Genomic DNA, 115,343 nt, shown 5'->3' with positions numbered 1-115,343 from the left:
TAGTATTAATAAAGAAGCTAGCCGAGGAGTCATGCAATGGAATGATCAAGCATACAGTGGTTTTTCAAAAACCAAACCTTGGAGTGGGGTTAATCAAGAAAGTCGTTACAACGTGGCGGAACAAACAGCCGATCCAAAGAGTGTCTTAAATTATTACAAAAAACTCTTGAAACTGAAAAAAGAACCACTCTTTAGCCAAGGGACGTTTGACTTATTACCAAGTTCCGATGAGACGTATGTCTACCGGCGCCAACTTGATGAAGAAGTTGCTTTAGTAATTACTAACTTAACGAAAAGTTCACAAGTTGTTGAGTTGCCAGTGGTCCTTAGTGATTATGATCGTCTTTTAAGTAATTACCAAGGAGAACTGCCTTTAGAATCAACGATTAAGTTACCAGCATACGGTAGCTTAGTCATCACAAAAGCCTAGTTTAAGAAAGAAGGAAAAATATTAATGGAAAAATCAGCCTTATTACACCGACCAGACAGTGAGTTTGCATACTTATACAAAAAAGATAACTTTCATATTCGTTTAAGAACTAAGAAAAATGATGTGAAAGAAGTTCAAGTAATTAAAGGAGATCCTTATTTATTACATGAAGACCGCTGGAATTTAGAGTCTGAGCCAATGAGCTTACTAACTACTACTGAGGAGTTTGATTATTGGTTAATCGAAACGAATGCGGAATTCCGCCGTTTGCAATATGGCTTTAAAGTTGTTGGAACCGATGATGAGATAGTCTTTTACGGTGATCGGGGCATCTTCCCTTACAGTCAAGCAGTCACAGCTAAAGCTGAGAACTACTTCAGAATGCCTTATTTCCAAGAAGTTGATCGGTTCAAATCACCTGAATGGGTCAAAAAAACAATCTGGTACCAAATTTTCCCTGAACGTTTTGATAATGGGGATAAAAGTAATGATCCAGTAGGAACATTGCCATGGGGCAGTAAAGAGCACCCAGATCGGGAAGATTTCTTTGGTGGCGATTTACAAGGTGTCATTGACCATTTAGACTACTTAGTTGATTTAGGCATTAATGGGATTTATTTCTGTCCAGTTTTCAAAGCTCATAGTAATCACAAGTACGACACAATAGATTATTACGAAATTGACCCTGATTTTGGTAATAAAGAGTTATTCAAACAATTAGTTGAAGAAGCTCATAAACGGGGCATTCGCATCATGTTAGATGCTGTTTTCAATCATATGGGTTACCATGCACCTCAGTGGCAAGACGTGATTAAAAACGAAGAGAAATCTCAGTACGCTGACTGGTTCCACGTTCATAGTTACCCAGTCGAATTTGGGACGAATGGCAATGAGGAAGGTCAAAAGACAGTTTCTTACGATACTTTCGCCTTTACGCCAAGAATGCCTAAATTAAATACAGCAAACCCTGAAGTTCAAAAATATCTTCTTGATATTGCGACTTACTGGATTAAGGAATTTGATATTGACGCTTGGCGTTTAGATGTTGCCAATGAAGTCGATCATCATTTCTGGAAGAAGTTTTACGAAGAAACAGTGGCGCTGAAAGAAGATTTCTATATTTTAGGTGAAATTTGGCACTCTTCCCAAAGCTGGTTAAACGGTGACGAGTTCCACGCTGTGATGAACTACGCGTATACTGAAACAATTGAAAACTTCTTTGTAGCAGAAAGTATCTCAGCTAGTAACATGGTTAGTGGCTTAAATGAGCAATTAATGCTATACCGTCAACAAACCAATGAAGTGATGTTTAATATGTTAGACTCCCACGATACCGCTCGTTTATTGACGATTGCTGGGGAAGACAAGGCTGTTGCCCAAATGACTTTAGCCTTTACTTTCTTACAACATGGTTCCCCTTGTATTTATTACGGGACTGAAATCGGGATGACTGGTGAAAATGATCCGGATTGTCGTAAATGTATGATCTGGGAAACTGAGAAACAAGACTTAGACTTCTTAGCCTTTACGAAAGAGTTAATTAATTTGCGTAAAAATCATCAAGAGACCTTGTCTCATGGGACCTTAGAATTTATCATCGCCGATGATAGTCAACAGTTTGTTGGTTTCAAACGTGTGACAGAGAAAGAAGTCATTACTAGTTACTTTAATCGTGGCACAGTAGCAATGCCAATTGAGATCAAAGACGCTGAGGAAGTTGCCATGAGCCGTCATGTTTCAAGTGACAAGGGTCAAGTGTTACCGAAAGGCTTTATCGTCTTAGTTGAAGAAAAGTAGTAGAGCGTTTTCATTCTGTTAGCGGTAACAAGGAGATAGCGATTGCAATTGTCCTTGTAACAACACATAATAAAGGTGTACAGAAAAACAAAAACACACAGGGGGTATTATTGATGAAGAAGAGTTTGAAAAAAGTTGGCTTAGGATTATTAGTTTCTGGTTTAGCATTGACACTAGTAGCATGTGGTAGCAGCAAAGAGAAAGCTAAAGAAGAAGCTAGTGGAGACAACAAGACTTTACAAATTTCAGTCGATAAAGGCTACATTAAATATCTTGAAGAACTGAAAGGTGACTTCGAGAAAGAAAATGACGTTAAAATTGAACTAACAGAGCGAGACATGTTTGAACAATTAGAAGCGCTACCGCTTGACGGCCCAGCTGGGAAAGCACCAGATGTGATGATGTCAGCTTATGACCGCTTAGGACCTTTAGGACAACAAGGGCATTTAACTGAAGTCACATTAGGTAACGATGCTGATTATAATGACACAGATAAATCTCAAGTAACTGTTGATGGTAAATTCTTCGGTGAACCAGCCATTATCGAAACATTAGTTCTTTACTATAATAAAGATTTAATTACTGAAGCACCAACAACTTTTGGTGACTTAGAAGAAATTGCGAAAGATCCTAAATATGATTTTGCAGCGGAAAAAGGCAAAAACGTTGGGTTCTTAGCTAAATGGACTGATTTCTATTCAGCTTACGGTTTACTAGCTGGTTACGGTGGGTATGTCTTTGGTAATGACGGAACAGATCCAAGTGATGTTGGTTTAAACAGTAAAGGCGCAGTTGAAGGAATCGAATATGCTAACACTTGGTTCAACGATGTTTGGCCAAAAGGGATGCAAGACGTTAAAAGTGCCGGCGACTTCATTACGAACCAATTTATTGAAGGCAAAACAGCAGCGATTATTGATGGCCCTTGGGCAGCAGCTAACTATAAAGACTCAGGTGTTAACTTTGGCGTAGCTAAGATTCCAACATTAGTTAACGGTAAAGAATACGAAGCTTTTGGTGGCGGTAAAGCATGGGTTGTCAGCAATTACTCTAAAAACAAAGAAGTTGCACAAAAATTCATCGACTACTTAACAAATGAAGCAAACCAAACAAAATTATACGAAATTACCAACGAAGTCCCAGCTAACAACAAAGCTCGTGACATTGCAGCTGCTGGTGACGATCAAATTACGAAAGCCGTGATTGATCAATACGCAAGTGCTGATCCAATGCCAAACATTCCAGAGATGGGTGAAGTTTGGGCTGGTGGCGAAAACTTAATGTTTGATGCCGCTTCAGGTAAACAAAGTGCTCAAGAAGCCGCTGATGCAGCCGTTAAAATTATTGACGACGCAATTGCGCAAAAATATGCTAAATAAATTTGCACTAACAAACAATCGAATCTGATACTCGGCTAGATTGAAAAAAGATTTTCGGCAGAGTCTAAAGGGCTCTGCCGAATTTTTTAAGAATAGGAGAAAAAAAGATGGATACTCATGTAACCAATAAAAAAGACGTTAAAAAAGCAACTCTCTTATCGCTTATCCCAGGTTTAGGACAATTTTATAATGAACAAAAATTTAAAGGTGTCTTCTTTCTCAGTATTTTTGTGGTATTTATAATTGAAATGGTCTTATTCGGAATTGGCGCAATTCAAGGATTTATTACTTTAGGAAGTGTCGCAATCGATGACCACTCACTATTCTTAATGATCGAAGGAACGTTACAAATAATTATTACGGCAATCTTTTTAATTTTTTACTTCATTAATGTCAGAGATGCAAAAGTTGTAGCGAAACGATGGAATTCAGGAATGAAAGTAAATGTGACTGCAAAAGAAATTATCCATAATATGTTAGACAATGGTTTTCCTTACTTACTAACATTGCCAGCTTATATTGTAATGACATTTGCTATTATTTTCCCTGTCCTGGTGACATTGTTTATGGCTTTTACTAACTACGATTTCTACCATATTCCACCAGCGAATTTAATTGACTGGGTCGGCTTTAAGAACTTCTTCAGTATCTTTTTCTTAAGTTCTTATCGTGATACTTTTGGCGCCGTTCTATCTTGGACGCTAATCTGGACCTTATGTGCCTCAACCTTACAAATTGTTTTAGGAGTTTTCACTGCGGTTATTGCCAATCAACAATTTATTAAAGGTCGCCGGATTTTCGGTGTGATTTTCTTATTACCTTGGGCAGTGCCAGCCTTTATTACAATCATGAGTTTCTCAAATATTTTCAATGACAGTATCGGTGCAATTAACGCTCAAGTCATTCCCTTCTTTAATAACTTGCCCTTTGTCGATATTGCAGCCATTCCTTGGAAGACCGATCCATTTTGGACGAAAGTTGCAATTATTATGATTCAAGGTTGGTTAGGCTTCCCTTATATTTACGTGATGGTCACTGGGATTTTACAGTCGATTCCAGAAGATTTATACGAGGCAGCTAAAATTGATGGGGCGAATGCGATGCAACGTTTCCGTCAAATTACTTTACCAATGATCTTATATGTAGCAGCACCAATCTTTGTTACGCAATACACTGGGAACTTTAATAACTTCTCAATGATTTATCTCTTTAATAACGGTGGCCCAGGCAGTGTCGGTGGTGGAGCAGGCTCTTCAGATATTTTGATTTCCTGGATCTACAAACTAACGACAGGGAATTCACCGCAATACTCAGTGGCAGCCGCTGTAACTTTATTAATTTCAGCCATTGTAATTAGTGTCTCACTAATTGTCTTTAAGAAAACTAAAGCCTTTGATATGGAGGGGATGTAATCATGAAAAAAGCCAAATCGCAAAAAGTGATGACTTTTTGGACTAAGTTTTTTACTTACTTATTTATGACATGTTTATCAATTATCGTGATTTATCCATTACTGATTACCGTCAGTTCAGCTTTTAAAGCCGGTAACGTCAGTGCCTTTAGCTTAGATTTTAATAGTAAGTGGACCTTACTAAACTTCCAACGTCTGTTTACCGAAACTTTGTATGGTAGTTGGTATAAAAATACGTTAGTCATTGCTTTCTTCACGATGATTTGCCAAGTGACAATAGTTACTTTAGCTGGCTATACGTATAGTCGTTACCGTTTCGTTGGTCGAAAAGGCAGTTTGAAATTCTTCTTAATTATTCAAATGGTACCGACGATGGCAGCTTTAACAGCCTTTTACGTCATGGCCTTCTTATTAGATGCCTTAGATCAATACTGGTTCTTAACTCTGATCTACATCGGTGGTGGGATTCCAATGAATACTTGGTTAATGAAAGGCTATTTCGACACTGTGCCGATTGATTTAGATGAGTCAGCTAAGCTCGATGGGGCAGGCCACTTTAGAATCTTCTGGCAAATTATTTTACCATTAGTTAAACCAATGATTGCTGTCCAAGCATTATGGGCCTTTATGGGACCTTTCGGTGATTTTATGTTAGCCCGTTTCTTATTACGTTCACAAGACAAAATTACCGTTGCTGTTGGTTTACAATCTTTTATTAGTAACTCTAAAGACCAAAAAGTCGCCCTCTTTGCAGCTGGTGCAATCTTAATTGCAGTACCAATAACTACCTTATTCTTCTTCTTGCAAAAACACTTTGTTTCAGGTTTAGTTGCAGGTGGAACGAAAGGTTAAAAAAGGATGAAACCAATGAAAAACTTACCATTTCCAATGAATTATTTTGCTAATACACTTACGCCTAAGAAAATTTTCAAAGGTCGTCACGGGTTATCAAGGTGGCAGATGGTAATTGTGTTTATATTCTTAACAGCATTATTGTTAATTCCCGTGTCGATGAATATGGCAAAATCAAGTAATTTTGAACTAGGTGAAATTATGCCGAAAATGTTCCAAACACTTGATGACGAAGTTTTAGCTGAAATTCAGCAAGCTGATTTCACTGATGGGGAATTAAAAAGCCCTAGGCAAGGCTTTATTAACGAAACAAACACAGTTGGTTTCAACTTAACAGACAAAGCAATCGCCGATCTGAAAAACGGCATTAGTTTTAATCAAACAACGATGTTAATGAAAGATGAAGCGGGTTACGACTTTAAAGTCTCTTACACAAAAGACTTTAGTCCACAAAACTTTGAGACGCTGGCAGAACTGAAACAAGGGATCAGTAGCCAGTGGTTAAAGCAAAATAAAGCCTTTGTCGCCTTTACAATGATTTTAATGAGTGGCAGCTTAATTTTAGTCAGTAGCTTAATCTTAGTTTTTGGTGGTTCATTCTTTATCTGGTTAACTCGTAAAAATGATTTATCATCAGTTAAAACCTTTCAAGAATCAGTGAATTTAATTTTAAATGCCTTAGGCTTAAGTACGTTACTAGGAATGATTGTCGGTTTAATTAGTTTTGATATGACACTTGTTTTAAGTATTCAATCTTTAGGCTTAGTCATGATGTTGTTAGGTGTCTTTGTAACGACTCGTTTTGATGATAACTATGTGAATGGTCAAACAGGGGCGAACACTCGCTAAACTAATGAACTAAAGGAGAATATAATATGTTTAAACGTTTATTTGAAATAGATCCGTGGAAAATTAAAACAACCACTCTCGATGCGGAAAATATGCGCTTGCAAGAAAGTCTGACTTCAATCGGAAATGGCTATATGGGCATGCGAGGTAACTTCGAAGAAGGCTATTCTGGAGATAGCCATCAAGGAACGTACATTGCTGGTGTCTGGTTTCCTGATAAAACTCGCGTAGGTTGGTGGAAAAACGGCTACCCAGATTATTTTGGTAAAGTCATTAACGCCACTAATTTTATCGGCATTGATGTCCAGATTAATCAAACTAACATTGATTTAGCAACTGTGGACTATCGTGATTTTTACTTAGAATTAGATTTGAAAACAGGGATTTTAAATCGTTCTTATACAGTGACAGTCGGTGAAGTCCAAGCGAAATTAACTTTTGAACGGTATGTCAGTGTGGCTCAACAAGAGTTAGCGTTAATTAAAGTCACAGTCGAGGTTTTAGCTGGTTCTGCAGAAATCAAACTGACACCGAAGCTAGATGGCAATGTCCAAAATGAAGACAGTAACTACGATGAAAACTTTTGGCTAGAAAAAAATCGTCACTTGGGAGTAACTCCGAGTTTAACGATGGAAACGTTAGAAAATCCTTTTGGCACACCACGCTTTAGCGTTACGACAAGTATGCAAAATAAAACGACTGGCGGAGTTAAAAGTCAGACTGAAAGTGAAAAGTTAGTATCTGAAACTTACACTTATCAAGTGAACTCAGGGGAAACGATTGCATTAGAAAAATATGTAGGTGTCGTCACTAGTCGTGATGTCCCTGAAGAGCAACAAGTGAGTCAGGCTGAGACGTTATTACAAAAGGCTTTAGACAGTAGCTGGGAAGAGCTAAAAACCGCTCACAGTCACGGTTGGAGTCAACGTTGGGAAAAAGCCGATGTTGTCATTCAAGGAGACGACGAAGCCCAACAAGGGATGCGTTTTAACATCTTCCAATTATTTGCAACTTATTACGGCGAAGATGCTCGACTGAACGTTGGACCAAAAGGCTTTACTGGTGAGAAATATGGTGGAGCAACTTACTGGGATACAGAAGCGTACATTGTGCCAATGTATTTATCAGTAACGGAGCCAGCTGTTTCTGAGCAACTCTTAAAATACCGTCACCAACAATTACCAGGGGCTTTCCATAACGCTAAACAGCAAGGCTTAGCAGGGGCACTATACCCGATGGTAACCTTTACGGGGGTGGAATGTCACAATGAGTGGGAAATCACCTTTGAAGAAATTCACCGAAATGGGGCGATTGCTCATGCTATTTATAATTACACGACCTACACTGGTGATGAGACTTATTTAGTTAATGAAGGCATTGATGTCTTAGTGGCAATTGCCCGTTTCTGGCAAGACCGAGTTCATTATTCAGAACGGAATGACCAATACATGATTCATGGGGTGACTGGGCCTAACGAATATGAAAACAACGTAAACAATAACTGGTACACGAATACAATTGCAACGTGGGTTCTTCGTTATACTTTAGCTAGCTTAACGAAGGTTTCAGCGGAAAAAGCTAGTGAATTAGCCGTTTCAGAAACTGAAAAAGCCAAGTGGCAAGAGATAATTACTAAAATGTACTATCCTGTCGATGAAGACTTAGGCATTTTTGTCCAACACGACACCTTTTTAGATAAAGACTTACAACCAGTTACGAGTTTAGCGGCAACGGATTTACCTTTGAATCAAAACTGGTCATGGGATAAAGTCTTACGTTCGCCATACATTAAACAAGCAGACGTTCTGCAAGGGTTATATTTCTTAAATCATGAATACACTCAAGCAGAAAAACAACAAAACTTTGACTTTTATGAGCCTTTAACAGTTCATGAATCCTCATTATCCGCAAGTATTCATAGTATTTTAGCGGCAGAACTAGGCATGGAAGAAAAAGCCGTCGAACTTTATGCTCGAACAGCTCGCCTAGACTTAGATAACTATAATAACGACACTGAAGATGGGTTACACATTACGTCAATGAGTGGTGGCTGGTTATCTGTCGTTCATGGGTTTGCTGGTATGCGGACTTTAGATGGCCAATTAAGCTTTAAACCTTTCACGCCGAAAAACTGGCAAGGGTATTCGTTTAAAGTCAATTACCAAGGACGGTTATTAGAAATCAGCGTCGATCATCAAAAGGTTAGCATTCGTTTATTAGCCGGCGAAGCCCTTAAATTAAATTTATTTGATGAAGCATTAGTCTTAGAAACAGAACTGACAGTAACACTTTAAAAATACGAAGACAATCAAAGGGATTCTTTGATTGTCTTTTTAAAAGGACGGCAGAAAGAATGACAATTAAAGGCTTTATTTTTGACTTAGATGGGGTTATTACGGATTCAGCAGAATATCATTACCAAGCGTGGAAAAACTTAGCTAAAACGATTGAAATCGAGATTGATCGAGAATTTAATGAAGAATTGAAAGGCATTTCCCGAATGGACTCATTGGAACGCATCTTAGTTCATGGCAAGCGCAGTCAAGATTTCTCAGCAGAAGAGAAGACTGCTTTAGCTGCTGAAAAAAATGCTGAGTATGTTAAATTGATTGAAAATGTCACTCCGAAAGACATTTTACCAGGAATTTTAACTCTTTTAGAAGATTTAAAAGACCAAGGAATCAAACTTGCCTTAGCTTCAGCTAGTAAAAATGGCCCAATGATTCTTGAAAAGTTAGCCTTGGCTGATTACTTTGAAACAATCGTGGACCCTGAAAGCTTGGCTCAAGGTAAACCTGACCCAGAAATTTTCTTAAAAGGGGCTAGCCAACTAGGGTTAGTGCCAAGTCAATGTGTTGGGGTTGAAGATGCGGCGGCTGGAATTACTGCCATTAATCAAGCACAAATGTTTTCAGTTGGTGTTGGTGACCCAGAATCGATGAAAGAAGCGGATTATCGGGTTAATCACACAGGGGATTTAAATTTAGCAAAAATTTTAAGTTTAGTTTAAATGAATTAGACTGGGGACAGGCTGTCCTCAGTCTTTTTCTAAGTTAGCAAGCTTGACTAGTTTCTGTAAGTAAGCTAAAATAAAAACCGACTGTTCGTTTTTTTAAATAGAAAGGAAGAAGTGATGACGAAAGAAAAGCAAAAACGCCGAAAAATTTTACAAGCCGCAAATCAGTTACTGAATGAAAAAGGCTTAGCTGATTTTACAATCGATGAAGTTGCCAAAGTCGCTGGTTACAGTAAAGGCGGAGTGACGTATTACTTTGCCAATAAAGATCAATTATTAGTCGATTTAGCCAAAATGTTAGATCAAGAGTACATTGAGCGGATTGATCAATTAGGTGATAAGCCAGAGTCCTTGCCAGGAGAGTGGTCACGAGCTTTGCTCAAAGTCGCTCGGGAAGACTTAAACTCTAGTTCTGATATAACCAATGCCTTAATCGCTGGCACAATGGCTAGTCAGTCAGTTGAGCGCAGTTTTTTTGATAGTTTTGAAGTGATCCAAAGACGGTTAACAACGGACGGCTATGATCCTGTTTTAGGAACGATTATCCGCTTGGTAGTTGACGGCATGTATTATAATCAACTCTTTGATGGTCAACCATTAGAAGCAGAGTTAGAAAGCAAAGTATTTGAGCAGTTAGTAAGTTGGACCGAAGAAAAAAATTAACTAGTAGAGGTGTCAAATGACCAAGGAGTGGCTAAAAGTCTTAGCAGCAGCATTATTTGAATTAGTTTGGGTAAGTGGCCTAGCCCACGCCAACACAGCCTTAGAATGGCTAATAACTGGGGCTGGAGTGGTTATTAGTTTTACGTTATTAACATTATCAGCCAAACATTTACCAATCGGAACAGTCTACGCGGTTTTTGCCGGTATCGGTTCTGTCGGTAGTATTATTGTGGGGGCAGTCTTTTTTCAGGAAAGTATCAGCCCTTTGAAGCTCTTGTTTATGGGGACGTTAATTCTCGGAATATTAGGCTTAAAATTGATTGAAACTGATCAGACAAAGGAGCTTAATTAAAATGGATTGGTTAGCGTTAGTTGGGGCAGGTTTAATGGAAGTCCTGGGAATTTGGAATATCAAACGGATTGCTGAAGGCAATAAGCGAGCAATTTTATTATCTTTCTTCACTATGGGCAGTAGTTTAGGTATGCTGTCATACGCCTTACAGACAATTCCTATGGGAACAGGCTACGGCATTTGGACCGGAATTGGGACAGTTGGAACAGCCTTGTTAGGGATTGTGATGTATCAAGAATCAACGGATCGTCGGCGCTTATTATGTATTGCGTTAATCTTAGCTTCGACCATTGCCTTAAAAATAATAGGATAAACAAAAGTTGGCTTAGGCCTCTTTTGTTTTTTTTAGTATAAATGATTTTTTTAAGACAGAAGAGGGAGTTTTGTTGATAAATTATATGCTACTATCAAGGTGGAAGTTCATTAAAGAGATGTTAAAAACAGGAGGAAAAACAATGAAAACACTAATAAAAAAAGATCTTGAAAGTATGAGTCAAACCTTAGCTAACTTAATTTTACCTTACTTAGTTAGTTCCGAAAGGTTGAATGTATCGATGACCGCCGGCTCAACACCTAACCGGGCCTATGAGCTAATTAATGAGCGCTTGTTAGCAAGTGATAGTCAAGTATCTGAAAGTGTCCATTTTTTTCAACAAGATAACTTGTACTTAAGTACTGAACCAACTGATTACAAACGGTTTGAGTATATCAATCAAAGCTTTTTTGCGGCTAATCAGATTCAAGATCACCAAATCACTTATTTAAATGAAGAGACTTACCCAGTAATCGATCAATTACTAATAGAGGCAGGTGGCTTGGATTTTGCGATTATGGGCATTGGAGCCGATGGGCACATTGCTGCTAATATGCCAGGGACGCCTTTTGAAAAAACAGGTTACCGAGTGATGATTCCTGAAGACATGCAAGGAATGATTCAAGGGTCACCAGATTTTAATGGGCCAATTGACTGTTACGTTTCAATAGGTATGAAGACTTTAATGCAAACGAAAAAAATTATTGTGATTGCTAGTGGTGCAGACAAAGCTGAAATATTAGCTAAAGCTTTTAACGGCCCCTTAACCCCAGAGATTCCGGCTTCGATTTTACAGTTCCATCCTGATGTTACCGTACTTTGTGACGTAGCAGCCGGTAAAAACTTAGTCTAAACTTTAAAACAGCGGCCCGTAGTTGCTGTTTTTTGATGTGACAAAACTGTTAGGTCAAGGGTGAAATTGTAAGAACTATCGAAGGCAACACCTTCAGTCTCAAGGTAAACTAAGAGTATCAAGTTAAGGAAATTAACTTATTAACTATTAGTGGAGGCTTATTATGAATAAAAAAATTATTGAAGCACGTCATATTAAAAAAGTGTATGGCAAAAAAGGTGAAAAACAACACGAAGCATTAACGGATATTTCCTTTGATGTTTTAGCAGGTGAATTTGTTGGCATTATGGGACCTTCTGGTTCAGGGAAAACAACGTTACTAAATATTTTATCAGCTCTAGATTCACCAACAAGTGGTGAAATTGAAATTTCAGGAGCCAGTCTTAATGGTTTAACTGATAATCAATTGTCTGATTTTAGAGCGCAAAAAATTGGTTTTATTTTTCAAGACTTCAACTTACTTGAAAATCTAACGATGTCGCAAAATATTGGTCTACCTTTATCGTTGAAAGGCGAATCAGTGAAAGAAACTAAAAACAAAATAAAAAATATTGCTAATATATTAGATATTGAGCGAATTTTAACTAGTTATCCCACAGAAGTTTCTGGTGGTCAAAAACAACGGGTGGCAGCGGCTCGGGCTTTAGTTCATAATCCTGATTTGTTACTTGGTGATGAACCAACAGGTGCCTTAGATTCTAAGAATGCTAAAAATTTATTAGAAGCCTTAAAAGGGTTAAATGAAGACTATTTAACGACAATCTTATTAGTGACTCATGATGCAGTAAGTGCTAGCTATTGTAAGCGAATCTTATTCATTCAAGATGGCTTGATTTACCGTGAACTTCATCGCCGAGGCACTCAGCAAGCTTTTTATCAAGAAATTTTAGCAGTCTTAGCTGGTTTAGAAATTGATCCTGAAGAAAGTCAGGTGTAAGCAAATGATGCTCAAACTTTCTTTAACAAGTATCAAAAAAAGATGGCAAGATTACTTAGTCTTAATGATGGGCCTGATCATCGCTATTTCAATTTTTTATATGTTTCAAACCTTATCACTTAACACTAGTTTTTTAGAAGAAAATATTCCAACAGTCTCAATGGTTGCGATTGTCTTTCAGTTTGGGGCCTTCTTATTGGCGATTATTACGGTTGTTTATATTTTTTACGCTAATAGCTTTTTACTTTCGATGAGAAAAAAAGAGTATGGCATGTATATGATGCTGGGGGCTAAGAAACAAAAAATTGGCAAGATGATTAGTATCGAAACCTTGTTTATTGGCAGTCTTTCAACGGTTTTAGGTTTAGTCGTGGGAACTGTCTTGGCTAAAGTCATGGGAACGGTCTTAAGCCAATTAATTGATTTACCGTCTAATACTTATGAAAGCTTCGTTCCAAAAGCGCTATTAATTACCTTAGCTTTTTTCAGTCTCTTATTTTTTATTACGACGTTAGTCAACGTTCGTCAGTTCAAAAAAACAAGAACCCTTGATTTATTGTATAGTGAAAGTCAATCTGAGAAGAGTCAACGTAAATTAGTCGTGACAATTCTAGGCGTAGTTTTATCATTAATCTTATTAAGTGTTGGTTACTACATGATGATTAATATTATGACCTTCCAACTATTTGGTATTTTAGTCGCAATATTAACGATTACTCCTGGAACGTTTCTGTTTTTTGGAACAGTTGTCCCAATTATCGTCAAGCGCTTAAAAAACTGGGAAGGAGTCAGCCACAAAAGTATTAGAATATTCACTTTGTCCCAACTTAGTTTCAAGGCTAGTGCCTTAGCTAGAGTTTTAGGGTTAGTAACGATGCTCTTAGCTTTGTCATTAGGGGCGGTCACAGTCGGTCAAGCCTTTAATCATTTTGCGGCGGACTTACTAAAAACCAATCCTTATGATTTAGTTATTTATGATCCGACTTCAGAAATGAGTCAAGAAGTTACTAAACTGAAGGCTACTAAGGAAGTCACATATCATGTGAAACAAGACGCAGAAGTGACCTATTTTATTAGTGAAGAAATTGCTGAAAACCCCCTACTAGTTCAGAATCCTGGTGAGTTTGATGGAGAATTTAAAGAGCTTAAAGGGCTAGAACCCCACATCACTTATTCCATGGAAAATGATTATCAAATCGCTACCGGATTTAGCCAAATTAGTAACTGGTACGAAGATAACAGTGGCAAGTTTCAACTGGTGCCAAGGAATGAATTTGAAGGATTACAAGGGGCTGAAACAACTGCCTCAGTCATTAAAGTAACCGATTACAAAAAAGACGCAGAGATCTTTAAAACGATCGATGGCCTTGAGATGGCTCGTGGCACTAGTAACAATGGCCTAGGTGGAAAATATCAAATGTACCAACAAATTCAAAGTATGGCTAGTGGTTTTATGTTTATGGGATTCTTCTTAGGCTTAGCCTTTTTAGCGATGTTAGCTAGCTGTTTAATGTTTAAAATTTTAACAGGTGCGTATCAAGATATTAAACGTTATGAGATGTTACATAAAATTGGTGTCAGACATCAACTTTTAGTTAATTCTATTCGCAAAGAAATCTTAGCTGTTTTCTTAGCACCAGCCTTTCTAGGTGTCATCCATGTGTTAATTGGGTTGAAAATGTTTACGATATTTATTCCTGACCCCTATGCGTATATTGCCTTGCCTTTCGTTTTATACGGCTGTATCTACATGCTCTACTATTTAGTAACAGTTAGGTTGTACAAAGGAATTGTGTTAAATAATAAAAGCTAGAACGTAGTTTACTTATTGCCTCAGGCTGTTTTACAATAAAAAGACTTTCGCTGAATTCATGGATAATGAAAGGGCGGAAGTCTTTTTTGTTATTAACTTAAAAAGAAGCCGCTTTTCTTCGATAGATTATCGAGAAAAGCGACCTCATACCTTTGGTTAGCTTTAGTTTAACTGACTCTTTACTGAGGCAGGGAGATCCTCATAAGTGACTTCTTCCCAACTGAGAACGCCTTTATTACGGTTAACAGTTAATTTTAAATAGGCACCAATCCGTAGATCTCGTCCAAGGGTACTGTTGAAGTCAACGGCTTTTTCTTTGCCATTTTTATCAAAAGCTAGTTGGTGGTAACTGACGTCAGTGATTTCTTTTTCAGTGCCGTCTACTTTAGTTACGAATGATTCCCCGGTAGAAGTGATTTTTGTGTAATAATCTTGACCGGAATAAAAATAAAAATAACTAGCTGTTCCTACAATTAAAATTAAGACTGTCAAAAAACTTAAAATGTGTTTCATTTGATTAAACCTCCTTAGTAGTTGCTAACATGATTATCTAATAAATACTAAGAGGGGACCATGGAAAGCCCTAACAAAAGGCTAACATTTTTGTAAGAAAAAAAACTCGACTGCATGAGTCGAGTTTTCAGAGAACGTTATTTAGAAACAAGTGAGACTCGTTCTTTGTTAAATTTGCCACTCTCAATAATTTCAATTAAGCCAGAAGCGTAATCGAGATAGCTAATGCTACTTTCACCTTGAGCGTTTAAAGTTAAGACTTCGCCAGCAATTTGATACTGACCAGTTTTATCGCCTTCAAAATCAAAGTTTGCTGCGGGACTGACATAAGTCCAGTTCGTTCCTTTGCTATTGCGCAGTTCTTCTAAGGCTTTTGCCATATTAGTGGCAGTTGGTAAGAATGCAGCTGGAAAATCATCTGTTTCAAATAATTGTGTTGTTTTACTGTCATCGATGTATAAACTACCAGCACCGCCAACAACGTACAATCGAGTGTCCAAATCTTTTAAGACTTTTGTAATATGTCTTAAAGAAGTTTGGTGGAGTTGAGGCATAATATCAAGAGCATTAAAAGCATTAACGATCACGTCAAATTCTTCTAATTCAGCAGGGGTCAAGTCATACAACTCTTTCTCGATAAAGGGAACTTCGTGAACTAACTTACTTTGATCACGGATTAAGGCTGTTACTTCATGACCACGGCGATACGCTTCTAATAAGACTAAATTACCTTGTTTACCAGTGGCACCTATAATTCCAATTTTCATACAATCCTATCCTTTCATAATGCTTCTCTATTAATGCTATAGGTTATTGGTCAAAAGGTCAATGGTTACGACCCGAAAAAATGGCTTATTTTCAAAAAAAAACGTTTTTTCATTGGAAATAAAAAAAAGACGAGAATAAATCGTCTTTTTACAAGTTTTATTAGTTATTTGCTACTTGTAACTTAACCGCTTTTGAAAGGCTATGGAATAAGAAGGCGATACCGACAGTCATGATAATATGACCTAAACCAGAAATTCCAGCAATGGCAGGACCTGTTTCATTTCCTAAAACAGTCAGTGACCCTTTAATTGTCATCATGACAATTGTTAACAATAAGCCAATGTTATAAACAATATAAAATTGGTTAAATTGTTTAAATTGTGACAAGTTGAAATTCTTTTCTAAAACTAAAACGACTAAGAACATAAACATTCCTAACATTAAAGCGTGAGTATGAGTGACAGCTAATTGGGTTTTCCCAGTAAAGCCATTAATTTTTGTGAACTCTCGGTAAAAGACTCCTAAAGCTAAACCTAAGACTGCGTAAAATGTACTTGTTTTGACTAATTTATTCATTTGATATATTCTCCTATTCATTATGGATGATTCCGAATTTTAACCATTTGACACGATTTCTGTATTCGCCCATTAACTGTTCTTCTGACCAATCTTTAGCAAAGTAATCATTCAAACATTCATGAACGACTGGTACGAGAACTTTAAAAAAGGTTAACAGCTCTTCATTTGTTTTAGCATTTAATGAGTTAGTGTCAATCACTTCAATAAACTCTTCAGGTTTTGTTGCCATCCCATGAGGATTTCCTTGTGACTGATAACCCATGCGACGTTCAGTGACATAGTTCAAGTTTAAAGACAGAACTTTGAAATAGTCGTGATAAAGAGGATCTGAGAAAGCGTGAATGAGTTCTTTTAAGTAGCCTTCTAAGCCTTTAAATAAGTCGCCGTCAGCATTTTTGATTGCCTCAATAACGGTACCGTGAGCGTGTTGAGTAATATGGTGGTAGAAGTAGTAGTAAAGGTCTTCGATGTCTTCGAAGTATTTATAAAAACTTCCTCGAGAAATTTCACTATCTCGAACAATATTAGCAACGGAAGCTTCTTGGACGCTATGTTGGGAAAATTCTTTCAGTGCGGCATTTAAGACAATTGCTTTCTTATCTGGTTTTAAATTAAAAAAGGTTTCTTTGGGCATTTTTACACCTCCTAACATAATTAGTGACATAGTGTCACTGTTCTTACATAGTATAAGTGACGGCCTGTCACTATGTCAATAATAAAAGCCTACTTTGGGAATTGTTTTTGAAGAAGCTTAGTGAGTTTAAAGAAGGCTGGTTAAGGAAATAATAGAGGAATTTAGAGGAGTTTTTATGGGTAGATAACTAGGCTGAAATAATAGTAAATGCTAGGAGCATCCCTTGAATTATGATATGTTAAAAAGGTAGAAGAGTTGTGAGGATGGCGGTTTTCAGAAAGGAGGTGGTGCTTATGAAAGTAAGTGCTAAACACTCCAGAAAGGAAACACTTTTTTGTCTGCGTATGAGACAATTAAAGTAATGCTAGGCTTTGGTATGTTTACCATCGCTCTGATTGCTTTGATCGTTAAATTGCAAAAAAATGACAAAAAATAACCGCTCATTAACTTTGACCAGTTAGCGGTTATTTAATCGTAAATTGCCACCGTTTGATACGGTTCTACAGAAAGGGAGTCTGGCGAAAGCTAGGCTCTCTTTTCACTTGTAGTATAGCAAAATATCAGCTGGGAAACAAGGGACAGGTGTTAGGTTTTTAACGTTAAAAAATAGTTATTACTTGAAGGAATTCGTATCACTTTTTTCTAATTTGTAAGTCGCTAATTTGTTTTTCAAGAGTTGATGTTTGTTTGAAAAAATCTTGTAAGAACAGTTGAAAGACTTGGGAGTTAGCGTAATAGTCACGAATGTTTTTCTTTTTATTTAGTGGCGGGGAAGTTGTGGTGGAAAAAGTGCCAAAGGTAGTTAACATTTTTTCCCATGATTGAAGTTGGATTAAAGTTTCTTGTAATTGAAAAAGGTCTTGGGAAGTGACAGATTTAATTGGTAAGGAATTTTTTATTACTGTCTTAGATGTCATCTGAAACCACTTCTTTCAAGTAGTTTTTGAGGGGCAGCAGTTAAGTAAGCAAGTTAAGCAAGAATGAGGATAAAATAAAAAAGGGCTATTAGACGACCGTCTAACATTCCTGGCAATAAGTTCATAATAACAACACCTAAAAAGATGTCATGACTAATTCTATCTTTAATAGCCCTTAAAAGAAGCTTTAAATCTAAGATAAAGAAAGGAAAAATATCGTTAACGAAAAAAAAGTAGGGAAAGTCATGGCGTGAGCATTTAGTAGACTCAAAAAAACTCCTATAGTTATAGGAGTTTTTCAATCTCACTAGTTAAAGCTTCTGGTGTTGTTTTAGACCCGAAACGTTGGACCACGTCACCTTGACGGTTAATTAAAAATTTTGTAAAGTTCCATTCAACATTTTTACCTGTTGTGTTTTGAACTAAATAATTAAAGAGTGGTGCTTGATTCTTACCTTTAACAGCAATTTTTGCAAACATCGGAAAAGTCACTTGATAGTTTAGTTGGCAAAAACTTAAAATTTCTTCACTACTTTGAGGGTCTTGGCGAAGAAATTGATTACAAGGAAAGCCTAAAACAGTAAAACCTTGATCTTGATACTTTTCGTAAAGAGTTTCTAAGCCTGTAAATTGGGGAGTGAATCCGCATTTACTAGCAGTGTTGACAATCAAGACAACAGACCCTTGATAATCCTTCAAGGATTTTAGTTCCTTGTTAACAGTTTCAACTTCAAATGAATAAATTGACATAAGGTCACGCTCCTTTAAATTAGCTTAACAAAATTAGAAGAAATATGAAAGAAACTTACCTTATCATTTAATGAAGAAAGTCGTGAAAAGTGAAGACTTTTAAAAAACTATGTTAAACTATTATTTAAACCTATTTATTATTTATAAGTAACTAAAATAAAGGAGGAGTTCTTATGGAAATCGATTTAAAAAAACTATCAGACTTACCTTTTTCTGAAGTAACTGATCTTTGGAATTTAGCTTTTTCAGATTATTTAGTGCCAATTAATATGAGTCAAACTCAGTTAGCAGATCGTTTTACTCATTTAGGTCTATCTAAAAGCCTTTCGCTAGTGGCAGTACAAGGGGGAGAGTTAGTTGGTATTTTATTATATGGCGAGCAAGACTATCAAGGTAAGAAACAAGGTTGGATTGGCGGTATGGCAGTCATTCCTGGGAAACGACAATTAGGAATCGCTCAATTATTAATGACAGCAGCCCTTGGACAAGGAAGGGCACGAGGGCTTGATGAATTGCTGTTAGAAGTTATTTCAAGTAATTCAAAAGCAATTAAATTATACGAAAAAATTGGTTTTAATTCTTTAACGGAAGTTCTAAACGGTCACATCGACTTAAAAGTAGTTGACCCTCAAAAAAAGCCTCACTTAGTCCTGAAATCAGTGCCAGTGACAAAGCAGCAGCAATTGCTAGAATCGCCAGTCGTCATTTGGCAAAATCGACTAGTTACACCAGGTGAACTGGCTTTAGTGACTGATGGGAAGGATGAGATTGGTTTTGTTTTTTATTCATCGATTATTTCAGAAAAAAGACTTGTTATTAAACAAGTTTTGGTACTTCAGGAAAGGCAAACATTCTTGGAAGAATTATTGTTATCGTTAAGGGATTATCAAGATGTCGAAAAAATCACTTTCAGTAACTTAGACCTAAAAGATCCAATTAATGAACAGTTATCAAAGCAGGTATTAGATAGGGGAGTTAGCCAAATTCAAATGATTTATCGTTATTAAAAAAGCGCCCTCTATGTAAGGGGGCTTTTTTGGATTGTTGAACAATCTTCGCTTTTAACTGGTCTAGTTTTAAATCAATAAAACAAATATTAGTTTAGCTGTTTTTTTTGATTAGAAATCACTGATAAACCTAGACATTACTCGCTTTTTTGGTACAATGAAGTCACGTCAGTAGCGACGAATGGTCTAGAAAAAGGAGGGGATTTAGGAATTTTTAGAGAGTGATTAAAAGAAACGTTAGCTTTAATGAATAACAAGGGGGAGAAAAAGTGAAACAGACTAAAAATCGAATACGTCTAGTTAATGTTATGGCTTTATTGATTTTATTATTCAGTAATTTTTCGCCAGTCGGCGTAGTAGTAGCCGAAGGGTTAAATGAAGGTTCGGATTCTACTTATGTAAACGCTTTAGAATCAGATGCTGATAAAACGGTCACAGAAGGGTTAGATCAAGATGCTGAGGAAAGCGGAAGCCAACCTGAAGCAACTAGTAGTCAGGAGAGTTTAGCAACAAGTTCGACAGTGACAAAACCACTGGACGGCTCCGATGTGACAGAAAATACGTCTGAAACGACATCTGAAACAAAAGCTGCTAAAAAAGCCGTTAAAAAGAGCGTTCCAGCGGAACCAAAAACAATTACTAAACAATTAACGATTCTTGGAACATCAGATGTTCACGGTAATGTTTGGGATTGGTCTTATGAGGATGACAAAGAAGGGGACTTTGGTTTTGCGAAAATCGGGACAATTGTAAAAAATGTTCGAGCAACCCAGCCAAATACGATCTTAGTCGATGCGGGAGATAACTTACAAGGAACATTATTAACTGATGACCTTTATAGTAAGGACCCAAGTTTACAAAATGTTGTTCATCCCGTGATTGCAGCGATGAATGTCATTGGCTATGATGCGATGGCTCTTGGGAATCACGAATTTAACTTTGGAACAAAGTTAATTGAGAAAGCCAATGCAGATGCTGAATTTCCATTGCTTTCAGCTAATACGTATTTCAAAGATACGGAAGATAATTTAACACAAGCCTACGAAATCGTTGAAGTGGATGGCTTAAAAGTCGGAATTCTTGGTATGACGATTCCTCATGTTCCGATGTGGGATGGGGACAAAGTTAAACATTTAGAATTTAAATCATTACGAGCAGAAGCTAAGAAGCAAGTGAAGATCATGCAAGAAGTTGAAAAAACCGATGTGATTGTTGCTTCCATTCATGCTGGTTTAGATAATTCTGACCCAGAAGCTGCAGCACGGAATGTTATTACAGAAGTGCCGGAAATCGATGCCTTTGTTTTAGGACATGATCACCGGGAGTATGCTGATAAATTTGAAGATAAAAACGGTAAAGAAAAACCAGCTGGGGCTGTAAAAGACACTGGATCCGGGGTTGTTCGGATTGACTTAGAAGTTTCAAAGGAAGAAGCCTCACCTGAAGCTGAAATGGATGAGACGACAGCAGATGAAGGTCTACCAGTTCCGCCAGTAGATGAAGAAGCAATTGAAAATAAGTGGGAAGTTACTAAGAGTGACATCTCGATTATTTCTTCGAAAGGACAAGCGACTGATGAAGCTGTGCGAACAGCCACATTAGAAGCTCATGAAAAAACCCAAGAGTATGTCAAAGGTGTCATCGGCAAGGCAACTGGAGATTTCTTGCCTGCTCAAGAAATTAAAGGAATACCAGAAGCACAATTACGACCAACGGCAATGATATCTTTAATTAATCGCGTGCAAATGCATGTGACTGGAGCCGATATTGGAGCAGGTGCTTTATTTAAAGCTGACAGTAAGTTAGTGGCAGGTGATATTACCTTTGCCGATATTTTTGATATTTATAAATACCCTAATACTTTAGTTAAAGCCAGTATGAATGGGGCACAATTAAAGAAATTTATGGAAAAACAAGCAAGTTATTATCAACAATATAAAGAAGGTGATTTAACAATTGCCTTTAACCCTAATATTCGGGTATATAACTACGATATGTTAACAGGAGTTAAGTATAAAATCGATATTTCCAAGCCTGTTAATCAAAGAATCGTTGATTTAACTTTTAAAGGAGAACCTGTCAAAGATGATCAAGCCTTAACAATCGCAATAAATAATTACCGTTTTGAAGGGATGGTCAAAGATGGTTATGTTGATCCAGTACCGCTATCTGACACAGACCCAGACACGTTGCGAGGAGAAATTGTTAACTATATTAAAGATTTCCGTAAAGGAACGATTGATCCGGCAGTTGAGATCGAGGAATCTTTTGAAGTAATCGGTGCTGATTTAAGCCACCCCTTACGTGATTATGTAATTGAGCAAATCAATAGTGGGGCTGAAGGCTTCGATTTAATCAAGGCCTCTAGTGATGGACGAACACCAAACGTTGAAAAAGTTAATATTAATCAGTTAATTGCTGATGGAAAAATTCCTGCAGAAATGCTAGGAGACCAACTGACAATTATGCATACAAATGATATGCATGGGCGCTTAGAATATTTAGAAGATAAGTACAGCCCGTCGATTGGGATTTCCCGTGTTAAAGCCTTCAAAGATTTGAAAAAGCCAACGTTACTCGTTGATGCAGGGGATGCAATGCAAGGTCTACCGATTTCAAATTACACTAAAGGCATGGATATGGTCAAAGCCATGAACGAAACTGGCTATGACGCAATGACTTTAGGAAATCATGAATTTGATTTCGGCTTAGAGACAGCGTTAGCTTATAAAGACGCCTTAACTTTCCCAATTGTTTCAGCCAACGTTTACTATAATGGTAAACAAGGAGCCAATGCTGGCAAACGACCATTTTCACCTTATGCAATGACTAAAAAAATGGTTGGTAAGAAAGAATATAACTTTGCTTTAATTGGGTTAACAACACCAGAAACGTCAGTTAAAACCCATCCGAAAAATGTTGAAAAAGTTGAGTTTACAGAACCAGCCCCAGAAGCAATTAAAGTCATAAATGAGATAAAAAAAGCCGATAAAAAAGCGGATGTCTTTGTCTTCATGACTCACTTAGGTTTTGATGAAACAACAACTGAAAAAGAAACAAGTAAGTATTTAGCAGATGAATTAGCGAAAGCTTTCCCAGATGACAAGATTTTTATTATTGACGGTCACTCACATACTGAGTTAGAAAATGGTCATAAATCAGGTCATGTCTTGATGGGGCAAACTGGTAACCATTTAAATAATGTTGGAATGATTTCCGCTGATTATTCAGGTGAAGTTCCAGAATTAACAGCTAAATTACACCCGTTCTCAGAATTAAAAGAATTGACACCAGATCCAGCAGTTCAAGCAATTGTTGATGAAGCAGTGGCGAACTTTAAAGAAGTCATGCAAGATGTTGTCATCGACAACAACCCAGTCTTATTAAATGGGACTCGTGAATTTGTCCGTGCCAAAGAAACCAACTTAGGTAACTTAATTGGTGATGCGATTTATGAATATGGTGTTAATGGTGGCTTTAAAAATAAAACGGACTTCGCCATCGTTAACGGTGGGGGGATTCGTCAAAACATTAACCCGGGAGTAGTGACTAAAGGTGATATCGTTGGCGTTATGCCTTTTGGTAACACAGTGACGCAAATAAAAGTTTCAGGGCAAACAATCTACGATATGTTTGAACAGTCTCTACATTCAATTCATGCCACTAATGAAGCCGGAGAAGTTATCTTAGATAGTAATGGTTTACCAGCTTTAGGGGCCAATGGTGGCTTCTTACAAGTGTCTGACTCGATTAAAGTTAAATACGACTCTAATAAACAAGGGGCAGATTCTAAACTAGGTATTCCTGGTGAACGAGTTTTCAGTATTCAATTAAGAGATGTTGAAGGAAACTTTAAAGAAATTGACAAAGAAAAAGCAGATTACTATGTTGCAACGAATGACTTCTTAGCAGCCGGTGGCGATGGTTTCACAATGCTTGGTGGCGAAAAAGAAGAAGGTTTTTCAATGGATACAGTCTTAATGGATCATTTGAAAAAAATGACAATTAAAGACTTAGAAGCTTACAAAGAAGAATTACCAGGTAGTCGGATTATTTCTGAACTTTCTGAAGAAGTTGCTAGTGATAAATTTACTATCATGCATACAAATGATATCCACGGTCGTTTAGAATACTTAGAAGATAAATACAGCCCTTCAATTGGGATGGGCCGTGTTAAAGCCTTTAAAGATCAAGTTAAACCGACTTTACTAGTTGATGCAGGGGATGCAATGCAAGGTCTACCGATTTCGAATTACACTAAAGGCATGGATATGGTCAAAGCCATGAACGAAACAGGCTATGACGCAATGACTTTAGGTAATCATGAATTTGATTTCGGCTTAGAGACGGCGTTAGCTTATAAAGACGCCTTAACTTTCCCAATTGTTTCAGCTAACGTTTACTACAATGGTAAACAAGGTGCCAATGCTGGGAAACGACCTTTCGAGCCATACACAACTGTCAAGAAAAAAGTTGGTACGAAAGAATATAACTTTGCTTTAATTGGGTTAACAACACCAGAAACGTCAGTTAAAACCCATCCGAAAAATGTTGAAAAAGTTGAGTTTACAGAGCCAGCCCCAGAAGCAATTAAAGTCATAAATGAGATTAAAAAAGCCGATACAAAAGCGGATGCCTTTGTCTTCATGACTCACTTAGGCTTTGATGAAACAACAGCTAAAAAAGAAACAAGTAAATATTTAGCTGATGAGTTAGCGAAAGCTTTCCCTGATGATAAGATTTTCATTATCGACGGTCACTCACATTCTGAGTTAAAAAATGGCCATAAATCAGGTCATGTCTTGATGGGTCAAACTGGTAATCACTTAAATAATGTCGGCATGATTAGTGCTAACTATTCAGGTGCTGAGCCAGTCTTAACAGCTAAGTTACACCCATTCTCAGAATTAAAAGACTTAACACCAGATCCAGCCGTACAAGCAATTGTTGATGAAGCAGCAGCGAACTTCAAAGAAGTTATGAAAGGAGTTGTTATCGACAACAACCCAGTTTTGTTAAATGGAACGCGGGAATTTGTCCGTGCTAAAGAAACCAACTTAGGAAACTTAATTGGTGACGCGATTTACGACTATGGTGTCAATGGCGGCTTTAAAAATAAAACGGATTTCGCAATCGTTAACGGTGGCGGTATTCGTCAAAACATTAACCCAGGAGTTGTGACTCAAGGTGATATCGTTGGTGTCATGCCATTCGGTAACACAGTGACCCAAATTAAAGTCTCTGGTCAAACGATATACGACATGTTTGAACAGTCATTACATTCAATTCATGCCACTAATGAAGCCGGCGAAGTTATTTTAGATAGTAACGGTTTACCAGCTTTAGGTGCTAACGGTGGCTTCTTGCAAGTCTCTGACTCGATTAAAGTCAAATACGACTCTAATAAACAAGGGGCAGTTGCTAAAGAGGGTACTAAAGGGGAACGTGTTTTCAGTATTCAGTTAAGAGATGCTGAAGGGAACTTTAAAGAAATTGACAAAGAAAAAGCAGATTATTATGTGGCAACGAATGACTTCTTAGCAGCCGGTGGCGATGGCTTCACGATGCTCGGTGGCGAAAAAGAAGAAGGTTCTTCAATGGACACGGTTTTAATGGATCATTTGAAGAAAATGACAATTAAAGACTTAGAAGCCTACAAAGAAGAATTCCCTGGTAGCCGAATTATTTCTGAGCTTTCTGAGGAAGTACCAGCTAAGGAAGACTTAGATTTAACGAAATTACAAGCAAGTATTACGAAAGCAGAAAAATTACAAGCAAAAGATTACCTCCCTAACCCGTGGAAAGATTTCGTAGCTGCCATTGAAACAGCTAAAGCAATTTACCAACAAGGGGACAATCAAAACAATGCTCGTAAACTTATTGTTCAAGCTGAGATTGACGAAGCAGTGATTGCCTTAGAAAAAGCAATTGCCACAATCAAAGAACATCCAGTGACAGCAGAACCAAAACCAGAAATCTTAAATTTAGTCGAGCTGAAAGCAGCTATTACGAAAGCCGAAAAATTACAAGCAAAAGATTACAAAAAAACTGCGTGGAGTGAATTCAGTCAAGTGTTAACAGAGGCTCAAGCTTTACATAAAGCTGGCAAGCAGCAAAATGCTAGGCGAGCAGTTATTACTAACCAAGACGTTCAAGCAATGACTAAACGTCTAAATGCAGCAATGGTTACTTTAGCTGAAAATAAAGTTACAACGCCGCCTGTTTTAACAGATCAAGAAAAGCTTGAAAAAGCGATTCAAGAGGCTTTGAAGCTTGCTGAGAAGAATTATACAGCAGAGTCGTGGAAGCTCTTCCAAAAGGCTCTTAAAGAAGCTCAGACAGCTTTAGCAGCTAATCAGTACGAAGAGGGCCTAAAACTTCTTGAAAAAGGTCTGGCTAGCTTAGTGAAGAAGACACCACAAACGAATGGTGGTTCAGTCATTAATAAAGTCTTACCACAAACTGGTGAAGAAGTGTATAACGGTCTAATGCAAGGAATTATTATTGTAATGACAGTTAGTTACGGTTATGCAGTTCAACAACGGAGAAAAGAATTACAGTAGTTCGTTATTAAGTGACAGTCTAGGAGAAATCCTAGGCTGTTTTTTATAAATAAAGCAACCTAAAACGAATATTGTAAATAATGATAATTATTTAAACGAGGATTTGTATTAGTTGAAAATGAAAAAAATGTCATATTTCTTAAAAAATACTGAGTTTTATTTAGAAATCTTGCTGGTTTATTCGATAAATAACTTCTTTTTGGAAGGATTTTCAAAGGCTTATAGTCAAATTATCGAAAAAAAAACAGTAAAAAGAGACTTAACAGTTGTTATTGTCAACCAACACAAGTATGATAGTAGTAGAAAGTAATTTTTTAGGAGGTTTATATTTAATGATGCCTAAAGACACGAAAACAATTAATGCTTTTATCAAGTATTTTTTAAACTACGTCACTTACTTGGAAAAAGAAATGTCCGACGATACCTTTAATTTCAATGAAATTAGAATTCTTTTTGAGTTGCTTGAAAAAGAGAAAATGTATGCCAAGGATATCGAAAATCAACTGGACTTAGACAAAGGTTATACTAGCCGAATACTAAAAAAATTCATGGACGAAAATATTATTCAAAAAGATCAGTCTGATGATGATAAACGTTTATTTTACTTGTCATTTACTGATGCAGGTAAAAAGACTGCTGAAACTATTTTGGCCAAGTATGAAGCAATCATTAATACTGACCTGGAAAAATTAACTGCTAAAGAGCAAAAATCATTTATTTCTGCCATTGAAACAATTCAAAAAATTCATGATAAAAAATTTGTTTGGAAAAAAACTGAAGAACCAACTGACCTTTCTGAGTAAGAAAGGTTTTTTTTGCCGTTAATAAGTAGCGCAGTAAGAAACTAAATCCCTTTTTATTGCGTGTGTCGCCATTGAATCTTAAATTATTATGACTTAAACTAAAGATGGAGGTGCCAAAGATGGAATTATTACAGTTTGGTCCAATTATTCAAGAGCAGCGCCGAAAACAAAAATTAACCCAAGAGGAATTAGCGTTAGCGATGTCAGTTTCCAAGTCTTCAGTGTCTAAGTGGGAAAATAACCAGACTTATCCGGATATGATTTTGTTGCCTCGGTTAGCGACTTTTTTCAATATTACGATTGATGAACTATTAGGTTACACACCTCAATTAAGTAAAACTGAGATTATTAATCTTTATCAAGAATTAGCCTTGAAATTTACTTATCAACCAGTGGAAGACGTTCTTCAAGAGGCGGAGAATTACATTGGCAAATACTATGCTTGCTTACCCTTACTACTGCAAATGAGTTTATTGTATATTAATCACTATAACTTATTAGCTAAGCCGGAAAGTCAAAAAGAGCTGTTAGTCAGAAGTATTCAGTTATTAGAACGAGTCAAAGTCGAAGGGAAGGTTCCTAGTTTAATTAATCAAAGCAATTCCTTAATGGCTGTTAGTTACTTACAGTTAGGACAAGCTGACAAGGTGTTAGAACTGCTGAGTGACAGTTTAGATGCTAAATTAAGTGATGAAAGTTTATTAGCGACAGCTTATGGCGCCTTAGGTCAAGTCGACAAGAGCCGGGAAATTCTCCAAGCAGCCAGTTATCAAAGTTTACAAGAATTACTGGGGCTTAGTAGTCAATTGCTACTGTTAGAAGTAAATAATTTTGAAAAGTTTGCCGAAATTGAAAGGCGAATTCGGCAGTTAATTGACAATTATGACATCAAAAAACTTCATCCTTTTAATGTGATCAGTTTTCTTTTAAATGTCTTTAATTGTTGTTTAGAACAACAAGCAGTGGCTAAAGCTCTTGAAGTCTTAAGTGAAATCTTAGCTATTTTAAAAACAGTGACTTATCCCATCAAAATACAAGGGGATGACTATTTTGATTTGCTCGACCAGTGGATAGAGGAACAAATGACTTTAGTGACAAGTACAGCACCTAGACATGAAACAATCGTCAAAGAAAGTCTCTTAAAATATTTCCAGGAACTACCGTTAATTCAAGACATTTACGGCGAGAATCCACAATTTATAAAACTATTAGCAGATTTTGAAAAGGAGTTGAGTTAGATGAACACATTGACCAAAAGTCAGTTCATTAATTATTTGCCGTTATTAATCCCTTTAATCTTGATCCAATTGTCTTTAGCGATTTGGACGGGCCGTCAAATTTTAAAGCAAAACAGTTTTTTTTATTTAAATAGAGCTTTGTGGCTAATCATCGTTTTATTTTTACAATTTTTTGGTCCAGTAGCCTACTTAGTTTTTGGCAAGAAGGAGAAATTATGACTATTTTATCAGTAACTGGCGTTTCAAAACATTTTGGAAGTCAACAAGTCTTAGAGGAAATTAGTTTTGAGTTACCTGAACACAGTGTCCTAGGGTTTATCGGGAAAAATGGCGCTGGTAAAACGACTTTGATGAAAATGATCTGTGGGTTACTACCGATTGATCAAGGTGAAATCAAAGTGTGTGGTCAAAAAGTCACTTACGGTCATAATCAGACGAATAAATTTATTGGTTATTTACCAGATGTACCGGCTTTTTACGATTATATGACGAGTTATGACTATTTAAAACTATGTGGCGAACTAACAGGCATGTCAAAGGCAGAGATTAGTGTAAAGTCGGAAGAATTACTAGAATTGGTTGGTTTAGCCAATAATCAGCAAAAAATAAAAACATATTCCCGAGGAATGAAACAACGTTTAGGCATTGCTCAAGCGTTGTTAAATGAACCGAAGTTGTTAATTTGTGATGAACCAACTTCCGCCTTAGATCCCGTCGGTCGTAAAGAAATTATTGAGATTATTAGTCAAGTCCGAAAAAAAACGACAGTTATCTTTTCAACACATATTTTATCTGACGTGGAAAAAATCTGTGATCAAGTGGTTTTAATTGATCAAGGCAAAGTTCAATTAGCGATGCCTTTAAGCCAGTTGAAAAAAGACTATGGGTTAAAACAATTTCTAGTAACCTTTGCAGAAAAATTGACAGAGTCTCAAGTCCTAGGGATTTTTGAAGGCTATCGGATTATTACAGTCAAGGCTGAAAAGGAATACTTAATTGAAGCCACAACTAGCCAAGAGCCTTTACGGCAACTGTATCAACAAATTTTGGCGGCGAACTGTTACCCACAAGGGCTGACCGAATACCAACCAGATTTAGAAACGGTCTTTGAGGAGGTAGTCAAATGAAGAGTTTGCAAGCTTTTTTGAAAAAGGAAACTCTTGAAGTCTGGAAGAATTATCATTTAATAATTTTACTTAGTTTATTTACAGCTTTAGGGATTTTAAGTGTTTTTACGGCTAAATTTACGCCAGAATTAATTAGTCAGTTAGTCTCACCTGAGATTGCTAAAGCTCTACCAGAACCAACTTTAGTTGATAGTTGGCTACAATTTTATAAAAACGTTAGCCAAATCGGCTTGTTTGTTGTCGTGATTTTGTTCAGTAGTTCCTTAACTAATGAGTATCAAAAAGGCACATTAACAATTTTAGTCACAAAGGGTTTACCCCGTTGGACAGTAGTCACGAGTAAATTGTTAGTTAGTTTAGCAGTCTTTACAACGGCCTTTGGCTTAGGAGCAATCATTACTTATTTATATAGTTTGTTTTACTTCAAGGGTCAAAGTTTAAGTCATGTCGGTTGGTTTTTATTTTTATTATGGTTGTTTAGCTTGTTTATGATAGTGATGTTATTCTTTGCAAGTGTTGTCTGTCGGAATACTTACAGTGTTTTATTAATGTTAGGTAGTCTTGTCATCTTGCTTTTGTTAGTAAGCTGGCTGAAAGTCTGTCAGCCATACAACCCTTTACAATTGTTCAGCCAAAGTACGGGTCTCTTAACAAAAGACTTAGTATTGAAAGATTTTATTAAAAGTATAGCTGTTACTAGTGGGTTAAGTTTATTGATGTTTATTAGTAGTCTCATTTTATTTAATCGTAAAAGTTTATAGACTGACTAAAAAAATGGTATGATTATAGGAAAATAGCTCAGAGGTGTAGAGAATGAAATTAAGAGTAGCAATAGCAAGGGACCAACAGGCAGCGTCTATGTTGTTAATGGAAGTGGCAGAACGTTTACAAGCCAAAGGCTCCCAACAGTGGCAACAAATTTTAAATGGCAGTGAAGAGGAAATAATTAGTCAGAGAATTGCTAATAAGACGCTTTTAGTAGCAGAAAATGAAGCTGAGGAAGTGATTGCTCTTTGTTATTTGTATCAAGAGCCAAGTCAGTGGGACCAAGACCTTTGGGAAGAGTCAGTTCAGCCTAACATTTATTATCTACACCGAGTAGCTTTAGCGAATCAAGTCAGTGGTCAAAAGATCGGTCAAGAGTTTATTCAAAGCATTCAAGACTATCTTAGCCAACAAGGGGAAGAAGTTGTGATTCGTTTAGATTGCGTGAGTTACTTGGCAGTTCTAAATGATTTGTATCAAAACAGCGGCTTTCAACAAGTTGGTGTTGTGGCAGACGTTACCGCCGGTGAGTTAGTGGCGGACTTTAATCTGTATGAATGGTCACTTAAATAAATTAAGCAAAGCTGAAGAATTCCTTCAGCTTTTTTAGTCTTTGAGAAGCTCCCTTTTAGCCAATCTATGCTATGATTAATGTAACTAAAATGGGGAGGTAAGTCATGATAGAAGTGAATGATTTTGTTAAGAAGTACGGTGTTGAACGGAAGCAGACGAATTCAGTTAAATGGGATGGCATGAGTGAGAATTTCGCTAGGGAAGACTTATTGCCACTCTGGGTAGCTGATATGGAATTCAAAGCGCCAGAAGCTGTCCAAAGGGCTTTGCTAGAACGGGTGGAGCATGGTGTTTTTGGCTATACGGTGGTGCCTGACTCTTATTACGAGACTTTTTTTGCTTGGCAAGCCCAGCGGTACCAAGTCACATTGCAAAAAGAATGGCTGCGCTTTTCACCAGGTGTCGTAAGTTCATTTTACTGGATGGTTAATGCTTTCACAGAAGTTCAAGAGAGTGTCTTAATCTTAGCCCCAGTCTACTATCCTTTTTATGACTCAATTAAAGAAACGGGTCGAAAAGTAGTGACTTCCCAACTAGTCAATGAGGCTGGCAAGTTTACGATTGATTTTCAGGATGTGGAGCAACAAATTATTGAGCATCAAGTCAAATTATTTATCCATTGTTCCCCTCATAATCCAGTTGGTCGAGTTTGGACCTTAGCTGAGCAAGAGCAATTATTTGAGATATGTTTGAAGCATAATGTGATCATTGTTTCAGATGAAATTCATCAAGATTTAACCCGACCAGATATTACTTACGTAAGTAGTTTAAACATGGCAGAAAAATACCGCAAGCAATTAATCGTCTTAACAGCCCCTTCTAAAACGTTTAATTTAGCCGGGCTTTTAAATTCACATATTATTATTCCTGACAAAGAGTTAGGCCAACGTTATGACGAGTATGCAGTAACGGTTAATAAAGGTGTGACTAGTTTAATGGGAATTGTGGCGGCTGAAGCTGCTTATCAAGGCGGAGCTCAGTGGTTAACAGGCTTAGTCGGTGTGATCGAACATAACTACCAAATCTTAAAAACAGCCTTCGCAGAAAAAACACCTCACGTTATTTTAAGTGAAAAAGAAGGGACGTATCTGGCTTGGGTTGATTTAAGAGCCTACTTAAAACCAAGTGAGACGAAAGAATTTATGGAAGATAAATGCGGTTTAGCCATTGATTATGGTGAGTGGTTTGGTCAAGGGTATGAAGGGTATATTCGGATTAATTTAGGAACTGACCCTAAATACATTGAGTATGCTAGCCAAAAAATTACAAGCGAGTTATTAAAATTAGCTTAAAGCAAAGCCTTGACTACTACGAATCATCACTAATTAAAACGATTGGAAAAATCACCCGTACTGCCACATCTACTACAGTGGGTTCTTTAGCTCTTGGAGCAGCTAGTATTCCAAGAGCTGTTAATAGAGTAAAGACATCAGATTCTAATTTATAAATTTACAGTGCTAACCATAGAAGGCAGATTTCTGTTGTTTCTGGCGGTATAGCAACTATTAATTAAGGAGAGACATGAATAATTATTATAAAAATTCAATGAATTATCTTGAAAAAAATTTTAACATTTTAAACTTTCCTATAAATGTTTTTCCGAGTTTCCACATTGAACATTTAAAGAATAACGCATTAATAAATCCTTTAAATGAGATTTATAATATAAAAAAAGAAGATTTAAAGTTTAAATCTTTCTATATTACGGAATTAGAGTCCAATAATGTGTATTTAAGTGCTACACAATCAAATTTTTTTGAGTTACCTCTGTCAATAAAGGATAATAAAATTGAGCTTTATGTTGTTTTGGAAGAAACAATCGGATGTGTTGAAAGTAATAGTGATCGACTATTCTGTGAACTTTTACTAGCTATGAAACCTACTGAAAAAGATATGTCTAATCAACATGTTTCAACTATGTTTGAAAATATTGATAGAACAATTAAAGAACATTACCCTTGATTTTGTTGGAATTAAGAAAATATTAAGAAAGACCTAAGTTGGAATTTAGAACTTAGGTCTTTTTTAGTGGTTAAATGAAGATGAATCAGAAAGGTGTGTTCGTGATGAAAAAACGTATAAATAAACAAAAGAAAAAATTTCCAATAATTAAATTATTAATAATAGTAGCTGTCCTATTGAGTGGGTATACTTTTAAAGATCAATTGATTGAAAAAGTGATGCCAGGAGGAGTTGGTCAGGAAGTTGCGGTTTCAGCAGAAAGTGCCAAGAGTTTTCCAAAAATTAATAGTAAACAAGGGATTTTAGTCAATTTAAAAACGAAAGAAGTCATTAGCCAGAAGAAAGGCAACCAAGTGATTTATCCAGCCTCATTAACGAAAATTATGACAACTTTAGTTGCTTTGGAACAAGATCTAGCTTTAGATCGTTCTTTAACAATTCCTAGTGGCTTGATGAGTGACCTTCATCAAGAAGGGGCTGCCGTTACTGGCTTTTTCGAAGGGGAGACGGTACCAGTCTTAGACCTCTTATATGGCGTGATGTTACCATCAGGAGCCGATGCGGCTTTGACAGTTGCTGAAGGCTTAGCAGGCAGTGAAGAGAAGTTTGTGGCCTTAATGAATCAAAAAGCGCAAGACTTAAAGTTAGAAAACACGCATTTTACTAACGTCACAGGACTTCATGATAAAGAGCATCAAACAACGGTAGCTGATTTAAGTCGTTTGTTAGCTAGCGCTTTAGAAAATCCGCAGTTTCGAGCAATTTTCACTACGAAAGAAAATGTTTTTTATAATGACTATCACCCAGAAGGTTTGGTAATGCCTAGTCGTTTGTTTGCTAATTTGGAAACTAGTCAATTAAACCAAGGGGAAATCTTAGGTGGTAAAACTGGCTATACAGATGAAGCCGGTCAATGTTTAGCTAGTTTAGCAATTATTGACGGTCAGGAATACATCTTAGTCACAACTGGGGCTAAAACGAAGTCTGACTTTGCTAATTTACACATTGAAGACGCAGTGTCGATTTATCAAAACATGTAAAAAACGTAAAAACCAGTCGGTCTTTACGTTTCAAAAGTTAAATTCAGTTCATTGCTGTAGACGTTAACATCAAGCTTTTCGACTGTGGCTAAATGTGAGAAGAAAAATTGAATGACGTCAGCTTCGACGATATTTTTAATAAAACTAATCGTCAAGCGGTCATTACAAGAAATCAAGCCACAAGCCATCGGACTTTTTTGGGTCGGATAAGCTGAGATTTCCATGTGTTCAATTAAGTCGTACATCGGTGTGGGAAAATCAACTCGTCCTAAGTTTGTTAAGGTAATTGTCTTTTTACTTTCACTTAAGTGATCGAAGCCAAGGCGGACAAAGTAATGTTTGACAAACAAAGGCACAAACTTAGAGGCAACATTTCGCTCAAAGTTAACATTATTATTAATTGAAGACTGTAAATAAGTTTTCGTAGTTTTTTGAATTAACATTTCTTGCATCATCGGCACTAATTCGGCTAAGGTCATTTCGTCTGTCATATAGGCGCCAACGTTGATCACATTGAAAAAGTTTCGTAACGTTTTCGATGGAAAGGAAGGCCGTAAATTGACGGGAATGGCAATGACAATCGGTCGTTTAGCATCTCGTTGATTGTTCCGGGTTTGGTAAATGGAATAAATCATTAAAGCAGCTAAATAAGAAGTAATCGAGCCACCATAGCTTTTAGCGATTTGATTGAGTTGACGACTGTCCATCACCCCATGAATTAAGCTATTATCACCGTTGTCGTAAGGAACACCGCGAATATGAAAGGAACGTAAGCTTCGAGTGCTTTCTGAATACAAGGGCGTGTAGTGTTTAGAGAAACTGTCATCGACTTCTTCTTGAATAGCAGCTTCTTCGACTAACTTAACTTTACCTTCAGCGGGGAAGCTTTCGCCAGTTAATTGGAAGTAGTAATATAAAAGACTTTTAAAAAATTCAATGGCGCCACTACCATCAGTTAAGGCGTGGAACATTTCTAAAGATAAGCGGTGTTCATAGTAGATGACACGTAACATATAGCCACCATCACCATGAGTGTCCATTTGCTTACTAGGTGGGGTATGTTCTTTTTGAACTTTTAAAGGCTGTTTATTCTCGTCAAGATAATTCCAAAAAATCCCTCGGCGTAAACGGACTGAAAACATGGGATATCGTGGCATCACGATATCAACAGCTTGTTGAAGCAGTTCTGGGTCTATTTTTTCTTTTAAAATTGCAGCGAAACGAAAGACAGAAGAATTTCGCTCCCCAGTAACAGAAGGAAAAACTTTCGCCGCATTGTCTAGTCGATACCATTTATACATAAGTGCCTCCTTGGACTGCTAAATTGGATTAAAAGTGAAACCGTTTCTGTAATTCATAAAGGAGCCGTTTGCCTGAAAAGATGAAAAGCCCTAAAATAGTTAAGCTACCATAAATTAAGCAAGCCACACTGGGCCATAGAACATTAACACCTTTTACGAAAAAGAGCAGTAAGGGGATAATATTGATACTTAAAATTAATAAAATATAGCCAATGTCATCCCGCCACATAGATTTGTTTTTTACCGACCAGAGTGTCATCACTAAACCTGTGCCAATGCCTAAGAAGGGAATGGCAAAGTTTAAAGACCAACGCTGAAAGCCAGTTGATAAGTCAATTATTAAGAGGACTAAGGCTAAGAAGAAATAATTCCGCCATAAGGTACGGGCGATTAAGTTAATATTGAATTTCTGATACAAGTCTTTGCCTAAATACCAAATATAAAAACTAGCAATTGAAACAATCGGTGCCCATTTAATCGGATTGACTTGCCAAGTTAAGACATTTAAAGCGAAAGAAAAGGTAATAATAATAATCGTAATAAATAACCAAATCTTGACTCTGATTTTTTTCTTATCATTTTTTAATGGGTATTCTGGGTAAGCGGTTAAGGAAAAGGCCGGTTTGTCTGTTAATTGAGCATGACAAAGGGGACAATTTTCATGATCAGCACTAATCGTGACTTGACAACGTAAGCATTTATTCATAAATCCTCACCTTCCTTAAAATTATTTAATCGAACTACTATATTTTAGCATACTTTTAGAATAATAAACTTTAATTATATTTATCAGCAGAAGTTGCAGTTACTCTTTGACTTAGCTACACTGATATTAAGTAGCTAGGGAGTTTAAAGGAGGAGCAACAAATGGTAAATATATTAATTATTGAAGATGACCGAGAAATTGCTGATTTAGTTGAAGTTTATTTAAAGACAGAAGGTTTCCAAGTTCATAAGTTTTATCAAGGGCTACCAGGTTTAGCTTGTCTAGCTCAACAAAAAATGGATTTAGCGATTTTAGATATTATGTTACCTGATATCTCTGGCTTAGAAATTGCCACTAAGATTCGCCAAGACTATCATTTTCCAATCATTATGTTAACAGCGAAAGATCAAGCCATTGATAAAGTTCAAGGCTTAACGCTAGGAGCAGACGACTACGTTACGAAACCTTTTCAACCATTAGAATTAATCGCCCGTGTCAAAGCCCAACTACGACGAGTGACGACTTACAACGAAGACAGTCAAGAGCCAGCTTCAGAAGACATTTTAGAATATCATGGCTTAGTTTTAAATCAACGCTCATACGACTGCCATCTCAATGAGGTGAAAGTTGAGTTGACCTTAACGGAACATAAGATTTTATGGTTATTGTTAGCCAATCAAGGGAAAGTGATGTCAGCTGAAGAGATCTTTTTAACCGTTTGGGGTGAGAAATATTATGAAAGCTCTAATAATACGGTCATGGTCCATATTCGTCACCTTAGAAGTAAATTAGCAGCCATTAGCCAAAAACAAGAATACATTAAAACCGTGTGGGGAGTTGGTTATAAAATTGAAAACTAAAAAGGCCGATTACAGCTTGTTTAATCGAAAAATCTTTTACCGCGTCTCCTTAATCCTTAGCATCACAGGTTTAACCTTGTTTTTATTGCAAAAGTTGCTACGAGGGAATTTTGGCCCTTGGTTAGTTGATTATTTACAGGAAAATTTTCATTTGTCAGAAGAAAATGCTTTTTACTTTCACCAATTTTTAATTAGAAATAATTTATTGACCTTATCGCTAATTGTGATTGTCATTAGTTTAATTGCAGTTTTCTGGCTCTATACGAAGTTTATTACTCAGTACTTTGATGAGATTGCTAGTGGCTTAGACCAAATGTTAGAAGATAGCCAGGAACCTGTTAGTTTACCTTTAGAACTAGCTAGCCTAGCGAGTAAAATGAATTTAGGCAAACAAGAGCTGTTACGAAAAGAAGTGGCCGCCAAAGATGCTCTTAGGCGAAAAGATGATCTAGTTGTCTACTTAGCCCATGACATTCGGACCCCTTTGACGTCAATCATTGGTTATTTAAGTTTGCTTGAGGAAAGTCCGGATTTACCTATCGAACAACGGGCTAAATTTACAAATATCACTTTAACAAAAGCTTACGCCTTAGAAAGTTTGATTAATGAATTCTTCGATATTACCCGCTTTAATATTCATGAAGTTGTGTTATTTAAAGAACATTTAGACTTAAACTTGTTAGTTGCCCAACTAGCCGACGAATTTCAACTAAACAGTCGTCAAGAAGGCAAAGAGCTGTTAGTTGAAACGACAAAACCTTGTTTAATTGAAGCCGATGGTGAAAAAATTGGTCGAAGTATTGGCAATATTATTAAAAATGCTTTAACTTACAGTCAAGTCGACAGTCAGATTTTACTTGAAGTAAGCCAGAGCGATGAATTCGCAATCGTCACTTGTCAGAACTTTGGCAAAACCATACCTAAAGAAATGCAAAAAAATATTTTTGATAAGTTTTATCGCTTAGATCGGGCCCGTTCAGCGGAAACTGGTGGCTCTGGTTTAGGTTTAGCCATTGCAAAAGATTTAATCGAAGCCCATCAAGGCCGAGTCAGCGTAGCAAGCCATGAAGGCGAAACGACGTTTACGGTAGAGTTGCCACTGAATCATCAAAGTAAAGTTGCCGAAACAGCTAAACTTTGATAAGATGGACTTACTAAACAGAAGAGGAGGTTAGAAAATGGATTCGATGAGATTGAAGTTTAACCCTTTGAATAAGTAATTGAATACATTCAAAGGTCCTGTTTTATTTGACAAAACATGGAATCAATCTGCCATTAACTAACCTTATTTAAGTGCGCCCACAAAAGGGAACATTGATTATGAAAGAAACTTGTCAACTAAGAGATAGCAGCCCTATCTCTTTTTTGCGTACCCGAAAGACTAGTTGGCCAGACCAGTTTTGTCAAAGACGCGACCTCATAAAGGAGAGCGTGTAAGATGGAAACATTAGTCATAGAATTAACCGCAGTAGAATTGTCTTATCAAGGAAACCTGATTTTAGATATTCCTCATTTAAGTATTTATCAATGGGAAAAAATTGGCATTGTTGGAAGTAACGGTGTAGGAAAATCAACTTTATTAAAATTAATTGCCGGTAAGTTAGACCCGGACAAAGGAATCGTGAAACGCCACATTGATAGCCGGTATTTCTCCCAATTAGGTCGGGGAGAGCGTAAGTCAGATAGTAATGGCAAAATTAATAGTTTACTAAAAGTAACTCATGAAAGAATTGGGCAACTGAGTGGTGGGCAAGAAACCCGCTTAAAATTAGCGGAAGTGTTTGGAACGTATTCGGAAGGGCTACTGTTAGATGAACCGACAACTCATCTTGATGATGAAGGTAAAAATTTTTTAATTAAAGAGTTGGAAAATTATTACGGCACCTTGCTAATCGTCAGTCATGACCGAGGATTTTTAGATCAAACGGTGTCAAAAATTATTGAAATTAAAGACCACCAAGTGAAGGTCTATCAAGGGAATTACTATGACTATCAGAAACAAGTTGCTGAAGAAGAACTTGCAAATGAACGGGAAATCCTCAAGATAACTAAGGAACGGAACCGTCTTAGTCAGTTACAAAAAGACTTGCAAAAACAAGCCCAAGGAGCAGAAAAAGTTAGCCACAGTCAAAAGCAACGACAGATAAAACCAAATCGTTTAGCTGGCACGAAAGAAAAAGGCTCGATTGCTAAAGGGTTACATAAACGGAGTAAAGGGTTACATAAACGGAGTAAAGGGGTCAATAAACGCTTAGAACTTTTAGGCGAAACCCCTCGTCGGACTGTCCAAGTACCGATTACTTTTCAGCCTAATCACCAGTTAACCTTACATAATAACTTTCCAATTAGAGGAGAAAGCTTAAGTTTGGTGCGAAATCAGAAGGTGTTACTCTCTAAGAGTGACTTCCAATTTGACTTAGGAAAGGTTCATGTCATTCAAGGGCCAAACGGTTGTGGTAAATCTTCCTTACTAAAACAGATAGTGGCAGGGCAAGCTGGTGTCTACCTCTCGCCGAAAGTTGTTTTTGGCTACTTGGAGCAAGATAGTTTTCGCCAGCCGCCAGCAGATAGCTTATTAAGTTATCTCCTGAAAGAGACGAGTGGTTCGGAAACTTTAATCAGATCAGTCCTCCATCATCTAGGTTTTGAGCATGCTAGTTTAAGAACAGCCGTTTCTAATCTGAGTGGGGGGGAGTATTTAAAAGTCTTGTTAGCTAAAACCTTTTTAAGTGAAAGCAACGTCTTAATCTTAGATGAACCGACGAGTTTTCTCGACGTTGGGACGATGGAAGCTCTTCAAAGGTTGATTAAGGCATATCAAGGGACGGTCATTTTAGTTGCTCATGATGAGTATTTTGTTGCGGCAGTTGGGGAAGTCTTTTGGGAGTTTATTGATGAAAAACTAGTTAGAATATAAAAAATAACTATTATTGTTAGTTATTTAACATCAAGTCCTTTATAATGAAAAAGTACTTATTATAGTTGAGAATGGATGGAGATAAATGAGGGCAATTGGCATTATAAAAAGCACGTTTAGTCAGATGAAAGCACAGTGGTTTGATTATTTCGGAAGTATTTTAGTGTTACAAGTGATTAGAATTGGGATTGTCTTACCTATGCTTTCCTTTCTCTTTTATAAAATGTTAAGTAAAGCGAACGTTTTAAGCATTACCCAAGATAATTATCAAGAAATAATCACTCATCCTTTAGCGATTCTCCTAGGGATTGGCTTATTATTACTTTTTGTTTTTTTTACATTTTACGAGTTAGGCTATTTCTTTATTTTAGCTAACAACAAGGCTCAAGGAAAGGACATTAAAGTAAGAGAGATTGTCCGTCGCTTAAATAGCAAGGCCCGTTTCTTTTTAAGTATTCATAGCTTATTTTTGTTTCTTTACTTTCTATTGATCTTGCCTTTAGTTTCTTTTGGTTTAAATGCAGCACTTATCCAAAATATTAAAGTTCCAGATTTTATTATTGATGAATTATTAATGACTCCTGGTGGTTTGTACTTATATATTGGGGTATTAGTTGTTTTATCTTATCTAGCATTGCGTTTACTTTACGCTATTTACTTTTTTGTGACAGATGAATCTTTAAGTATTTGGCAGAGCTTGAAAGACAGTTGGCATTATTCCAAAGGAAAAAGTTTCCAGAATATCGTTATCCTCGGGGGAATTACCTTACTTTTCGGTTTATTAATTGGGGCAGTCGTCTTTATTATTATGTTGCCAGTCATGGGGGCAGATAAGTTTGCACCTCTCATCGCGCCGGTGATTGCTGGCATAGCGATGACACTCATTCAAATGATGCTCTTTTTATTTGGCGGACTATTACAGCCCTTAATTGCCACGGCAATCGTTGCTTCAGCAAGTAATTTGGTGACAGAGCCAGCGCCAAAGGAACCAAAAAAGAGTTTGAAAAAGTGGTTGAATGAGCACCGCAAATTGAGAGTCATAACGAGTATCGGCTTAATTGGTTTATTAGTTTTTAATATTTGGTCAACAGTGGCGATAATTTACCAACCTCAAAGTTTAATGATTGCTCATCGAGGCTTTATGTCTAAAGGGGTGGAAAATTCTCTTGGTGGCTTACGGGCCTCAGCAGCAACAGGAGCAGACTTTGTTGAACTTGATATTCAAGAAACTAGTGATCAGCAATTTGTCGTCATGCATGACTACAATTTAAAACGGTTGGCAGGCATTAATCAAGAAGTTCGTAAGTTAACTTTAGCAGAGCTGCAAAAAATTGAGATTAAACAAAATGGCTTTGTTGATACAATACCTTCTTTAGCTGAATTTATTGAGGTGGCGCGAGAAACTAATATTAAATTATTAATTGAAATTAAACCTCATGGCTATGAAAGCCCTGAAATGGTAGCTAATTTAGTGGAATTTTTAAATGAAAAAGAAGTGGTGACTGACTTTTTAGTGCAATCCTTAGATTTAAAAATCTTGAATGAAGTCAAAGAATTAGAGCCTAAAATTAAGACAGGTTACATTATTCCCTTAAATATTGGTAGTCTCCCTCAGTCAGTTCATGATTTTTATGTTGTAGAGGATTTCTCAATTACTGAAAGTATAATTAATGAAGCAGCAGAATTAGACAAGGACTTATTTGTCTGGACTGTTAATAAAGAAGAGTTATTGAAGAAATATTTACGTTTAGATATTGATGGGATTATCACTAATCATCCAGACTTAGGCATTGCCTTACGGGAAAGCCAAGAAGCGACGAGAACCTTTGCTAACCGGGTCCAATATTTATTAGAAGACTAAATTTAAAGCAGAGAATAGCAAAAAGGAGGTGTGACAAAAGTCGTTTAAATACAAGTAATTGGAAATAAATCCGAACAATCAGTTCTTTTGATTGTGCGGATTTATTGAAATTATCGTAGTATTTGGCTTTTGGAACCCGTTAATCAAATAACGTTCTTCAAAAAAGGGCGCCGATGACTAATGTCACGGCCCCTTTTAATTTTTCTAACGGCGGTTGGCGTAATAGTGCCAGTCAATTTGACGAGCGTCACACCATGAATTAATTGGTTCAGTTAAAATAAGATCAGTCTTAGTTAAGTCTGCTATAGTTGATGCACCTAGAAGAGTCATCATCGTTTGTAAAGTCTCTTTCCAAGCCTCAACTTCAAGAATCGTTTTTTCAACACCCTCATTTTGGATGAGATGCAAGAAGTGACCAGAAAGTCCCGTTGCTTTAGCACCTAGAGCTAAAGATTTTAGCATATCCATAGGTGTTTTGATCCCACCAGAAGCTAATATTTCAACTTTTAAGTTAGTCGAAGCGGCTTCGATTAAAGAAATCGCAGTAGATTGGCCCCAATTGGCAGCAAAGGAAAATTCTTGCTGACTACGGCGGGCGTTTTCAATAGAGACAAAGTTAGTGCCACCCCGACCGCTAATATCAATGGTTTTAACTCCGATTGCGGCTAATTGTTGAATCGTTTCACGACTCATTCCAAAGCCAACTTCTTTGACAATCACGGGGACCCCGACGCCTTCAACCATGTGTTGGATTTGGGTTAACCAATGACTAAAGTTACGTTCCCCTTCACCATCAGGCATCACTAATTCTTGAGGGGCGTTGACGTGAATTTGTAAGGCGTCTGCTTGCAAGAGCTCAACGGCTCGTTTGCCATTTTCAAGAGAATGTTCAGCCCCTAAGTTAGCAAAAATTTTACCATTCGGATTAGTTTCCCGGATAATTGTAAAGCTACTTGCTGTTTCCGGATGCTTTAAACCAGCACTGACGGAACCAGAAGCCATGGCCAGTCCAGTCTCACGAGCAACTAAGGCTAGGTCCCGGTTGATTTTTTTAGTTTTATCACTGCCACCAGTCATGCCGTTAATGTAGAAGGGGACTGGTAAGTCAAAACTAGCGAAATTAGTCTTTAAAGAGACATCACTGCGGTTCATTTGAGGAAAAGAGTGATGAACAAAGCGCATTGCTTCAAAATCAGTCACAGGGTGAGTATGATATAGTTTTTCAGCAATTTCGACATGTTGATCTTTCCGATGTTGATGAATAGACATAACATTTCCTCCTAATTAGTTAATTTGCAACCCAGTGAACCGGCTCATAATGGACAGCAACTGGTAGTTGACTAATTCCAGCTTTTTCCCACTGTGAAATTAAGGGGGTTGAGTCTAAGGTTTTGTCGATTAAGACAATCCCACAGTCGCCACCACCAGCACCAGAAGATTTAGCGGCACCGCAATAATCTTCTGCGATTTCGCATAAATCGAAGAGGGTAGCTGTTTCAATATGAACGCCACTGTTAGCGCCTAAATGTTGTAATAACTGGCGATTTTCGCGAATGCCCGCTTGGATCGTCGGTAAGTCATTATCTTTGAAGGCATCAATAATTTTTGAGACACATTGGAAACTGTTCTTCAAAAAGATCGAATAGTAATGATCGATTTCACTGATTTCTTCATTTAATAAATCAACTAAGTGGGTAGTTGAAGCCGGATTACCTGTCCAACCAATCAGTAAGTTTAAGTTTGGTGGTGGTGTTAAAGAATCAATCGTTAATTTAGGCCATTCGACAGCCAGGAGTTCTAGTAAAGTCGTCTTTTTTAACGTGTCTTGAACCCAGTTACGGTCAAAACAAGAGTAAGCAATCCAGCCACCGAAAGAACTAGCTGCTAAATCCCCAAAAGAACCATTACTCTTAATTGATAAGTGGGTGAGGGCTGCTAATTTATAAACTAAAATCGGATCGAAGGCGACTTTATGATAAGTCAGTAAGGCTTTGATTGTGGCAACTGTCACAGCCCCACTTGAACCAAGGCCGTATTTACGACCATCTTTATTGTCTAAATCACTTTCAATTTCTAAATCAAAGAAAGTTAATTTTTTGCCTAGTTCGGCTAAATATGTTTCAGTAGTAGTCACAGCTTGAACAACGTATGTGAAAGGATTCTCACGCTCGTCAATAAAAAGTTGACCATTTTTTCTAGTCCAAGGAATTGAAAAACCTTTTGAGTAGCTTGAACGAATGCTACCTTGAAATTTAGCTTCCTTCAATTTGACTGTAATATATTGGTCGAGAGCGACTAATATTGCAGGTTGACCTGGTTCTAGTACAGCGTATTCGCCTGCTATATAGAGTTTTCCAGGGGCACTAGCTTCTATCATCTGTATCTTCCTTTCTAAATTGTCAAACTATCTGATAATAGTTCAACACCGCTGCCGACTTTGGAAATAATAACTGGATTGTCAGGAAAAGCGGTTTGGAGCATTGCTTGAATTTTAAGTGTTTCTGAGTAACGGCAAAGAATCTTGACATTAGGTCCAGCATCCATTGTAAAGTAACAAGACCATCCTTGTCTACGGATTTCTTGAACTTTTGTTAAAACTTGCACAGTTAACGGCTCCCAGTAAGTAAATGGCGGTTGTGCTCCGAGCATCGTGCCATGCATTTTCATGCCACTAGATTCGGTAATTTCCCCTAACAGTTGAAAGTCTTGTTTGTGAATGGCTTCTTTAATATTGCTTAAATCTGTACCAGCACTTTCCACCCAAGCCGGGTAGAAAGGTGATGTATCAACCGTTAATTTCATTCCTTGGCGACTTGAGATGGCTTTTTTGTGAGTGTTAACAGCAACGGTAATCATGCCAATGTCCCAACTAGCATCATCCACAGGGACTGCTAAACTATCTAGGGAGTTAGTTCCCATTTGCCATTCAACAAAGCCACCGAAGACACTGCGAGTGGCGCTACCACTACCTTGACGGACATAAGTTGATAATTGGCTAGGCGGCATGTCTAAGCCAGTCAGTGAGTTCATGGCCGCCCCAAGAGCAGCAAAAGCTGAAGCAGAGGAAGCTAGTCCAGCAGCTGTCGGGACATGATTTTCACTAATGACTTGAATGGGTGTCTTTATATCTGCTTCCCGGCGGAATAAATCAAGAAACTTAGATATTTTAACTGTTTCTGCAGGTGTTTGTTGTTGATTATTTAAAATAAATGAATCTGTCTCTCTTTGATCAGCTAAACTAACAGTAGTTGTCGTATAAAAAGCATCTAACGTTAAAGAGAGGCTACTATTCATTGGTAAAAATAACCTTTCGTCTTTTTTGCCCCAATATTTGATTAAGGCAATATTAGTGTGGGCTTTGGCCGTGGCACTATTTTTCAATTATTGTTCACTCATTTCATATAACCAAGTTGACTTGGCTCCAGATTTTTCTAAGGCCGCTGCGATTTTTTCAGCGTCCTCAAGGTTTCTAGCTAATGCTATCATACATCCACCACGGCCGCCACCAGTTAATTTAGCGCCTAAAGCTTTGTTACTAAGGGCTGTCACTACTAAGCCATCAAGTTCTAAACTAGAAACCCCTAACTCTGCTAATAAGACTTGAGCAGCGTTCATGGCTTCCCCAAGAGCTATCGGTTGGTTAGAGACTAGAAACTCGCGACTGGCTTGGGCAAGTTCACCTAGCTCGGCAATTTTATGCTCGTATAATTCGTGATTTTTCCCGGCAACTTTTAAACCGACACTTGCCACAGCTTCTTTTGTCTGACCTGTTTTACCAGTATCAGCAACGACTAAAACAGCCTGTAAGTGTAAGTCAATTGGCGTGAAAGGTTGGCCTTTAATAAAGTAATAAGGTTGGCTACTACTGGTCATCAAGGCATCAAGGCCACTAGGATTACCGTGAGCAATCTTTTCGGCAATATCAACAATTCTTAATAACTCAGCTTGACTGAGGGGCTCTTGGTAGTAATCAAAAATTCCCCGAGTAGTAGCTACGGCTACGGCGGCGCTTGAACCCATCCCACGTTCAGCTGGAATGGTGCTTTCAATCTTTAATGAAAGGACATCATGTTCTTTCTTTAGAGTAATTAAAGAAACTTCAATGACTTTTTTTAAACTTTCTAGCAGTTCAGGCATATCTTTTAACAGACCAGTATAAAAATGACAATCGATCTCAGTTTCTGAATTCGTTGATTTTGTAACGGTTGTTTTAATTTGGGTTGCTGGAAAGGGAATCGCCACAGAAGGTTGTCCATAAACAACAGAGTGTTCTCCCATCAAAATAATTTTTCCATTTGCTTGGCCGAAGCCAGTTGTATTTGACATAATAAGTTGATCCTTTCGTAAATCATCACTATGACGATTTCATCGAGTGTTTAGTTTAAAGTATTTTAGTAAATAATGCAATAATGGCTGGTGCTGCATATAAAGTCATGAACTGAATGCCATAGTTTACGCCGAGACGATTAAGTGTTCCACAAGCGAAGGCAATTAATAAGATTCCGAAAACGTTAATGAGACCAGCATCCATGTAGCCTAGTAAAATGACTAAGGCAATAAACAAGCCTAAAATGGCTTCGTGGGGAATCTTCCGTAAAACAAAGGAAGTAATTTTTGAGGCGAAACGCATCGCAACAACATACACAACGGTGATAGCTAACAAGCTCCCAATTATAAAGGCAACGATGAGCTGAGATTTAGGAAATTGATTCGTAATCGTATCACCGATTTTAAAAATAGGGGCTGCTTCAAAAAAGGCTGCTCCCGGACCAATCGCCGCAGGGGCTAAGGGGATTCCTAAAGCGACAAAACAAATGACTAGGCCTGAGATGTAAGTCCCTTGAGCTAAGGCGCTCATTATGACAATAGCGGCTTCCGCTTTTTTTTGCGGGTCAGTTTCCCGTTTACTCACTAGTTCTCCAAAGAGAATTGTTAAACCAACAGGGCTTAAAACAAATAAAAAGCTAGCTAGAAAAGTTGAACCGATACTCCCGAATAATTCATTTTTTGAGAGGACATTTAAAGGGTTTAAACTTTCTTTACGAATAACTGGTAATAAAGTTAAAGGTTCTGCGCGGTTGACTAATTTTTCTCGTTCACTTTGATTAAAGAGGGAAATTAAAGAAAGTAACAATGGGGCTACGGTAATGCCAAGAAAGAAAGAAGTCGTAATGTTTTTCCCCACTGGGACAGCGCCCATCTCCCAATAAATTGTTCGTAAGCCTTGGAAAAGAAGGGCTAAAGGAACGATGCTAATTAATGAAATGATTTTTGATTTACTAATGAGAGATAAAAAAATCGCGCCGCCAATAAATAACCAAGCACTGTAAGCTTTTAATTGTTCCGCATAAGGCGCAATCAGATTAGCAATTAATAAACTTGTAGGTAAAGCGACTAAGACACCAATCAAACTACCAATCGCCGCTTTTTTTATCGCTGTCGTAGTCTCACCCCGAGCTTTTAAAAATAAGGCGTGTTCAACGAGGGGTGTCGATAATACCCCACCAGGTAGTCCAACGATTAAGGCAGGCATAAGATTCATCAAACCTAAAGTCACAAAGGCTGATACGAAAAAACTCAAAGCAACTAAAGGGTTAACACCACCTAAAATTAAAGCTAATGATACCGGCATTAGCACTGATGTTTCATCTGTTCCGGGAATAAAACCAATAAAAATATATAAGACAATGGCAGCTAAAGAGCCACCAACCATCTGGATCAAAAGACTTAGATCCATTTCTACCAAACTCCTTCACATTCTTTATTTTTGGATCTTGATGTTACGCTTCGGCTTAATTAAAAAAGTCGTTATCAAAAAGCCGACAATCGCTCCGGCTAAGCCGAAGAATAATTGCTTAGTCGGATCCGTCACTGGGGCTAAGAAATAGCCAACCATAGTCGTTATAACTGACAAGCCAATAGCTAGACTTAAATCTTTAAGACCGACGAGATCGTTCCAAATATAAACTGTTTCATTTTGTTTTTCCATAAGAACCTCCAATTTTTAAGGAAAAGATTAGTTAGTATGTGATTCTACCTATTATATGCTAGTTTAACGTAATTAAATAAAGATAGGAACAAAGTCGAAAACTCTTTAACAATTCTTATGACTTTGTGAGATAAACATATTCAGTAAAAAAACCATGGAGATCCAGCTTTTGATTTTTTTATAATCAAAAATATGCTATGATTATTTAATAGATAAGGAGTGAGTGACATGGTTAATATTGATTGGAATAATTTAGAGTTTAATTATATAAAAACACCCTTACGCTTCATTGCCCACTACAAAGACGGACAATGGGATCAAGGCAAGATGACGGAAGATAATACGTTGCATATTCACGAAGGCTCAACAGCAATCCACTATGGCCAACAATGTTTTGAAGGAATGAAAGCCTACCGTTGTCAAGATGATTCAATTAATTTGTTCCGTCCCTTTGAAAATGCCAAACGGCTTAACCGCAGTGCGGAACGTTTGAGAATGCCGGCTTTTCCAGAAGCGGACTTTGTGGCAGCAGTGAAAAGCGTTGTTAAAGCGAATGCTGATTATGTGCCTCCTTATGACTCAGGAGCGACTTTATATATCCGGCCACTACTCATCGGTGTTGGTGAAAACATTGGTGTTAGAGCAGCCCAAGAATATATTTTAACGATTTTTTGTACCCCAGTTGGTCCTTATTTTAAAGGCGGCTTAGCACCGTCTAACTTTATTGTTTCGGACTATGACCGTGCCGCGCCTATGGGAACAGGTGCCGTTAAAGTTGGTGGCAATTACGCCGCAAGTCTCTATCCTGGAACGGAAGCCCAAAAACAAGCCTTTGCTGACTGTGTTTACTTAGATCCGGAAACCCACACTAAGATAGAAGAAGTAGGGGCAGCAAATTTCTTTGGTATCACTAAAGATAATCAATTTGTTACGCCAAAATCACCTTCGATTTTACCGAGTATTACAAAGTATTCTTTGTTGCACTTAGCTCAAGAACGCTTTAACTTAGAAAGTTTTGAAGGGGATGTCCGCCTTGATGAGTTAGATAAATTTGTCGAAGCAGGCGCTTGTGGCACAGCCGCAGTTATATCACCAATTGGTGGGATTCAGCTAAAAGACCGGTTCCATGTTTTTCATTCAGAAACAGAAGTCGGACCAATTACAGAAAAACTTTATAATGAATTAGTCGGTATTCAGTTTGGTGACATTGTTGCACCAGCTGGTTGGATCGAAAAAGTATAAAAAAAGCCAAAGTCCTTTACAAGACTTTGGCTTTTTTTCTAATCGTTTATTTCGCTTCTTGGAGAACTTTAATTGATGTAATAGTCACATCTTTAGTTGGCACATCACTAGCTCCAACTTCCGTGCTAGCAATTTTATCAAGAACGTCTAAACCTTCAGTCACTTGACCGAAGACCGTATGTTTTTTATCAAGATGAGGTGTTCCGCCATTTTTGTATGCTTCAATGATTTTTTCAGGATAGTCATCAATTAGTAAGCCGTCAGAATAGTCTTCAGTACTTTGAACGATAAAGAACTGACTACCGTTAGTATTCGGTCCACTGTTAGCCATTGAAATTGCCCCACGTAAGTTATAAAGTTTGTCTGAGAACTCATCCTCAAAAGCTTCCTTCCAAATACTTTCGCCACCCATGCCAGTGCCTTCAGGGTCGCCACCTTGGATCATAAAGTTATTGATGACACGGTGAAATTTTAAGCCGTCGTAATAGCCATCTTTAGCGTGAGTTACAAAGTTTTCAACAGTTTTTGGCGCTTCAGCTGGGAATAATTTAAGTTTAATCGAACCAAGACTAGTAACCATTTCTACTAAAGTCTCGTCTTCAGCAACTTCTTTATTTAATTGTGGTAAGTCTAAGGCATTTAAATCAACTGCTTCTTTTGTCGATGTGGCTGTTGTCTCTGATGATTTACTTGTTTCTTGATTCGCCGCTTTACCACAACCGGCGATCAGTAGCGTTGCTAGTGCTAATGTTGTCACACTTAGTATTAATTTTTTAGTTTTCATTTTCCAACCTCTTTATCCTATTTATTTGTCTTTCACAATGATACCAAATTTTATTCATTTAACATAGAGAAAAGGAGGAATTCTGAGAATAAGGACGGGTTAAATAAAAAAACTTTAATAAAATGGTCTAGACAATGATTTTTTTAATTGTTATAATGTTTACGAAAGATAATATAATCTAGGGGGACAAAGACAATGGGAAAATTAGGTATTTCAATTTATCCAGAACGGTCAACATTTGAGAAAGATCAAGCATATTTAGATTTAGCACACAAATACGGATTCAAGCGGGTCTTTACTAGTCTCTTACAAATAAGTGACGATAAAGAAACAGTTTTAGCTGGCTTTAAAAAAGTTGTTGATTATGCTAATAGTTTAGAGATGGAAGTTATGGTTGATATTAACCCAGCTTTGTTTGAACAATTAGGAATTTCTTATGATGACTTATCTTTTTTCCATGACATGGGAGCGGATGGCGTTCGTTTAGATATCGGTTTTACTGGTCAAGAAGAAGCCCGGATGACTCGTAATCCTTACGGCATTAAAATCGAAATCAATATGAGTACTGGCACAGGCTATGTTGACAATATTATGAGTTACTCACCAAACTTGAACAACTTACTAGGGTCACATAACTTTTACCCACACCGTTATTCTGGTCTAGGTTATGACCACTTTGTGATGTGTACAGAGAAATTTACTAAATATGGAATTAATACGATGGCTTTTGTTAATTCTCATGACGCAACCTTCGGACCGTGGCCAACACAAGATGGTTTGTGTTCATTAGAAGACCATCGTGAGCTGGAAATCGGCACACAAGTGAAGCATTTAGTCTTAACAGGGATGATTGACGACATCTTAGTCGGTAATGCCTATGCGTCAGAAGCTGAACTTAAAGCGATGTCAGAAGCTTTTAATGCAGAGTATCCAACAGTTAAAGTTGATGTGGCAGCGGATATTACCGCTGACGAGGAAAAAGTCTTATTTGAAAGTTTACATAGTTACCGGGGGGATCGTTCAGAATATTTATTACGCTCGACAATGACCCGAATCACTTTCAAAGATTTACCTTTCCCAGCTCATAATACAGTTGATATGGTTAAAGGGGACGTTTTAATAGATAATGTCGAATTTGGCCAATACAAAGGTGAAACCCAAATTGCCTTACAAGAGATGAAAAATGATGGCAGAGTCAATGTTGTCGGTAAAATTACGCCTGATGAGCTTTTCTTACTTGATTTCTTAAAACCATGGTCAAACTTCAAATTAATTAAAAATAACTAAAAAAAACAATTGGCTACTTCATAACATTTTTGTGAAGTAGCTTTTTACTCCCTTTTTACTCCTCATTTTTGTAGTAACTGTGATAGAATAAGGGCAAGTAGCAAATGATCCAAGAAATGTTACTTCCTTTACTAACCTTAGTCTTTTTAGGAGGAAAAAAATGTTTACTTATCAACAAATCCAGAATTTAAATGATTTAGAATTAGGTGTCTATAATTATGTTATTCAAAATATTGACGAAGTCAAGACAATGAAAATTCGCGAACTATCAGAAAAAGCCCATGTCTCAACGACAACGGTGTTAAATTTTTGTAGCAAGATTGGTTGTGATGGTTATTCGGAATTTAAAGTTAAGCTAAAACTTCATCAAGAGTCACTAGCTACGACTGAATATACTGATGACACTGTAGCGATGATGGATTTCTTTAAGAAAATCAACACTTCCGCCTTTAAAAATGAAATTGATCATTGTGCTAAAATTATTGCCCAATCTAACAATGTCTTTTTTTATGGCATAGGTAGTAGTGGTATTCTTGGTCAATATGGGGCCAGATATTTATCGAACATGGGGATTTACGCGACCCATATTAGCGACCCGTTTTATCCGATTCCGGAGTTACCAGATACGAAGCCGACATTAATCGTTTTATCTGTTTCTGGCGAAACATCAATGGTTCTTCATCGGGTCAGTGAATACAAAGAAAAACAATTTAATATCATTAGTATTACTAATAGTGATTCATCAACTTTATCGAAAATTTCAGATGGAACAGTCGGTTATTATATGCCGATTGAAAAAAAAGGGCCAATCCATAACGTGACGACCCAAGTGCCAGTGATTCACATTATTGAAATGTTAGCACGTCAAGCCTTTGAATTAAAAAATAATGAATAAAGTGGGAAGACTGAATGAAATTAATAATTAATGCCGATGATTTTGGCTACTCTCGTGGTCATAACTACGGGATTTTAGATAGTTTTACAGAAGGAATTTTAACTTCTACAACGTTAATGAATACTATGCCAGGAGCAAATCATGCTTACCAATTAGCCAAAAGTTACCCAGAGTTAGACGTTGGTATTCACTTTGTGGCGACTCATGGCAAACCTTTATCAGATCCAGAGACTGTTCCGACCTTAGTCGATGGGGCTGGTAACTTTCATAGTAATGATTATTTTTACGCTAATGCAATTTCTCAAGGGGAACTTGAAAGTGAGTGGCGCTTGCAATTAGCTAAACAGTTAATAAACGGCGTCATCCCTAGTCATGCTGATTCCCATCACCACATTCATATGTCACCACAATTTTTTCCGGTTTACGCTAAAATTGTCAATGAGCATCAGTTAGCTATTCGTTTTTATGAAGAGATGGTGGACTCGCGAGAGGTTGCCAACTATCGTCAACTAGTTAAAGGTTTAGCTTGTCCAGATGGCTTTTCGCCAAATTTTTACCAAGAGGAAGTCTCAGAAGCGTTTTTTGATCAGTTTTTAACAACTGAAGATCTGACGATCGAAGTCATGACTCACCCAGCTTATCTTGATGAAGCTATTTATCACGGCAGTAGTTATAATTTAACGCGGATGAAGGAAGTCGAAGTCTTGACTAGTCCGAAGTTAATTATTAAATTAAAAGAACATGGTGTCTCAGTGATTTCTTTTAAAGACTTGTAATTGTATCTTTATATAGAAGGAAACGGATTTTTTAATGAAACAAACAGTAGGAAAGACTTTAAAGTTTACTAGAAATCTTTAATTAAAAAGAATATCAAGATGAGCGAGGCTTTCAATGAAAAAAATTAGTTTTATAATATTAGGTTTTGTAACGTTTATTTTAGGAACACTAGGTGTCTTTTTACCAATCTTACCGACAACGCCTTTTTATTTATTAACAGCCTTTCTTTGGCTAAACAGTTCTGAAAAGCTTCATGATTTTTTTGTTAATAGTAAATACTACGATAAGTACATCAAAGAAATGATTATCGAAAAGAAAATGTCTAAAGGTGATCAACGTAAAATGTTTATTGGTATCTTTTTCATTTTACTCATACCGTTTATTTTAGTAGATAGTTTACTTGTTAGAAGTATTTTAGTCATCGTCTATGTGGCCCATTTGTATTTACTGACACGGTATTTCAATAAAAAGCAAAAAGTAGCGATTAAAAAGCAAGTACTGGACTAAAGCTCAGTCAAAAAAAGCCGGTTTAAGGCTTTTTTTTATTGTTTATCATTCATAATAAGGGGGTTAAAAGCCGTCCTTAAGCACTTTTAGCAAGTTTTTAAGGTCAAAAAGGCTGATAATATTTGACGTTAAACTGTAACATAAGCAGAGAAAATGCTTATTTTTAGTAAGAAGGACTTTTCAATATTACAAGGCTGTTTATTAAGGGTTTATTAGTTGAATAAAAACAGGTGTTCTTAGCTAGGTGTTAAAGGAATCCTTATAAAATAAGCTTTCTGAAATATTTTCATGAAAACATTAACCTTACATTAACAAGATTGATATTGCTTTGTAACATAGCCTTGTTATGATTTGTCTCGTTCTCAAGTAAGCAACACACAGGGAACAAAAATCTTTTTACAAAACAAGGGGAGTAAATACAAAATGAACGTAAAGACAAAATTAGTCGGAATCGTCGCAATTGCTACAACAACTATGGGATTTGGCGCTACTGCATTTGCAGATAGTATCTATACAGTTAAATCAGGAGACACGCTTTCACAAATCTCTTATGATTACTTAGGGTCAGCAGACCAATACACAACAATCGCTCAATCAAACAACATTTTAAATGCTGACTTAATCTATGTCGGACAAAAATTAAAACTATCAGCAGATGGTCAAATTAGTGAAGCAACAGCAGATGAAGTTGCAACGATTGAAGAAGCAACGACACCAGTTATTGAAGAGAACACGCCAGTCGTTGAAGAAACACCGGCAGTTGTTGAAGAAGCACCAGTAGCTGAACCAGTCCAAGAAGTTGAACAAGTTCAAGAGTCAGCACCAGCTGGTCGGACGATTACAGTTGAAACAACAGCTTACGATGGTATTAGTTTAGGTGGCTTAACAGCAACTGGTTACCAAATTACTGGTTATGGTGATAAAGTAATTGCCGTTGACCCAAATGTTATTCCATTAGGTAGTACCGTTTATGTCCCAGGATACGGAACAGCGATTGCTGCCGATACTGGTGGTGCGATTCAAGGAAATATCATTGATTTAAATATGAGTACAGCAGATGCCATTCAATGGGGTCGTCGCTCAGTAACAATTACAATTTTATAAAAATAGCTGATATTCAGCTTGATTATGAGAGAAAACTGTGGAATTTACGATTCTGCAGTTTTTTTATGTGAAAAAGCACGGATTTATTGGACAAACGTGCCGATAACCATTAAAATGAAATAAGATTTTGAATTAGATTAGGAGGACAAAAGAATGTCCATGTTTTTAGATCAAGTAACAATCGACGTTAAAGCCGGCAAAGGCGGAGACGGCATGGTTGCTTTTAGAAGAGAGAAATATGTACCAGACGGCGGGCCAGCAGGTGGAGATGGCGGTCGTGGTGGCGATATTATTCTAGTTGTTGAAGAAGGTTTACGTACATTAATGGATTTTAGATTTAATCGCTTTTTCCGTTCAATCCCCGGAGAAAATGGTATGAGTAAAGGGATGCATGGTCGTGGAGCTGAAGACACATATGTGCCAGTCCCGCCCGGCACAACAGTCCGTAATAAAGAAACAGGGGCTTTGTTAGGTGATTTACTAACACAAGGTCAAACCTTATGTGTGGCTAAAGGTGGACGTGGTGGACGTGGGAACATTCGTTTCTCTTCACCAAGAAACCCAGCACCAGAAATCGCTGAAAATGGTGAACCTGGTGATGAGCATAAAATTGAATTAGAATTAAAAGTACTAGCAGACGTTGGTCTAGTTGGTTTCCCATCAGTTGGTAAATCAACATTACTGTCAATCGTTTCAAAAGCCCGTCCGAAAATCGGTGCCTATCACTTTACTACGTTAGTACCAAACTTAGGAATGGTTACTGTTAAAGATGGCCGTAGTTTCGTTATGGCTGATTTACCTGGTTTAATTGAAGGGGCGTCACAAGGCATTGGTTTAGGAACACAATTCTTACGCCACATCGAACGAACTCGGGTTATCTTACACGTGATTGATATGAGTGGCATGGAAGGCCGCGATCCTTACGACGATTATTTAGCAATCAACAAAGAGTTGGAAGCTCATAATTTACGTTTATTAGAACGACCACAAATTGTCGTTGCTAATAAGATGGATATGCCTGATGCTGCTGAAAACTTAGAAATCTTCAAGGAAAAGCTATATGCAGGCATTACAGATGAATTTGCTGATAAAATTCCAGTCTTTGCTGTTTCTGGAACGTCCCATCAAGGGATTGAACCATTACTAAGCGCTACTGTGGACTTAGTCGAAACGACTCCTGAATTTCCTCTTTATGATGAAGGAATGGAAGAAGAAACGATTCGTTATGAGTTTACCCCAGAAGAGAAACAATTTGATGTCACTCGTGATGATGACACGACTTGGGTTCTGTCTGGTGAAGGCTTAGAGAAACTCTTCAAGATGACTAACTTTGACCACGATGAAAGTACGATGCGTTTTGCTCGTCAATTACGAGGCATGGGTGTCGATGAAGCGTTACGTGCTAAAGGAGCTAAAGATGGCGATTTCGTCAGAATTGGTGAATTTGTCTTTGAATTCGTAGATTAATAATCTTCAGAATAGCGATGATTTCAGTCTTAACTGAAATCTAGCTATTCTTTTTTTGATTTACTGTTCTAAATCTTTCCGTAGAAGCGGATTTATTGGTACAATAGAGGAGAATTAATGAAGCAAGCCCACAACTAATTAACTTATAGGAGGAACTGACAGATGAGTAAAAAAGTGATTATTTTAACCTTTGAGCTTGAAAGCTTACCTTATCAAGCTTTTTCAGAAATCAAAAGAATTCATAGTAAAAAGGAATTAACTGTGGAACAAATGGCAGTTGTCTATCACAGCGGAACAGGGGATCACCAATTCGAAATGAAAGACTTTTTAGATTTTACTGGTAAAAATCACACAGCTAAAAATAGTACGATTGGCATGTTCCTGGGAATCTTAGGTGGGCCTTTAGGGATGATGTTTGGCTGGTTTGCTGGCAGTGTTCTAGGTGGGGCTCAAGACGCTAAGGAGTTAAGTCAAGCCGCAAGTATCTTTGAATTCATTGGTAAAGAACTACCGGAAGGTCAAACGGGTTTACTTTTATTAGCCGATGAAAAAGATAATCGGCCTTTGAATCAATTAGTCTTTAATCAACTAGGGGGCCAAATTACCCGCTTTGATGTGGAAGATGTTGAAGGGGAAATTGCCAAAGCCCAAACGTTAGAAGCAGAAGTTGAAGAAAAAAAGACAAAGCCTTAATGGGGAAAAAGTGTTGCTTCTCTGAGGGGATTGCCCTACAATAAATAAGAAGTTTATATAGAAAGTTAGGTTTATTATGGAAATCCAATTTTTAGGTACAGGCGCAGGTGTTCCTGCTAAACAAAGAAATGTTACAAGTATCGCTTTAAAGTTATTAGATGAACGAAATTCAGTGTGGTTATTTGACTGTGGCGAAGGAACCCAACAGCAAATACTACGTACGAATATCCGACCACGTAAAATTGAGAAAATTTTTATTACTCATCTTCATGGGGATCATATTTTTGGTTTGCCCGGGTTACTAAGTAGCCGTTCATTCCAAGGTGGCGAAAGTCCCTTAACAATTATTGGACCTAAAGGCATTAAGAAATACGTTGAAACGAGTTTACGGTTATCAGAATCCCATTTGAAATATTCACTGATCTTTAACGAGATCGATGAGACAGGCGTGATTTTTAAAGATCACCAATTTACCGTCACTTGTTTACCATTGGATCATCGGATTACGTGTTATGGCTACCGGATTGTCGAAGCAGACCATGAAGGCGAACTCCAAGTTGAAAAACTTAAAGCCGCTCAAGTTCCTTCAGGTCCGATTTATGGCAAATTGAAAAGTGGCTTAAGTGTAGAGCTACCAGACGGTCGTGTCATCAATGGTCAAGATTTTGTGGGCGAGGCGAAACAAGGTCGGATTGTCACGATTTTAGGGGATACTCGTAAACACCCTAATAGTGTTGAACTAGCTAAAAATGCTGACCTTCTTGTCCATGAGAGTACGTTTAATCAGGGGGAAAGTAAATTAGCCCGAGAGTATTATCATTCAACGACAACTCAAGCCGCGGAAGTCGCCATTGAAGCCCAAGTGGAAAAATTATTATTAACTCATATTAGTGCTCGCTATATTGGAAAAGAAGCCCAAGAGTTAGAACAAGAAGCCCAAGTGCTCTTTCCAGCGACAAAACTAGTCAAAGATTTTGATTGTGTGGATATTCCTTTTAAAGGGAAATAAATGAAAGGTGGTTCGCTAATGGCAAAGGATTTGAATAATAAAGTCGTCTTAATTACAGGAGGTTCTGCCGGTTTAGGAGAAATGATCGCTTACGAAGCAGCTAAAAAAGGGGCAATTGTGATTGTCTGTGCTCGGCGCATTAATCTCATCGGCAGTGTGAAAGAAACATGTAGTGAACTATCAGGTAAAGCAGCTTATGCCTTTCAGTTAGACATGGCTAATCCTGAAAACATTGAAGAAGTCTATCAAAAAATAACTGATGAAGTTGGTGTTGTCGATGTCTTAGTCAACTGTGCTGGTTTTGGTTTATTCCGTCATTTTAATGATTTTGATATGGCAGTAGTTGAGCAAATGTTCCGAGTTAACGTCCTTGGTTTAATGTACTTAACCCAAAAAGTCGCCTTAGGAATGGCTACTAAGAAAGAGGGGCATATTGTTAATATTGCTTCTCAAGCCGGTAAAATGGCGACAGTTAAATCAAGTGTTTATTCTGCGACTAAATTTGCGGTCTTAGGCTTCTCTAATAGCTTACGTCTTGAGTTAAAACCTTTAGGAGTCAAAGTGACGACGGTTAATCCAGGACCAATCAGAACGGATTTCTTTGATCAAGCCGATGAGACGGGGGAGTATCTCCAAGCAGTGGACCGTTTTATACTAGAGCCACAGCCACTTGCTCACCGAATTGTGAATGTTTTTGGGTCAAATGTGCGAGAATTAAATGCGCCATTTGTGATGGAATTAGCTAGTAAAGCTTATTTCTTATTTCCCCGCTTAGGCGATTACTTTGCCGGGTCATTATTAAACAATAAATAGTAAGGGGTGTCTTATGAAACATCAAAGTAAATTGATTGTTGGGTTTGTTTTAGTTTTTATCGTCGTTGTTTTCTCCGTTATTAATACGGAAAAAGTTGCTGTTAACTTTGGTTTTGCCATTGTTCAATCGCCTTTAATCTTCATTATTTTAGGGTCAACGATTTTGGGAGCCTTGATTGTATTTGTCACATGGTTTTCTAGTTTTTGGCGTCAACGAAAAGAAGTCAAGCAGTTAAAAAAACAAGTCAGTGATTATCAAGAAAACATTGATGGAGCAGTTGCTGAAGAACTTCAAACTGAACGTTTGGCTTTCGAGGCAGAACTTGCTCAAGCACAAAGCCAAGTCGCAGACTTAGAAAGTCAATTAAGAGACTTACACGGGGAAGTTTTCGTAGAAGCCCCATTAATCAATGACCCAAGTCAATTAGATAGCTAAAGCAAAAGACCGACGTTGATTGTCGGTCTTTTGTTTGTTAGATGACTAACGTTTTTAAGTTATTTTTGCTATAATGATAGAGCAGGCAATGGCCTAAATGGAAGTCTTAAAGGAGAGATGATTTGAAAAAATCAGTATATAATTGGCAGATACCTGAAGTTTCAGCTGAACATCAGCAATTAGTGCCAATCTTAGAACAATTAAAATTACCGAGCTATTTCTCAAAGCTCTTATGGAACCGTGACTTGCAGTCAGAAGAGCAGATCAAGGCCTTCTTTAATCCAACTTTAGAATTACTTCATGACCCTCTCGCCTTGTTCGAGATGGATAAAGCTGTCAGTCGGATTCAAGCAGCTGTGGAAAATGGGCAGCGGATGTTAATTTACGGCGATTATGATGCTGATGGCATCACAAGTACAACGGTTTTAAAAGAAGCGATTGAACTGATTGGCGGGGAGACCGAATTTTATTTGCCAGACCGTTTCAAAGACGGTTATGGCCCTAATCCGCAAAAATATCAAGAATTAATTGAGGAATATGAACTAGATTTAATTATTACCGTTGATAATGGCGTCTCAGGTCATGAGGCAATTGCCTATGCGAATTCCGTTGGTGTTGATGTCATAGTTACAGACCACCACGAGTTACCTGAAAGTTTGCCAGAAGCCTATGCCGTGATTCATCCCCGCCATCCAGCTGGTAATTATCCTTTTGGGGATTTGGCAGGAGTAGGAGTTGCGTTTAAAGTCGCTACAGCCCTTTTAGATGACGTTCCGATGGAGATGTTAGATTTAGTCGCAATCGGAACTATCGCAGACCTAGTGTCGTTAACAGGGGAGAATCGGGCCTTAGTTCAACTGGGCTTAGATATTATTAAACAAAGTGATCGCCTAGGCTTACAAGCCTTATGTGAAAAGGCCGAGATTGTCCAAAATACCTTGACTGAAGAAAATATTGGCTTTGGAATTGGTCCTAGGTTAAATGCCATCGGGCGAATTGGTGATGCTAACCCGGGCGTAACCCTCCTTAGTACTTTTGACGAAGGAGAAGCAATCAGTTTAGCTGAGATGGTTCATACTAAAAATAGTGAACGGCAAAGGATTGTTAAAGAGATTACTGCTGAAGCCTTAGAAATGGTAGCAGAGATGCCTGCTCAAGGGATGTATGTCTTAGCAAAAGCCGGTTGGCATGAAGGGGTTTTAGGGATTGTCGCTAGCCGGATTGTTCAAGAAACTGGTCGCCCAGCCTTAGTTTTAGGAATTGATCAGGAAACGCAAATCGCTAAAGGTTCCGGACGTAGTGTTGAACAAGTTAATTTATTTACAGCCATGTCTGCTGCAAGTGAAATCTTCACAAGCTTTGGTGGGCACCATATGGCAGCAGGGATGTCTTTAGAAGCCTCACGTTTAACAGAATTACAAGGGGCTCTTAATGAGTACATTGTTACTGAGGGGATTGATTTTTCAGAAGGCCCTCAGTTACGAGTGGAAGAAGCGTTGGAAGTTAAAGATGTGACGGTTAATTTTATTCAAGAGTTAGCATTATTAGGACCATTTGGCACGGACAACCCCTCGCCGGTCTTTCTATTTGAAAAGAGTGGTGCAACAGACTTAAAACAAATCGGCGCCGGTAAAAACCATTTGAAATTTACGTTAAAGCAACATTCAGCAGAGTTAGACTGTATTGGCTTTGATTTTGGGTTTCAAATTGGGGAATTTAGTCCTGGTGAAGACTTAGCTGTTGTCGGTAAACTAGGAATCAACGAATGGAATGGCAATCGTAAACCTCAGCTCTTCCTCCAAGACTACCAAGTTGAAGGGTTTCAACTTTTCGATTTACGAGGAAAGAAAATTGAACTTAATCAGTATTCCGAAGAGTCAAATTTAATTATTGGTTTTTCAGAACAAACAGTTAAACATTATCAAAAATTAACAACAGCCCCAGTCCTTTTAGCGACAGAAGCATTAGCTAACATAGCTAATTTAAAAGGCAAAATTAAGCAGTTAGTCGTCTTAGATTGTCCGGTGGAAGCCCAAGAGTTAAAAACAGTCTTTCAAGCGTTTGATTTTTCCCGCATTTATTTATACGGGATCTCCCTTGAGGAATGTTATTTGAATGGGATGCCTTCCCGCGAGCAATTCGGTAAATTATTTGGCTTTATTAAACACCACCAACAAGTCGATGTCCGCTATAAAACGAAAGAGATTGCGAACTTCTTAAAAGTTCAGGAAAGTGTACTTATTTTTATGATTCAAGTGTTTTTTGAGCTCGGATTTGTTACAATAGAGGGTGGCGTGATGAACCAAGTTGAAAATCCAACGAATCAGCCACTAACAGCCAGTAAAACTTATCAAGAGCGTGAATTGAAAATTAAAGCCGAAGAATTTTTGTTATACAGTAGCAATGATGACTTAGTTCAATGGCTCTTAACACAGGAGGAAGAAAATTGAATTTAAAAGATTATATTGCAAGTATTCCCGATTACCCAGTTGAAGGTGTTGTTTTTAGAGATATTTCACCATTAATGGGCGACGGCGCTGCTTACCGTGAAGCCACTAAACAAATTGTTGACTATGCCAAAGAAAAACAAGTCGACATGATTGTTGGACCAGAAGCCCGTGGTTTTATTATAGGCTGTCCAGTTGCTTATGAGTTAGGGATTGGTTTTGCTCCTGCTCGTAAAAAGGGCAAATTACCCCGTGAAACGATCGAAGTTGATTACGGCTTAGAATATGGTGAAGCGACATTAACCTTACATAAAGATGCGATTAAACCAGGCCAACGAGTGTTAATTTGTGATGACTTATTAGCCACAGGTGGAACAATTGAAGCGACTATTCAATTAATCGAAAAACTAGGTGGAGTTGTCGTTGGTTGTGCCTTCTTAGTTGAATTATTAGACTTAAATGGCCGAGATAAGATTAAAGGTTACGACATTTTAACTTTAATGGATTTCTAAACGGTCTTAGACTAAATAAAAAAAGTTGTTACTCCCAATTGGAAGTAACAACTTTTTTTTGCTTATTTTGTAAAGATCCCTAAAGGTTTACCAACTGGTAAGAAAGTGTAACCGAAATGTTTGTTTAAGACGGCAGCTGCACTACCGTAGAAAGAAAAGATTGCGATTAAAAATTCAGCGATGGCAGCGACTGTATGGAAGAAGTCAACGGCTACGCCTAAAGTTGATAATGCTAAACCGATAAATAAGAAGTCGATTAAGACAAAAATTGTAAATAACACTTTGTGAGTTTCAGCGGCACCGATTGTCATAAAGACTGAAAAGATTAAGTAACCAATAAAGGCAAAACCTAATTGTTTTGGATCGTAGCTAGCTGCTAATGATTCACCTAGTAAACCATTTTGGATCATCCAAGCACTGGCCGTTCCTAACCAAAAGAAACCAAAACCGAAGAAGGCTGTTGCTCCAAAGACATTATTGCATTTGGCATCGTAAATCCCAGCAACGATTTGAGCTGCTCCGCCTAAAAATAGTGCCCAAGGGATAACGCCACCAACACCCTCAGTCCACCCTAATTTTTGTGATGAAGCCACTAAAGTGACCATTGCTAATCCAAATAAACCAATTGCTGAAGGATCAATCAGCTTGTGTGTAACTGTAATTTCTTGCTTTTCCATGGTAATCTCCTTTAAATATAAAAATTAAACAACTTATTAAAAATATCATTTGTCTTGCTTAAAGTCAATAAGAATTATGATTAGCAGTGCAATAATGTATTTGAACTAAAACAGTTAATTAGCCGCGAAAAAAGGTGATTGCTTTTTTATTTTTGCCTATGTTATAGTATCCTTGAAAAATAAGTGTAAAGGGGTCTATTATGAACAGGATAGGCGTGGTCGAAAAAGCGTTAAAAGAAATGTACCAGCTGAATAAATTAGGAATAACAGCCGCCGGGCTAGCTAATCGTTTAGGTTATGACCGGAGTAATGTTTCTCGAGATTTAAATATCTTAGTTAAAAGTGGTAAGTGTGTAAAAAAGAAAAGTCGGCCGGTCTTGTTTTTTCCAGTAGAAGGCGACTCTAGGAAGGAGGAAGAAGATGTTAGTTTGAATTCAGTCAGACGAAATGAAATCGTTACAACTCAAACGGAACTGGATAATTTTTCACTAACTAATCAAAGTTTACTATCACAAATTGAATTAGGTAAGTCGGCAATTTTGTATCCCACCCATTTAATGCACATCTTGATTTTAGGCGACTCTGGTGTTGGCAAATCAATGTTTGCAAAATTACTTCACGACTATGGAATCGAAGTTCAGCGTTTTATTAAAGGAGCGCCTTTTATTCGTTTTAATTGCGCGGATTATGCTAAGACTCCGCAATTATTAATGGCTCAATTATTTGGCAGTGTCAAGGGGGCCTATACGGGAGCTGAAGACAATCGCAGAGGTGTTTTGGAGCAAGCCGATGGGGGGATTTTGTTTTTAGATGAGATTCATCGTTTACCGATTGAAGGACAAGAAATGTTGTTTACTTATATTGACCAAGGGTACTTTAAAGCCTTAGGGGATCCTCTGACTGAACGATTTGTCAAAGTCATGTTGATTGGGGCAACGACAGAATCAAAAGAAAGCTTTCCACCGACGTTCAGTCGTAGAATTCCGATGGTCATTAAATTACCAAATTTGAAAGAGCGAACACTTGAAGAACGTTACTTTTTATTTGAAACATTTACAGGCTTAGAAATCGATCAGCTAAAGTTAGATGTGAAAATCAGTCATAACGTTTTAAGAGCATTTTTAAGTTATGACTGTCGCTATAATATTGGCCAGTTAAAAAGTGACATCCGTTTAGTTTTCGCCAAAGCTTATGGGGATTATTTAACTGGTAAAAAGCCTGAAGTGATGATTACTTCAAAAGATTTACCAGTTCATATCAAAGAGGGGTTGTTTTTAGAAACCGTTCATCGCCAATTATGGCAAACCTTGAGTAGTCAAAGTGAGCCTTTTATTACGTTAAAAGCTAAAGGCGAGGGACAAGAGCAAGAGTCAGAGTCGATTTACTTAGAAATTACTCAACGGGTTAAATCGTTAGAACAAGCTAATTTAAGTCTTGAGGCGATTCAAAAGGAAATTAGTAAAGATTTAAGTCTCTATATGACTAAGCAGCAAAAGTATCAACTTAAAAAAGGCGATAATGAGTTGTTACTGAGTGTTATTCCAAGGACTGACTTAGCGATTATTGAAGAAATGATTCGTTTTTCAGAAATCGAACTAGCTAATGTGTTTAGTCGCAAAGTTCATCAAGCCTTAGCTATTCATGTTTTTAATTTATTAGAACGCTTAAGAAAGTCTCAGACTCTAGATTACGAGGCTAGTTTAAACTATTCCCGAGAGTATCCTCAGTTGTATCAAACAGCACAAGCAGCCTTGGCTTTGTTAGAAGACAGGTTAACCCTTGAGATACCTCCTGAAGAGGCCCATTATTTGATCTTATTTTATGCTTATGATGACTTAAATAAGCCATTATTTTCAGAAAATGTACAAGTTATTGTCATCGCCCATGGGGAGAAAACTGGGAGTGCTTTAAGTGAAACTGCCAACAGTTTACTAGGAAACCAAGGGGTGATTGGGATAAACGCAAAGCTCGATAAGAACCCCCAAGAAATTTATAATCAATTAAAAGAAATTATTGTTCATCGTCACATTAATCAGGATGTCTTGCTATTAGTTGATATGGGCAGTTTACTGACATTTGAAAAGCTGTTAATGGAAGACTTCTCTTTCAAAGTTAAAGCTGTGCCTTTAGTTAGTACCGTTCACGTTATTGAAGCTAGTCGTAAAGCGATGTTAGGTCAAAATTTAGCAGAACTTTTCCAAGAGATGTTGCGGATTAATCGCTATATGGATGAGTTTTATTTGCAGGAAGTGGAAGTCAAGCCTAATAGTTCTAGACTGCCTGGGTTTAAACTGAAGCCATTAAGTATCTTGGCGATTTGTTTAAGTGGGGAAGGGACAGCCTTGACGATTAAAAGTGTCTTAGAAAATAAACTTGGCTTGGCTCAATATGACATTAAGGTGTTAACTTTAAGTCTATTAGCGAAAGAAAGTGTTCAAAAACAAATCGATAAGCTAAGTCAGTCCTATCGGATTATTTGTATTGTTAGTACCTTTCAAATTAAAACGAAGATTCCTAGCTTTGATTTATTTAGTCTTTTAAATGGAAAATCTTTGCTAGAAATCACAGACAGTATTAACCAAGAACAAATTTACCGGCAAATGCCTGAAAGGATTCATCGTTATTTTGATGTCCAACAAGGGGAAGTGATTGTCATGAAAATTTTTGAGTTTATAGAACAAATAGAAGAACAACTCGACCTACGTCTAAACAGCCATCAGTTATTAACGATTGCCTTTCACATTATGGGGATGGTAATTAAAGACCAACGGCAAGAAACGGTTCCGACCTTTAATAGTAATAGTCAGGTGATGAAAACCGAAGACCCCCTAGTTAAAGAAATAAAAAAACTTTTTTCCCAGAGTTTCAGTCAATACTTCCAGTCGATGAGCGATGATCACTTGAACTTTGTCGCCTATAGCGTCTTACATTAACCAACGTAACTAAAACAAAAGTTAGCTAGTCGCTAACTTTTTTTGTTTAACACAAATTAATGACACACAATAAATGGTCAGAGCTTGTGACACAATAATGAAGAAAGGCGAGTCTAACTAGGTAATCTGTGTTGGCACGACTATTGCTTTAGTAAGTTAGTACGGTGAAGGAGGAGGTGACAAATGAATACAGAGTTAGAAGAAAGAATCATGGCATTAATAATGAATGGTGGTGACGGTCGTTCCTTCTTTCTTAGAGCAGTCGAAGCAGCTAGTCGGGAAGAGTTTGACTTAGCGACAGAATTGATGGTTTCAGGTAAGACCGCCTTAAATCGGGCTCATGACGTGCAAACAAAATTGATTCAAGGGGAAATCAGAGGGGAAGGTTCCGAACTAAACTTATTGATGGTCCATGCTCAAGACCACGTAATGAACGCAATGACCGTTCGTGACTTAGGGGAAAGCTTAATTCGTTTACATCAATTAGTTGCTGACTTAAAAAAGAAAATAGAGGAGTAAGTGAGATGACAAAGAAAATTATTTTAGCTTGTGCGGGCGGCTTTTCAACGAGTATGTTAGTTCAGCGGATGATCACAGCGGCGAAGGCCCAAATGATTGATGTTGAGATTGAGGCAATTGCTGAAGGGAAACTAGATAAGTATATCGACAGTACGGATATTTTATTACTCGGACCTCAAGTTGGTTACTTAGAGGCAAGTTTAAAAGAAAAGTACCGTGGGAAAAAAATAGCCATTTCGACGATAGTGTCAATTGACTACGGCATGATGAATGGTGAAAAAGTGTTAAATGACGCTATGGCTTTAAATGCTAGCTTACAAGTGGAGGAATAGCTAATGGCTACTATGACAGAATTTCAACTGAAGTTACATAAAGGCGCCTCGGCTGTTCAAGGAAATCAATACGTCAGTGCGATTACTAATGGCTTGATGAGTTTAATGCCGATTACAATTATTGGCGCCATCGGCAGTTTAATCAATAGTTTGCCTTTTGAAAGCTATCAACAATTTTTAATTAACAGTGGCCTGAAAGTTATTACAGCTATTCCCACGGAAATTACTACCAATTTATTAGCGTTGTATGCTGTCTTTTTAATTGCAGCTAAATTTGCGGAAAGCCATCAGATTGATGGGATTCCAGCTGGATTATTAGCTTTAATGACTTTCTTTATTGTCACGCCTTTTGTTTCACCAGAGGGAGCCTACTCGATTGAAGCTTACACTGTTTTTTGGTTCGGCGCCCAAGGCTTGTTTACTGCTTTTATTGTGGCCTTAATCGTCGCTAAAATTTATACTGTCTTCAACTTAAAGGGCTGGGTCATTAAAATGCCAGAGGGTGTGCCACCAACAGTCACTAAATCATTTTCAAGTATGATTCCAGGATTTACTGTGGCTATCTTAGGTTTAGTCATACGTTATCTATTATCTTTAACGGCCTTTGGTGACTTACATCAGCTGATTTTTGGTTTAGTCGCTACTCCTTTACAAGCCCTAGGGGGGAGCTTTCCGGCCTTAATTATTGCTGTTTTAGCTTGCCAAATCTTATGGTTATGTGGGGTTCACGGTGCCTTAGTTACTTACTCCGTCTTTATTGCTATTTGGACCCCTTTAGGCACAGAAAACTTAGCAGCCTATAACGCTGGTTTAGCGATTCCTAATTTAGTCACTGGTAGTTTATTCGCAATGACAATCGCCATGGGATCCGGGGCAACCCTAGGTTTAACGATGGCGATGTTAAAGTCGAAATCAAAACAATATAAAATGTTAGGGAAGTTAGCCTTAGTGCCGAATGCCTGTGCGATTAATGAACCGATTATTTTCGGCTTGCCAATAATTATGAACTTTACTTTAGCCATTCCTTTTATAACGATTCCTTTAGTCATCTTAATTGCTGGCTACTTAGGTATGGTTACTGGAATATTACCTTATTTACCAGGAATTAGTGTCCCCCTTGGTGTCCCGATTATTATTAATGGTCTCATGGCTGGCGGTTGGAAATGGGCGATTTTTCAAGGGTTAAGCATTATTTTAAGTTATTTTGGTTATTTGCCATTTTTTAAGAAATTAGACAAGCAAGCAATTAACAATTGACTTGGCCTCCTTTGCTAATTGCTTGTTTTGGTTTTATAAAAGAAATTTGCTGAAAGTTATACGTCTTCCTAGTAATGTTGCTAGTCTATTAAAGAGATGAAGGACTGAGCCAATTGGAATGATAAGGTTAATCAGGCAAAAGGAAGTGACTTTGATAAACTTGAAAGAAGAGGTAGTAAGATGGCTTTAAAAATTATGTTAGCTTGTGCCGGTGGCTTTTCGACAAGTATGTTAGTTGAGAGGATGCTAGCAGCGGTGGAAGCACAAGACATTGACGTTGAGATTGTTGCAACTGCCGAAGGAAAAATTGATAAGTTAGTCAATCAGCTGGATGTGTTGTTACTTGGTCCCCAAGTGAGTTATTTAGAAGCTGCTTTAAAATCAAAATATCAAGATAAAGAGCTGGTAATTGGCGTAATTGCCTCAATAGATTATGGCATGATGAACGGTGAAAAAGTATTAGCGGACAGTTTGGCTCTTTATCACAAGGGGCATGGGGGAGTGAATAATGGCTGATTTAACGACTGTTCAGATGCGCGTCCAAAAACTTGCTGCTGCCATTCAAAAAAATAAAATTGTCAATGCTATTATGAACGGGTTAATGAGCGCCATGCCAATTACAATTGTGGGAGCCTTAGGAAGTCTTTTAAATGGCATCCCGATTGACAAGTATCAAGAGTTTTTACTAGACTCAGGCTTGAAAAGGGCTTTGTCAATTCCGACCGAAGTGACGACCAACTTATTAGCCATTTACGTTGTTTTTTTAATTGCTGCTAAGTACGCTGAAGCCTATGAGATAGACGGAACGCCAGCTGGGAGTATCGGTTTAATGGCTTTCTTTATCATTACCCCTTTCACATCACCTGAAGGCGCCTTTAGGATAGAAGCGTATCCGACTTTTTGGTTTGGTGCCCAAGGCTTATTTACTTCCTTTATTGTTGCTCTATTAGCGGCCCGAGTCTACATTTTATTTGTAACAAAGGGCTGGGTTATTAAAATGCCATCAGGAGTGCCACCAACGATTTCTAAGTCTTTCTCAAGTTTGGTGCCCGGTTTCATTGTCGCGATTGTGGCGATTATGATCCGTTACGGTTTAGGGCTGACCCCATTTGAACATCTTCATCAGTTGATTTTCGGCTTAATTTCAGCCCCACTGACCCAATTAGGCACAAGCTTTACGTCTTTAGTAATAGCGACAATCGTTTCTCAAGTCTTGTGGGTCTTTGGTGTCCACGGCGCTTTAATTGTGTACTCAGTCTTTGCAGCCATCTGGGCGCCGATTGGGAACGCTAATTTAGCTGCTTATAATGCAGGTGAAAGGATTCCTCATTTAGTTTCAGGGAGCTTGTTTGGGATGACATCAGCCATGGGCTCTGGGGCAACATTGGGACTTGCGATAGCGATGTTTCGCGCCAAGGCAAAACAATACAAAGTCTTAGGGAAATTAGCGATTGTGCAGAATATTTGTGGCATTAACGAGCCCTTAATTTTTGGAATGCCGATTGTTATGAATCTTACTTTAGCCATTCCTTTTATCGGTATCCCGTTAGTGATTTTAGTTCTCGGTTATTTAGGAATGATCACAGGGATGTTACCGAAATTACCTGGCATTCATGTGCCATTAGGGGTGCCGATTATTTTAAGCGGTTTTTTACAAGGTGGTTGGCGCTGGGCTGTTTTTCAATTACTGACAATTGTCATTAGTTATTTTGGTTACTTACCTTTCTTAATGAAGATGGACAAACAAGCCTACCAAAATGAATTATCCCCAATGAAACATTAGTCATATTAATAAGCAAACAGAAGCAGTCAGCTAAGATTAGTTTGACTGCTTTTTTGGCGATTAATATTTGTTAAAGAAAGAGGGAAATAACTAGGAATCATGATAATTTCATAGTATGATGTTAGTCTGACTCATTCAAGGTCACAAAGATTGTGACAGGTTAGAGTGAGGTCACTTGAAAGAAAGGTTTGAACTATTACATGAAAAGACGTAAAAGATATATCTTTAGAAAGTTATTTTTATTCGTCCTCTGTCTCTTATTAGCTGCTGGAAGTTATTACTTATGGCAAGTCAAGAAGCAAGTCACTGAAGTCAAACGTTGGGAAGCTAATGTTTTGGAAGCAACTACAGAATATGACATCGTTGCTTATAAAGATGTCGTCTTAGCGATTATTTTAACTGAAACTAAAGGTGACCATATCGATTTAATGCAAAGTAGTGAAAGCAAGTATGGCGAAACAAATCAAATTACTAACTCTAAAGAAAGCATCGATTCAGGTGTGGAGCATTTAGCAGAAGTCATTAAGGAATCTTTGAACCAAAAAACAGATGTTTGGACAGCTGTTCAAGCTTATAACTTTGGGCTAAATTATATTAATTATACGAGTAGTCACGGTGGCAAAAATTCAGTAGAATTAGCTGAAAGTTATTCTAAAAACGTTTTAGCCCCAGCTTTAGGAAACTCAGAAGGCAAACAATATCGTTATTTAACTCCCCGAGCGTTAAAGTACAACCGTGGGCATTTATATCAAAATGGCGGCAATTTTTTCTACGCGGAGATCGTTCGCTGGAACTTGAAAGTCATTCAGTTTGTTGATAAATTACCGTTTTAAATAAAATCAAAATTGGAGATGTCCTGTAAATATGAAAGAGTTTGAACAAACAGCTAGTGGGCTGACAACAGCGGAAGTCGCTGAACGGCTAGTCAAGGAACAAGTCAATAATTATGAAGAGAATGTTGCTAAAACAACCCAAGAGATTATCAAAGACAATGTCTGGACACTATTTAATTTATTAAATGTCTTGATTGGTGTCGCTTTAGCCTTAGTTGGTGCGTATTCTAACTTGTTTTTTTTAGTTATTATTTTATTAAATATTAGTATTGGGATTTATCAAGAAATTCACGCCCGTAACTTAGTGGCCAAATTATCAATTGTCTCAAAAGAAAAAACGACAGTCATCCGGAACGGTCAAAAAATTAAAATTTTCGGGACCGAGCTAGTCTTAGATGACTTAGTGTTAATCCAAGCCGGGGAACAAGTCCAAAGTGATATGCTTGTTTTGGCAGGTAGTGTTGAAGTTAACGAAGCGATGTTGACAGGTGAATCGGACTTAATTGTTAAAGAAGGCGAGTCAGAACTACTGTCTGGAAGTTTTTTAGTTAGTGGTCAATGTTACGGCCAAGTTATTCGGGTTGGGCAAGAGAACTATGCAAGTAAAATTGCCTCAGAAGCTAAAGTCCATAAACCAATTCAATCAGAACTAGTTAATTCCATTCGAAAAGTGACTAAATTTACTAGTTTTATTATTTTACCCTTAGGTTTGATTTTATTACTAGAAGGCTTGTTGATCCGCCAAAGTGAACCGAAAATGGCTGTTGTCGCAGCCGCCGCAGCCCTTTTAGGGATGTTACCGAAAGGTTTAGTTCTCTTAATAAGTATTGCTTTAGCGACAGCTGTGGCGAAACTGGCGCAGAAAAGAATTTTAGTCCAAGACATGTACTCAGTTGAAACTTTAGCTCACGTAGATACTCTGTGTTTAGATAAAACCGGCACAATTACTCAAGGTAAGATGAAAGTTCAAGAAGTCGTTGTCATGGATGACTATCATCCTAAAGATATCAATCAACTAATGGGTAGTTATTTAAGTGCCTCAGGAGACAATAATATTACGATTGCTGCTTTAAGAGACTTCTATCCAGAAAATAATGATTATCAAGGGTCGAATATTAGAGCCTTTTCTTCGGAACGAAAATGGGCGGGGATGACTTTGGCAGCTTACGGCAATGTTGTTTTAGGGGCCCCAGAAAAGCTCGTCCCAGCTGAAGACTTACCTGCAGCTGTGTCAAAAGGACAAGCAGAAGGCTATCGAGTATTAATGTTAGGTCGAACGACAGAAAGGCTCAAAGATGCAGTGACCTTGACTAACGTTGAGCCACTGGCTGTCTTTCTAATCGATGATCCAATTAGGGAAAATGCTGCTGAAACGTTAGCTTATTTAAATGCTGAAGGCATCGATTTAAAAGTTATCTCAGGGGACAATCCGCTGACTGTCTCAAATATTGCTCGACGAGCAGGTTTGCCTAACTATCAAGCTTATGTGGATTTATCACATTATACTGATGAAGCGGAAGTTAGAAAACTCGTTAGTCAGTACGCTGTCTTTGGTCGTGTCTCACCTCAACAAAAGCGGGTATTAGTGAATCAATTGAAGGCGGAAGAGCATGTCGTCGCTATGACTGGTGATGGCGTTAATGATATCTTAGCCTTACGAGAAGCCGATTGTAGTATTGCGATGGCAGAAGGTGACAGTGCCACCCGCCAAATCGCTAATTTAGTTTTATTAGATTCAGATTTTACGAGCTTGCCAGATGTCTTGTTTGAAGGTCGACGAGTTGTTAATAATGTTACGAAAGTTGCCAGTGTCTTTTTTATTAAAACGATCTACTCGTTGATCCTATCAATCATTTGTGCAATTACCGCTTTAGCCTTTCCGTTTATTCCAATTCAAATTACGCTATTAGATTTAGCGATAGAAGGCTATCCAGCTTTCTTCTTATCCTTTGAAAAAGATCAACGAAAAGTTAAGGGGAAATTTTTACCAACAGTATTAGGCAATGCTTTGCCTAACGCCTTACTAGTTATCATGAACATTGTCGCTGTTTATTTCTATGGGCAACATAACGACTTAACACCAATGGCGACGACGACCTTGATGTACTACTTATTAATTGCAGTGAGTGTTATGGCAGTTATTAAAGCTTGTTTACCATTAAATCTGCTAAGAGGCTTTTTAATTGTCACAACAGCCTTAGGAACGTATGTGGCAGCTATGTTGTTCCATCACTTATTAGAAATTGATTTATTTGTCGGCGAAAATTGGCCATTCTTGATAGTCATGGTCGTTATTTCAATTAGTTTAAAATTATTAATTGAATGGGTGACGTATCATAAAAAACTAAAAACAAACTACGCTTAGTCGTAGTTTGTTTTTTTGAAAAGGTGACTTGCGCCTTAAAGGTAACAATCTACGGATAAACTTGGTATAATTAAAAAGAAGTCCTATGATTAGGAAAAGAGTATTTGAAAAGAGAGAGTGACCTAGATGATGGATTTAGAGGACTATTTAAACGCGGGAACGACGACAATCTCCAATTTGTTAATGACTTATTACAACAAATTAGGAATGACGAATCAAGAGTTTTTACTGTATTTGCAATTGTTACATTACCAACAGGAGGGGAATAGCTTCCCGGATTTACAAGAAATTAGCCAGCGGATGGGTATTTCTAATGATGATATTTTTACAGTCATGGAAAACCTACTAGGAAAAGGGTTTATGCAAATTAAACGAATCCAAGATCCTCAAGGACGGACCGGTGATTCTTATGATCTATCGCCAATTTACGTTAAAATTCAACAATTGTTACAAAGCAAGATCAAAAAAGAAGCGGTAGTCGAGCATGAGTTAGGCATTCAAGAACTGTTTCAAATGTTTGAAAAAGAGTTTGGCAGACCTTTGTCACCGATGGAACTTGAAACGATCAAAATGTGGATCGTTGAAGATAAGTATGAGTTAGAAATTATTCGCCTAGCTTTAAGAGAGTCAGTCTTAAATCAAGTCTATAACTTGAAATACGTTGATCGCATTTTATTGAGTTGGGAACGGAAAAACTTAAAATCCCCTGTTCAAATTCAACAACAACAACAAAAGCGTAAGACTGAGCTGGCTAATCAAGCCCCTCGTCAAAGTGAGATGTCAAAAGAAGATTTGCCTAAAGTCCCATTGTATAATTGGCTGAATCCTGACAATGATTAAAGAGAAGTGAGGTAATTTAATTAAATGTTATCGAAAGAAACAACTTTAGAAGTAGTTAACGTTATGGCAGAGATGTTTCCAGAAGCTCACTGTGAGTTAACTTACCGCAATCCTTTTGAACTAGTGATTGCGGTGTCTTTAAGTGCCCAAGCGACAGATGTGTCAGTCAATAAAGTTACGCCAGGGTTGTTTGAAAAATACCCAACTCCTGAAGCCTTCGTCCAAGCCCCGTTAGCGGATATTATGGATGCCATTAAAACGATTGGCTTGTACCGGAACAAAGCCAAAAATATTAAAGCTTGTTCGGAGATGTTAATTGAGAAGTTCGGTGGGGAAGTTCCGCAAACGATGGAAGAATTAGTCGAGTTACCTGGCGTAGGTCGCAAAACCGCCAACGTTGTCCTAGGAGAAGCCTTTGGTGTGCCTTCGATTGCTGTTGATACCCATGTGGAGCGGGTCTCTAAACGCTTGCGAATCGTTAAACAATCTGCAACTGTTTTAGAAGTTGAAAAAGCGTTAATGCGGAAAATTCCTAAAGACATGTGGACGAAAACCCATCACCGGATGATTTTTTTCGGTCGTTACCATTGTTTAGCCCGTAATCCGAAATGTGATGTCTGCCCCTTATTAAATTTATGCCAAGAAGGCAAGACCCGTCTAAAAATAAAAAAATAAAATAAACGTGTGAGACGATTGTTACTTAGTCTCAGACGTTTATTTTTATTCCCCTGATTCCGGTGGCGCAATTGATTCTGGCGGTTCAGGTGGTTGTTCACTAGTAGAAGCAGGTGGTTCTGGATCTTGGGTAGCCGAAGGTTCAGGCGGAGCGATTGTCGGCGGTGTTGAAGTCGCTACCGGTTCTTCTTTCGTCGCACTAGTTTCAGGTGGTTGACTACTAGAAGTGGCTGTTGATTGTTTCGTACTGTTATAAGTTTCTGACTGCCAAGTACTTGAGGAAGGAATCCAAGTGTATTGATCAGTTGTATGATCTTTGACGTACAATTCTGAGCCGATGCGAATGACATCTTCTGGCATTTCCCAATCTTTAGAATCGAGGTCTTGTGATAAGTAAGACATAATGTATTTGTACAATGTGCTAGCAATTTGTTGATCTTCTAACATAATTGGGTAGAAGTAATCTTCATAGCCAGTCCAAATCGAAACGACGTAATTAGGGGTGTAACCAACAAAACTAATATCTGGTACACCAGCATACGTATCGAATTTAACTTTTTCTAAGGATTTATCATCGTAGTTTGAGGTGCCTGTCTTACCTGCTTGAATTAAGTTTGGAATTTGGGCATTCATCCCAGTCCCTCTTAAAATAACATCTTTTAAGACGTCAGTTACCATAAAGGCTGTTGACTCTTTCATCGCACGTTTACCAGTCGGTTTGTAGTTTTCTTCCGTTCCATCAGGCATAACAATTTTATTGACGTAATAAGGTTCATAATACGTTCCACCATTAGCAAAAGGACTATAAGCTGCCGCCATTTGTAATGAGGAAGGGTCCCCTTTGATGGCATTAGATAAATAAAATTCATCATAAGTAATGCCAAGACCTTTTAAGAACTTCTGAGCATCTTTCAAGCCAACTTCATCTAAGGTTTTGACAGCCGGCACATTGCGGGAGTCAACTAAAGCTTCTCTTAAAGTGATGTTGCCTCGGAACTGACGGTCGTAGTTTAAAATCTGATCTTCAGTACCTGGGTATTTATAAGGCGTATCTGAGACAATCCGAGCCGTTGAATAGTTTAAGTACTCAAAAGCTGGGGCATAGTCGGTAATCGGTTTAACTGTGGAACCAAAGTCACGTTTAGCCGAAACAGCTAAGTTACCACCAAGTTGCACATCGTCTGGCACTTTACGACCGCCGATTTGAGCCGTTATTTTCCCAGTGTTAGGGTCCATAACAGTGATAGCTGCTTGGAAGTTTTCATCTTGTAAGCCTTCTTTACCAGCAACTTCTTTGACCCCTTCATAGTCGGGGTAGTCAATATATTCGTCAGTGTTTAAAACGTTATAAATGTATTTTTGAGCGTCTAAGTCTAAGTTTGTATAAATGTCTAAGCCTTCAGAATAAATATCTCGGGAAGTTTTCCGTTTGACTTCTTCAATGACTTCACGAACGTAGTTATCAATAATTTTAGCTTCTTTTGACAAGCCTTGATCTTTAATTAAGTCTTTTTCAATCGGTTCATTAAAGGCTAAATCGTATTCACTTTGAGTGATTTTTTTGTCTTTATACATTTCCGATAAGACTGTATCTCGTCTTTTTTTAGCTGCTTCGGGATGTAAAATCGGATCGTAGTCTGCTGGTGCTTGGGGAATACCTGCTAGAAGGGCAACTTGGGCAATTGATAAATCTTTGAGTTCTTTGCCGAAATAACCTTTTGAAGCAGTTTCCATCCCGTAAAAGCCAGTAGACATGTAAACTTTATTAATATAGAAGTTTAAGACTTCATCTTTAGTTTTGATTTTTTCAAGTTGAATCGATAACCAAGCTTCTTGAATTTTCCGTTTGTAGTTTTGGTCTTTAACGTCAGTAGAGAAGAAAGATAATTTGATTAACTGCTGGGTTAAAGTACTACCACCTTGGCGATCATTTCCTTTCAAGTTAGAAAGGGCGGCTCCGACGATCCGAATCGGGTCGACACCGATATGCTCTTCAAAACGTTTGTCTTCAATTGAGATGATAGCTTCTTTTAAAATAGCCGGAACTTCATCAACATCGACAGTTTCACGTTTCTTTTCCCCTAGCTCATAAAATTTTTCTTTTTTGATATCGAAAAAGTTAGAAGAAAGGGTATCCCCGAGTTTTTCGATTTTTAATTCAGGGGCATCTTTAGCAATTGAATAAACAACCCCAGCAACAGTTAAACCGCCTAAAAGTGTCAGAAAGAGTAATCCTAGAAAGAAATAAAGCAGAATTTTCTTTTTGCTCTTTTTTGGTTTTTTATGGATGTTCTGGGCTCTTGAAGCAATTGTTTCCTCAGTGGAAGTTTGATTAGGCCCTTGGTTTTGAGTGTCCATTAGTTTGAGTCTCCTTTATTATAAAGTCATTTAAAGCGTTGAGATATGGAACAATTGGTGCGACACCTAAAGAAATTTCAATGCCTTTAGTACTAATGTCCTCTAAAGGGATAGATTTTCTATCAGTTTCTTGATTTTGCCAATAGGCTAGTAAGTCGTCGATACTAAAGAAGAAGCAGCGTTTTAGACTAGAAAACCATAATAAAACAAACGCTAAACCGCCTTGTTCTTGACAAGCTTTCATATGACTAATTTGGTGGTCATGAAAATTTCGTAAAGGAAATGAAGTCTTATTTTTAGTTTCTTTTGCTTCAAAATCAATATAGTAACCACGATAGACACCGTTGTAATCTGTTGTTGAAGCTTGACTAAAATAAGCTTCTTTAATAACAGCGGCACTTCGTGAAGGGTAATCTACTTTTACGATTTGGACAGGAGTAGGCTTTTTATGAATCACTGCTAGATTGCGTTGTAAATAATACTCATTGCTTTGATTGATATGTTCTTCAAAGGTCATTCCTCGGTTAGCAAAAGAAGTCGAATTCTTTAAATTACTTCCTTGCTTTCTCCTAGAAGTCAGTCCATTATTAGAAGAAGACATACCGTTTGGATAGTTGATCCTCATCATGCTTCACACTCCTAGACAACATTATACCAAAAAAAAAATTAGAATGGAAAGGGAAGTCACTAAATACTATGAAAAGGATGTATATTACAGGTTATCGCAGTTTTGAATTAGGGATATTTCAAGATAAAGACCCTAAAATCACAATTATTAAAAATGTTTTAAAAAATCGAATCATTGCTCATCTTGAATTAGGCTTGGAATGGGTCATCATTGGCGGGAATTTAGGAACTGAGTTTTGGGCCAGTCAAGTTGTTGTTGAATTACAAGCTGATTATCCAGAATTAAAGTATTCGGTAATCTTTCCATTTGAAGAATTTGGCGCTAATTGGAATGAATCGAATCAGCAATCCTTGATTTCAATGAAAACGTTAGCTGATTATGTCAATGCTACTTCCCATATGCCTTATAGTAACCCTAGTCAATTAAAAAATCACACCCAATTTATCTTAAACCATACCGATGGCTGTTTGTTATTGTATGACGAGGAATTTGAAGGTAAAACGATGTTCTTTTTAAAAGACAGTCGGCGCTTTCAAGAAGGTAATGAGTATGAAATTGATACGATAACAATGGACGATTTACAGAATTATGAAATATATTAGCGGTAGTGTTTGATTTTCATGACTATTTTAGTTACAATAGAAAAGAGAATTGATTAAAATGTCAAAACTATGAATTGAAATAGATGAGGTGCTTAAAAATGGCAAGACTAAATTATGAGGCAAAAGAAATTTTACAAAAAGAATTTAAAACAAAAATGCGTGGCTATGATCCATTAGAAGTTGATGAATTTTTAGATGGTGTTATCAAAGATTACGAAAGCTTTGGCCGAGAAATCTTAGCGCTTAAAGAAGAAAATCAACGTTTAATTGCTAAAGTTGATCAATTGACAAAGAGTCAAGCAACGTTATCAAGAATTAAGCAAGAAACGCCAAAAACAACGGCAGTCACGAATTTCGATATTTTAAAACGAATTTCTAACTTAGAAAAAACCGTTTTTGGAAGCAAACTAGATTTAGATGATGAAGATTTAGGTAATACAAAACAGTTTTAATTTAAAATTTAATGATTTTTGTAGTTTTCGGATAATTGCGGTTTAGTATTTATACTAGGCTGAGGAAAGTCCATGCTCGCACAAGCTGCGATGCTTGTAGTGTTCGTGCTTAGTGAAACCATAAGCTAAGGTATTCTATTTTATAGGATAACGGCAGCCAAAACAGCTAAGGTCTTCGGACTATGCTGGAGTAAGCTTGAAAGTGCCACAGTGACGAAGCAATTTTAGAAATGAAATTGGTGGAACGCGGTAAACCCCTCGAGCGAGCAACCCAAACTAAGGTCGGGGCACTTTTTTCAAGGAATAATGAACGAAGAAAAGAGACAGATTAATCTGTAGACAGATGATTATCGTTGATGTTTTTTACCTGAGAAACATCAATACAGAACATGGCTTATAGAAAACTACAACTTATCAGGGATATTCCTTCCGACAAATTGTGGGAGGATTTTTTGCTTTGAAACACTACGAACAAAGAGAGTAGATGTTGAAAAGCACAAGAGATTTTGAGTGCAACGAAAAATGTGTTGTCTCCTTCGTAAATGAAACACTACGAACAAAGAGAGTAGATGTTCCAAAAACACTTTTTAAATAACTTTAAACGTAACAATAACCCTAGAAAGGGGTCTTATAAATTATGAAACAATTTAAATTATTAGCAACAGCGGCAAGTGGGATGGAAGCCTTAGTCGGTAAAGAATTACGGGACTTAGGAATCGAATGTGAAGTCGAGAACGGCAAAGCGATTTTTCATGGTGACATGGAAACAATCGCTACAGCTAATCTTTGGTTACGAACAGCTGACCGGGTAAAAATTATTGTCGGTGAATTTACAGCTGTGACTTTCGACGAATTATTCGAAAAAACGAAAGCCTTACCTTGGGAAGATATTTTACCAATGGATGCGGAATTTCCTGTAGCCGGTAAATCAATTAAATCGACCCTCTTCAGTGTGTCTGATTGCCAAGCTATTACTAAAAAAGCGATTGTTAGCCGTTTAAGCGAGACTTACTCTCGTTATGGCCGTTTACCTGAAACAGGTGCTCAATTTGCCTTAGAAGTGGCTTTATTGAAAGACCAAGTCACAATTACCCTTGATACAACTGGACCAAGTTTATTCAAACGTGGTTACCGTTTAGAAAAAGGTGGGGCGCCACTAAAAGAAAACATGGCAGCTGCCTTAGTTATCTTAACTAACTGGCGTAAAGACCGACCGTTATACGATCCAGTGTGTGGGTCAGGGACAATCTGTATTGAAGCAGCGATGATTGGTCACAATATTGCTCCTGGCTTTAATCGGGAGTTTGCTTGTGAATCATGGGATTGGTTTGATGCGAATGTCTTCCAAAAAGTCCGTGATGAAGCTGAAACAAAAGCTGATTATGACGTTAAACTTGATATTTTAGGAACAGATATTAACCCTCGGGTCATTGAAATTGCGAAACGGAATGCCGAAGCAGTTGGTTTAGGTGATGCGATTGACTTTAGACAATTAAACTTAGCCGACTTCACAACGGAAAAAGAATACGGTGTGATCATCGCTAACCCACCTTATGGCGAACGAATTGGTGAAGAAGAAGCGGTTAAACAACTTTACCGTGAGATGGGTGAGACTTATCGCCCCTTGAAAACATGGAGTAAATACATTTTAACGAGTGATTTAGAATTTGAAACTCATTACCGGGCTCGGGCGACGAAAAAACGTAAACTTTATAACGGTGCCTTAAGAACGGATTATTTCCAATATTGGGGAACAAGACCTCCCCGTGCTCCACGAGTTGAAGAAGGAAAATAATTTTATAAAAAATGAAGGTAGGGATTAGATGTCTATGACTAAAGAACAAGAATTTTTAGCTTATTTGAAAGAAATAGCCCTAATTAGTGAGTCAGTAGGACTGTTGGAGTGGGATAGCCAAACAGGAATGCCGGCTAAAGGCAACGAACACCGAGCAGAAGTCTCTAGTTATTTAAGTGGTAAAGCCTTTGAAATGATGACTGGCCAAAAAATGACGGATTTTATGACTTATTTTACAGAGAATCCAAGTGAATTGTCTGAATTTGGAGCAGCCGTTTTTGCTGAAACGAAAGAAGGCTACGACTTAAATAAAAACATTCCGGCAGAGCGTTATCAAGCTTTCAGTAAAGTACAATCAATGGCCCATAGTGCTTGGGTAGCTGCCCGTGAAGCGAAAGATTTCAGCCTCTTTGAAAAATCATTAGGCGAGCTGATTGAATTCACTAAAGAATTCATTCCCTTGTGGCAAAAAGATGAAAAAACTCCCTATGATGTGTTACTAAATCAATACGAACCGGGAATGACTGTTGAAATTATTGATGAAGTCTTTAGTCAAGTTCGTGATGGGATTATGGCTCTGAGAGCGGAAATTGCTGAAAAAGGCACAGAACCTCAGACTGACTTTTTAAATCGTTTTGTCTCGAAAGAACAACAACGAGAATTTGTCACTCAAGTGGTCACTGAATTAGGGTATGATTTTTCTCGGGGCCGTTTAGACGATACCGTTCACCCCTTTATGTTGAACTTAAATCGGAACGACGCTCGTATTACGACACGTTGGGCTGAAAATGATTTCGCTATGGCGACTTTTGGCGTAATTCATGAAGCTGGCCACGGAATGTATGAGCAAAACGTCGACGCTAAATTTGACTACACACCTTTAGCAGGTGGAGTTTCCATGGGAATCCATGAATCACAATCCCTATTCAATGAGATCATTGTTGGTAGTAGTAAGTCATTTTGGCAAAAACAATACGGCACTTTGCAAAAAATCACTGGTGAGACGTTTGCTGATGTTGATTTTGAGACATTCTACAAAGGCTTAAAACAAACCAAAGCTAGTTTAGTCAGAATTGAAGCTGACTCTTTAACTTACCCGTTACATATTATTATTCGCTACGAAATCGAAAAAATGATTTTTAACGGTGAAGCGAAGTTAGCTGATTTACCAGCAATCTGGAATGCTAAATACGAAGAGTATCTAGGAGTTCGTCCGGAAAATGATCTTGAAGGTATTTTACAAGATGTTCATTGGTCAGGTGCCAGCTTTGGTTACTTCCCATCTTACGCTTTAGGTTACATGTATGCCGCTCAATTGCATCATGCAATGGCAAAAGACTTAGACGTGGAAGAAATCTTAGGTTCAGAAGATTATTCTAAAATTCGTGAGTGGTCAACTGAGCATATTCACCAATACGGTAGCTCTCGGAAACCGAATCGCTTAATTATGGATGCCACTGGCGAAAACTTAAATCCTCAGTATTTATTAGATTACATGAAAAAAATCTATTTTGAAGCATATAATATTAATTAAAAAATGAGAGACTTTGCTGACTAATGTCAGCAAAGTCTCTTTTTTTACCAGAGCTAAGTGAAAATACTGACTGTAATAAAGGTTGGATTTATATTATTATTTATTGAGAGAGGAAACGATCTTTAATCAATTGAATTTAGTGATTAAAGTTGTTTGTTTTAAGAAAGGTTCGTGACAGCATGTCAAATAAAAGATTAAAGATTACACTAAGCCTAATCTGTTTATTAGGAATAGTTCAAATTTTAACTATGCCGACATTTAAAATCAAAGCAACTGAAGGAGATTCTCCAGTCAGTAATTCTGATATAAATGTTGTTGAGGAAAAAGTAAGCAACCCACTAAAAAATGATCCGGAAATCCTCGATAATCGGAGCCAAATTGAAACAATCTGGCCAGGTCAGACAATGATGGCAAATGAGTTTGAGTTATCGGATGATAATTGGGATCCAATCTCCCTTAGCAATACTGGGAAATCAATTACAACTTTTCCGATTGAAGTTGAAGGTTTTGAAACTGGCACCTTAGTTGGACATATTAGATTTGGTGGCGTTAACGGGGAGACGGGTGAATTTTTAACGGATAAGTCTAAACAGTTACGAAATCTCGTATTTGTTGTTGAGAATACTAAAAAATTCAAAGATAAAGAAAAGAAAAATACTGTTAAGTATACTTATAACTATTACCAAGGGACAAATACAACGTATACGATGGTTCCGATTACCGATATGAAGTTACCTGGAATGACCCATGACATTTCACAAGATCCAGCTAATGCCTTTGAGTTGCCTCAAGGAGGGCAACCAGTATCGTATCGAACAGTTAAAGAACTTTATATTCAAGAACTTGGTAAAACAGGTAGGTTTGCGATACAAGCACGAACGGCTATTAATCAAGGAATAAATAATTTGGATTTTTATTTCCAACAAATTAAAACGTTGGTTCCTACAGATGATGGCGGTATTAGAATTGTTAATGAAGTAAAAAATACTGGCTGGCGACTTGGAGCGGAAAATAAATTTCCAAGAAAAACATTTGGTGCTATGATTGGAGAAGATACAATGTTAAACACCATTGATAATGTCCCGATTTTCTCATTAGGAACGAACAAAGGTGTTTATATTGCCAATAAATTAGACTTGTTTCGCGTAGCCTTCCCTCGATTGAAACAAAGCCAAGGAGGAGCAGATAATTATGAAGGGCAATCCTTTAATTCGATTTTTAGTAAAACTAACGGTGCTTTTCAGCAAAGGCCAGATGGCTTTGGTAATGAAAGCCAAACAATCCCTTTAGATGAACGTGTCTGGCCAGCAAGTGGGATACGTCCCCCTCTTTCAGGGACCGATGAGGGATACGATACCCAGTACGTTCAAAAATGGAACCCTCGTCAACCCCCGGAAGTTGGTGAAAAAGCGATTATGTCTTATGACGTTAACGTCTTACCGATTTATAAGCCAGAAATAAAATTAATGGAAGAATCGTTAAATCAGTCAGTTCATAAAGACAACACTTTAGCATTTAATGGTCAGTGGCGGGATTACGATAGTCTAAATGTGACTTTGTATTATCAAATTGGTAGCCAAGAAAAAAATGGCTGGATTGAATTTAAAAAAGATGAACGCCAAGACTCAGAGGAAGAAAGAGAAAAATGGTTTGATTTTAATTTAGAATTAGCGGCGACTGACTTTAAATTAAATGGTGATAGTATTTCGTTTAAAGCTGTTGACACTACAGGGGTAACCTCGGATATTTTTACGACAGAAGTTACTATTTTTGAAACCGTAACAATTAAAACAGAACATTATGGACCTAGTGGCAATAAGTTATCTGAAACGAGCTTTCTTGGAACGCCAGGGCATGAGTATATGACTGAGCCAAATGACTACACAAGTCTTGGCTTGACTTTAGACGAAAGTCAAACAAGTGGGCAAGTCAGTGGGGTTATTCCTAATGAAGATGTTCTCGTTAAATATTATTACAAAAAAGGCGTAGTTACCATAATTACTCATTATTTAAAAGAGGATGAGAGTGAGCTATTACCATCGACTGAAATCAAGCTTGAATATAATACTTATTATCAAACCGATGATCGGTTAGAAGAAGCCCAAGAATTAAATTACTATTTCACGACTTTAATTGGTGAGGCTCATGGAAACACCGGAAAAGAAGACCGAACAATTGAAGTAAGTTACATATATCGCCCTGGGGTGCTGGGGCTTATTGAAGGGACAGAAGCCTTGGACTTTGGCAACCAACCTTTGATCACTTTAGGCTCTAAAGATATTTATCCAACAACAGACACTCACATTAAAATTGTCGACGAGCTTCAAGGAGACTGGCGCTTGAATTTAAGAATAGCCAGTGATTTTAAAGTAGGGGAAAGTCCTTTAGTTGGGGCGGTCTATTTTAAAAGAAAAGACAAGGGCTTATTAAAATTAAACGGCTCTGGCCAAGGGGTCTACGAGCGCGAAGAATTGAGAGCTGGGGAGATTAATTTATCTTGGCTAGCAGCAAATAAGGAAGGTCTGTTTATTAGACAACAGCCAGGAAATCAAACAGGTGTTTACAATGGAACATTGGAGTGGAACATTGTTTCTGGGTTATAAAGAGAAAAAACTGGGACTTAGTAACGGATCACCGTCACTAAGTCCCAGTTTTTTCAATTAGCAAGTGCTAGCCACGTTTCGGTAATTATTTGTTCATGATAAATTTTTGACCATTGATAATATTTTGCCATCTCATCAATCACATGATCCGCAATGGCAATCGCCTGTTCTTTGTTGAAGTAAAAATAGTCAGTTCGTCGCTTTAGAAAATCTAAAGGATGCAGACACATTTCTGCTTCAAGAGCATAGCGAAGCATGACGTAATCAAGATCGGCTAAATTCGTATGAGGTGGGACATTTAATAAATAAGCATAAAGATCAATAACGTTAGATCCGTAACGGTTAACTAGCAAACTAGCGTGACCGTGGGACAGGTGAAATTTTTCAACACCAATGCGGATAAATTCTTTTTGATAACGGTGGAAGCCTGTTGAACCACCAACATCACCACCTGCCACACTGAGGTTTTTTGTCCGACACTTAATAAAGAGGCGGTGGTATTCTTTACAGATGGAGCGTAATAGTCGGTCGACAACTAGTTTACTTTGTAGACGGTATGTATAAAGTTCAGTCAAAGTCACACTAATTAGGCCAGACCTACTTAAAGAGTAGCTATCAGAAGGACTGTCTTGGACTGAAGGTTCAGTCCAAGAACTTTCAATCGACTTTAACTCTATTGGGGGCATTGTAAAAAAGTCATTCAAGGCATCGAGAAGTTGTTGTTGAGCTAAAGTTTGCTGATTTAATGATGTGACATGGGGACCAACATAAATTTTATCACCAACGGGAATCACGAAGTAAGACTGATCAGTTATTTCAGAAAGAAAGTTAAGAGCGTTTGTTACTGGCAAAGCCTTAGCTGATAAAACGATATAGTGTTGTTCCTTAAGTGAAGGATTTGGCAAAGGCGTTCCTTTGTCTAAACGTGACAATTCTCCAGACCAGCTACCAGTAGCATTGACGACTCGTTTAGCATAAATGGCAATTTCTTCACCAGTTAGACCGTCGATAGCTCGAACGCCAATAATTTTACCTGTTTGGTGGTTATATAAAAATTTAACGACTTTCGTGTAATTGGCAACATAGGCCCCAAAATCAACGGCTTTTTTGATGATTTCTAAAGTTAAACGACTGTCGTTCGTTCGATACTCGGTGTAGATGCTACTTGACTTTAAGTTTTCTTTTTTTAATAAAGGTTCACGTTTAAGGGTTTCAGAACGATTCAAAGTGAAAAAAGCTAAATCTTTGTCAGTTTGGCTCAAAAAATCGTAAGCTTTCAAAGCGACAGCGGATTTTAATAAAGAAAGTTCTTGTTGTTTAAAAATCGGCGTCAATACTTTAATGGCTTTCGTTAAGTGGGGAGCATTTTCTAGTAATCCTTTGCGCTCGCCGTTATTTGTACTAATTTCGCCTCTAAGCAGTTTATGGGAAGCCGAAGTTGCCCCAGAAGCAAAATCCCCCATCTCAATTAAAGCGACACCGAGACCACGACTAATGCCATCAATAGTAATACCAGCCCCAGTTATCCCACCACCAATAACTAAAAGGTCGAGAGGGGTTTCAGTCATAATACGTAAATGTTTCTGTCGGGTTTCTCTAGATAAATTCATTGTTATTCCTCCTAATCGGGAAGTCTTTATGTTATTATAGCTTGATTTTCATTTAATGTATACGATGAGCCAATATTGACTAGGAAGTCTGGAAGGCTTTTGTTATACTATGATAAGTTATTGAATTTCTTAGAAAAGAGGGAGTTTTTTTGGCTAAGAAAAAAGGCATCTTAATTGCTAATATCGGAACACCAGATAAGCCTGAAAAGAAAGAAGTTAGAGCTTATTTGAAACAATTTTTAGGGGATCATCGGGTAATTGATACTCATCGTATGATTTGGTTACCAGTGTTACATGGCATTATTTTAAATACCCGTCCGAAAAAATCGGCTGCGTTATATAAAGAAATTTGGACGAAAGAAGGATCACCTTTATTAGTCTATACGAAGTCTCAAGCAGAGCAGCTTCAAGATCGCTTTCCAGATTATTCGGTTAAGTTTGGCATGGCTTATAGTCAGCCGACCATCGCTGAATCGTTAAAAGCGATGGAAGCAGAGGGGGTTGAAGATATCACAGTAATTCCTTTGTATCCTCAATATTCCACGACAACGACCGCTTCAATTAATGATGCGGTTTTCCGTCATTACTTAAAACAAGAAAACATGCCTAGTTTGCATTTGATTCGGGAATTTACAGACCATCCTTTATACATTGATTTATTAGTTAAGCAAATCAAAGAAGGCGTGGCAAAGTATCAACCAGATCGCTTAGTGTTATCTTATCATGGGATTCCTGTTAGTTATGTCGAAAAAGGTGACCCTTACCAAGCCCAGTGCCAAGCCACCACAGATGCCATCTTTGAGAAACTATCATTGGATATCCCTTGGATGATGACTTATCAGTCGAAATTTGGCCCAGCTGAGTGGTTAACACCAGCTTTAGACAAAACCTTAATGGCTTTACCAAGTCAAGGGGTTGAAAAAGTCTTAGTCATTACCCCAGGCTTTGTGTCAGATTGTATCGAAACAATTGAAGAAATCGAAGATGAGAATCGGACATACTTTATGGAAAATGGTGGTAAAGAATTTAACTATATTCATCCTTTCAACGATGATGCTGGTTTAATTGATCTATTAGCCCAATTAGTTAGGGAGAAATAATAAAACGCGTAAACTAGTCGCTATGACAGAGGTTTACGCGTTTTTTAATGCTTTTTGGAGACCTTGGCGAGCTAAATTGTCTGCTCCCCGGTTATCCTTTTCAGGAATCCATTGAATGATAACTAGTTGAAAGTGTTTAAGTAAGTCTTGAATTCGTAATAAATAAGGGTGAAAGGCAAGATTGCTTGTAGTGTTTTGATCAATGACTTGCGCTACGACTTGACTATCCGTGTATAAAAAAATTGATTGATTTTGTAAATTTTGCGCAAGTGCTTCGGTTAATGCACATTCTAAGGCGGCAAACTCAGCTTGATGGTTAGTTAAGATGCTGAGTGGAAAACTTAATTGTTGATATAGACCATCACCAGTTATTAATACACCGCAACCGCTTGGTCCAGGATTGCCTTTTGTGGCAGCATCAATATAAATTTTTAACATGGTAACCTCCAACGACTAATATTTTTTATTTTACATGAGATATGGTAGTATAGAGATATATTACCATAAAGTTTGTGAGGTATAACAGTGACGATAAAAAAACAACAAAAAGTTTATAGATGGCAACCAGAAGTAGCTACAAGTATTATTTATTGGTCTCTGACCTCAGGGGTTTTCTTTTTAATGATAACCTCAATTTTAGAACAAATGGGACTTAGTTTCTTAACCATAGGCTTGTTTGGACTATTTTGTTTCTTAGTCTGGGCAGCAAGTCGCCGAGAGTTCCTGATTAATGATGAATTCTTAGTCTGTCAAGCAATTTTAAAAAAGAATAGTCTGATTTTTCCAGTAGAGGCGATTGAAAAAGTGTCAATCGGCGCATACGGTTTAACTTTCAGTGTGGTTGGTTTTGAGGAATTGAAAGAAGAAGAGCGATCTTTTTTAATGAATCCAAAAACTATGACAGCCTTTATTGCAACACTAGAAGACCAAACAGCCTTTCAAGGTAAAATTGTCAGTATTTAAAAAGTGCCTGCTAAATTAGCAGACACTTTTTTTATTATTCTTCTAAAGCCGAAACGGCTGTTGCTTGTAAACCACGATGACCTTCTTTAATTTCAAAACGAACGGGTTGGTTATCTTTCAGTGTTTTAAAACCGTCACCTTCGATTCCTGTAAAATGAACAAAGATTTCCTCGGTTTCATTGTAAGTAATAAATCCGTAACCTTTTTTAGTATCAAACCACTTTACTACGCCATCAGTCATTTTACATTCCCCCATCACTAAAATAAAGTCTAAACTCATTATAAGTATTATTTGTCCAAAGGTCAAACTCTGGACAAAGATAAATCTTAGTATTAATTAATTATTTAATGAGTCGCTAAAAATAAAGGGAAGAATCACTAATAGTCAGACTATTCTATTAGTTATATTAAATATGTTACAAATATAATAAAAAGATGTTAAAAAAGACGAAAAGATTACTTTTCAAAACTAAGATAAGCTATACTATAAGTAATTACAAGCGAGGACGTGGCAAAATGAAGCAAGCTGTTTTTCTAGTGTATAAATGTGGGTTTATAATTGGTCGCTTATTTATTTATTATCCGAAATCGCTAAAAAATGAACTAGTCCGTGATTTACCATTTAATCGTAAAAAAATCTAAGGTACTTAATGTCTAGAAGAAAGCTTTTTGCGAATCTTCTTGGCATTTTTTTGCTTTTACTGTTATTATAGGTAAGTATGAAAAGATTAATTGTTGAAAAGAAAAGGTGAAAATCATGAAAGTAAAATTAACGCGTAAAACTGGCTTTTTTGGTATGGGAAGTCCTTTAAAAATTTTGAAAAATGGCCAACAAGCATTTTTGTTAAACCATGATGGGTCTAAAGAGTTTGAAATAACTGAAGAAACAACCATTCAAGGGAAATTTTCATTTTTAAAAAGCGAAATTTATTCATTGGAAAATAATGCTGAGAGTAAGGAATTACAAATTAAAATTAATCCGAATATTTTGAAATTGTATATGTCTTTGTTTACTTTAATTTTTATTTTACCGCTGATTTTTAGATCATGGGTCTTAGGCGTGGGAATTTTAATCATCTATGTTGGTTTTGTTGCTGTGATGGCACCAAAATTTTATGTGATTGAGGAGCAGGAGTAGTGGGTGCTCAAGGCAATGATTTTTTGGCAACTTTCAATCGAGTCGAAAAATGGCTGCGTGATGAAATGGATCAGCCAGGAAGTATGGGATTTAGTGAACTCGTTCGTCGGTTAAGTAAACGCTCGGATTTACTAGTCAGAAAATACCAAGACGATTTGTTAGAAATCGCCCAATTACGAAATGCCATCGTACATGATCGGATTTCTCCAGATTTTATTATTGCGGAACCAAATGAATGGGTGATTTCACGTTTAAAAACAATCGAAGCTGATTTAATCAAACCTGAGTACGTCATTCCGCGCTTTCAAAAAACGGTGACGGGTTTTGATAAAAATGTCAATTTGAGTGATATTTTATCGATTATTGCCGAAAAAGGCTACTCCCAATTCCCGATTTATGAACAAGGGAAATTTTTAGGCTTGATTACTGCCCACGGGTTAGGGATTTGGATGGCTTCCCAAGATCACAAAAATGTGATCGAAATTCAAGGGAAAAAAGTCGCCGATGTCTTAGCTAGTGACCGCAAACGTCATAATTATCGCTTTGTAGATGAGCAGACGATGACTTACCAAGCCCTGGAAGTCTTTTTAAAAGACCCGCTGATTGAAACTATCTTAATTACAAAAGATGGGAACCCGAATGGTAACTTAATTGGTATTATCCGCCCTCGAGATGTTTTTGAGAAATATTATGAAAGAAAAGGAGCGTTGTGATGATTGTTTATTTAGTCATTGCTGCAATAGCTGTCGGTGTTGACCAATTAGTTAAATGGTGGATTGTTAATAATGTGGCTTTAGGTGAAACGATTTTTCATAATCCAGTCCTTTCCTTGACGCAAATCCATAATGAAGGGGCCGCTTGGAGTATTTTAGAAGGCCGGCTGTGGTTCTTTTACATTGTTACGACAATTACTTGTATCGTTGTGTTGTATTTCTTATACCAACATCGTCATGAAAGCAAGTGGTTAACAATTGGCCTCGCCTTGATTTTAGGTGGTGCCTTAGGTAACTTTATCGATCGACTACGCTTAGGCTATGTGGTTGATATGTTTCAAGTCGAATTCTTTAATTTTCCAATTTTTAACGTAGCTGATATGGCATTAACATTCGGTGTAGGCTGCGTCTTTATATACATAATCCTCGATGAAAGATTAAATAAGGTGAAATAAAATGTTAGAAAAGTTAAATATGGTTATCACAGATGAAACAGGTCGTTTAGATAAAGCGATTGTTAGCAAATTTCCAGAGCATTCACGCTCGCAAATTCAAACATGGTTAAAAAATGATTTAGTTCTTGTTAATGATGATGTTGCTCAAGCTAACTATAAAGTTAAAGCTGGTGACGTTGTTGAAATTACCCGCATTGCCCCAGTTGAAATGACTGTTGAAGCTGAAAATATTCCGCTAGAAATCATTTATGAAGATGATGATGTGGTTGTGATTAACAAACCTCAAGGAATGGTCGTTCACCCTTCAGCTGGACACCCAAATGGCACACTAGTCAATGCCTTATTGTACCATGTCAAAAATTTATCAAGTATCAATGACGTCATTCGTCCAGGAATTGTCCACCGAATTGATAAAGACACGTCAGGTTTATTAATGGTCGCTAAAAACGATCAAGCCCATGAGTCATTAAGCGAACAATTAAAAGATAAAACGGCCACTCGGAAGTACATCGCCTTAGTACATGGCGAAATTCCTCATGAGAAAGGCACCGTTGACGCGCCAATTGGCCGTTCAAAAGTCGATCGTAAATCTCAAGCTGTGCTAGAAGGTGGCAAACATGCTGTGACCCACTTTAGAGTGCTTGAAAACTATAAAGACTTTACTTTAGTTGAGTGTCAACTTGAAACTGGTCGGACTCATCAAATTCGCGTTCACATGCAGTACATTAAATTCCCATTAGCTGGTGATCCAACTTATGGACCACGTAAAACCCTAGAAGGGAAAGGGCAATTTTTACACGCTCAAACCTTAGGCTTTACTCACCCAACAACTGGGGAAGAAATGTTCTTTGAAGTGCCGATTCCAACCTTGTTTGCTGAAACTTTAGAAACATTAGAAAAATAGTTGCAATTTGTTAGTAGACAGGTTAAACTATGTAAGAAGTAAATTGAATAACACGTTACCTTTAAAGTTAGTCCAGAGAGGCTAAAAAGGCTGATAGTGAAACTAGTAATGCTTTTATTAGTCGAAGCTATCCTGAGATGAGACATTGTGCTCCTGCCTTTTTATTGAAGGCAGGAGCTTTTTGTTTCTTCCCATTCCTTTCCTTAGTAATCGTTGTTAGTCTACTATAATAGTCTGAGAGGAGCATCACTATGATTGAAAAAGAAGTTATCGACAGTGTCACGATGAAACGTATTTTAACCCGGATCACTTACGAAATCATTGAACGCAATAAAGGGGTTCAAGATGTTGTCTTAATTGGGATTAAAACCCGTGGGATTTATATCGCCCAACGAATCGCTGAACGAATGAAACAATTAGAAGATTTAGAGTTACCAGTTGGTGAACTAGATATTACTTTATACCGCGATGATAAAGGCCAGGCTAAAGGGGTTGAACCAGATTTGTCAGCTTCAAGGATTCCCTTTTCTGTTGAAGGCAAACATGTGATTTTAGTTGATGATGTCTTATATACCGGTCGAACAATTCGGGCTGCTCTTGATGCAGTCATGGATTTTGGGCGACCACAAAAAATTTCTTTAGCTGTTCTAGTTGACCGAGGCCACCGAGAGTTGCCGATCAGAGCGGATTTTGTTGGTAAAAACTTACCGACATCGGCTAAAGAAGAAGTTGTTGTTGAAATGGTTGAGTTTGATAAAACAGACCGGATCAGCATTTTAAAAGAAAATTAAATAGCGCTTTTTAATTGAGTCCAGAGAGACTGAGAAGAGCATTAATCTGACCTAGGAGAGCTGAAAACTAAGCTCTTTTAGGGAAATTTAGTGAAACCCTCATGTCGAAAGTAGACATGAGGGTTTTTTAGTTAAGAAAGAGGAGCGAAATTCATGACAGAAAAATTTAGAAATCCCGATGCAGTATTAGATATTAATGATCGTCCACCAGCCCTACAGTGGTTTGGTTTAAGTTTACAGCACTTATTCACGATGTTTGGCGCAACAGTCTTAGTTCCCAAGCTAGTCGGAATTGACCCTGGGATCGCCTTATTAAGTTCCGGTTTAGGCTCAATCGTTTATATGATCGTCACAAAAGGCAAGATCCCAGCGTACTTAGGTAGCAGCTTCGCTTTTATTACGGCAATGCAAATGTTAATGGCAGATGAAGGGGCAGGTTATCCCGCTATTGCCCAAGGAGCTTTAACAACTGGTTTGGTTTACTTAGTAGTGGCTTACTTTATTAAAAGGAACGGCTCTCAGTGGCTTGACCGTTTATTACCGCCAATCGTCGTTGGGCCTGTTGTCATGGTCATCGGTTTAGGTTTAGCAGGTAATGCGGCCCAAAACGCCATGTTCACCCCGACTGGAGATTATAGTGTTAAATACATTATGGTAGCCTTAGTAACCTTAGGTTTAACAGTTTTCTTCAATATGTATCTTAAAGGTTTTCTCGGTTTAATTCCGATCTTACTAGGGATCGTTGGTGGTTACTTAGTCGCCTTACTAGTTGGTATCGTTGATACTGAGTTAATCAAGGCGGCGCCACTTTTTGCCATGCCTGAATTCCAAGTGCCTTTCTTAAGTTACACCCCGAAGTTGCACTTAGGGGCAATTTTAACAATGGCACCGATTGCCTTTGTCACAATGACTGAACACATCGGTCATTTAACAGTCTTAAATAAATTAACCAAACGTAATTTCTTTGAATCACCTGGTCTTTCAAGAACCTTGTTCGGTGATGGTTTGGCTCAAATCGTTGCCAGCTTTGTCGGTGGGCCGCCAGTTACTAGTTACGGTGAAAATATCGGCGTCTTAGCAATTACTCGAGTTCACAGCGTCTTAGTTTTAGGTGGCGCAGGGGTGTTAGCAATCATTCTGGCCTTCGTTGGTAAGATTAGTGCGATTATCCAAAGTATTCCTAACCCTGTCATTGGCGGGATTAGCTTCGTCCTCTTTGGAGTGATTGCTTCAAGTGGTTTGAAAATCTTAATTGACAATCAAATTAACTTAGATAAAAAACGCAATTTACTAATTGCTTCAGTAATCTTAGTTGTGGGAATCGGTGGTTTGAAATTTGAAGCAGGCGCCTTCGCCTTATCAGGAATGGCCTTAGCTACCTTGTTTGGAATTGTGATGAACTTAGTCTTACCTCAAGAAGCGTTAAGTGAAAAAGCCTAACTGCAAGCAGCTCGGAAAAGGAGAGGAAATCAATGATTGTTACTAATGAAATTGTTAGTTTAAAACATCTCTTAACAATAGAAGCTTTAAGTGACCAAGAAGTCATGGGTTTAATTAAAAGAGCCCAGCAATTTAAACAAGGGGCCCAATGGCAAAAACCCCAACGGCAGTTTTTCGTCGCGAATCTCTTTTTTGAAAATAGTACTCGCACCCATAAAAGTTTTGAAGTTGCCGAACGTAAACTGGGCGTTGAAGTGATTGAGTTTGATACGAGCACAAGTTCAGTGACGAAAGGTGAATCTCTTTACGACACGGTCTTAACGATGTCAGCTATTGGGGTTGATGCGTGTGTCATTCGTCACCAAGATGAAAACTACTACCATCAACTGATTCAAAGTAACACAATTCGCAGTTCAATCATTAACGGCGGTGATGGCAGTGGCCAACATCCTTCCCAATGTTTATTAGATTTAATGACCATTTATGAAGAGTTTGGCACCTTTACAAATTTAAAAGTCGCCATTGTTGGTGACATTACCCATTCACGAGTAGCGAAATCAAACATGCAAATGTTAAAACGCTTAGGAGCTGATGTTTACTTTTCAGGCCCAGCAGAATGGTTTGATCCCAAGTATGAAGCCTATGGTACATACGCACCACTAGATGACTTAATCGGCGAAGTCGATGTCATGATGATGTTAAGAGTGCAACACGAACGCCATGATGGTTCTGAAAGTTTTTCGAAAGAAAGCTATCATCAAGAATACGGCTTAACTATAGCTCGCGGTGCAAAGTTAAAAGCCTCAGCGATTATCATGCATCCTGCCCCAGTTAACCGGGATGTCGAATTAGCAGACGAGTTAGTAGAGAGTCTGCAATCACGGATCGTTCCGCAAATGAGTAACGGTGTTTACATGCGAATGGCAATATTAGAAGCGATTTTGGAAGGGAAGGCATAAGATGAACTTACTAGTAAAAAACGGCAAGATGATTGATCGCCATAACGACTTAATTGAAACAGATCTTTGGATTGAAGGCATGAACATTAAAGCAATCGGCGTTGATTTAGCAACTAACTTAACGACTTTTGATAAAATTATTGATGTTAAAGGGGGCTTAATTACCCCTGGTCTAGTTGATGTCCACGTCCATTTTAGAGAACCAGGTTTCACTCATAAAGAAACCATTGAAACAGGCAGTCAAGCAGCAGCCCGAGGTGGCTACACAACAGTCTGTGCTATGCCTAACTTAAACCCAGTACCAGATACAGTCGCCCGCTTTGAAGAGGTTGAAGCAATTATTCAAAAAGACGCAGTCGTCAAAGTCTTACAATACGCTCCGATTACCGAAGAGTTAAAAAGTGAAACTTTAGTTGACATGGCTGGAATGAAAGCCGCAGGGGCCTTCGCTTTTACTAATGATGGAGTCGGTGTCCAAACCGCGGGGACAATGTACTTAGCGATGACTGAAGCTGCTAAAGTTGGTTTACCAATCGTCGCTCATACAGAAGATGAATCCTTATTATTCGGTGGCTGTATGCACCGAGGGAAAGTTTCTGAAAAACTAGGATTACCTGGGATTATGAGCGCCACAGAATCATCACAAATTGCTCGAGATTTAATCTTAGCAGAAGAAACAGGGGTTCATTACCATGTCTGTCACTTGTCAACGAAAGAAAGTGTCCGGATTATCCGTGAGGCGAAGCAAGCTGGGGTTCATGTAACCTGTGAGGTTTGCCCTCATCACTTGATTATGTCGGAAGAAGACATTACTCATGACCATGGCAATTTTAAAATGAACCCACCTTTAAGAAGCACTGCGGATCGGGAAGCGTTAATCAATGGGCTACTAGATGGCACCATCGATTGTATTGCGACGGACCACGCCCCTCATAGTCATCAGGAGAAAAATCAGTCAATGGTTGATTCACCCTTCGGAATTGTCGGGAGTGAAACAGCTTTTGCTTTAATGTATACGGAGTTTGTCGAAAAAGGCATCTTTACTTTAGAGCAAGTCATTGAGTGGATGACAATTAAACCAGCGGAAATCTTTAGTTTACAAACAGGAAAAATTAGAGTCGGCGGTTTAGCTGATATAGCAGTCTTTAATCTCACAGAGAGCTACCAAATTGACAGTCAAGACTTTCAATCGAAATCTAGTAACACACCATTTATTGGGAAAGCCGTGAAAGGCCAAACCATCTTAACTTTAGTAAATGGGCAAATCGCGTGGAGTGAAGGGGAATAGCAAATGAAACGATTATTAATACTAGAAGACGGTACTGTCTTTGAAGGCAAAGCTTTTGGAGCAGATAAAACAATTACGGGAGAAGTTGTTTTTACAACGGGGATGACCGGTTACCAAGAAACCATTACCGATCAAAGTTTCAACGGTCAAATCATCACTTTTACTTACCCAATGGTCGGTAATTACGGCATTAACCGAGATGATTTTGAATCAATTGAACCAACTTGTCAAGGAGTCATTGTCAAAGAACATGCTCGTCTAGCTTCAAACTGGCGGAGCCAAATGACTTTAGATCAATTTTTGAAAAGTAAAAACATTCCTGGCATCTCTGGTATTGATACACGCATGTTAACAAAAAAACTACGCTCAGCTGGTACGATGAAAGGCAGTTTTGTCGACGTCACAACGGATTTAGAACATGCCTTTGATCAATTGCGAGCTACCGTCTTACCGACGAATCAAGTCGAGCAAGTTTCAACGACGAAGGCTTACCCGAGTCCGGGAATTGGTCGCAATGTAGTAGTCGTGGACTTTGGTTTGAAACATAGTATTTTAAGAGAATTAAGTAAAAGAGAGTGTAACATTACAGTCCTACCATACAACACGAGTGCTGAAACGATTTTAAACTTACAACCAGACGGAGTGATGTTAAGTAATGGCCCTGGTAACCCAGAAGATGTGCCTGAAGCCATTGCAATGATTCAAGGGATTCAAGGGAAAGTACCGATTTTTGGGATTTGCTTAGGTCATCAATTATTCGCCTTAGCTAATGGGGCAGCGACTTATAAAATGCCTTTTGGTCACCGAGGGTTAAACCATCCCGTTCGCGAAATTGCCACTGGTCGAGTTGATTTCACTTCTCAAAACCACGGTTACGCTGTGGCGGAAGAGTCAATTGACAATGAGTTACTACTAGTTACCCATAAAGAAATTAACGATAACACAGTCGAAGGCTTAAGACATAAGAATTATCCAGCCTTTACCGTTCAGTTTCATCCAGATGCTGCCCCAGGTCCCCATGATGGTGTTCATTTGTTTGATGAATTCATGGACTTGATGGATGCTTGGACTGCTAAGGAGGAGAACTAATGACAAAACGCACTGACATTAAACGAATTATGGTAATTGGTTCAGGTCCAATCGTGATTGGCCAAGCCGCAGAATTTGATTACGCAGGAACTCAAGCCTGTCTAGCCTTACGTGAAGAAGGCTATGAAGTTATCTTAGTTAACTCAAATCCAGCAACGATCATGACGGATAAAGAAATTGCCGATAAAGTTTATATCGAACCGATTACGTTAGAATTTGTTTCACGAATTTTAAGAAAAGAAATGCCAGATGCGATTTTACCAACACTTGGGGGCCAAACAGGTTTAAATATGGCAATGGAATTATCCCAATCAGGAATTTTAGCAGAGTTAGACATTGAATTATTAGGAACTAAATTAAGTGCCATTGACCAAGCGGAAGATCGAGACTTATTCAAACAATTAATGGAAGAACTAGACCAACCGATTCCTGAAAGTGTGATTGTTAATAACGTTGAAGACGCAGTTACCTTTGCTGAAGAAATTGGCTTTCCAATCATCGTTCGACCAGCCTTTACTTTAGGGGGAACTGGTGGGGGCATGTGCGACACGATGGCAGAATTAATCGAGATTGCTAGTAATGGTTTAAAACTATCACCAGCTACCCAGTGTTTAATTGAAAAAAGTATTGCCGGCTACAAAGAAATCGAATACGAAGTCATGCGTGATTCAGCTGACAATGCGATTGTTGTTTGTAACATGGAAAACTTTGATCCTGTGGGAATTCATACTGGGGACTCAATCGTCTTTGCCCCTAGTCAAACTTTATCGGACATTGAAAATCAAATGTTACGAGATGCCTCACTAAAAATTATTCGCGCCTTAAAAATTGAAGGGGGCTGTAACGTCCAACTGGCACTAGACCCTCACAGTTTTAATTACTACGTGATTGAAGTGAATCCTCGAGTTAGTCGCTCCTCAGCATTAGCGAGTAAAGCCACAGGTTACCCAATTGCGAAGTTAGCAGCGAAGATTGCTGTTGGTTTAACTTTAGATGAAATGAAAAATCCAGTAACAGAAACCACTTACGCTGAATTTGAACCAACGTTAGATTACGTCGTCTCAAAAATTCCTCGTTGGGCTTTTGATAAATTTGAAAAAGGCGAACGTAAATTAGGAACCCAAATGAAAGCCACTGGGGAAGTCATGGCGATTGGTCGGAACATTGAAGAATCCCTCTTAAAAGCTGTGCGCTCGTTAGAAATTGGCGCTCATCATGTGGAGTTGAAAGAATTAAATAGCGTCTCAGAAGAAGTCTTAATGGAAAAAATCATTAAAGCTCAAGATGATCGCTTATTCTACTTAACAGAAGCTCTGCGTCGGGGCTATTCAATCATAGAATTAGCAGAGTTAACGAAAATTGACTTGCTCTTTTTAGATAAATTACTTCACATTATCGAATTAGAAACAGCTTTAGGGGAAAACATCAATGATCAAGAGATCTTAAAAGAAGCGAAAGAAAATGGCTTTACCGACAAAAAAGTTGCTGAACTGTGGGACCAAACAGAATTAGAAATTAGCCAGTTCCGTAAAGAAATTAAGTTACAACCAGTCTTTAAAATGGTCGACACTTGTGCGGCGGAGTTTGAATCAGCCACACCGTATTTTTATAGTACTTACGAGCAAGAAAATGAAAGTCTTCGAACTGACAAAGCCTCAGTCTTAGTTTTAGGTTCTGGGCCAATCAGAATTGGTCAAGGAGTTGAATTCGACTACGCGACAGTTCATTCTGTGAAAGCAATCCAAGAACTTGGCTATGAAGCGATTATTATGAACAGTAACCCAGAAACAGTCTCAACGGATTTTTCAGTCTCAGATAAACTTTACTTTGAACCTTTAACGTTAGAAGATGTAATGAACGTCATCGAGTTAGAGCAACCAATGGGAGTCATCGTTCAGTTCGGTGGTCAAACGGCGATTAACTTAGCAGAACCATTAACTAAACGAGGAGTCAAAATTATCGGGACAAGTATCGAAGACTTAGACCGGGCAGAAAACCGGGACTTATTCGAGCAAGCCTTAACGGAATTAAAGATTCCGATGCCGCCAGGGGATACCGCGACTAGTAAAGAAGAAGCTGTGCTAATTGCAGAAAAAATTGGCTATCCAGTCTTAGTGAGGCCTAGTTATGTTTTAGGTGGTCGTGCCATGGAGATTGTCGAAAACAAGGCAGATTTAGAAAGCTACATGGTTGAAGCAGTTAAAGCCTCTCCAGAACATCCAGTCTTAGTCGATAGTTACTTAGTTGGCTTAGAATGTGAAGTTGATGCGATTAGCGATGGCAGGGACGTCTTAATTCCGGGGATTATGGAGCATATTGAACGAGCTGGCGTCCATTCAGGTGATTCGATGGCAGTTTATCCACCACAACGTCTATCAGCGGAAATCCAAAGAACAATCGCTGATTACACGAAACGTCTCGCGATTGGTTTAAACTGTAAAGGGATGATGAATGTCCAATTCGTGATTAACAACAACACAGTCTATGTGATTGAAGTGAACCCGCGAGCTAGCCGAACGGTGCCTTTTTTAAGTAAAGTTACGGGGATTCCGATGTCACAAGTTGCTACGCAACTGATTTTAGGTAAAACTTTAAAAGAACTAGGTTACGAAGATGGGCTTTATCCAGAAGCTCAAGGGGTCCATGTGAAAGCCCCAGTTTTCTCCTTTGCTAAGCTCCAACAAGTTGACACTTACTTAGGGCCGGAAATGAAATCAACAGGGGAAGTTATGGGTTCTGATGTGAACTTAAACAAAGCCCTTTATAAAGCTTTTGAAGCTAGTGGTTTACATTTACCAACTTACGGTTCGGTCCTCTTCACTATTGCTGACGAAGCCAAAGATGAAGCCTTAGCTTTAGCCCGTCGCTTCAAAGCGATTGGTTACAGTTTAATTGCCACTGAAGGAACTGCAAAATTCTTAAATGAAAATGGCTTACAAGCTAAGTCAGTAGCGAAGATTGCTCACGAGAATGGTGAGACAGTCCTAGATGTGATTCGGCAAGGGGAAGCTCAAGTCGTTGTAAACACAATGGATAAAAAACGAGCAGTCGCTTCTGATGGCTTCTTAATTCGCCGAGAATCAGTGGAACATGGGATTCCTTTATTTACCTCATTAGACACAGCTAGTGCGATTTTATCAGTTTTAGAATCACAAGCCTTCCAAGTCAATCCGCTATAAAAGGTGTGATAAAGGTCGTTTAAAGCCAAAGACTTGGAAAGCAAGTAGGCTTTGCCCGTTAGAACCCGTCAAATCAAGGTGTGTTAAGGGCCTTTAAAGCCGGAGTTAAATAAGTATTTTAAAGAGTAAGAGAGGATGAGGACAATAATGAAACAAGAGATGATGACTGTTGTTAGTCAGAAGTTATTAGGACCGAAAATTTACGAACTAATTTTGCGAGGTGAATTAGTCAGAGAAATGGCGATTCCCGGTCAGTTCGTCCATATTAAAGTTCCTCGTGCTGATTTATTGTTACGTCGTCCGATCAGTTTAGCGAATATCGATGCTGATAACTTAGAATGTACGTTGATTTACCGAGTGGAAGGGGATGGCACTGAAAATATGAGCCAGCTCCGACCGGGAGAGTTACTAGATGTGATGGGGCCTTTAGGGAATGGCTTTCCAATTGAAGCTGTCCAAGCGGAGGAAGTCGTCTTTGTGATTGGTGGCGGAATTGGCGTGCCACCTCTTTATGAGTTATCCCAACAGCTCCAAAGAAAAGGGGCAAAAATCATTCAAATCTTTGGTTTCGCTAAAGCCGAAGTGATTTTTTACGCGGATAAATTTGCTGAATTAGGCGAGGTTCATATTTCAACTGATGATGGCAGTTACGGTACTCATGGTCATGCAGGTCTTTTACTAGACGACTTGCTAACAAAGTACCAGCCAGCCGCTGTTTACGCCTGTGGGTCAAATGGCTTACTGAAAGCTGTGGATCGGAACTTTGAAAATCACCCTAGGGCTTATATGTCTTTAGAAGCCCGGATGGCTTGTGGCATGGGAGCGTGTTACGCTTGTGTCTGTGATTTGAAAAAAGAAAAAGCATCGAAAAAAATCTGCGATGAAGGACCAATTTTCGCAACAGGGGAGGTCGTACTATGAGTAACAACCGTTTAGCTGTTAGTATTCCTGGCTTGGAGTTAAAAAACCCGATTATTCCTGCCAGTGGCTGTTTTAGCTTCGGGGAAGAATATAGCGAGTATTATGATTTAGGAAAATTAGGAGCGATTATGGTCAAGGCGACGACTGTTGAACCACGGGCCGGCAACCCAACGCCACGAGTAGCAGAAACGCCAAGTGGCATGCTTAATGCCATCGGTTTACAAAACCCTGGCTTAGAAGCAGTGATGTCTCAACGCTTACCTGCTTTAGAACGGTTTGACGTGCCAATTATTGCCAATGTAGCTGGCTCAACCTTAGAAGATTACGTAGAAGTTTGCGCTCGAATTGGCGATGCGCCCAATGTTCATGCCATTGAATTAAACATCTCTTGTCCTAATGTCAAAGAAGGTGGAATTGCCTTCGGAACTGACCCAGACGTAGCCTTTCGTTTAACACAAGCTGTTAAAAAAGTTGCAAAAGTCCCGGTTTACGTCAAACTATCACCAAATGTGACGAATATCGTCCCAATTGCCCAAGGAATTGAAGCTGGTGGAGCCGACGGCATAAGCATGATTAATACGTTACTTGGCATGCGAATCGATGTTAAAACTCGCAAACCAGTGCTGGCCAATCAAACTGGGGGACTGTCAGGTTCAGCGATTAAACCAGTTGCCATTCGCTTAATTCATCAAGTGTCTCATGCCATCGACTTACCAATTATCGGCATGGGTGGCGTCTACACCGTGGATGACGTCTTAGAGATGTACATGGCTGGTGCTAGTGCCGTTGCTGTTGGAACAGCCAATTTCACTGACCCGTACGTCTGTCCTAAGTTAGTTGAAGCCTTACCAGGGCGGATGGATGAGCTAGGAATTGAAAGTTTAGCCCAATTAATTAAAGAAGTTAGAGAGGCCCGTTAAAATGAATCGACCAATTATTGCTTTAGATTTTCCAAACAAAGAAAGTATTATCACCTTTTTTGCGCATTTTCCAGTAAATGAATCACTTTACGTCAAAGTCGGCATGGAATTATTTTATCAAGAAGGGCCGGCAATTGTTCAGTGGTTAAAATCTCTGGGCCATGATGTTTTTTTAGATTTGAAACTCCATGATATTCCCAACACAGTAGAAAGTGCGATGACCGGCATTGCTAAGCTTGGTGTCAGCTTAACGAATGTTCATGCGGCTGGTGGTCAGAAAATGATGAAGGCCGCCTTAAAAGGCTTAGAAGCAGGAACCAGGCTAGGCGAGGAACGACCTTTGTTAATCGCAGTGACTCAGTTAACTTCGACAGCTGAAAGTGAGATGCAAAAAGACCAGCTAATTCCAGTAAGCTTATTAGAAAGTGTGGTTCATTATGGGCAAATGACAGCTGCCAGCGGCTTAGATGGGGTGGTTTGTTCTGCTTTAGAAGTTCAAGCCATCAAAGCCGGAACTTCCCCAAACTTCGCTTGTTTAACGCCGGGAATTAGACCGACAGGTAGTGCCATCGGCGATCAGCAACGAATTGTGACGCCTGGCCAAGCCCGGGAAATCGGTTCAGACTATATTGTCGTTGGTCGACCGATTACCCAAGCGGTGAAGCCTTATGAAGCTTATCAAGAGATTAAAAATCAATGGAATGGAGACTATTAAAATGACTGAGTTAAGTAAAGAGATTGCGAAAGATTTATTAAAAATTGAGGCGGTAAGCTTAAAACCCCAAACTCCTTTTACTTGGGCCAGTGGGATTAAAAGCCCAATCTATTGTGATAATCGGGTGACAATGAGTTATCCGGAAGTTAGAAATAAAATCGCCGAAGGGCTAGCTGCTCAAATTAAAGAGCAGTTTCCTGAGGTTGAAGTTATTGCTGGAACAGCCACAGCGGGCATTCCTCATGCCGCTTGGGTAGCGACCATCCTTAATTTACCGATGGTCTACATTCGTGGAGCAGCTAAAAAACATGGCAAAGGCAACCAAATTGAAGGGCGGATTAGTGAAGGCCAAAAAATGGTCATTATTGAAGACTTAATTTCAACTGGTGGCAGTGTTCTAGAGGCAGCTGAAGCAGCTACTCGTGAGGGGGCAAATGTTCTAGGCGTTGCCGCAATCTTTACTTATGAATTACCAGTTGGTGTTGAGAACTTTACGAAAGCAGGGATAAAACTAGTAACTTTAACGAATTATTCCGTGTTAATTGCCGGAGCCTTAGAAATTGACTACATCAAAGGTGATGATGTAAAATTACTTGAAGAGTGGAAAGAAAATCCCTCTAAATGGCAAAATTAAGTTGATTTAAGGAGGGGTTCCAGTGGGAGTTAAAAGAATCTATGCAGAAGGTGTCAAGAAACATTCATTAGGTCAACAAGTTGTTTGTTGTGACCTACTACCTGATGCCGGGTTGTATCATTATCAATCACCAGTTGATTTTAGTACACTTCCCAAGGTCCAAACTGATAGTTCATTAGCTTTGACTTTTGATTATCAGAAACAAGTGTTTGAGCAAGCAATCTTTGCTAATGCCTTTCATTTAGTACCGAAAGAAAAGAAAAGTCGGTTATCTTTTGAAGAAGATTTCTGGTTAATTGATATTCACGTCCATTTTCCAAGTGAGCATATGTTTGATAATCGCCATACGGAATTTGAGTTTCATTTTGTTCATGAAAATGCTGAGGGCAATAAATTAGTAGTGGCGTTGTTATTTGATTTAACTGATGAGAAATTTTTAGTTAAAAATGAGTTACGACGTTTTGCGATCATGTCAGAATTTAGTGCTAAAGCAGATATGTTTTTCAACCCGGTAAAATATTTACCGAAAGAAAAAACCTTTTATCACTTTATAGGCTCTTTAACGACACCCCCATTTAACGGACCAGTCTTATGGTTTGTGATGGATACTGTCCAATTAGCCAATCGTGAAATCGTTGAAAAGGCAAAAAAAGAAATACCTGTCAATAATAATCGGCCGGTTTATCCTTTAAAAGATCGGACCATTTGGCATAATTAAATAAGTGACTGTTTCCAAGGCTTAAAATGGAAATAGTCTTTTTTTTTTGTTATACTTTTCATAATCCAAATGAAGGAAGTGGTTTATTAATGATTAATATAGCGATTATTGGATACGGGAATCTTGGTCGTGGTGTGGAACAAGCAATTAAACAACAAACAGACATGACTTTAGTTGGTGTCTTTACACGTCGGGATCCACAGACAATTCAAACTGAAGGGGCACCGGCCTTTACGTTAGAGGAAGCTTTAAAACGAAAAAATGAGATTGATGTTTGTATTTTATGTGGTGGCTCAGCTACAGATTTGCCTGAGCAAACACCAGCCTTTACCGCTCACTTTAATACTGTCGATAGTTTTGATACCCATGCTGAAATACCTAATCATTTTAAGCGGGTAGATGAGATTGCTCAAGCGAATGGCACTGTCTCGGTTATTTCTTCTGGTTGGGACCCCGGACTATTTAGTTTAAATCGTCTTTACGCCCAAGCCATCTTGCCACAAGGGGAAACCCAGACATTTTGGGGTAAAGGAGTGAGTCAAGGTCATTCTGATGCTTTACGACGGATTGAAGGAATTAGCGATGCAACGCAATACACGATTCCGAATGAAGACATAATTGCCAGACTTCGTAACGGGGAGAAACTTGAGTTAACGACTCGAGACAAACATTTACGTCAATGTTTTATCGTTTTAACTGAAGGGGCCGACGCTGAAGGCATTACTGAGACGATTAAAACAATGCCTAACTACTTTGCTGATTATGACACAGAAGTTACTATCATTAGTCAAGAAGAACTGAACTTACACCATAAAGGCATGCCTCATGGCGGCACGGTGTTGCATACTGGGGTCACAAATGGTTCAACGAAACAAGTCATTGAGTACCGTTTAGCTTTAGAACACAATGCTGAATTTACGGCTAGTGTCTTAGTCGCTTACGCTAGGGCAGCGGCTCGCTTAAGTTCTGAAGGTCACCAAGGAGCTTATACGGTCTTTGATATTGCACCGAAGTACTTATCTGCGGCATCAGTCGAAAGTTTACGGAAAGAATTACTTTAAAAGCCTCATTAAAATAATTAGCTTAAAAACTTCATCAGAAATGGTGAAGTTTTTTGTTGGCAATTAATAAGTTGATGTTACTTACAAGAATGTAAGTAAAGTTTATTAGGTAAGTCATTGTTTGCATAATTAATCTGTTTTATACTTTACGTATAGTTGTAATAGCAAAACAAGGTAGAAAGGATGGTTGTGATGGAGATAGCCCACAATTGGCAAATTTTTGGTGAGGATCAGTTTAAAATTAAAGTATTCACTAACATTGAAAATGTGGATGAGTATGTCATAAGAGATCAAGATGATACAGGAGCCTTATTCTCGATGATTATTTCAAGTAATACGATTGAGATACAAGAGATGTCTTGGGCCGTATCGTTGAAAATCGATTGGGAAAATAAAACGATTTATTTAAAAGACAGTGAAGAGAAAAGCAATAGCTAAGAAGGGCCTCAGTCTTTAATCGTAAAATAGTAAGTCAATATTGATTAAATAATTGACAAAAAAGTCTGATTAGCGTAATTTGTACTATAAGATCGTCGTTTATTTAAATGACGTTTCTTAGTATCAAATAACTGTTGTAGGAGGAAAAGATGGAAAAATTATCATTAGTTATTGTTTTATTAGCAGCTTTAATGATCCCCTTATTAATGGGCCGCTTTAAAGTGAATGTCTTTCCTTCGATTGTTGCTGAAATTCTAGTTGGTATTTTATTAGGACGAAGTGTTTTAGGCATTGTCGAAGTCGATCAGTATTTAGAAATATTTTCTTCATTAGGTGTGGTGTTCTTAGTCTTCCTAAGTGGGATGGAAATTGATTTCACTTTATTTAAAGGAAAGAAAGCCAGTAGTCAAACACCTCAAAATGAGCCTAATCCATTACAACTGGCGGTTTATTCTTATGTCTCAATGCTCTTAGTTTCATTAGCCGTCAGCTTATTTTTCCACTTTAGCGGGTTATTTACTGATTATTGGCTCTTATTCATTATCTTCAGTTCAATCGCATTAGGGATTGTCATAGCCTCATTAAAAGAACGGGAACTATTAAGTAAACCCTTTGGCCAAACAGTCCTCCTAATTGCCGTGTTAGGAGAAATCACCCCCTTAGTCTTATTAACAGTTTATTCTTCTGTGTTCGGCTCAGGTGATAGTAACTTATGGATGATTTTATTAATTTTAGGCGCGGCAGCTTTGTTATTACGTTTCAAAAAAGTCTATGTCTTCTTTGAGAAAATTGATAAAGTAACGACTCAATTAGACATTCGTTTAGCGTTCTTCATTATTTTCACTTTAGTGATGGTAGCTGAAGGGACGGGGGCTGAAAGTGTCTTAGGGGCATTCTTAGCTGGGATCGTCATGAAACTCTTGAAACCACGGGAGGACACTGTTGAAAAACTTGATTCTTTCGGTTATGGCTTCTTTATTCCGATTTACTTTTTAGTGACAGGGATTAATTTAGATTTATCAGCGATTTTTCAAGACAGTAAAACCTTACTGTTAATTCCCTTATTCTTTATGGCCTTCTTTGTTACCCGAATCTTAGTTTTTCCGATTTTGAATCGTCAATTTAAAACTAAAAATGCTTGGGCAGGGACTTTTTTATCAGCGACAACGTTAACGTTAATTTTACCAATTTTAGAAGTTGCTGAAGAAATCGGCACGGTTAATGACAATCAAAAAGGGGCCTTGATTTTATCAGCAGTCTTAACCTGTGTTTTATTTCCTTTACTGTATAATAAGTTGTATGTTAAAGAGGAAGAACACATTACCCCAATTTTAGTGAACATTATTGGGGCTAATCCCTTAACTGTGTCGATTGCCAATCAGTTAAAGAAAAAAGATTACGATGTGACCTTATTTACGGACAACATTGAAAATTATCAAACTTTTGAAAGTGATAGTGATTTAGTCTTATTAGATGACTTAGGCAGTGATTTCGGGCAAATCGAGAACTTTAACTCGCCAGACATCTTAGTCATTAATCATCAAGATAAAGGCTTACAACATGAGCTAGCGATTAAAGGCAAAGCTTATGGAATTGAACGAGTGCTAGTCCATTTTGATACAAATAATATTTTAGAAGACAATTATCCAGAGTTAAAAGCAGCGGCTGTTGAAATCTTTAGTACGTTTGACGCCCAAGCTAGTTTACTCCGGGCAATGATTGAAACACCGTCGATTATTAAGATTATTGACGATACTGAAACCGGTCTTTATGAAGCAACTGTTAATAATAGTCGCTTTACAGGCCAAGCAATTAAGAACTTACCGTTTGTTCAAGCGATAACTATTAGTAAAATTCGCCGTGGGGAAGAATTAATTACCCCACATGGTAATACGATGATTGAACTTGGGGATCACTTAATTTTCACAGGTAATAAAGCCGATATTGGCGAAGTTAAACGAGAACTTGAATTAAAAAATTAACAATTAATCAAATAACTTATTAGACAGGAGGCGTTGATTTAATCAGCGACCTCCTTTTTAGTTCCTTAAAATTAGCTTAAAAGTCAGTTGTTTCGGGAAATATCTCTCAATTTGTCATAAATTAAACTAACTTTACCTAAATTTTACAATTAAGCTTACATAATTTTTACATGACCTTGATATTCTAGAGATGTTCCAGAGATAGCAAAATAATTTTAAAGATAAAGGGAGATAATCATGAAAAAAATTGGCTTAACTGTTCTTTTAAGTGGACTATTAGTAGTAGCAACAGCTTGCGGGTCACCAAGCGTAGAAACAGATTCATCAAAAGGAGGGGCTGCTTCAACTAAAAAAGTCGAAATTACTGCAGTTGGTTCCACAGCGTTACAACCTTTAGTCGAGAACATCGCTGAAATTTATCAAACAGACAATCCGAATTATTCCATTGAAGTTCAAGGTGGCGGAAGTGGTACTGGTTTAAGTCAAGTTGCTAACGGTGCCGTTGAAATTGGTAACTCAGATATTTATGCAGAAGAAAAAGACGGCATTGATGCTAGTAAGTTAACAGATCATCAAATCGCCGTTGTTGGAATGGGACCAGTTGTTAATAAAGAAGTCGGCGTGACGGACATTACTTCCGCGCAACTGCTAGACATCTTTACTGGTAAAGTTAAGAACTGGCAAGAAGTTGGCGGCAAAGATCAAGAGATCCTAGTTGTTAACCGAGCAGCAGGAAGTGGCTCACGAGCAACGTTTGAACAATGGGGATTGAAAGGCGAAGCAGCCATGCAATCACAAGAACAAGATTCATCAGGAACGGTCCGTAAAATAGTTGCTGAAACACCAGGAGCGATTAGTTACTTATCATTCTCATACATTGATGATAGTTTACTAGGGTTGTCATTAGATGGTGTGGAGCCAACTTCTGAGAATGTCACAACAAATGATTGGAAAATCTGGGCTTACGAACATATGTATACTGCTAAAGATGCACCAAAAGAAGTCACGGCTTTTATTGATTACATTTTAACTGATGACGTCCAAAAGAATGTTGTTGAGAAATTAAACTACATTCCAATTACCTCAATGAAGATCGAAAGAAGCTTAGACGGCACAGTTAAATAGAAACGTTTCGAGAAGGTTTTAGCCCCACCTATGTTATAATCAAGTCATTAATAATCAATAAAACTAGCTAATTGCTGATAAACTATATCACTAGTAACGAAGGGTTACTTGATGATGAAAGGATAAACCTTCTATGAAACATGTCTTAGTTGTTGACGATGAACCTTCAATCACTACTTTATTGAAGTATAATTTAGAAAAAGAAGGCTTAACAGTCACTGTCGCCCACGATGGCGAAGAAGCTGTTAGTCAAGCCAGTCAAACTAATTTTGACTTTATTGTCTTAGATTTAATGTTACCGAAACTTGATGGTTTTGAAGTCACTAAAAAATTACGGCAGATGCAAATTGATACGCCAATCTTGATGCTGACAGCCAAAGATGAAGTGATTGATAAAATTATTGGTCTCGAAATAGGCGCTGATGATTATTTAACGAAACCTTTTAGTCCCAGAGAATTACTAGCAAGAATGCGGGCTGTTCATCGCCGGATGACTACGACAGCCGGCGCTTCCCCCCAAGGGCCAGTTGAAGCAGTCGCGAAAATTGAAGTAGGCTTACTTGCTGCTTACCCAAATGACTACCAAGTCAATAAAGACGGTCAGGAAATTACGTTGACGAAAAAAGAATTTGAACTCCTTGTGTATTTTATGGAGCGAAAAAATCGCGTCATTGATCGTGACACGTTGATTCAAGGAGTCTGGCAAGAAGAACTGTACAACAATTCGCGAACAGTTGACATTCACGTTAGCCATCTTAGAGACAAAATTGAAGATGATCCTAAAAACCCTAATTATTTAATTACAATTAGAGGGTTTGGTTATAAATTTCAGGAGCCTAAATAAGATGAATAAACAACAAAACATCAAAAAAATTATGATAGTGGTTAGTTTTATTGTCCTCTGCGTTGCAGGGGCAATATTTACTAATCGTTTTTTTAATCGAGAAATTATTCAACAACAAGAGACGAAGCTGGCGCAAGAAATTGATTTAATGATTTCTGTCATTAAAAAAGAAAAACGCAAAGTAACTGAGTATCATAATACGACAGAGTTAGACTACTTAGTCAATGACGGGGAACGTTTAACTTTATTAGATCAAGATGGAGTGATTTTGTATGATTCATCCCATGATAAAGAAGCAATCGGTAAACGGGATCAACGACCCGAAGTGACCCATGTCTTAAAAGGCGAGGCGTCAATCGGGACAGCTTTACGAGAAAGTCACACGTTAAATGAAAAGTTACTTTATGTGGCGAAACCTTTAATAATTGATAATCAATTAGTCGGAGTGATGCGTTTATCTGAAAAGTACACGGGTTTTTCTAATAGTATTATTCGTTTTCAACGAATAGTGACTTTCGCCTTAATTGGCCTAGTCTCAATTATTTTAGGGCTAATTTTTTACTTTTTTAAGCAAGCCAATGAACCGTTAAAATTCATGTTGCCAGCCCTCCAAGCGGCGATTAATCACCCAGAAAAAATGTCGGAAATCGACACAACCTCAGTGGAATGGAATCAATTGTATCAGTCTGTTAATCAACTGATGCGGGAAACGAATCAACTCTATTACCAACAGTTATTTAACGAAGAAAAGCTACAGTTTCTATTAGAAAGCTTGACGATCGGAGTATTTATTATGAATGAAGAAGGTCACATTCTTTCAGCGAATCCCGTCATGTCTGATTTGTTCGAACCTAAAATCGGGGCGGAAACTTACCAAGAATGGTTTTTAGAGCGGGATATTAAAGAGTTAATTGCAGAGATTTTAAGGAATGGACAAGAAATCCAAGCTGAAGTCAAGCTCCTAGAGCCAAGTGAAAAAGACTTGAAACTTGTCTTGCGAAAACTAGAACCAGGGAATCAGCAAGCACCGGAGTATGTTGGTGTGCTTTACGATATTACTGATATTCGCAAACTCGAATTAATCCATCAAGATTTTATTAGTAATATCTCTCATGAACTAAAAACACCGACAACATCAATTATGGGCTTTGCAGAAACTTTATTAGATGGTGCTTTAGGGGATCAAACCGTCGCAACAGAGTTTGTTGAAATCATTGAATTAGAAGCCAATCGTTTGTACGCCTTAATTCAAAATATTTTACTTTTACTGCGGACAGAGACGAGTGAAGGGAAAGCCGATATTATGTCAGTGCCTCCTGTCAGTGTTATCGAAGAGGAGCTGCAACGCTATCAGCCCCAAATGACAAGTAAGAACTTAAAAGTGACCGTTAGTTATGACGACTTAGGCGAAGTTAGTTTGCCTGTCGATTATTTTCAACCGATTGTCAAAAATTTAATTGAGAATGCTGTTGCTTATACTGGCGAGGAAGGTCAACTACACGTATCTTTAAAACGTCGAGGGGGTGAACTACTCTTTACGATTGTTGATACTGGTGTTGGTATTTCGGAAAGTGATCAAGAGAGAATCTTTGAGCGCTTTTACCGGGTCAGTAAATCCCGGCAACGAAATGTTGGCGGCTCTGGCTTAGGCTTATCAATTGTTAGTCATTACACCCAACTATTACATGGTAAGCTGACTTTAGAAAGTCAATTACAAAGTGGAACCCGTGTCTCCGTCTTGATTCCAATTCAAGAAAGTTAAAGTAGTCCGTTGACTGATGTCAGCGGACGCTTTTTTGTAAGCTGGTCAGCCCTAAAACATGCTTGAATCTCAGTTCTAAGGTACAATAAGAGAGTCAAAGTTTTATTTAAAGAAAGAAGGCTGTTCAATGAAAATCGGAGTTATGGGATTAGGAAATATTGCCCAAAAGGCTTATATACCAGTGATGAATGAGTTAAGAAGTGAGGTTGAGTGGCACTTTTATTCCCGTCAAGCAAACAAAGTGGCTGAATTAGGAAAAAACTTTAATTGGGAATTCACTTATTCTAATTGGGAGGGTTTTCTCGCTAGTGGTCTTGATGCTTGTTTTATTCACACGCCAACAGCAACTCACGGCAAATTGATTCGAGAGTTGTTATTAGCCGGTATTCACGTCTTTGTTGATAAGCCTGTCAGTGATGATTTTCAAGAAGTTAGTGAGCTCCATGAACTAGCAAGTAGCAAAAACTTAATTTTAATGACGGGCTTTAACCGCCGTTTTGCACCAATGAACCAACAATTAAAAAATGTTCCTGGGAAAAATTTAATTATTGCGCAAAAAAATCGGCTGGCAACGAAAGCCCCTGTAAAATTCGAAATATTTGATATGTTGATTCACGTTGTCGATACGACCTTATATCTCCTTGATGAAGGAGAAATCACTTCAGTCAGCTACTCCCTTCATGCCAATCAAACCGGGCATTTACGCAGAGGGATGATTACTTTTGAAACAGCTGAAACGACAGCAATTGCTAGTATCAACATGGAAGCTGGGGCCCACACTGAAACGGTGGAAGTTCAAGCTTTAGCAGGGACTTACTTAGTTGAAAACTTAGATACCTTAACTAAAAAAGAGCAAGGTGTCAATACAATCGAAAGTTTTAGTGATTGGGAAAACACTTTGACTAAAAGAGGCTTTAAAGACTTGATTTTAGGGTTTATCGAAGCAGTAGAAACTAAAACGGAATCTGACATTAATTCAAGTCATAGCTCCTTAATGACTCATTATTATATTGATCAATTGTATCAATATTATTTGAGCCAACCTACTGAATAGTAGGTTTTAAACGTTGAAAATACTTATCCATGGTTTCAGGTGAAATGTTGTCAGTTTGTCCTTGTTGCCACTGACTTAAAGCAAAAATCGTGGCCACTGTTTGTTGGACTAACAAACTAGTCGGCAGCTCATCTAGCTCCAATTTTTGGTAGTAGTCGTAAAAGTCGGCTGCCATTGATTGAGAGCTTTTTTCTTGTAATAATTGCTGAAACACAGCATCTTGTTTTTGTGTTTCCAGTAACCCCTCTGCTTGGGAACCTTAAAAAAAACTAGCCGCTGTCACAAAAGGTGCCTGTAACTTAGCTTCGCTAGCCAGTTCCCAGTAAGGAGTATAGAGAATTTGTAAGCCGTAGTCTAGTAAAGCATATTTGTCACTAAAATGTTGATAAAAAGTCGAGCGGTGAACTAAGGCTTTTTCGCAAATCTGATTGATTGTAATTGCTGAAAAAGGGAGTTTCTCATCAGTCATTAACTCAAAAAAGCCTCGCCATAAATTTCGTTGTGAACGGGTGATTCTGACATCCATAATTAATTCCTTTCAAAGTCAATTAACCGACAAAAAGGGAAATCTGTCGGCTAACTAACTAATTGTCTTTAAATGAACCTATTATCTACTTAGGATTCATTATATAATAGAATTGTACCTTATTTAACTAATAAGGCGCTAGTGAAAGGGGTTCTTACTATGAGTAGAAAAGTTATTTTATACATTGCAACAAGTCTTGACGGTTTTATTGCAGATGAAGCAGGTGGGATTGAATGGTTAAGTACAGCAACTGACTATGAGGAAAGTGATAACAGTTACGAAGAATTTTATCGTCAAGTTGACACAGTTTTAATGGGACGAACAACTTACGATCAAGTCGTAAATGAATTAGCCGTTGATAATTATCCATATGCAGACAGTGATTCTTATATTTTAACTTCTCGTGGAACAGCTAACAAAGAAAAAGTCGTTTTTACAGATGAAGCAGTGGAAAGCTTAGTTCAAAAGCTAAAAATGGAAGCAGGGCAAGACATTTGGATTGTTGGGGGGAGTAGTTTAGTTACCCCATTAGTTGCGAATAACATGATTGATGAATATCATTTAGCAACGTTACCAATTATTCTGGGCAAAGGCATTCCTTTATTTGCTGAACAAAGTCACTCCTTAAAACTAAAGCTGAAAGAAGTTAGCAGTCTGAATGGGATTGTTTCGGCGATTTACACTAAAATAACTAATTAAAAGGAGTATTATACTTGGAAATTAACGATCAAGATGTCACTTTAAGGAAGATTGAAATCAGTGATTTAACTAACTTATGGCAAATCGCTTATCAAGAAGCTGAGCCAGAGTGGATGAAATGGAACGGGCCCTATTTTAATGACCCTAAATACACTTACGAAGTCTTTATGGCTGACGTCGGCCCTAGTTGGGTAAATAGTGCTAAGATGCACTTAGTCCTCTTAAAGGACCAACCAATCGGGATTGCCACCTGGCATTGGGAAGATGGTAGCTTGCAACAGTGGTTGGAGTATGGCTTAGTTTTATTTGTTGAAAGTAGTTGGGGCAGTGGGCTTGGTACGAAAGTTAGTCGCCTTTGGATTGACCATCTTTTTGCAACTTTGCCTCATATTCAACGGGTTGGTTTTACAACGTGGTCTGGTAATCGGGGAATGATGAGGATTGGGGATAAATTAGGTATGACTCAAGAAACCTGCTTACGAAAAGTCCGTTACTATCAAGAGACATATTACGACTCAATCAAGTATGGTATCTTACGGGAAGAATGGTTAAGTTAATCGTTAAGAGTTCTCAAAAAGAAGTGTGGCTAAAGTCACACTTCTTTTTTTGCGTAAGTCCTAGTTAGTCCGAAAAAGGGCTTGTTTTGTTTAGGCGGGATAGTGCTGTAACGACTGTTAAATCTACCTTTTGTAAAAATTATGACTAAAGTGTGTCTAAATTTGAAAAAATTGGTTAAATTCTGACAATTTAATTGTAATCGATTTTTTGATGTGATACATTTACGATGGGAAAGAAAAATGGGGTGCGTTAACATGGGGAAAAAAGATTGGTATAGTGATTTTATCGACTATCTAGTTGTAGAAAAACAATATTCACAAAAGACGAAGGAAGCTTATCATGATGACCTTCGGGATTATTTTCTTTTTTTAGCAGAAACTGGCAATGAAGATTACTTAGAAATTAATCATCAAGACATTAGAATTTATTTAGCTCATCTTTATGATCATAATTACAGCCGTAATTCAATCAGTCGTAAAATTTCAAGCTTACGCTCTTTTTATCAATTTTTATTAAAAAATCAAGCTGTGAGTGAGAATCCTTTTTCCTACGTGCAAATGCGGAAAAAACAATTACGCTTGCCACGTTTTTTTTATGAAAAAGAACTAGATGTGTTATTTAAGGCGGCTGTGGGGGAAACAGCACTAGATCACCGGAATTTAGCCTTACTGGAAGTTCTCTACGGTACAGGGATTCGGGTAAGTGAGTGTGCAGGTTTGACCCTGAAGGACATTGACTTTGAAACAGGCGTCTTGCTCATTCATGGGAAGGGGAATAAAGAACGTTTTGTGCCTTTTGGCTCATTTGCAGAAGACACGTTGCGAGTTTATTTTAGCTCTGGTCGAACGCCTTTAATGAAAAAATACCGGAAAGAGCATGACTATCTTTTTATCAATCATCGGGGAGACCAGATCACGCCAACAGGTATTCAATATATTTTAAAACAAATTATAAAAAAGAGTAGCTTAACTTCAGATATCCATCCCCATATGCTGAGACATTCCTTTGCTACTCACTTATTAAATAATGGGGCAGATATGCGCACGGTTCAAGAACTACTAGGACATGTTAGCTTATCTTCAACCCAAATCTACGCTCATGTCACCAAAGAAAGTTTACAGAAAAGTTATCGAAACTTTCACCCACGAGCTTAAAACAGGAGGAAAAAAATGGGATACACAACATTTCATTCAACAACAATTTGTGCAGTGGAAAAAGATGGCAAATTTGCCATGGCTGGAGACGGCCAAGTAACAATGGGCGAGTCCGTTATTATGAAAGGGACAGCCAAAAAAGTCCGACGAATTTATAACGATCAAGTAATTGTTGGTTTTGCCGGTAGTGTGGCAGACGCCTTTAACTTAGAAGGGAAGTTCGAAGCTAAGTTACAAGAATTCAAAGGAAACTTAATGCGAGCAGCAGTTGAGTTAGCGATGGAATGGCGCTCTGATAAAATGATGCAAAAACTAGAAGCAATGTTAATTGTCATGAATGACAAAGAAATGTTAGTCGTTTCTGGTACTGGGGAAGTCATTGCCCCAGATGATGGGATTTTAGCGATTGGTTCTGGAGGCAATTATGCGTTAGCTGCTGCCAGAGCGATGAAAAGACATGGTAAAACGGAATTAAGTGCCGGCGACATTGCCAGAGAAGCTTTAATGGTTGCTGGTGATATTTGTGTCTATACTAACCACAATATTATTGTGGAAGAATTATAGGAGGCTGACGAATGAATCAATACAATAAGACACCTAGAGAAATCGTTACAGAATTAGATCAATATATTATTGGGCAACACCAAGCGAAAAAAGCGGTAGCAGTTGCTTTAAGAAATCGCTATCGCCGGATGCAACTTGATGAAGAGATGCAACAAGAAGTCACACCTAAAAACATGTTAATGATTGGGCCGACAGGAGTTGGTAAAACGGAAATCGCCCGGCGTTTAGCTAAAATTATTCAAGCGCCTTTTATTAAAGTCGAGGCGACAAAATTTACTGAAGTTGGTTATGTCGGTCGAGATGTGGAATCAATGATTCGTGACTTAGTCGAGTCTAGTTTAC

The 115,343-nt window shown here is 38.0% G+C and carries 111 protein-coding genes and 1 other RNA gene (2 of these 112 cut by a window edge); 89 read left to right on the top strand and 23 right to left on the bottom strand.

What is annotated here, in order from left to right; all coding sequences use genetic code 11:
• The 14 genes from CBF35_RS02485 to CBF35_RS02420 all read left to right on the top strand — a co-directional run.
• Nucleotides 1-430, top strand: the end of a protein-coding gene (locus CBF35_RS02485) for a glycoside hydrolase family 13 protein (RefSeq protein ID WP_244922553.1). The gene continues 1,253 nt to the left of window position 1, outside the view; the window shows 430 of its 1,683 coding nt (coding positions 1,254-1,683); its start codon lies beyond the left edge, outside the window; its stop codon occupies nucleotides 428-430.
• 24 nt (nucleotides 431-454) lie between these two features.
• Nucleotides 455-2,227, top strand: coding sequence for a glycoside hydrolase family 13 protein (locus CBF35_RS02480; RefSeq protein WP_126778299.1), 1,773 nt, complete (start codon nucleotides 455-457; stop codon nucleotides 2,225-2,227).
• A 110-nt stretch (nucleotides 2,228-2,337) separates the two neighbouring features.
• Nucleotides 2,338-3,606 (top strand): extracellular solute-binding protein, encoded by a 1,269-nt coding sequence (locus CBF35_RS02475; RefSeq protein WP_280530450.1) that lies wholly within the window; start codon nucleotides 2,338-2,340, stop codon nucleotides 3,604-3,606.
• Between the two features lie 107 nt (nucleotides 3,607-3,713).
• On the top strand, nucleotides 3,714-5,018 hold the full coding sequence (locus CBF35_RS02470; protein WP_126778297.1) for a carbohydrate ABC transporter permease: 1,305 nt from the start codon (nucleotides 3,714-3,716) through the stop codon (nucleotides 5,016-5,018).
• A 2-nt stretch (nucleotides 5,019-5,020) separates the two neighbouring features.
• Nucleotides 5,021-5,869, top strand: coding sequence for a sugar ABC transporter permease (locus tag CBF35_RS02465; protein ID WP_126778296.1), 849 nt, complete (start codon nucleotides 5,021-5,023; stop codon nucleotides 5,867-5,869).
• 15 nt (nucleotides 5,870-5,884) lie between these two features.
• Entirely contained in the window at nucleotides 5,885-6,718 is an 834-nt protein-coding gene (locus CBF35_RS02460; protein ID WP_170174690.1) for a DUF1189 domain-containing protein, read from the top strand.
• Nucleotides 6,719-6,744: 26 nt separating this feature from the next.
• A complete protein-coding gene (locus CBF35_RS02455; RefSeq protein WP_126778294.1) occupies nucleotides 6,745-9,012 on the top strand; it encodes a glycoside hydrolase family 65 protein in 2,268 nt (755 codons plus the stop codon).
• A gap of 59 nt (nucleotides 9,013-9,071) precedes the next feature.
• Nucleotides 9,072-9,728, top strand: coding sequence for a beta-phosphoglucomutase (pgmB, locus tag CBF35_RS02450; RefSeq protein WP_126778293.1), 657 nt, complete (start codon nucleotides 9,072-9,074; stop codon nucleotides 9,726-9,728).
• A 123-nt stretch (nucleotides 9,729-9,851) separates the two neighbouring features.
• Complete coding sequence (locus tag CBF35_RS02445; protein WP_126778292.1) at nucleotides 9,852-10,397, top strand: TetR/AcrR family transcriptional regulator; 546 nt, start codon at nucleotides 9,852-9,854, stop codon at nucleotides 10,395-10,397.
• 16 nt (nucleotides 10,398-10,413) lie between these two features.
• Entirely contained in the window at nucleotides 10,414-10,749 is a 336-nt protein-coding gene (locus tag CBF35_RS02440) for a DMT family transporter (RefSeq protein WP_126778291.1), read from the top strand.
• 1 nt (nucleotide 10,750) lies between these two features.
• Nucleotides 10,751-11,062 carry a DMT family transporter gene (locus CBF35_RS02435; protein ID WP_244922552.1) on the top strand — a complete coding sequence of 104 codons (312 nt, stop codon included), beginning with the start codon at nucleotides 10,751-10,753 and terminating at the stop codon, nucleotides 11,060-11,062.
• Nucleotides 11,063-11,204: 142 nt separating this feature from the next.
• Complete coding sequence (locus tag CBF35_RS02430) at nucleotides 11,205-11,915, top strand: 6-phosphogluconolactonase (protein ID WP_170174689.1); 711 nt, start codon at nucleotides 11,205-11,207, stop codon at nucleotides 11,913-11,915.
• Nucleotides 11,916-12,078: 163 nt separating this feature from the next.
• On the top strand, nucleotides 12,079-12,852 hold the full coding sequence (locus CBF35_RS02425; RefSeq protein ID WP_126778289.1) for an ABC transporter ATP-binding protein: 774 nt from the start codon (nucleotides 12,079-12,081) through the stop codon (nucleotides 12,850-12,852).
• Between the two features lie 4 nt (nucleotides 12,853-12,856).
• Nucleotides 12,857-14,665: an FtsX-like permease family protein gene (locus tag CBF35_RS02420; RefSeq protein WP_126778288.1), complete on the top strand. Its 1,809-nt coding sequence runs from the start codon at nucleotides 12,857-12,859 to the stop codon at nucleotides 14,663-14,665.
• 162 nt (nucleotides 14,666-14,827) lie between these two features.
• Here the strand turns inward: CBF35_RS02420 and CBF35_RS02415 are convergent, their stop codons facing one another.
• From CBF35_RS02415 to CBF35_RS02400, 4 genes are all read right to left on the bottom strand, one after another.
• On the bottom strand, nucleotides 14,828-15,178 hold the full coding sequence (locus CBF35_RS02415; RefSeq protein WP_126778287.1) for a YxeA family protein: 351 nt from the start codon (nucleotides 15,176-15,178) through the stop codon (nucleotides 14,828-14,830).
• Between the two features lie 137 nt (nucleotides 15,179-15,315).
• Entirely contained in the window at nucleotides 15,316-15,945 is a 630-nt protein-coding gene (locus CBF35_RS02410; RefSeq protein ID WP_126778286.1) for an NAD(P)-dependent oxidoreductase, read from the bottom strand.
• A gap of 160 nt (nucleotides 15,946-16,105) precedes the next feature.
• On the bottom strand, nucleotides 16,106-16,522 hold the full coding sequence (locus tag CBF35_RS02405; RefSeq protein WP_126778285.1) for a DUF2871 domain-containing protein: 417 nt from the start codon (nucleotides 16,520-16,522) through the stop codon (nucleotides 16,106-16,108).
• Between the two features lie 13 nt (nucleotides 16,523-16,535).
• Entirely contained in the window at nucleotides 16,536-17,159 is a 624-nt protein-coding gene (locus tag CBF35_RS02400) for a TetR/AcrR family transcriptional regulator (RefSeq protein WP_170174688.1), read from the bottom strand.
• A 334-nt stretch (nucleotides 17,160-17,493) separates the two neighbouring features.
• Here CBF35_RS02400 and CBF35_RS15000 point away from each other — a divergent pair, with 334 nt between their 5' ends.
• A complete protein-coding gene (locus CBF35_RS15000) occupies nucleotides 17,494-17,595 on the top strand; it encodes a putative holin-like toxin (RefSeq protein ID WP_314209238.1) in 102 nt (33 codons plus the stop codon).
• 196 nt (nucleotides 17,596-17,791) lie between these two features.
• Here CBF35_RS15000 and CBF35_RS02390 read toward each other — a convergent pair whose 3' ends face one another.
• Both CBF35_RS02390 and CBF35_RS02385 read right to left on the bottom strand, forming a co-directional pair.
• Nucleotides 17,792-18,076, bottom strand: a complete 285-nt coding sequence (locus tag CBF35_RS02390) for a hypothetical protein (RefSeq protein WP_126778283.1) — start codon at nucleotides 18,074-18,076, stop codon at nucleotides 17,792-17,794.
• Nucleotides 18,077-18,361: 285 nt separating this feature from the next.
• The gene (locus CBF35_RS02385; protein ID WP_126778282.1) at nucleotides 18,362-18,826 is read right to left on the bottom strand and encodes a glutathione peroxidase; all 465 of its coding nucleotides are present in this window, start codon (nucleotides 18,824-18,826) and stop codon (nucleotides 18,362-18,364) included.
• Between the two features lie 173 nt (nucleotides 18,827-18,999).
• Here CBF35_RS02385 and CBF35_RS02380 point away from each other — a divergent pair, with 173 nt between their 5' ends.
• From CBF35_RS02380 to CBF35_RS02330, 11 genes are all read left to right on the top strand, one after another.
• Nucleotides 19,000-19,833: a GNAT family N-acetyltransferase gene (locus CBF35_RS02380; protein WP_126778281.1), complete on the top strand. Its 834-nt coding sequence runs from the start codon at nucleotides 19,000-19,002 to the stop codon at nucleotides 19,831-19,833.
• 269 nt (nucleotides 19,834-20,102) lie between these two features.
• Entirely contained in the window at nucleotides 20,103-26,396 is a 6,294-nt protein-coding gene (locus CBF35_RS02375) for a 5'-nucleotidase C-terminal domain-containing protein (protein ID WP_126778280.1), read from the top strand.
• A gap of 332 nt (nucleotides 26,397-26,728) precedes the next feature.
• On the top strand, nucleotides 26,729-27,199 hold the full coding sequence (locus tag CBF35_RS02370) for a MarR family winged helix-turn-helix transcriptional regulator (protein WP_170174687.1): 471 nt from the start codon (nucleotides 26,729-26,731) through the stop codon (nucleotides 27,197-27,199).
• Nucleotides 27,200-27,318: 119 nt separating this feature from the next.
• Nucleotides 27,319-28,437, top strand: a complete 1,119-nt coding sequence (locus CBF35_RS02365) for a helix-turn-helix domain-containing protein (protein ID WP_170174686.1) — start codon at nucleotides 27,319-27,321, stop codon at nucleotides 28,435-28,437.
• Nucleotides 28,438-28,656, top strand: a complete 219-nt coding sequence (locus CBF35_RS02360; RefSeq protein WP_126778277.1) for a PLD nuclease N-terminal domain-containing protein — start codon at nucleotides 28,438-28,440, stop codon at nucleotides 28,654-28,656.
• Nucleotides 28,653-29,564: an ABC transporter ATP-binding protein gene (locus CBF35_RS02355; RefSeq protein WP_126778276.1), complete on the top strand. Its 912-nt coding sequence runs from the start codon at nucleotides 28,653-28,655 to the stop codon at nucleotides 29,562-29,564. The genes CBF35_RS02360 and CBF35_RS02355 overlap by 4 nt, the downstream gene beginning before the upstream one ends.
• The gene (locus CBF35_RS02350; protein WP_126778275.1) at nucleotides 29,561-30,325 is read left to right on the top strand and encodes an ABC transporter permease; all 765 of its coding nucleotides are present in this window, start codon (nucleotides 29,561-29,563) and stop codon (nucleotides 30,323-30,325) included. The genes CBF35_RS02355 and CBF35_RS02350 overlap by 4 nt, the downstream gene beginning before the upstream one ends.
• A gap of 52 nt (nucleotides 30,326-30,377) precedes the next feature.
• Nucleotides 30,378-30,902: a GNAT family N-acetyltransferase gene (locus tag CBF35_RS02345; RefSeq protein ID WP_126778274.1), complete on the top strand. Its 525-nt coding sequence runs from the start codon at nucleotides 30,378-30,380 to the stop codon at nucleotides 30,900-30,902.
• Nucleotides 30,903-31,006: 104 nt separating this feature from the next.
• A complete protein-coding gene (locus tag CBF35_RS02340) occupies nucleotides 31,007-32,194 on the top strand; it encodes a MalY/PatB family protein (protein ID WP_211345284.1) in 1,188 nt (395 codons plus the stop codon).
• Nucleotides 32,195-32,423: 229 nt separating this feature from the next.
• Nucleotides 32,424-32,864, top strand: coding sequence for a hypothetical protein (locus CBF35_RS02335; RefSeq protein ID WP_126778273.1), 441 nt, complete (start codon nucleotides 32,424-32,426; stop codon nucleotides 32,862-32,864).
• Nucleotides 32,865-32,968: 104 nt separating this feature from the next.
• Nucleotides 32,969-33,904, top strand: coding sequence for a D-alanyl-D-alanine carboxypeptidase family protein (locus CBF35_RS02330; RefSeq protein WP_170174685.1), 936 nt, complete (start codon nucleotides 32,969-32,971; stop codon nucleotides 33,902-33,904).
• Nucleotides 33,905-33,927: 23 nt separating this feature from the next.
• Here CBF35_RS02330 and CBF35_RS02325 read toward each other — a convergent pair whose 3' ends face one another.
• Entirely contained in the window at nucleotides 33,928-35,205 is a 1,278-nt protein-coding gene (locus CBF35_RS02325; protein ID WP_126778271.1) for an alcohol acetyltransferase, read from the bottom strand.
• A 28-nt stretch (nucleotides 35,206-35,233) separates the two neighbouring features.
• On the bottom strand, nucleotides 35,234-35,911 hold the full coding sequence (locus CBF35_RS02320) for a DUF6320 domain-containing protein (RefSeq protein WP_126778270.1): 678 nt from the start codon (nucleotides 35,909-35,911) through the stop codon (nucleotides 35,234-35,236).
• Between the two features lie 161 nt (nucleotides 35,912-36,072).
• Between CBF35_RS02320 and CBF35_RS02315 the strand changes: the two genes are divergently transcribed.
• The 4 genes from CBF35_RS02315 (at nucleotide 36,073) to CBF35_RS02300 (ending at nucleotide 41,549) form a co-directional block, all read left to right on the top strand.
• Nucleotides 36,073-36,771, top strand: a complete 699-nt coding sequence (locus CBF35_RS02315; RefSeq protein ID WP_126778269.1) for a response regulator transcription factor — start codon at nucleotides 36,073-36,075, stop codon at nucleotides 36,769-36,771.
• A complete protein-coding gene (locus tag CBF35_RS02310; protein ID WP_126778268.1) occupies nucleotides 36,761-37,912 on the top strand; it encodes a sensor histidine kinase in 1,152 nt (383 codons plus the stop codon). The genes CBF35_RS02315 and CBF35_RS02310 overlap by 11 nt, the downstream gene beginning before the upstream one ends.
• 297 nt (nucleotides 37,913-38,209) lie before the next feature.
• The gene (abc-f, locus tag CBF35_RS02305; RefSeq protein WP_126778267.1) at nucleotides 38,210-39,688 is read left to right on the top strand and encodes a ribosomal protection-like ABC-F family protein; all 1,479 of its coding nucleotides are present in this window, start codon (nucleotides 38,210-38,212) and stop codon (nucleotides 39,686-39,688) included.
• A gap of 85 nt (nucleotides 39,689-39,773) precedes the next feature.
• Nucleotides 39,774-41,549 carry a glycerophosphoryl diester phosphodiesterase membrane domain-containing protein gene (locus CBF35_RS02300; RefSeq protein WP_126778266.1) on the top strand — a complete coding sequence of 592 codons (1,776 nt, stop codon included), beginning with the start codon at nucleotides 39,774-39,776 and terminating at the stop codon, nucleotides 41,547-41,549.
• A 204-nt stretch (nucleotides 41,550-41,753) separates the two neighbouring features.
• Here the strand turns inward: CBF35_RS02300 and fni are convergent, their stop codons facing one another.
• The 6 genes from fni to CBF35_RS02270 are packed head-to-tail and all read right to left on the bottom strand — an operon-like array spanning nucleotide 41,754 to nucleotide 47,538.
• Nucleotides 41,754-42,818: a type 2 isopentenyl-diphosphate Delta-isomerase gene (gene fni / locus CBF35_RS02295; RefSeq protein ID WP_126778265.1), complete on the bottom strand. Its 1,065-nt coding sequence runs from the start codon at nucleotides 42,816-42,818 to the stop codon at nucleotides 41,754-41,756.
• A 19-nt stretch (nucleotides 42,819-42,837) separates the two neighbouring features.
• The gene (locus tag CBF35_RS02290) at nucleotides 42,838-43,926 is read right to left on the bottom strand and encodes a phosphomevalonate kinase (protein WP_126778264.1); all 1,089 of its coding nucleotides are present in this window, start codon (nucleotides 43,924-43,926) and stop codon (nucleotides 42,838-42,840) included.
• 14 nt (nucleotides 43,927-43,940) lie between these two features.
• A complete protein-coding gene (gene mvaD, locus CBF35_RS02285) occupies nucleotides 43,941-44,930 on the bottom strand; it encodes a diphosphomevalonate decarboxylase (protein ID WP_126778263.1) in 990 nt (329 codons plus the stop codon).
• On the bottom strand, nucleotides 44,931-45,875 hold the full coding sequence (gene mvk, locus CBF35_RS02280; protein ID WP_126778262.1) for a mevalonate kinase: 945 nt from the start codon (nucleotides 45,873-45,875) through the stop codon (nucleotides 44,931-44,933). It abuts the gene before it with no gap.
• A gap of 55 nt (nucleotides 45,876-45,930) precedes the next feature.
• Nucleotides 45,931-47,286, bottom strand: coding sequence for a tripartite tricarboxylate transporter permease (locus tag CBF35_RS02275; RefSeq protein ID WP_126778261.1), 1,356 nt, complete (start codon nucleotides 47,284-47,286; stop codon nucleotides 45,931-45,933).
• A 24-nt stretch (nucleotides 47,287-47,310) separates the two neighbouring features.
• A complete protein-coding gene (locus CBF35_RS02270) occupies nucleotides 47,311-47,538 on the bottom strand; it encodes a hypothetical protein (protein ID WP_126778260.1) in 228 nt (75 codons plus the stop codon).
• A 228-nt stretch (nucleotides 47,539-47,766) separates the two neighbouring features.
• Between CBF35_RS02270 and CBF35_RS02265 the strand changes: the two genes are divergently transcribed.
• Nucleotides 47,767-48,780: a branched-chain amino acid aminotransferase gene (locus CBF35_RS02265; protein ID WP_126778259.1), complete on the top strand. Its 1,014-nt coding sequence runs from the start codon at nucleotides 47,767-47,769 to the stop codon at nucleotides 48,778-48,780.
• A 46-nt stretch (nucleotides 48,781-48,826) separates the two neighbouring features.
• Here the strand turns inward: CBF35_RS02265 and CBF35_RS02260 are convergent, their stop codons facing one another.
• Nucleotides 48,827-49,564 (bottom strand): peptidylprolyl isomerase, encoded by a 738-nt coding sequence (locus CBF35_RS02260; protein ID WP_126778258.1) that lies wholly within the window; start codon nucleotides 49,562-49,564, stop codon nucleotides 48,827-48,829.
• Nucleotides 49,565-49,759: 195 nt separating this feature from the next.
• Between CBF35_RS02260 and CBF35_RS02255 the strand changes: the two genes are divergently transcribed.
• The 12 genes from CBF35_RS02255 to CBF35_RS02200 all read left to right on the top strand — a co-directional run bounded on the left by CBF35_RS02255 (nucleotide 49,760) and on the right by CBF35_RS02200 (nucleotide 61,511).
• Nucleotides 49,760-50,851: a DUF871 domain-containing protein gene (locus CBF35_RS02255; protein ID WP_126778257.1), complete on the top strand. Its 1,092-nt coding sequence runs from the start codon at nucleotides 49,760-49,762 to the stop codon at nucleotides 50,849-50,851.
• Between the two features lie 160 nt (nucleotides 50,852-51,011).
• Nucleotides 51,012-51,746: a MurR/RpiR family transcriptional regulator gene (locus CBF35_RS02250; protein ID WP_126778256.1), complete on the top strand. Its 735-nt coding sequence runs from the start codon at nucleotides 51,012-51,014 to the stop codon at nucleotides 51,744-51,746.
• Nucleotides 51,747-51,760: 14 nt separating this feature from the next.
• Complete coding sequence (chbG, locus tag CBF35_RS02245) at nucleotides 51,761-52,522, top strand: chitin disaccharide deacetylase (RefSeq protein ID WP_126778255.1); 762 nt, start codon at nucleotides 51,761-51,763, stop codon at nucleotides 52,520-52,522.
• A 115-nt stretch (nucleotides 52,523-52,637) separates the two neighbouring features.
• Complete coding sequence (locus tag CBF35_RS02240) at nucleotides 52,638-53,030, top strand: YbaN family protein (RefSeq protein ID WP_126778254.1); 393 nt, start codon at nucleotides 52,638-52,640, stop codon at nucleotides 53,028-53,030.
• A gap of 423 nt (nucleotides 53,031-53,453) precedes the next feature.
• Nucleotides 53,454-54,134 carry a 3D domain-containing protein gene (locus CBF35_RS02235; protein WP_126778253.1) on the top strand — a complete coding sequence of 227 codons (681 nt, stop codon included), beginning with the start codon at nucleotides 53,454-53,456 and terminating at the stop codon, nucleotides 54,132-54,134.
• 153 nt (nucleotides 54,135-54,287) lie between these two features.
• Complete coding sequence (obgE, locus tag CBF35_RS02230; RefSeq protein WP_126778252.1) at nucleotides 54,288-55,601, top strand: GTPase ObgE; 1,314 nt, start codon at nucleotides 54,288-54,290, stop codon at nucleotides 55,599-55,601.
• Nucleotides 55,602-55,763: 162 nt separating this feature from the next.
• Nucleotides 55,764-56,294 carry a DUF1269 domain-containing protein gene (locus CBF35_RS02225; protein WP_126778251.1) on the top strand — a complete coding sequence of 177 codons (531 nt, stop codon included), beginning with the start codon at nucleotides 55,764-55,766 and terminating at the stop codon, nucleotides 56,292-56,294.
• Between the two features lie 76 nt (nucleotides 56,295-56,370).
• The gene (gene rnz, locus CBF35_RS02220) at nucleotides 56,371-57,303 is read left to right on the top strand and encodes a ribonuclease Z (RefSeq protein ID WP_126778250.1); all 933 of its coding nucleotides are present in this window, start codon (nucleotides 56,371-56,373) and stop codon (nucleotides 57,301-57,303) included.
• Between the two features lie 18 nt (nucleotides 57,304-57,321).
• Nucleotides 57,322-58,116 carry an SDR family NAD(P)-dependent oxidoreductase gene (locus CBF35_RS02215; RefSeq protein WP_126778249.1) on the top strand — a complete coding sequence of 265 codons (795 nt, stop codon included), beginning with the start codon at nucleotides 57,322-57,324 and terminating at the stop codon, nucleotides 58,114-58,116.
• Nucleotides 58,117-58,129: 13 nt separating this feature from the next.
• Nucleotides 58,130-58,552, top strand: coding sequence for a LapA family protein (locus CBF35_RS02210; RefSeq protein ID WP_126778248.1), 423 nt, complete (start codon nucleotides 58,130-58,132; stop codon nucleotides 58,550-58,552).
• Between the two features lie 122 nt (nucleotides 58,553-58,674).
• Nucleotides 58,675-61,002, top strand: a complete 2,328-nt coding sequence (gene recJ / locus CBF35_RS02205; RefSeq protein WP_126778247.1) for a single-stranded-DNA-specific exonuclease RecJ — start codon at nucleotides 58,675-58,677, stop codon at nucleotides 61,000-61,002.
• Entirely contained in the window at nucleotides 60,999-61,511 is a 513-nt protein-coding gene (locus tag CBF35_RS02200) for an adenine phosphoribosyltransferase (RefSeq protein WP_126778246.1), read from the top strand. The genes recJ and CBF35_RS02200 overlap by 4 nt, the downstream gene beginning before the upstream one ends.
• Nucleotides 61,512-61,573: 62 nt before the next feature.
• Here CBF35_RS02200 and CBF35_RS02195 read toward each other — a convergent pair whose 3' ends face one another.
• Nucleotides 61,574-62,188 (bottom strand): acetate uptake transporter, encoded by a 615-nt coding sequence (locus CBF35_RS02195; protein ID WP_126778245.1) that lies wholly within the window; start codon nucleotides 62,186-62,188, stop codon nucleotides 61,574-61,576.
• Nucleotides 62,189-62,388: 200 nt separating this feature from the next.
• Between CBF35_RS02195 and CBF35_RS02190 the strand changes: the two genes are divergently transcribed.
• The 10 genes from CBF35_RS02190 (at nucleotide 62,389) to nth (ending at nucleotide 73,725) form a co-directional block, all read left to right on the top strand.
• Nucleotides 62,389-65,121 carry a sigma 54-interacting transcriptional regulator gene (locus tag CBF35_RS02190; RefSeq protein ID WP_126778244.1) on the top strand — a complete coding sequence of 911 codons (2,733 nt, stop codon included), beginning with the start codon at nucleotides 62,389-62,391 and terminating at the stop codon, nucleotides 65,119-65,121.
• Between the two features lie 183 nt (nucleotides 65,122-65,304).
• On the top strand, nucleotides 65,305-65,640 hold the full coding sequence (locus tag CBF35_RS02185; RefSeq protein ID WP_126778243.1) for a PTS lactose/cellobiose transporter subunit IIA: 336 nt from the start codon (nucleotides 65,305-65,307) through the stop codon (nucleotides 65,638-65,640).
• A 5-nt stretch (nucleotides 65,641-65,645) separates the two neighbouring features.
• Nucleotides 65,646-65,972 carry a PTS sugar transporter subunit IIB gene (locus tag CBF35_RS02180; protein WP_126778242.1) on the top strand — a complete coding sequence of 109 codons (327 nt, stop codon included), beginning with the start codon at nucleotides 65,646-65,648 and terminating at the stop codon, nucleotides 65,970-65,972.
• Between the two features lie 3 nt (nucleotides 65,973-65,975).
• Nucleotides 65,976-67,229 (top strand): PTS sugar transporter subunit IIC, encoded by a 1,254-nt coding sequence (locus CBF35_RS02175; RefSeq protein WP_126778241.1) that lies wholly within the window; start codon nucleotides 65,976-65,978, stop codon nucleotides 67,227-67,229.
• 180 nt (nucleotides 67,230-67,409) lie between these two features.
• The gene (locus tag CBF35_RS02170; protein WP_126778240.1) at nucleotides 67,410-67,745 is read left to right on the top strand and encodes a PTS sugar transporter subunit IIB; all 336 of its coding nucleotides are present in this window, start codon (nucleotides 67,410-67,412) and stop codon (nucleotides 67,743-67,745) included.
• On the top strand, nucleotides 67,738-69,012 hold the full coding sequence (locus CBF35_RS02165; protein WP_126778239.1) for a PTS sugar transporter subunit IIC: 1,275 nt from the start codon (nucleotides 67,738-67,740) through the stop codon (nucleotides 69,010-69,012). The genes CBF35_RS02170 and CBF35_RS02165 overlap by 8 nt, the downstream gene beginning before the upstream one ends.
• Nucleotides 69,013-69,212: 200 nt before the next feature.
• Nucleotides 69,213-69,845 (top strand): lysozyme family protein, encoded by a 633-nt coding sequence (locus CBF35_RS02160; protein WP_126778238.1) that lies wholly within the window; start codon nucleotides 69,213-69,215, stop codon nucleotides 69,843-69,845.
• Between the two features lie 31 nt (nucleotides 69,846-69,876).
• On the top strand, nucleotides 69,877-72,210 hold the full coding sequence (locus CBF35_RS02155; RefSeq protein WP_126778237.1) for a cation-translocating P-type ATPase: 2,334 nt from the start codon (nucleotides 69,877-69,879) through the stop codon (nucleotides 72,208-72,210).
• Between the two features lie 126 nt (nucleotides 72,211-72,336).
• Nucleotides 72,337-73,050 (top strand): DnaD domain-containing protein, encoded by a 714-nt coding sequence (locus CBF35_RS02150; protein ID WP_126778236.1) that lies wholly within the window; start codon nucleotides 72,337-72,339, stop codon nucleotides 73,048-73,050.
• Nucleotides 73,051-73,074: 24 nt separating this feature from the next.
• Nucleotides 73,075-73,725, top strand: coding sequence for an endonuclease III (gene nth, locus CBF35_RS02145; protein WP_126778235.1), 651 nt, complete (start codon nucleotides 73,075-73,077; stop codon nucleotides 73,723-73,725).
• 45 nt (nucleotides 73,726-73,770) lie between these two features.
• Here nth and CBF35_RS02140 read toward each other — a convergent pair whose 3' ends face one another.
• Nucleotides 73,771-76,083 carry a PBP1A family penicillin-binding protein gene (locus CBF35_RS02140; protein WP_126778234.1) on the bottom strand — a complete coding sequence of 771 codons (2,313 nt, stop codon included), beginning with the start codon at nucleotides 76,081-76,083 and terminating at the stop codon, nucleotides 73,771-73,773.
• On the bottom strand, nucleotides 76,058-76,708 hold the full coding sequence (recU, locus tag CBF35_RS02135; protein ID WP_126778328.1) for a Holliday junction resolvase RecU: 651 nt from the start codon (nucleotides 76,706-76,708) through the stop codon (nucleotides 76,058-76,060). Before recU ends, CBF35_RS02140 begins: the two co-directional genes overlap by 26 nt.
• A gap of 71 nt (nucleotides 76,709-76,779) precedes the next feature.
• Here recU and CBF35_RS02130 point away from each other — a divergent pair, with 71 nt between their 5' ends.
• The 6 genes from CBF35_RS02130 (at nucleotide 76,780) to CBF35_RS02105 (ending at nucleotide 83,697) form a co-directional block, all read left to right on the top strand.
• Entirely contained in the window at nucleotides 76,780-77,313 is a 534-nt protein-coding gene (locus CBF35_RS02130; protein ID WP_126778233.1) for an SLOG family protein, read from the top strand.
• A 98-nt stretch (nucleotides 77,314-77,411) separates the two neighbouring features.
• On the top strand, nucleotides 77,412-77,765 hold the full coding sequence (gpsB, locus tag CBF35_RS02125) for a cell division regulator GpsB (protein ID WP_126778232.1): 354 nt from the start codon (nucleotides 77,412-77,414) through the stop codon (nucleotides 77,763-77,765).
• A gap of 23 nt (nucleotides 77,766-77,788) precedes the next feature.
• An RNA gene (rnpB, locus tag CBF35_RS02120) (RNase P RNA component class B) lies at nucleotides 77,789-78,167 on the top strand.
• 235 nt (nucleotides 78,168-78,402) lie between these two features.
• Nucleotides 78,403-79,560: a THUMP domain-containing class I SAM-dependent RNA methyltransferase gene (locus CBF35_RS02115; protein WP_126778231.1), complete on the top strand. Its 1,158-nt coding sequence runs from the start codon at nucleotides 78,403-78,405 to the stop codon at nucleotides 79,558-79,560.
• Between the two features lie 34 nt (nucleotides 79,561-79,594).
• Nucleotides 79,595-81,094: a carboxypeptidase M32 gene (locus CBF35_RS02110; protein WP_126778230.1), complete on the top strand. Its 1,500-nt coding sequence runs from the start codon at nucleotides 79,595-79,597 to the stop codon at nucleotides 81,092-81,094.
• Nucleotides 81,095-81,273: 179 nt separating this feature from the next.
• The gene (locus CBF35_RS02105) at nucleotides 81,274-83,697 is read left to right on the top strand and encodes a MucBP domain-containing protein (protein ID WP_126778229.1); all 2,424 of its coding nucleotides are present in this window, start codon (nucleotides 81,274-81,276) and stop codon (nucleotides 83,695-83,697) included.
• 53 nt (nucleotides 83,698-83,750) lie between these two features.
• On the opposite strand, the gene CBF35_RS02100 is transcribed toward CBF35_RS02105, so the two are convergent.
• Complete coding sequence (locus CBF35_RS02100) at nucleotides 83,751-85,307, bottom strand: glycerol-3-phosphate dehydrogenase/oxidase (RefSeq protein ID WP_126778228.1); 1,557 nt, start codon at nucleotides 85,305-85,307, stop codon at nucleotides 83,751-83,753.
• A gap of 149 nt (nucleotides 85,308-85,456) precedes the next feature.
• Between CBF35_RS02100 and hemH the strand changes: the two genes are divergently transcribed.
• The gene (gene hemH, locus CBF35_RS02095; protein WP_126778227.1) at nucleotides 85,457-86,407 is read left to right on the top strand and encodes a ferrochelatase; all 951 of its coding nucleotides are present in this window, start codon (nucleotides 85,457-85,459) and stop codon (nucleotides 86,405-86,407) included.
• A gap of 33 nt (nucleotides 86,408-86,440) precedes the next feature.
• On the opposite strand, the gene CBF35_RS02090 is transcribed toward hemH, so the two are convergent.
• A complete protein-coding gene (locus CBF35_RS02090; protein ID WP_126778226.1) occupies nucleotides 86,441-86,845 on the bottom strand; it encodes a ribonuclease HI family protein in 405 nt (134 codons plus the stop codon).
• A gap of 87 nt (nucleotides 86,846-86,932) precedes the next feature.
• Between CBF35_RS02090 and CBF35_RS02085 the strand changes: the two genes are divergently transcribed.
• Entirely contained in the window at nucleotides 86,933-87,370 is a 438-nt protein-coding gene (locus CBF35_RS02085) for an EbsA family protein (protein ID WP_126778225.1), read from the top strand.
• Nucleotides 87,371-87,404: 34 nt separating this feature from the next.
• On the opposite strand, the gene CBF35_RS02080 is transcribed toward CBF35_RS02085, so the two are convergent.
• Nucleotides 87,405-87,611 (bottom strand): cold-shock protein, encoded by a 207-nt coding sequence (locus CBF35_RS02080; protein ID WP_126778224.1) that lies wholly within the window; start codon nucleotides 87,609-87,611, stop codon nucleotides 87,405-87,407.
• Between the two features lie 275 nt (nucleotides 87,612-87,886).
• Between CBF35_RS02080 and CBF35_RS15060 the strand changes: the two genes are divergently transcribed.
• The 23 genes from CBF35_RS15060 (at nucleotide 87,887) to CBF35_RS01970 (ending at nucleotide 111,500) form a co-directional block, all read left to right on the top strand.
• Entirely contained in the window at nucleotides 87,887-88,012 is a 126-nt protein-coding gene (locus tag CBF35_RS15060; RefSeq protein ID WP_265586431.1) for a hypothetical protein, read from the top strand.
• Between the two features lie 115 nt (nucleotides 88,013-88,127).
• The gene (locus CBF35_RS02075; RefSeq protein WP_126778223.1) at nucleotides 88,128-88,508 is read left to right on the top strand and encodes a hypothetical protein; all 381 of its coding nucleotides are present in this window, start codon (nucleotides 88,128-88,130) and stop codon (nucleotides 88,506-88,508) included.
• Nucleotides 88,508-89,221: a CBS domain-containing protein gene (locus CBF35_RS02070; RefSeq protein ID WP_126778222.1), complete on the top strand. Its 714-nt coding sequence runs from the start codon at nucleotides 88,508-88,510 to the stop codon at nucleotides 89,219-89,221. Before CBF35_RS02075 ends, CBF35_RS02070 begins: the two co-directional genes overlap by 1 nt.
• Nucleotides 89,218-89,676: a signal peptidase II gene (lspA, locus tag CBF35_RS02065; RefSeq protein WP_126778221.1), complete on the top strand. Its 459-nt coding sequence runs from the start codon at nucleotides 89,218-89,220 to the stop codon at nucleotides 89,674-89,676. Before CBF35_RS02070 ends, lspA begins: the two co-directional genes overlap by 4 nt.
• Nucleotide 89,677: 1 nt before the next feature.
• Nucleotides 89,678-90,580: an RluA family pseudouridine synthase gene (locus CBF35_RS02060; RefSeq protein ID WP_126778220.1), complete on the top strand. Its 903-nt coding sequence runs from the start codon at nucleotides 89,678-89,680 to the stop codon at nucleotides 90,578-90,580.
• Nucleotides 90,581-90,831: 251 nt separating this feature from the next.
• Entirely contained in the window at nucleotides 90,832-91,371 is a 540-nt protein-coding gene (gene pyrR / locus CBF35_RS02055) for a bifunctional pyr operon transcriptional regulator/uracil phosphoribosyltransferase PyrR (RefSeq protein ID WP_126778219.1), read from the top strand.
• 153 nt (nucleotides 91,372-91,524) lie between these two features.
• On the top strand, nucleotides 91,525-92,811 hold the full coding sequence (locus CBF35_RS02050; protein WP_126778218.1) for a solute carrier family 23 protein: 1,287 nt from the start codon (nucleotides 91,525-91,527) through the stop codon (nucleotides 92,809-92,811).
• A gap of 32 nt (nucleotides 92,812-92,843) precedes the next feature.
• Nucleotides 92,844-93,770 (top strand): aspartate carbamoyltransferase catalytic subunit, encoded by a 927-nt coding sequence (locus tag CBF35_RS02045; protein ID WP_126778217.1) that lies wholly within the window; start codon nucleotides 92,844-92,846, stop codon nucleotides 93,768-93,770.
• A gap of 1 nt (nucleotide 93,771) precedes the next feature.
• Complete coding sequence (locus CBF35_RS02040; RefSeq protein WP_126778216.1) at nucleotides 93,772-95,058, top strand: dihydroorotase; 1,287 nt, start codon at nucleotides 93,772-93,774, stop codon at nucleotides 95,056-95,058.
• A gap of 3 nt (nucleotides 95,059-95,061) precedes the next feature.
• Nucleotides 95,062-96,147 carry a carbamoyl phosphate synthase small subunit gene (locus CBF35_RS02035; protein ID WP_126778215.1) on the top strand — a complete coding sequence of 362 codons (1,086 nt, stop codon included), beginning with the start codon at nucleotides 95,062-95,064 and terminating at the stop codon, nucleotides 96,145-96,147.
• Nucleotides 96,147-99,326, top strand: coding sequence for a carbamoyl-phosphate synthase large subunit (gene carB / locus CBF35_RS02030; protein WP_126778214.1), 3,180 nt, complete (start codon nucleotides 96,147-96,149; stop codon nucleotides 99,324-99,326). The genes CBF35_RS02035 and carB overlap by 1 nt, the downstream gene beginning before the upstream one ends.
• A 147-nt stretch (nucleotides 99,327-99,473) precedes the next feature.
• Nucleotides 99,474-100,247 carry a dihydroorotate dehydrogenase electron transfer subunit gene (locus tag CBF35_RS02025; protein WP_126778213.1) on the top strand — a complete coding sequence of 258 codons (774 nt, stop codon included), beginning with the start codon at nucleotides 99,474-99,476 and terminating at the stop codon, nucleotides 100,245-100,247.
• A complete protein-coding gene (locus tag CBF35_RS02020; protein WP_126778212.1) occupies nucleotides 100,244-101,167 on the top strand; it encodes a dihydroorotate dehydrogenase in 924 nt (307 codons plus the stop codon). The genes CBF35_RS02025 and CBF35_RS02020 overlap by 4 nt, the downstream gene beginning before the upstream one ends.
• A 1-nt stretch (nucleotide 101,168) precedes the next feature.
• Nucleotides 101,169-101,882 (top strand): orotidine-5'-phosphate decarboxylase, encoded by a 714-nt coding sequence (gene pyrF, locus CBF35_RS02015; RefSeq protein WP_126778211.1) that lies wholly within the window; start codon nucleotides 101,169-101,171, stop codon nucleotides 101,880-101,882.
• 1 nt (nucleotide 101,883) lies between these two features.
• Entirely contained in the window at nucleotides 101,884-102,516 is a 633-nt protein-coding gene (gene pyrE / locus CBF35_RS02010; protein ID WP_126778210.1) for an orotate phosphoribosyltransferase, read from the top strand.
• Between the two features lie 22 nt (nucleotides 102,517-102,538).
• On the top strand, nucleotides 102,539-103,234 hold the full coding sequence (locus CBF35_RS02005; RefSeq protein WP_126778209.1) for a carbonic anhydrase family protein: 696 nt from the start codon (nucleotides 102,539-102,541) through the stop codon (nucleotides 103,232-103,234).
• A gap of 89 nt (nucleotides 103,235-103,323) precedes the next feature.
• Entirely contained in the window at nucleotides 103,324-104,295 is a 972-nt protein-coding gene (locus CBF35_RS02000; RefSeq protein ID WP_126778208.1) for a diaminopimelate dehydrogenase, read from the top strand.
• Between the two features lie 192 nt (nucleotides 104,296-104,487).
• The gene (locus tag CBF35_RS01995) at nucleotides 104,488-104,733 is read left to right on the top strand and encodes a hypothetical protein (protein WP_126778207.1); all 246 of its coding nucleotides are present in this window, start codon (nucleotides 104,488-104,490) and stop codon (nucleotides 104,731-104,733) included.
• 149 nt (nucleotides 104,734-104,882) lie between these two features.
• Complete coding sequence (locus CBF35_RS01990) at nucleotides 104,883-106,715, top strand: cation:proton antiporter family protein (RefSeq protein ID WP_126778206.1); 1,833 nt, start codon at nucleotides 104,883-104,885, stop codon at nucleotides 106,713-106,715.
• A 237-nt stretch (nucleotides 106,716-106,952) separates the two neighbouring features.
• Nucleotides 106,953-107,840, top strand: coding sequence for a phosphate ABC transporter substrate-binding protein PstS family protein (locus CBF35_RS01985; RefSeq protein ID WP_126778205.1), 888 nt, complete (start codon nucleotides 106,953-106,955; stop codon nucleotides 107,838-107,840).
• Between the two features lie 133 nt (nucleotides 107,841-107,973).
• A complete protein-coding gene (locus CBF35_RS01980) occupies nucleotides 107,974-108,684 on the top strand; it encodes a response regulator transcription factor (protein WP_126778204.1) in 711 nt (236 codons plus the stop codon).
• A 1-nt stretch (nucleotide 108,685) separates the two neighbouring features.
• Nucleotides 108,686-110,446 (top strand): sensor histidine kinase, encoded by a 1,761-nt coding sequence (locus tag CBF35_RS01975; protein WP_126778203.1) that lies wholly within the window; start codon nucleotides 108,686-108,688, stop codon nucleotides 110,444-110,446.
• A gap of 127 nt (nucleotides 110,447-110,573) precedes the next feature.
• Nucleotides 110,574-111,500 (top strand): Gfo/Idh/MocA family protein, encoded by a 927-nt coding sequence (locus CBF35_RS01970; RefSeq protein ID WP_126778202.1) that lies wholly within the window; start codon nucleotides 110,574-110,576, stop codon nucleotides 111,498-111,500.
• Here CBF35_RS01970 and CBF35_RS01965 read toward each other — a convergent pair.
• Nucleotides 111,490-111,675 (bottom strand): hypothetical protein, encoded by a 186-nt coding sequence (locus CBF35_RS01965; RefSeq protein ID WP_126778201.1) that lies wholly within the window; start codon nucleotides 111,673-111,675, stop codon nucleotides 111,490-111,492. The genes CBF35_RS01970 and CBF35_RS01965 overlap by 11 nt on opposite strands.
• An 84-nt stretch (nucleotides 111,676-111,759) precedes the next feature.
• Nucleotides 111,760-112,026 carry a TetR/AcrR family transcriptional regulator gene (locus CBF35_RS01960; protein ID WP_126778200.1) on the bottom strand — a complete coding sequence of 89 codons (267 nt, stop codon included), beginning with the start codon at nucleotides 112,024-112,026 and terminating at the stop codon, nucleotides 111,760-111,762.
• Between the two features lie 159 nt (nucleotides 112,027-112,185).
• On the opposite strand from CBF35_RS01960, the gene CBF35_RS01955 reads away from it, so the two are divergent.
• From CBF35_RS01955 to hslU, 5 genes are all read left to right on the top strand, one after another.
• Nucleotides 112,186-112,725: a dihydrofolate reductase family protein gene (locus tag CBF35_RS01955; RefSeq protein ID WP_126778199.1), complete on the top strand. Its 540-nt coding sequence runs from the start codon at nucleotides 112,186-112,188 to the stop codon at nucleotides 112,723-112,725.
• Between the two features lie 14 nt (nucleotides 112,726-112,739).
• The gene (locus CBF35_RS01950) at nucleotides 112,740-113,282 is read left to right on the top strand and encodes a GNAT family N-acetyltransferase (protein WP_244922551.1); all 543 of its coding nucleotides are present in this window, start codon (nucleotides 112,740-112,742) and stop codon (nucleotides 113,280-113,282) included.
• Between the two features lie 255 nt (nucleotides 113,283-113,537).
• The gene (xerC, locus tag CBF35_RS01945) at nucleotides 113,538-114,437 is read left to right on the top strand and encodes a tyrosine recombinase XerC (protein ID WP_126778198.1); all 900 of its coding nucleotides are present in this window, start codon (nucleotides 113,538-113,540) and stop codon (nucleotides 114,435-114,437) included.
• Nucleotides 114,438-114,452: 15 nt separating this feature from the next.
• Nucleotides 114,453-115,001, top strand: a complete 549-nt coding sequence (hslV, locus tag CBF35_RS01940; protein WP_126778197.1) for an ATP-dependent protease subunit HslV — start codon at nucleotides 114,453-114,455, stop codon at nucleotides 114,999-115,001.
• An 11-nt stretch (nucleotides 115,002-115,012) separates the two neighbouring features.
• A protein-coding gene (gene hslU, locus CBF35_RS01935; RefSeq protein ID WP_126778196.1) for an ATP-dependent protease ATPase subunit HslU crosses the window boundary here: on the top strand, nucleotides 115,013-115,343 show its 5' end (the start). It continues 1,067 nt past the right edge of the window; only the first 331 of its 1,398 coding nucleotides appear in the window; it begins with the start codon at nucleotides 115,013-115,015; its stop codon lies beyond the right edge, outside the window.

It is taken from the genome of Vagococcus salmoninarum, from assembly GCF_003987495.1.
Classification (GTDB): Bacteria; Bacillota; Bacilli; order Lactobacillales; family Vagococcaceae; genus Vagococcus_D; species Vagococcus_D salmoninarum.
Note: the sequence above shows the minus strand (reverse complement) of the source record. Positions and strands in the feature narration are given on the sequence as shown.

Coding starts and splice junctions, on each gene's coding strand:
- CBF35_RS02480 (WP_126778299.1), top strand. CDS start 455: ATGGAAAAATCAGCCTTATTACACCGACCAGACAGTGAGTTTGCATAC.
- CBF35_RS02470 (WP_126778297.1), top strand. CDS start 3,714: ATGGATACTCATGTAACCAATAAAAAAGACGTTAAAAAAGCAACTCTC.
- CBF35_RS02465 (WP_126778296.1), top strand. CDS start 5,021: ATGAAAAAAGCCAAATCGCAAAAAGTGATGACTTTTTGGACTAAGTTT.
- CBF35_RS02460 (WP_170174690.1), top strand. CDS start 5,885: ATGAAAAACTTACCATTTCCAATGAATTATTTTGCTAATACACTTACG.
- CBF35_RS02455 (WP_126778294.1), top strand. CDS start 6,745: ATGTTTAAACGTTTATTTGAAATAGATCCGTGGAAAATTAAAACAACC.
- pgmB (WP_126778293.1), top strand. CDS start 9,072: ATGACAATTAAAGGCTTTATTTTTGACTTAGATGGGGTTATTACGGAT.
- CBF35_RS02445 (WP_126778292.1), top strand. CDS start 9,852: ATGACGAAAGAAAAGCAAAAACGCCGAAAAATTTTACAAGCCGCAAAT.
- CBF35_RS02440 (WP_126778291.1), top strand. CDS start 10,414: ATGACCAAGGAGTGGCTAAAAGTCTTAGCAGCAGCATTATTTGAATTA.
- CBF35_RS02435 (WP_244922552.1), top strand. CDS start 10,751: ATGGATTGGTTAGCGTTAGTTGGGGCAGGTTTAATGGAAGTCCTGGGA.
- CBF35_RS02430 (WP_170174689.1), top strand. CDS start 11,205: ATGAAAACACTAATAAAAAAAGATCTTGAAAGTATGAGTCAAACCTTA.
- CBF35_RS02425 (WP_126778289.1), top strand. CDS start 12,079: ATGAATAAAAAAATTATTGAAGCACGTCATATTAAAAAAGTGTATGGC.
- CBF35_RS02420 (WP_126778288.1), top strand. CDS start 12,857: ATGATGCTCAAACTTTCTTTAACAAGTATCAAAAAAAGATGGCAAGAT.
- CBF35_RS02415 (WP_126778287.1), bottom strand. CDS start 15,178: ATGAAACACATTTTAAGTTTTTTGACAGTCTTAATTTTAATTGTAGGA.
- CBF35_RS02410 (WP_126778286.1), bottom strand. CDS start 15,945: ATGAAAATTGGAATTATAGGTGCCACTGGTAAACAAGGTAATTTAGTC.
- CBF35_RS02405 (WP_126778285.1), bottom strand. CDS start 16,522: ATGAATAAATTAGTCAAAACAAGTACATTTTACGCAGTCTTAGGTTTA.
- CBF35_RS02400 (WP_170174688.1), bottom strand. CDS start 17,159: ATGCCCAAAGAAACCTTTTTTAATTTAAAACCAGATAAGAAAGCAATT.
- CBF35_RS02390 (WP_126778283.1), bottom strand. CDS start 18,076: ATGACATCTAAGACAGTAATAAAAAATTCCTTACCAATTAAATCTGTC.
- CBF35_RS02385 (WP_126778282.1), bottom strand. CDS start 18,826: ATGTCAATTTATTCATTTGAAGTTGAAACTGTTAACAAGGAACTAAAA.
- CBF35_RS02380 (WP_126778281.1), top strand. CDS start 19,000: ATGGAAATCGATTTAAAAAAACTATCAGACTTACCTTTTTCTGAAGTA.
- CBF35_RS02370 (WP_170174687.1), top strand. CDS start 26,729: ATGATGCCTAAAGACACGAAAACAATTAATGCTTTTATCAAGTATTTT.
- CBF35_RS02365 (WP_170174686.1), top strand. CDS start 27,319: ATGGAATTATTACAGTTTGGTCCAATTATTCAAGAGCAGCGCCGAAAA.
- CBF35_RS02360 (WP_126778277.1), top strand. CDS start 28,438: ATGAACACATTGACCAAAAGTCAGTTCATTAATTATTTGCCGTTATTA.
- CBF35_RS02355 (WP_126778276.1), top strand. CDS start 28,653: ATGACTATTTTATCAGTAACTGGCGTTTCAAAACATTTTGGAAGTCAA.
- CBF35_RS02350 (WP_126778275.1), top strand. CDS start 29,561: ATGAAGAGTTTGCAAGCTTTTTTGAAAAAGGAAACTCTTGAAGTCTGG.
- CBF35_RS02345 (WP_126778274.1), top strand. CDS start 30,378: ATGAAATTAAGAGTAGCAATAGCAAGGGACCAACAGGCAGCGTCTATG.
- CBF35_RS02340 (WP_211345284.1), top strand. CDS start 31,007: ATGATAGAAGTGAATGATTTTGTTAAGAAGTACGGTGTTGAACGGAAG.
- CBF35_RS02335 (WP_126778273.1), top strand. CDS start 32,424: ATGAATAATTATTATAAAAATTCAATGAATTATCTTGAAAAAAATTTT.
- CBF35_RS02330 (WP_170174685.1), top strand. CDS start 32,969: ATGAAAAAACGTATAAATAAACAAAAGAAAAAATTTCCAATAATTAAA.
- CBF35_RS02325 (WP_126778271.1), bottom strand. CDS start 35,205: ATGTATAAATGGTATCGACTAGACAATGCGGCGAAAGTTTTTCCTTCT.
- CBF35_RS02320 (WP_126778270.1), bottom strand. CDS start 35,911: ATGAATAAATGCTTACGTTGTCAAGTCACGATTAGTGCTGATCATGAA.
- CBF35_RS02315 (WP_126778269.1), top strand. CDS start 36,073: ATGGTAAATATATTAATTATTGAAGATGACCGAGAAATTGCTGATTTA.
- abc-f (WP_126778267.1), top strand. CDS start 38,210: ATGGAAACATTAGTCATAGAATTAACCGCAGTAGAATTGTCTTATCAA.
- CBF35_RS02300 (WP_126778266.1), top strand. CDS start 39,774: ATGAGGGCAATTGGCATTATAAAAAGCACGTTTAGTCAGATGAAAGCA.
- fni (WP_126778265.1), bottom strand. CDS start 42,818: ATGTCTATTCATCAACATCGGAAAGATCAACATGTCGAAATTGCTGAA.
- CBF35_RS02290 (WP_126778264.1), bottom strand. CDS start 43,926: ATGATAGAAGCTAGTGCCCCTGGAAAACTCTATATAGCAGGCGAATAC.
- mvk (WP_126778262.1), bottom strand. CDS start 45,875: ATGTCAAATACAACTGGCTTCGGCCAAGCAAATGGAAAAATTATTTTG.
- CBF35_RS02275 (WP_126778261.1), bottom strand. CDS start 47,286: ATGGATCTAAGTCTTTTGATCCAGATGGTTGGTGGCTCTTTAGCTGCC.
- CBF35_RS02270 (WP_126778260.1), bottom strand. CDS start 47,538: ATGGAAAAACAAAATGAAACAGTTTATATTTGGAACGATCTCGTCGGT.
- CBF35_RS02265 (WP_126778259.1), top strand. CDS start 47,767: ATGGTTAATATTGATTGGAATAATTTAGAGTTTAATTATATAAAAACA.
- CBF35_RS02260 (WP_126778258.1), bottom strand. CDS start 49,564: ATGAAAACTAAAAAATTAATACTAAGTGTGACAACATTAGCACTAGCA.
- CBF35_RS02255 (WP_126778257.1), top strand. CDS start 49,760: ATGGGAAAATTAGGTATTTCAATTTATCCAGAACGGTCAACATTTGAG.
- CBF35_RS02250 (WP_126778256.1), top strand. CDS start 51,012: ATGTTTACTTATCAACAAATCCAGAATTTAAATGATTTAGAATTAGGT.
- chbG (WP_126778255.1), top strand. CDS start 51,761: ATGAAATTAATAATTAATGCCGATGATTTTGGCTACTCTCGTGGTCAT.
- CBF35_RS02240 (WP_126778254.1), top strand. CDS start 52,638: ATGAAAAAAATTAGTTTTATAATATTAGGTTTTGTAACGTTTATTTTA.
- CBF35_RS02235 (WP_126778253.1), top strand. CDS start 53,454: ATGAACGTAAAGACAAAATTAGTCGGAATCGTCGCAATTGCTACAACA.
- obgE (WP_126778252.1), top strand. CDS start 54,288: ATGTCCATGTTTTTAGATCAAGTAACAATCGACGTTAAAGCCGGCAAA.
- CBF35_RS02225 (WP_126778251.1), top strand. CDS start 55,764: ATGAGTAAAAAAGTGATTATTTTAACCTTTGAGCTTGAAAGCTTACCT.
- rnz (WP_126778250.1), top strand. CDS start 56,371: ATGGAAATCCAATTTTTAGGTACAGGCGCAGGTGTTCCTGCTAAACAA.
- CBF35_RS02215 (WP_126778249.1), top strand. CDS start 57,322: ATGGCAAAGGATTTGAATAATAAAGTCGTCTTAATTACAGGAGGTTCT.
- CBF35_RS02210 (WP_126778248.1), top strand. CDS start 58,130: ATGAAACATCAAAGTAAATTGATTGTTGGGTTTGTTTTAGTTTTTATC.
- CBF35_RS02195 (WP_126778245.1), bottom strand. CDS start 62,188: ATGGAAAAGCAAGAAATTACAGTTACACACAAGCTGATTGATCCTTCA.
- CBF35_RS02190 (WP_126778244.1), top strand. CDS start 62,389: ATGAACAGGATAGGCGTGGTCGAAAAAGCGTTAAAAGAAATGTACCAG.
- CBF35_RS02185 (WP_126778243.1), top strand. CDS start 65,305: ATGAATACAGAGTTAGAAGAAAGAATCATGGCATTAATAATGAATGGT.
- CBF35_RS02180 (WP_126778242.1), top strand. CDS start 65,646: ATGACAAAGAAAATTATTTTAGCTTGTGCGGGCGGCTTTTCAACGAGT.
- CBF35_RS02175 (WP_126778241.1), top strand. CDS start 65,976: ATGGCTACTATGACAGAATTTCAACTGAAGTTACATAAAGGCGCCTCG.
- CBF35_RS02170 (WP_126778240.1), top strand. CDS start 67,410: ATGGCTTTAAAAATTATGTTAGCTTGTGCCGGTGGCTTTTCGACAAGT.
- CBF35_RS02165 (WP_126778239.1), top strand. CDS start 67,738: ATGGCTGATTTAACGACTGTTCAGATGCGCGTCCAAAAACTTGCTGCT.
- CBF35_RS02160 (WP_126778238.1), top strand. CDS start 69,213: ATGAAAAGACGTAAAAGATATATCTTTAGAAAGTTATTTTTATTCGTC.
- CBF35_RS02155 (WP_126778237.1), top strand. CDS start 69,877: ATGAAAGAGTTTGAACAAACAGCTAGTGGGCTGACAACAGCGGAAGTC.
- CBF35_RS02150 (WP_126778236.1), top strand. CDS start 72,337: ATGATGGATTTAGAGGACTATTTAAACGCGGGAACGACGACAATCTCC.
- nth (WP_126778235.1), top strand. CDS start 73,075: ATGTTATCGAAAGAAACAACTTTAGAAGTAGTTAACGTTATGGCAGAG.
- CBF35_RS02140 (WP_126778234.1), bottom strand. CDS start 76,083: ATGGACACTCAAAACCAAGGGCCTAATCAAACTTCCACTGAGGAAACA.
- recU (WP_126778328.1), bottom strand. CDS start 76,708: ATGAGGATCAACTATCCAAACGGTATGTCTTCTTCTAATAATGGACTG.
- CBF35_RS02130 (WP_126778233.1), top strand. CDS start 76,780: ATGAAAAGGATGTATATTACAGGTTATCGCAGTTTTGAATTAGGGATA.
- gpsB (WP_126778232.1), top strand. CDS start 77,412: ATGGCAAGACTAAATTATGAGGCAAAAGAAATTTTACAAAAAGAATTT.
- CBF35_RS02115 (WP_126778231.1), top strand. CDS start 78,403: ATGAAACAATTTAAATTATTAGCAACAGCGGCAAGTGGGATGGAAGCC.
- CBF35_RS02110 (WP_126778230.1), top strand. CDS start 79,595: ATGACTAAAGAACAAGAATTTTTAGCTTATTTGAAAGAAATAGCCCTA.
- CBF35_RS02105 (WP_126778229.1), top strand. CDS start 81,274: ATGTCAAATAAAAGATTAAAGATTACACTAAGCCTAATCTGTTTATTA.
- CBF35_RS02100 (WP_126778228.1), bottom strand. CDS start 85,307: ATGAATTTATCTAGAGAAACCCGACAGAAACATTTACGTATTATGACT.
- CBF35_RS02090 (WP_126778226.1), bottom strand. CDS start 86,845: ATGTTAAAAATTTATATTGATGCTGCCACAAAAGGCAATCCTGGACCA.
- CBF35_RS02080 (WP_126778224.1), bottom strand. CDS start 87,611: ATGACTGATGGCGTAGTAAAGTGGTTTGATACTAAAAAAGGTTACGGA.
- CBF35_RS15060 (WP_265586431.1), top strand. CDS start 87,887: ATGAAGCAAGCTGTTTTTCTAGTGTATAAATGTGGGTTTATAATTGGT.
- CBF35_RS02075 (WP_126778223.1), top strand. CDS start 88,128: ATGAAAGTAAAATTAACGCGTAAAACTGGCTTTTTTGGTATGGGAAGT.
- CBF35_RS02060 (WP_126778220.1), top strand. CDS start 89,678: ATGTTAGAAAAGTTAAATATGGTTATCACAGATGAAACAGGTCGTTTA.
- pyrR (WP_126778219.1), top strand. CDS start 90,832: ATGATTGAAAAAGAAGTTATCGACAGTGTCACGATGAAACGTATTTTA.
- CBF35_RS02050 (WP_126778218.1), top strand. CDS start 91,525: ATGACAGAAAAATTTAGAAATCCCGATGCAGTATTAGATATTAATGAT.
- CBF35_RS02045 (WP_126778217.1), top strand. CDS start 92,844: ATGATTGTTACTAATGAAATTGTTAGTTTAAAACATCTCTTAACAATA.
- CBF35_RS02040 (WP_126778216.1), top strand. CDS start 93,772: ATGAACTTACTAGTAAAAAACGGCAAGATGATTGATCGCCATAACGAC.
- CBF35_RS02035 (WP_126778215.1), top strand. CDS start 95,062: ATGAAACGATTATTAATACTAGAAGACGGTACTGTCTTTGAAGGCAAA.
- carB (WP_126778214.1), top strand. CDS start 96,147: ATGACAAAACGCACTGACATTAAACGAATTATGGTAATTGGTTCAGGT.
- CBF35_RS02025 (WP_126778213.1), top strand. CDS start 99,474: ATGAAACAAGAGATGATGACTGTTGTTAGTCAGAAGTTATTAGGACCG.
- CBF35_RS02020 (WP_126778212.1), top strand. CDS start 100,244: ATGAGTAACAACCGTTTAGCTGTTAGTATTCCTGGCTTGGAGTTAAAA.
- pyrF (WP_126778211.1), top strand. CDS start 101,169: ATGAATCGACCAATTATTGCTTTAGATTTTCCAAACAAAGAAAGTATT.
- pyrE (WP_126778210.1), top strand. CDS start 101,884: ATGACTGAGTTAAGTAAAGAGATTGCGAAAGATTTATTAAAAATTGAG.
- CBF35_RS02000 (WP_126778208.1), top strand. CDS start 103,324: ATGATTAATATAGCGATTATTGGATACGGGAATCTTGGTCGTGGTGTG.
- CBF35_RS01995 (WP_126778207.1), top strand. CDS start 104,488: ATGGAGATAGCCCACAATTGGCAAATTTTTGGTGAGGATCAGTTTAAA.
- CBF35_RS01990 (WP_126778206.1), top strand. CDS start 104,883: ATGGAAAAATTATCATTAGTTATTGTTTTATTAGCAGCTTTAATGATC.
- CBF35_RS01985 (WP_126778205.1), top strand. CDS start 106,953: ATGAAAAAAATTGGCTTAACTGTTCTTTTAAGTGGACTATTAGTAGTA.
- CBF35_RS01980 (WP_126778204.1), top strand. CDS start 107,974: ATGAAACATGTCTTAGTTGTTGACGATGAACCTTCAATCACTACTTTA.
- CBF35_RS01975 (WP_126778203.1), top strand. CDS start 108,686: ATGAATAAACAACAAAACATCAAAAAAATTATGATAGTGGTTAGTTTT.
- CBF35_RS01970 (WP_126778202.1), top strand. CDS start 110,574: ATGAAAATCGGAGTTATGGGATTAGGAAATATTGCCCAAAAGGCTTAT.
- CBF35_RS01965 (WP_126778201.1), bottom strand. CDS start 111,675: ATGGCAGCCGACTTTTACGACTACTACCAAAAATTGGAGCTAGATGAG.
- CBF35_RS01960 (WP_126778200.1), bottom strand. CDS start 112,026: ATGGATGTCAGAATCACCCGTTCACAACGAAATTTATGGCGAGGCTTT.
- CBF35_RS01955 (WP_126778199.1), top strand. CDS start 112,186: ATGAGTAGAAAAGTTATTTTATACATTGCAACAAGTCTTGACGGTTTT.
- xerC (WP_126778198.1), top strand. CDS start 113,538: ATGGGGAAAAAAGATTGGTATAGTGATTTTATCGACTATCTAGTTGTA.
- hslV (WP_126778197.1), top strand. CDS start 114,453: ATGGGATACACAACATTTCATTCAACAACAATTTGTGCAGTGGAAAAA.